This is a genomic window from Pontibacter chitinilyticus, assembly GCF_039748935.1.
Lineage (GTDB): Bacteria > Bacteroidota > Bacteroidia > Cytophagales > Hymenobacteraceae > Pontibacter > Pontibacter chitinilyticus.
In genome coordinates this window covers 288,356-403,698 of record NZ_JBDIZJ010000003.1, presented here as the reverse complement: position 1 = coordinate 403,698, position 115,343 = coordinate 288,356, and the positions used below count along the sequence as shown (strand labels likewise).

95 protein-coding genes and 1 pseudogene (2 of these 96 running past the window's edge) are annotated in these 115,343 nt (G+C 51.8%); 28 read left to right on the top strand and 68 right to left on the bottom strand.

What is annotated here, in order from left to right; genetic code table 11:
* Nucleotides 1-238, top strand: the 3' end of a protein-coding gene (locus ABDW72_RS08075) for a S46 family peptidase (RefSeq protein ID WP_347158023.1). Its footprint begins 2,090 nt before the window's first position; 238 of the gene's 2,328 nt are visible here — the last part of the coding sequence; its start codon lies off the left edge, out of view; its stop codon occupies nucleotides 236-238.
* Nucleotides 239-809: 571 nt separating this feature from the next.
* Here the strand turns inward: ABDW72_RS08075 and ABDW72_RS08070 are convergent.
* On the bottom strand, nucleotides 810-1,613 hold the full coding sequence (locus ABDW72_RS08070; protein ID WP_347158022.1) for an SDR family NAD(P)-dependent oxidoreductase: 804 nt from the start codon (nucleotides 1,611-1,613) through the stop codon (nucleotides 810-812).
* Between the two features lie 162 nt (nucleotides 1,614-1,775).
* Here ABDW72_RS08070 and ABDW72_RS08065 point away from each other — a divergent pair, with 162 nt between their 5' ends.
* The gene (locus ABDW72_RS08065) at nucleotides 1,776-2,612 is read left to right on the top strand and encodes a PorV/PorQ family protein (RefSeq protein WP_347158021.1); all 837 of its coding nucleotides are present in this window, start codon (nucleotides 1,776-1,778) and stop codon (nucleotides 2,610-2,612) included.
* 28 nt (nucleotides 2,613-2,640) lie between these two features.
* On the opposite strand, the gene ABDW72_RS08060 is transcribed toward ABDW72_RS08065, so the two are convergent.
* Nucleotides 2,641-3,906 carry a cation:proton antiporter gene (locus tag ABDW72_RS08060; RefSeq protein ID WP_347158020.1) on the bottom strand — a complete coding sequence of 422 codons (1,266 nt, stop codon included), beginning with the start codon at nucleotides 3,904-3,906 and terminating at the stop codon, nucleotides 2,641-2,643.
* A 92-nt stretch (nucleotides 3,907-3,998) separates the two neighbouring features.
* On the opposite strand from ABDW72_RS08060, the gene ABDW72_RS08055 reads away from it, so the two are divergent.
* A complete protein-coding gene (locus ABDW72_RS08055) occupies nucleotides 3,999-6,089 on the top strand; it encodes a ComEA family DNA-binding protein (protein WP_347158019.1) in 2,091 nt (696 codons plus the stop codon).
* Nucleotides 6,090-6,728: 639 nt separating this feature from the next.
* On the opposite strand, the gene ABDW72_RS08050 is transcribed toward ABDW72_RS08055, so the two are convergent.
* The 6 genes from ABDW72_RS08050 to ABDW72_RS08025 all read right to left on the bottom strand — a co-directional run bounded on the left by ABDW72_RS08050 (nucleotide 6,729) and on the right by ABDW72_RS08025 (nucleotide 14,423).
* Complete coding sequence (locus tag ABDW72_RS08050) at nucleotides 6,729-8,588, bottom strand: DUF3857 domain-containing protein (RefSeq protein ID WP_347158018.1); 1,860 nt, start codon at nucleotides 8,586-8,588, stop codon at nucleotides 6,729-6,731.
* Nucleotides 8,589-8,755: 167 nt separating this feature from the next.
* Nucleotides 8,756-10,831, bottom strand: a complete 2,076-nt coding sequence (locus ABDW72_RS08045) for a DUF3858 domain-containing protein (protein ID WP_347158017.1) — start codon at nucleotides 10,829-10,831, stop codon at nucleotides 8,756-8,758.
* A 637-nt stretch (nucleotides 10,832-11,468) separates the two neighbouring features.
* Entirely contained in the window at nucleotides 11,469-11,837 is a 369-nt protein-coding gene (locus tag ABDW72_RS08040; RefSeq protein ID WP_347158016.1) for a hypothetical protein, read from the bottom strand.
* A gap of 200 nt (nucleotides 11,838-12,037) precedes the next feature.
* Nucleotides 12,038-12,805: a TIGR03915 family putative DNA repair protein gene (locus ABDW72_RS08035; protein WP_347158015.1), complete on the bottom strand. Its 768-nt coding sequence runs from the start codon at nucleotides 12,803-12,805 to the stop codon at nucleotides 12,038-12,040.
* Between the two features lie 14 nt (nucleotides 12,806-12,819).
* Nucleotides 12,820-12,966, bottom strand: a complete 147-nt coding sequence (locus tag ABDW72_RS08030; protein ID WP_347158014.1) for a hypothetical protein — start codon at nucleotides 12,964-12,966, stop codon at nucleotides 12,820-12,822.
* Nucleotides 12,967-13,157: 191 nt separating this feature from the next.
* Nucleotides 13,158-14,423, bottom strand: a complete 1,266-nt coding sequence (locus ABDW72_RS08025) for a putative DNA modification/repair radical SAM protein (protein WP_347158013.1) — start codon at nucleotides 14,421-14,423, stop codon at nucleotides 13,158-13,160.
* Nucleotides 14,424-14,686: 263 nt separating this feature from the next.
* Between ABDW72_RS08025 and ABDW72_RS08020 the strand changes: the two genes are divergently transcribed.
* From ABDW72_RS08020 to ABDW72_RS08000, 5 genes are all read left to right on the top strand, one after another.
* Nucleotides 14,687-16,585, top strand: a complete 1,899-nt coding sequence (locus tag ABDW72_RS08020) for a BamA/TamA family outer membrane protein (protein ID WP_347158012.1) — start codon at nucleotides 14,687-14,689, stop codon at nucleotides 16,583-16,585.
* Between the two features lie 210 nt (nucleotides 16,586-16,795).
* A complete protein-coding gene (locus ABDW72_RS08015) occupies nucleotides 16,796-17,680 on the top strand; it encodes a CvfB family protein (RefSeq protein ID WP_347158011.1) in 885 nt (294 codons plus the stop codon).
* 121 nt (nucleotides 17,681-17,801) lie between these two features.
* The gene (locus tag ABDW72_RS08010) at nucleotides 17,802-18,479 is read left to right on the top strand and encodes an NAD(P)H-binding protein (protein WP_347158010.1); all 678 of its coding nucleotides are present in this window, start codon (nucleotides 17,802-17,804) and stop codon (nucleotides 18,477-18,479) included.
* Between the two features lie 36 nt (nucleotides 18,480-18,515).
* Nucleotides 18,516-19,310 (top strand): SAM-dependent methyltransferase, encoded by a 795-nt coding sequence (locus ABDW72_RS08005; protein WP_347158009.1) that lies wholly within the window; start codon nucleotides 18,516-18,518, stop codon nucleotides 19,308-19,310.
* A 96-nt stretch (nucleotides 19,311-19,406) separates the two neighbouring features.
* Nucleotides 19,407-19,898, top strand: a complete 492-nt coding sequence (locus ABDW72_RS08000; protein WP_347158008.1) for a hypothetical protein — start codon at nucleotides 19,407-19,409, stop codon at nucleotides 19,896-19,898.
* A gap of 131 nt (nucleotides 19,899-20,029) precedes the next feature.
* On the opposite strand, the gene ABDW72_RS07995 is transcribed toward ABDW72_RS08000, so the two are convergent.
* The 8 genes from ABDW72_RS07995 to cmk form a co-directional block, all read right to left on the bottom strand.
* Nucleotides 20,030-20,971, bottom strand: a complete 942-nt coding sequence (locus ABDW72_RS07995; protein ID WP_347158007.1) for a succinylglutamate desuccinylase/aspartoacylase family protein — start codon at nucleotides 20,969-20,971, stop codon at nucleotides 20,030-20,032.
* Nucleotide 20,972: 1 nt separating this feature from the next.
* Nucleotides 20,973-21,875 carry a 30S ribosomal protein S6--L-glutamate ligase gene (rimK, locus tag ABDW72_RS07990; RefSeq protein ID WP_347158006.1) on the bottom strand — a complete coding sequence of 301 codons (903 nt, stop codon included), beginning with the start codon at nucleotides 21,873-21,875 and terminating at the stop codon, nucleotides 20,973-20,975.
* A gap of 9 nt (nucleotides 21,876-21,884) precedes the next feature.
* On the bottom strand, nucleotides 21,885-22,367 hold the full coding sequence (locus ABDW72_RS07985; RefSeq protein WP_347158005.1) for an ATP-dependent zinc protease family protein: 483 nt from the start codon (nucleotides 22,365-22,367) through the stop codon (nucleotides 21,885-21,887).
* Between the two features lie 168 nt (nucleotides 22,368-22,535).
* Nucleotides 22,536-23,744 carry a PQQ-dependent sugar dehydrogenase gene (locus tag ABDW72_RS07980; protein ID WP_347158004.1) on the bottom strand — a complete coding sequence of 403 codons (1,209 nt, stop codon included), beginning with the start codon at nucleotides 23,742-23,744 and terminating at the stop codon, nucleotides 22,536-22,538.
* Nucleotides 23,745-23,908: 164 nt separating this feature from the next.
* Entirely contained in the window at nucleotides 23,909-24,715 is an 807-nt protein-coding gene (locus tag ABDW72_RS07975; protein ID WP_347158003.1) for an alpha/beta fold hydrolase, read from the bottom strand.
* A gap of 133 nt (nucleotides 24,716-24,848) precedes the next feature.
* On the bottom strand, nucleotides 24,849-25,391 hold the full coding sequence (locus ABDW72_RS07970; RefSeq protein ID WP_347158002.1) for a DUF502 domain-containing protein: 543 nt from the start codon (nucleotides 25,389-25,391) through the stop codon (nucleotides 24,849-24,851).
* A 78-nt stretch (nucleotides 25,392-25,469) separates the two neighbouring features.
* Entirely contained in the window at nucleotides 25,470-26,363 is an 894-nt protein-coding gene (locus tag ABDW72_RS07965; protein WP_347158001.1) for a 4-hydroxy-3-methylbut-2-enyl diphosphate reductase, read from the bottom strand.
* A gap of 3 nt (nucleotides 26,364-26,366) precedes the next feature.
* Nucleotides 26,367-27,077 (bottom strand): (d)CMP kinase, encoded by a 711-nt coding sequence (cmk, locus tag ABDW72_RS07960; protein ID WP_347158000.1) that lies wholly within the window; start codon nucleotides 27,075-27,077, stop codon nucleotides 26,367-26,369.
* Nucleotides 27,078-27,373: 296 nt separating this feature from the next.
* Between cmk and ade the strand changes: the two genes are divergently transcribed.
* Entirely contained in the window at nucleotides 27,374-29,005 is a 1,632-nt protein-coding gene (gene ade / locus ABDW72_RS07955; protein WP_347157999.1) for an adenine deaminase, read from the top strand.
* Between the two features lie 176 nt (nucleotides 29,006-29,181).
* On the opposite strand, the gene ABDW72_RS07950 is transcribed toward ade, so the two are convergent.
* Both ABDW72_RS07950 and ABDW72_RS07945 read right to left on the bottom strand, forming a co-directional pair.
* Nucleotides 29,182-29,622, bottom strand: coding sequence for a response regulator (locus tag ABDW72_RS07950; RefSeq protein ID WP_347157998.1), 441 nt, complete (start codon nucleotides 29,620-29,622; stop codon nucleotides 29,182-29,184).
* A gap of 463 nt (nucleotides 29,623-30,085) precedes the next feature.
* Nucleotides 30,086-31,069: pseudogene (locus ABDW72_RS07945) on the bottom strand (PLP-dependent cysteine synthase family protein); the annotation flags it as partial.
* Nucleotides 31,070-31,389: 320 nt separating this feature from the next.
* On the opposite strand from ABDW72_RS07945, the gene sucD reads away from it, so the two are divergent.
* On the top strand, nucleotides 31,390-32,280 hold the full coding sequence (gene sucD / locus ABDW72_RS07940) for a succinate--CoA ligase subunit alpha (protein WP_347157997.1): 891 nt from the start codon (nucleotides 31,390-31,392) through the stop codon (nucleotides 32,278-32,280).
* A 120-nt stretch (nucleotides 32,281-32,400) separates the two neighbouring features.
* Here the strand turns inward: sucD and ABDW72_RS07935 are convergent, their stop codons facing one another.
* The 8 genes from ABDW72_RS07935 to ABDW72_RS07900 all read right to left on the bottom strand — a co-directional run bounded on the left by ABDW72_RS07935 (nucleotide 32,401) and on the right by ABDW72_RS07900 (nucleotide 42,420).
* Nucleotides 32,401-33,339: a hydrogen peroxide-inducible genes activator gene (locus tag ABDW72_RS07935; protein WP_347158061.1), complete on the bottom strand. Its 939-nt coding sequence runs from the start codon at nucleotides 33,337-33,339 to the stop codon at nucleotides 32,401-32,403.
* 252 nt (nucleotides 33,340-33,591) lie between these two features.
* Entirely contained in the window at nucleotides 33,592-34,842 is a 1,251-nt protein-coding gene (locus ABDW72_RS07930; RefSeq protein WP_347157996.1) for a glutamate-5-semialdehyde dehydrogenase, read from the bottom strand.
* Nucleotides 34,820-35,932, bottom strand: a complete 1,113-nt coding sequence (proB, locus tag ABDW72_RS07925; protein ID WP_347157995.1) for a glutamate 5-kinase — start codon at nucleotides 35,930-35,932, stop codon at nucleotides 34,820-34,822. The genes ABDW72_RS07930 and proB overlap by 23 nt, the downstream gene beginning before the upstream one ends.
* Before the next feature lie 264 nt (nucleotides 35,933-36,196).
* On the bottom strand, nucleotides 36,197-37,828 hold the full coding sequence (gene rny / locus ABDW72_RS07920) for a ribonuclease Y (RefSeq protein WP_347157994.1): 1,632 nt from the start codon (nucleotides 37,826-37,828) through the stop codon (nucleotides 36,197-36,199).
* 116 nt (nucleotides 37,829-37,944) lie between these two features.
* Nucleotides 37,945-38,232, bottom strand: a complete 288-nt coding sequence (locus tag ABDW72_RS07915) for a cell division protein ZapA (protein ID WP_347157993.1) — start codon at nucleotides 38,230-38,232, stop codon at nucleotides 37,945-37,947.
* Nucleotides 38,233-38,310: 78 nt separating this feature from the next.
* Complete coding sequence (locus tag ABDW72_RS07910) at nucleotides 38,311-38,607, bottom strand: hypothetical protein (RefSeq protein ID WP_347157992.1); 297 nt, start codon at nucleotides 38,605-38,607, stop codon at nucleotides 38,311-38,313.
* Nucleotides 38,608-38,611: 4 nt separating this feature from the next.
* The gene (pheT, locus tag ABDW72_RS07905; RefSeq protein WP_347157991.1) at nucleotides 38,612-41,023 is read right to left on the bottom strand and encodes a phenylalanine--tRNA ligase subunit beta; all 2,412 of its coding nucleotides are present in this window, start codon (nucleotides 41,021-41,023) and stop codon (nucleotides 38,612-38,614) included.
* A gap of 773 nt (nucleotides 41,024-41,796) precedes the next feature.
* A complete protein-coding gene (locus tag ABDW72_RS07900; RefSeq protein ID WP_347157990.1) occupies nucleotides 41,797-42,420 on the bottom strand; it encodes a DUF1684 domain-containing protein in 624 nt (207 codons plus the stop codon).
* Nucleotides 42,421-42,839: 419 nt separating this feature from the next.
* On the opposite strand from ABDW72_RS07900, the gene ABDW72_RS07895 reads away from it, so the two are divergent.
* Nucleotides 42,840-43,319 (top strand): GyrI-like domain-containing protein, encoded by a 480-nt coding sequence (locus ABDW72_RS07895; protein ID WP_347157989.1) that lies wholly within the window; start codon nucleotides 42,840-42,842, stop codon nucleotides 43,317-43,319.
* 13 nt (nucleotides 43,320-43,332) lie between these two features.
* Nucleotides 43,333-43,626 carry a hypothetical protein gene (locus ABDW72_RS07890; protein ID WP_347157988.1) on the top strand — a complete coding sequence of 98 codons (294 nt, stop codon included), beginning with the start codon at nucleotides 43,333-43,335 and terminating at the stop codon, nucleotides 43,624-43,626.
* Nucleotides 43,627-43,688: 62 nt separating this feature from the next.
* On the opposite strand, the gene ABDW72_RS07885 is transcribed toward ABDW72_RS07890, so the two are convergent.
* The 3 genes from ABDW72_RS07885 to ABDW72_RS07875 all read right to left on the bottom strand — a co-directional run bounded on the left by ABDW72_RS07885 (nucleotide 43,689) and on the right by ABDW72_RS07875 (nucleotide 46,924).
* The gene (locus ABDW72_RS07885) at nucleotides 43,689-45,206 is read right to left on the bottom strand and encodes a sigma 54-interacting transcriptional regulator (RefSeq protein ID WP_347157987.1); all 1,518 of its coding nucleotides are present in this window, start codon (nucleotides 45,204-45,206) and stop codon (nucleotides 43,689-43,691) included.
* An 89-nt stretch (nucleotides 45,207-45,295) separates the two neighbouring features.
* Nucleotides 45,296-45,817: a hypothetical protein gene (locus ABDW72_RS07880; RefSeq protein ID WP_347157986.1), complete on the bottom strand. Its 522-nt coding sequence runs from the start codon at nucleotides 45,815-45,817 to the stop codon at nucleotides 45,296-45,298.
* 6 nt (nucleotides 45,818-45,823) lie between these two features.
* Nucleotides 45,824-46,924 carry a vWA domain-containing protein gene (locus ABDW72_RS07875; RefSeq protein WP_347157985.1) on the bottom strand — a complete coding sequence of 367 codons (1,101 nt, stop codon included), beginning with the start codon at nucleotides 46,922-46,924 and terminating at the stop codon, nucleotides 45,824-45,826.
* A gap of 130 nt (nucleotides 46,925-47,054) precedes the next feature.
* Between ABDW72_RS07875 and ABDW72_RS07870 the strand changes: the two genes are divergently transcribed.
* Nucleotides 47,055-47,363, top strand: coding sequence for a DUF427 domain-containing protein (locus ABDW72_RS07870; protein ID WP_488168636.1), 309 nt, complete (start codon nucleotides 47,055-47,057; stop codon nucleotides 47,361-47,363).
* Between the two features lie 234 nt (nucleotides 47,364-47,597).
* Here ABDW72_RS07870 and ABDW72_RS07865 read toward each other — a convergent pair whose 3' ends face one another.
* A complete protein-coding gene (locus ABDW72_RS07865) occupies nucleotides 47,598-48,575 on the bottom strand; it encodes an acyl-ACP desaturase (protein ID WP_347157983.1) in 978 nt (325 codons plus the stop codon).
* A gap of 263 nt (nucleotides 48,576-48,838) precedes the next feature.
* Here ABDW72_RS07865 and ABDW72_RS07860 point away from each other — a divergent pair, with 263 nt between their 5' ends.
* The gene (locus ABDW72_RS07860) at nucleotides 48,839-49,630 is read left to right on the top strand and encodes a phytanoyl-CoA dioxygenase family protein (RefSeq protein WP_347157982.1); all 792 of its coding nucleotides are present in this window, start codon (nucleotides 48,839-48,841) and stop codon (nucleotides 49,628-49,630) included.
* Nucleotides 49,631-49,632: 2 nt separating this feature from the next.
* Here the strand turns inward: ABDW72_RS07860 and ABDW72_RS07855 are convergent, their stop codons facing one another.
* The 3 genes from ABDW72_RS07855 to ABDW72_RS07845 are packed head-to-tail and all read right to left on the bottom strand — an operon-like array spanning nucleotide 49,633 to nucleotide 52,118.
* A complete protein-coding gene (locus tag ABDW72_RS07855; protein WP_347157981.1) occupies nucleotides 49,633-50,583 on the bottom strand; it encodes a glycosyltransferase family 2 protein in 951 nt (316 codons plus the stop codon).
* Nucleotides 50,584-50,590: 7 nt separating this feature from the next.
* Nucleotides 50,591-51,703 carry a DegT/DnrJ/EryC1/StrS family aminotransferase gene (locus ABDW72_RS07850; RefSeq protein WP_347157980.1) on the bottom strand — a complete coding sequence of 371 codons (1,113 nt, stop codon included), beginning with the start codon at nucleotides 51,701-51,703 and terminating at the stop codon, nucleotides 50,591-50,593.
* 1 nt (nucleotide 51,704) lies between these two features.
* Nucleotides 51,705-52,118, bottom strand: a complete 414-nt coding sequence (locus tag ABDW72_RS07845) for a sugar 3,4-ketoisomerase (protein WP_347157979.1) — start codon at nucleotides 52,116-52,118, stop codon at nucleotides 51,705-51,707.
* Nucleotides 52,119-52,306: 188 nt separating this feature from the next.
* Here ABDW72_RS07845 and ABDW72_RS07840 point away from each other — a divergent pair, with 188 nt between their 5' ends.
* Together ABDW72_RS07840 and corA are read left to right on the top strand one after the other, a co-directional pair.
* The gene (locus ABDW72_RS07840) at nucleotides 52,307-52,921 is read left to right on the top strand and encodes an IMPACT family protein (RefSeq protein ID WP_347158060.1); all 615 of its coding nucleotides are present in this window, start codon (nucleotides 52,307-52,309) and stop codon (nucleotides 52,919-52,921) included.
* A gap of 50 nt (nucleotides 52,922-52,971) precedes the next feature.
* Entirely contained in the window at nucleotides 52,972-54,102 is a 1,131-nt protein-coding gene (corA, locus tag ABDW72_RS07835; protein ID WP_347157978.1) for a magnesium/cobalt transporter CorA, read from the top strand.
* A 132-nt stretch (nucleotides 54,103-54,234) separates the two neighbouring features.
* Here the strand turns inward: corA and ABDW72_RS07830 are convergent, their stop codons facing one another.
* Together ABDW72_RS07830 and ABDW72_RS07825 are read right to left on the bottom strand one after the other, a co-directional pair.
* Complete coding sequence (locus tag ABDW72_RS07830; RefSeq protein WP_347157977.1) at nucleotides 54,235-56,958, bottom strand: hypothetical protein; 2,724 nt, start codon at nucleotides 56,956-56,958, stop codon at nucleotides 54,235-54,237.
* A 135-nt stretch (nucleotides 56,959-57,093) separates the two neighbouring features.
* On the bottom strand, nucleotides 57,094-57,990 hold the full coding sequence (locus ABDW72_RS07825) for an ATP-grasp domain-containing protein (RefSeq protein ID WP_347157976.1): 897 nt from the start codon (nucleotides 57,988-57,990) through the stop codon (nucleotides 57,094-57,096).
* 137 nt (nucleotides 57,991-58,127) lie between these two features.
* On the opposite strand from ABDW72_RS07825, the gene ABDW72_RS07820 reads away from it, so the two are divergent.
* The 4 genes from ABDW72_RS07820 (at nucleotide 58,128) to ABDW72_RS07805 (ending at nucleotide 60,668) form a co-directional block, all read left to right on the top strand.
* Nucleotides 58,128-58,784 carry a hypothetical protein gene (locus ABDW72_RS07820; RefSeq protein ID WP_347157975.1) on the top strand — a complete coding sequence of 219 codons (657 nt, stop codon included), beginning with the start codon at nucleotides 58,128-58,130 and terminating at the stop codon, nucleotides 58,782-58,784.
* A gap of 90 nt (nucleotides 58,785-58,874) precedes the next feature.
* Nucleotides 58,875-59,327, top strand: a complete 453-nt coding sequence (dtd, locus tag ABDW72_RS07815) for a D-aminoacyl-tRNA deacylase (protein ID WP_347157974.1) — start codon at nucleotides 58,875-58,877, stop codon at nucleotides 59,325-59,327.
* A gap of 75 nt (nucleotides 59,328-59,402) precedes the next feature.
* Nucleotides 59,403-60,326 (top strand): hypothetical protein, encoded by a 924-nt coding sequence (locus tag ABDW72_RS07810; protein ID WP_347157973.1) that lies wholly within the window; start codon nucleotides 59,403-59,405, stop codon nucleotides 60,324-60,326.
* A gap of 15 nt (nucleotides 60,327-60,341) precedes the next feature.
* The gene (locus ABDW72_RS07805) at nucleotides 60,342-60,668 is read left to right on the top strand and encodes a nucleotide pyrophosphohydrolase (RefSeq protein WP_347157972.1); all 327 of its coding nucleotides are present in this window, start codon (nucleotides 60,342-60,344) and stop codon (nucleotides 60,666-60,668) included.
* A gap of 70 nt (nucleotides 60,669-60,738) precedes the next feature.
* Here the strand turns inward: ABDW72_RS07805 and ABDW72_RS07800 are convergent, their stop codons facing one another.
* Together ABDW72_RS07800 and gcvT are read right to left on the bottom strand one after the other, a co-directional pair.
* Nucleotides 60,739-61,464, bottom strand: a complete 726-nt coding sequence (locus tag ABDW72_RS07800; RefSeq protein ID WP_347157971.1) for a 2-phosphosulfolactate phosphatase — start codon at nucleotides 61,462-61,464, stop codon at nucleotides 60,739-60,741.
* An 82-nt stretch (nucleotides 61,465-61,546) separates the two neighbouring features.
* Complete coding sequence (gcvT, locus tag ABDW72_RS07795) at nucleotides 61,547-62,635, bottom strand: glycine cleavage system aminomethyltransferase GcvT (protein ID WP_347157970.1); 1,089 nt, start codon at nucleotides 62,633-62,635, stop codon at nucleotides 61,547-61,549.
* Between the two features lie 387 nt (nucleotides 62,636-63,022).
* On the opposite strand from gcvT, the gene ABDW72_RS07790 reads away from it, so the two are divergent.
* Nucleotides 63,023-64,507: an ATP-binding protein gene (locus ABDW72_RS07790; RefSeq protein ID WP_347157969.1), complete on the top strand. Its 1,485-nt coding sequence runs from the start codon at nucleotides 63,023-63,025 to the stop codon at nucleotides 64,505-64,507.
* A 43-nt stretch (nucleotides 64,508-64,550) separates the two neighbouring features.
* Nucleotides 64,551-64,985 carry a response regulator gene (locus tag ABDW72_RS07785; protein ID WP_347157968.1) on the top strand — a complete coding sequence of 145 codons (435 nt, stop codon included), beginning with the start codon at nucleotides 64,551-64,553 and terminating at the stop codon, nucleotides 64,983-64,985.
* Nucleotides 64,986-65,029: 44 nt separating this feature from the next.
* On the opposite strand, the gene rnhB is transcribed toward ABDW72_RS07785, so the two are convergent.
* Entirely contained in the window at nucleotides 65,030-65,626 is a 597-nt protein-coding gene (rnhB, locus tag ABDW72_RS07780) for a ribonuclease HII (protein ID WP_347157967.1), read from the bottom strand.
* Nucleotides 65,627-65,942: 316 nt separating this feature from the next.
* Between rnhB and pta the strand changes: the two genes are divergently transcribed.
* Together pta and ABDW72_RS07770 are read left to right on the top strand one after the other, a co-directional pair.
* A complete protein-coding gene (gene pta, locus ABDW72_RS07775) occupies nucleotides 65,943-68,033 on the top strand; it encodes a phosphate acetyltransferase (protein ID WP_347157966.1) in 2,091 nt (696 codons plus the stop codon).
* A 78-nt stretch (nucleotides 68,034-68,111) separates the two neighbouring features.
* Nucleotides 68,112-69,317 (top strand): acetate/propionate family kinase, encoded by a 1,206-nt coding sequence (locus ABDW72_RS07770; protein ID WP_347157965.1) that lies wholly within the window; start codon nucleotides 68,112-68,114, stop codon nucleotides 69,315-69,317.
* A 61-nt stretch (nucleotides 69,318-69,378) separates the two neighbouring features.
* Here ABDW72_RS07770 and ABDW72_RS07765 read toward each other — a convergent pair whose 3' ends face one another.
* The 6 genes from ABDW72_RS07765 to ABDW72_RS07740 form a co-directional block, all read right to left on the bottom strand.
* The gene (locus ABDW72_RS07765; RefSeq protein ID WP_347157964.1) at nucleotides 69,379-70,440 is read right to left on the bottom strand and encodes a DUF4249 domain-containing protein; all 1,062 of its coding nucleotides are present in this window, start codon (nucleotides 70,438-70,440) and stop codon (nucleotides 69,379-69,381) included.
* A 3-nt stretch (nucleotides 70,441-70,443) separates the two neighbouring features.
* Nucleotides 70,444-72,843 carry a TonB-dependent receptor gene (locus tag ABDW72_RS07760; protein WP_347157963.1) on the bottom strand — a complete coding sequence of 800 codons (2,400 nt, stop codon included), beginning with the start codon at nucleotides 72,841-72,843 and terminating at the stop codon, nucleotides 70,444-70,446.
* Nucleotides 72,844-73,037: 194 nt separating this feature from the next.
* The gene (locus tag ABDW72_RS07755; RefSeq protein ID WP_347157962.1) at nucleotides 73,038-73,535 is read right to left on the bottom strand and encodes a lipid-binding protein; all 498 of its coding nucleotides are present in this window, start codon (nucleotides 73,533-73,535) and stop codon (nucleotides 73,038-73,040) included.
* 11 nt (nucleotides 73,536-73,546) lie between these two features.
* Nucleotides 73,547-74,188, bottom strand: a complete 642-nt coding sequence (locus ABDW72_RS07750) for a DUF5011 domain-containing protein (RefSeq protein ID WP_347157960.1) — start codon at nucleotides 74,186-74,188, stop codon at nucleotides 73,547-73,549.
* Between the two features lie 24 nt (nucleotides 74,189-74,212).
* Nucleotides 74,213-75,691 carry a SusD/RagB family nutrient-binding outer membrane lipoprotein gene (locus ABDW72_RS07745; RefSeq protein ID WP_347157958.1) on the bottom strand — a complete coding sequence of 493 codons (1,479 nt, stop codon included), beginning with the start codon at nucleotides 75,689-75,691 and terminating at the stop codon, nucleotides 74,213-74,215.
* A 21-nt stretch (nucleotides 75,692-75,712) separates the two neighbouring features.
* Nucleotides 75,713-78,871, bottom strand: a complete 3,159-nt coding sequence (locus ABDW72_RS07740) for a SusC/RagA family TonB-linked outer membrane protein (RefSeq protein WP_347157956.1) — start codon at nucleotides 78,869-78,871, stop codon at nucleotides 75,713-75,715.
* 472 nt (nucleotides 78,872-79,343) lie between these two features.
* Between ABDW72_RS07740 and ABDW72_RS07735 the strand changes: the two genes are divergently transcribed.
* Nucleotides 79,344-79,484 (top strand): hypothetical protein, encoded by a 141-nt coding sequence (locus tag ABDW72_RS07735; RefSeq protein WP_347157955.1) that lies wholly within the window; start codon nucleotides 79,344-79,346, stop codon nucleotides 79,482-79,484.
* Nucleotides 79,485-79,520: 36 nt separating this feature from the next.
* On the opposite strand, the gene prfB is transcribed toward ABDW72_RS07735, so the two are convergent.
* The 9 genes from prfB to ABDW72_RS07690 form a co-directional block, all read right to left on the bottom strand.
* Nucleotides 79,521-80,598 (bottom strand): peptide chain release factor 2 gene (prfB, locus tag ABDW72_RS07730; protein WP_347157953.1). Its coding sequence is split into 2 segments (ribosomal slippage): nucleotides 79,521-80,537 and nucleotides 80,539-80,598, totalling 1,077 coding nucleotides; the frame shifts between segments, so codons are not numbered across the junction.
* Between the two features lie 92 nt (nucleotides 80,599-80,690).
* A complete protein-coding gene (locus ABDW72_RS07725; protein WP_347157951.1) occupies nucleotides 80,691-81,767 on the bottom strand; it encodes a branched-chain amino acid aminotransferase in 1,077 nt (358 codons plus the stop codon).
* Between the two features lie 26 nt (nucleotides 81,768-81,793).
* Nucleotides 81,794-82,342, bottom strand: a complete 549-nt coding sequence (locus ABDW72_RS07720; protein WP_347157950.1) for a cob(I)yrinic acid a,c-diamide adenosyltransferase — start codon at nucleotides 82,340-82,342, stop codon at nucleotides 81,794-81,796.
* A complete protein-coding gene (locus tag ABDW72_RS07715) occupies nucleotides 82,342-83,067 on the bottom strand; it encodes an ABC transporter ATP-binding protein (RefSeq protein WP_347157949.1) in 726 nt (241 codons plus the stop codon). The genes ABDW72_RS07720 and ABDW72_RS07715 overlap by 1 nt, the downstream gene beginning before the upstream one ends.
* 11 nt (nucleotides 83,068-83,078) lie before the next feature.
* Nucleotides 83,079-86,117 carry a tetratricopeptide repeat protein gene (locus tag ABDW72_RS07710; protein WP_347157947.1) on the bottom strand — a complete coding sequence of 1,013 codons (3,039 nt, stop codon included), beginning with the start codon at nucleotides 86,115-86,117 and terminating at the stop codon, nucleotides 83,079-83,081.
* A 15-nt stretch (nucleotides 86,118-86,132) separates the two neighbouring features.
* Entirely contained in the window at nucleotides 86,133-86,420 is a 288-nt protein-coding gene (gene gatC / locus ABDW72_RS07705; protein WP_347157945.1) for an Asp-tRNA(Asn)/Glu-tRNA(Gln) amidotransferase subunit GatC, read from the bottom strand.
* Entirely contained in the window at nucleotides 86,362-87,171 is an 810-nt protein-coding gene (locus tag ABDW72_RS07700) for a lysophospholipid acyltransferase family protein (protein ID WP_347157944.1), read from the bottom strand. The genes gatC and ABDW72_RS07700 overlap by 59 nt, the downstream gene beginning before the upstream one ends.
* Nucleotides 87,172-87,286: 115 nt before the next feature.
* The gene (locus ABDW72_RS07695) at nucleotides 87,287-87,841 is read right to left on the bottom strand and encodes an NUDIX domain-containing protein (RefSeq protein WP_347157943.1); all 555 of its coding nucleotides are present in this window, start codon (nucleotides 87,839-87,841) and stop codon (nucleotides 87,287-87,289) included.
* A 92-nt stretch (nucleotides 87,842-87,933) separates the two neighbouring features.
* Nucleotides 87,934-88,494 carry a GNAT family N-acetyltransferase gene (locus ABDW72_RS07690; protein ID WP_347157941.1) on the bottom strand — a complete coding sequence of 187 codons (561 nt, stop codon included), beginning with the start codon at nucleotides 88,492-88,494 and terminating at the stop codon, nucleotides 87,934-87,936.
* Between the two features lie 236 nt (nucleotides 88,495-88,730).
* Here ABDW72_RS07690 and ABDW72_RS07685 point away from each other — a divergent pair, with 236 nt between their 5' ends.
* Nucleotides 88,731-89,534, top strand: a complete 804-nt coding sequence (locus tag ABDW72_RS07685) for a polysaccharide deacetylase family protein (protein ID WP_347157940.1) — start codon at nucleotides 88,731-88,733, stop codon at nucleotides 89,532-89,534.
* A 203-nt stretch (nucleotides 89,535-89,737) separates the two neighbouring features.
* Here the strand turns inward: ABDW72_RS07685 and ABDW72_RS07680 are convergent, their stop codons facing one another.
* The 14 genes from ABDW72_RS07680 to lon form a co-directional block, all read right to left on the bottom strand.
* Nucleotides 89,738-90,400: a M15 family metallopeptidase gene (locus ABDW72_RS07680; protein WP_347157939.1), complete on the bottom strand. Its 663-nt coding sequence runs from the start codon at nucleotides 90,398-90,400 to the stop codon at nucleotides 89,738-89,740.
* A gap of 14 nt (nucleotides 90,401-90,414) precedes the next feature.
* Nucleotides 90,415-90,903: a GNAT family N-acetyltransferase gene (locus ABDW72_RS07675; protein WP_347157937.1), complete on the bottom strand. Its 489-nt coding sequence runs from the start codon at nucleotides 90,901-90,903 to the stop codon at nucleotides 90,415-90,417.
* Nucleotides 90,904-91,370: 467 nt separating this feature from the next.
* Complete coding sequence (locus ABDW72_RS07670; RefSeq protein WP_347157936.1) at nucleotides 91,371-91,769, bottom strand: hypothetical protein; 399 nt, start codon at nucleotides 91,767-91,769, stop codon at nucleotides 91,371-91,373.
* A gap of 93 nt (nucleotides 91,770-91,862) precedes the next feature.
* Nucleotides 91,863-93,041, bottom strand: coding sequence for a hypothetical protein (locus ABDW72_RS07665; RefSeq protein WP_347157934.1), 1,179 nt, complete (start codon nucleotides 93,039-93,041; stop codon nucleotides 91,863-91,865).
* A gap of 90 nt (nucleotides 93,042-93,131) precedes the next feature.
* Nucleotides 93,132-95,030: an acetate--CoA ligase gene (acs, locus tag ABDW72_RS07660; RefSeq protein ID WP_347157933.1), complete on the bottom strand. Its 1,899-nt coding sequence runs from the start codon at nucleotides 95,028-95,030 to the stop codon at nucleotides 93,132-93,134.
* A 148-nt stretch (nucleotides 95,031-95,178) separates the two neighbouring features.
* Nucleotides 95,179-95,913 (bottom strand): SDR family NAD(P)-dependent oxidoreductase, encoded by a 735-nt coding sequence (locus ABDW72_RS07655; protein WP_347157931.1) that lies wholly within the window; start codon nucleotides 95,911-95,913, stop codon nucleotides 95,179-95,181.
* Nucleotides 95,914-96,090: 177 nt separating this feature from the next.
* Nucleotides 96,091-97,008 (bottom strand): hydroxypyruvate isomerase family protein, encoded by a 918-nt coding sequence (locus ABDW72_RS07650; RefSeq protein ID WP_347157930.1) that lies wholly within the window; start codon nucleotides 97,006-97,008, stop codon nucleotides 96,091-96,093.
* A 102-nt stretch (nucleotides 97,009-97,110) separates the two neighbouring features.
* Nucleotides 97,111-97,992 (bottom strand): hydroxypyruvate isomerase family protein, encoded by an 882-nt coding sequence (locus tag ABDW72_RS07645; protein ID WP_430438149.1) that lies wholly within the window; start codon nucleotides 97,990-97,992, stop codon nucleotides 97,111-97,113.
* Nucleotides 97,993-98,037: 45 nt separating this feature from the next.
* Complete coding sequence (locus tag ABDW72_RS07640) at nucleotides 98,038-101,139, bottom strand: PVC-type heme-binding CxxCH protein (protein ID WP_347157929.1); 3,102 nt, start codon at nucleotides 101,137-101,139, stop codon at nucleotides 98,038-98,040.
* A 177-nt stretch (nucleotides 101,140-101,316) separates the two neighbouring features.
* A complete protein-coding gene (locus ABDW72_RS07635) occupies nucleotides 101,317-103,104 on the bottom strand; it encodes a RagB/SusD family nutrient uptake outer membrane protein (protein ID WP_347157928.1) in 1,788 nt (595 codons plus the stop codon).
* Between the two features lie 9 nt (nucleotides 103,105-103,113).
* Nucleotides 103,114-106,161, bottom strand: coding sequence for a SusC/RagA family TonB-linked outer membrane protein (locus ABDW72_RS07630; protein ID WP_347157927.1), 3,048 nt, complete (start codon nucleotides 106,159-106,161; stop codon nucleotides 103,114-103,116).
* 910 nt (nucleotides 106,162-107,071) lie between these two features.
* Entirely contained in the window at nucleotides 107,072-108,466 is a 1,395-nt protein-coding gene (gene hslU / locus ABDW72_RS07625; protein ID WP_347157926.1) for an ATP-dependent protease ATPase subunit HslU, read from the bottom strand.
* 64 nt (nucleotides 108,467-108,530) lie between these two features.
* Entirely contained in the window at nucleotides 108,531-109,580 is a 1,050-nt protein-coding gene (porQ, locus tag ABDW72_RS07620) for a type IX secretion system protein PorQ (RefSeq protein WP_347157925.1), read from the bottom strand.
* Between the two features lie 66 nt (nucleotides 109,581-109,646).
* Nucleotides 109,647-112,133: an endopeptidase La gene (lon, locus tag ABDW72_RS07615; protein ID WP_347157924.1), complete on the bottom strand. Its 2,487-nt coding sequence runs from the start codon at nucleotides 112,131-112,133 to the stop codon at nucleotides 109,647-109,649.
* Nucleotides 112,134-112,371: 238 nt separating this feature from the next.
* On the opposite strand from lon, the gene ABDW72_RS07610 reads away from it, so the two are divergent.
* Both ABDW72_RS07610 and ABDW72_RS07605 read left to right on the top strand, forming a co-directional pair.
* The gene (locus tag ABDW72_RS07610) at nucleotides 112,372-114,348 is read left to right on the top strand and encodes an OmpA family protein (protein WP_347157922.1); all 1,977 of its coding nucleotides are present in this window, start codon (nucleotides 112,372-112,374) and stop codon (nucleotides 114,346-114,348) included.
* A 79-nt stretch (nucleotides 114,349-114,427) separates the two neighbouring features.
* Nucleotides 114,428-115,177: a DUF4184 family protein gene (locus tag ABDW72_RS07605; protein WP_347157921.1), complete on the top strand. Its 750-nt coding sequence runs from the start codon at nucleotides 114,428-114,430 to the stop codon at nucleotides 115,175-115,177.
* Nucleotides 115,178-115,221: 44 nt separating this feature from the next.
* Here the strand turns inward: ABDW72_RS07605 and ABDW72_RS07600 are convergent, their stop codons facing one another.
* Nucleotides 115,222-115,343: the end of a DUF6702 family protein gene (locus ABDW72_RS07600; RefSeq protein ID WP_347157919.1), read on the bottom strand. 382 nt of this gene lie beyond the right edge of the window; 122 of the gene's 504 nt are visible here — the last part of the coding sequence; its start codon lies beyond the right edge, outside the window; it ends in the stop codon at nucleotides 115,222-115,224.

Below are 115,343 nucleotides of genomic sequence, written 5' to 3'. Positions count from 1 at the left end.
GCTCTTCATCATCGACAAGTATGCCGGCGCCACCAACCTGATCCAGGAGATGAAGCTGGTGGACAACGGCAACCCCGGCGCCGGCGACGCGGCCAAAGCAGAACCGGAAACGCCCCAGGGCGAGCTGCTGGAGGCCACGGTAGAGGAAGCGAACCAGATGCTGCGCAATGGCAAAACTGAGTTCAAGATCGAGAAAAAGAAAGGCGACGCGAAAGTGAAGCTGCAGGTGAAAGACTAAAGAACCTGCTTCTATAAGTATAGCAAAGGCGCTGGGATTTCCTCAGCGCCTTTTTTGTTTTTATACTTTCCTAAGCTAGCGTAGGGTTGGCTTATCCACGGCTTCACTTCCGGCCTTTTCAATAGTACCTATTTGCGCTCCAAGTCCGCGGGGACTCGTTTTCCCACTCGGCGCTGTGTACATTTCCTGCCTAACGGCTGCCACTACCGTGGCACCGGAAATCTACAAGGCGCCTCCCGGAAAAACTGGGAAGGCTTTTTTCTCCGACCACCAAACGAGCGAATAAGGGTAAACATTTGTATGAAGTAACACCTTTGCATGTAGGCGATGAAGTATAAAGCCCTTGTCAGGTGCACCAATGACGATTTTTTGTTTGAGCGTTCAGCGAGTGGGGGTAGGGGCCCTCGATAAACAAAATCTTCTTGCTTCTTTTGCCTACTTTTCTCCTTGATGAGAAAAGTAGGGCCCCGCCGGCGAGGCGAAAGTTAGCTAAGAGAAAGGGCTTTAAATTCAACAGTTGACATTGATAAAAGATGAAACTTTCATAGATAATAGCAGATCAACAATTCATCTAAATCGACGCTACTGACCCACCATCAACCCGTAAATTCGTTCCGGTGATAAAGGACGCCTGCTCCGAGGCCAGAAATACCACCGCAGCACCAACTTCGGCAATGCTACCAGGCCGCTGCAGCACAATGTCGGGGCGGTTTTGCTGCAGAAACTGCTGCTCCGCCTCTTCTTTGGAAATCCCCTTTTGCTCGGCCTGCCCCTGCATCATACCATCCACCAGCGGAGTAAGTATAAAAGCAGGTGATACCGAGTTAACCAGAATGTTATATTTCCCCAGCGACTTGGAAAGCGCTTTGCTCAGGTTCAGGATAGCGGCTTTGGTGAGGTCATAAGGAATCATGTCGGGGTAAGGCTGTAGCCCGTTTTCGGAGGACATGTTGATGATGCGGCCCCACTTCTTCTCTTTCATACCAGGCAGTACTGCTTTTGTAAGGCGCACCATGGCTACCACGTTCAGGTCGTAGAGCTGCAGGTATACTTCTTCGGCAATGTCCTCGAAGTCGCCGGTTTTACCGATGCCACCGGCATTGTTTACCAGTATGTCAATGGGGCCAGCCGCTGTTTTCGCTTTCGAGAGCAGCTGCGCCACTTCCCCCGGCTTGGTGACATCGGCAGGTATGGGCACGACCTTATTTCCTGTTTTAGCGGAGATCTCCTGGGCCGTTTGCTGCAGTTCCTGTTCGTCGCGGGCGCAGATGATGACAGTGGCCCCTGCTTCAGAAAGTGCCTGCGCGGCACCTTTGCCAATGCCTTTGCTGCCGCCACTCACCAGGGCCACTTTTTGTGTTAGATCAACTTTCATAGTTTAGTTTTTAACTGGTACAGATATAGAAAGAACGACATAATAAGCCAAGAGTTAAGCTCATTTCTACGGAAGGATATAATGCAGGCCTTGTTTTGCACAAATTACCAGTATACTGCGTACAAGTATACTTCTTAAAGTACAATAGCCGCCGCCAACTCTATGAAACAACTTTTACAGTACACGTTATACTTTGTTTGCCTGCTCCTACCTTATGTGGCACATGCACAGGCTGATGTGCCGATGGGTGGCCGGGCTGCTGGTTTAGGCAATGCCGCGGTAACGCTGCCCGACCTCTGGGCATTGCACAATAATGTGGCCGGTATGGCTGGGCTGCAGCAGGTAAGTGCGGGAGCCTTTGTAGAGAGCCGCTTTGGCGTACGAGCATTTACCACGGTGGCTTTGCTGGCTGTGTTGCCAACGGCGAAGTATGGTGCCTATGGGCTAAGCTTCAGCAGGTTTGGCGATGCGGTTTACAGCCGGCAATCGGTGGGAATAGGCGTGGCGCATACGCTGGGGCAGGTAAGCCTGGGAGCAAAAGCAGAAGTATGGCAGGTAGCAGTGAAAGGATATGGCAGCTGCAAAACGGTAGCCTTGTCGGTGGGGGTGCAGGCGCAGGTGGTGCCGGGCGTATTCTTTGGCGCCTACGCGTATAACCTGAACCAGGCCAAACTGGCTGATTTCGAAGATGAGCGCCTCCCGACCGTAATGAAAGCGGGACTTGCCTACCAGCCCTATAAAAAGTTGCTATTGGCCATCGAAACAGAAAAGAACATCGACTATGCCGCTAACTTTAAAGCAGGTTTGGAATACCGGCTGCTGCAGGAAAAGCTGGCGCTGCGTACCGGTTTCAGCACGCTGACTAATCAGGCAACCTTTGGCCTGGGCTTCCGGGCGCGGCAACTGCAAGTCGACTACGCCTTTGGCACTACCACGCTGCTGGGCCAGAGCCATCATCTGTCGCTCTCTTACAGTCTGCACCAGGCTATACAGCATTGATAATTCACAGCTCTGATTCACACTAATATCATCCTACTTTTTCGCGCTTATGCGACATTCTTTTCGTAAGCTTTTGCACCAATGGTCCAATGGTTAGCCCCTGCACGGTGAGGGAGAGCAGCACCACCATGTACGTGATCGCCACAATAAAATTACGGTACATCTCCGGTGCCAATGCCAGCGCCAGCGCAACCGAAATACCGCCACGTAAGCTGCCCCAGGTCATGATCAGAAGCGTATTCGGCGCAAATGTTTTGTTTAGCCGTAGCGCATACGAAGGAATGGCTATAGACAGGAATCGCATCAGTAGCACAATGCCTGTCGTCACAAACCCGATGAGCAGGTATTCGGGCCTGAATGGAATGATGAGCAGTTCCAGACCGATCAGTACAAACAGCACCGCATTAAATATCTCATCCACCATCTCCCAAAACTTGTGCAGGTAATCGGCTGTCTGGGTGCTCATGGCCAATTTGGTGCCCTGGTTGCCGATCAGCAGGCCGGCAGCCACCATGGCCAGCGGGCCTGAGAAATGCAGGTAATGGGCTATACTATACCCGCCCGTCACCACTGCCAGCGAGATCAGCACCTCCGTCTGATAATGATCTATCCGGCGCATAAAATAAAAAGCAATATAGCCGAGCAGCAGCCCTAGAGCAATACCGCCGCCAGCCTCCTCCAAGAAAAGCTTCCCTACAAATGCGGCATCTACATTTTCTAATCCAAGCTGAGCTATTTCATATAAGGAAATAAAGACGACCACGCCTACCCCATCATTAAACAAAGACTCTCCCGTAATATTTACCTCCAGCTTTTCCGGGATATTGGCCTTTTTTAAGATGCCAAGCACCGCCACAGGATCAGTGGGCGAAATCAGTGCGCCAAACAGCAGGCAGTAAATGTAATCTAACGGCTGCCCAATAAGGTGCAGGAGGCAGAAAAAAAGCGAGCCAATGAAAAAAGTGGAGAGCAGCAGCCCCACGGTGGCAAAGAGCATAATAGACCATTTTGCGTCGGCCAGCTTCTTCAGATCGGTGTGCAAAGCGCCGGCAAACAGCAGAAAGCTCAGCATGAACTCCAGCAGGATCTCAGAAAAATCAACAGAGGCCAGTTTCTCCTGCATCAGATCGGTGAAGTCGGGCCACACCGCTCCCAGCGCCTGCACTGCCAATGAGATAAACAGCCCCGCCAGCAAGAGCCCGATTGCTGCCGGCAGCCGAATGTACTTGTGGTTAATGTAGGCAACGGCAGCCGAAATAACCAGAATGACAGAGAAGATGTGGAAAAGCTCCATAGGATTATTTTAAGCGATAATACAACATCATACGTAGGTGCAAAGTAGCTCTTAGGAAGAAACTATCTTCCGGACAAACTAAGCTACTGCCTATGGTACGATGTTTACTGCTCTGCTGGTTTATACTTTGTGCATTGGCTCCGCTGCAGGCGCAGGATTTTCCACGCCGTCAGATCGACTTTGACTTGCTAGTGCAGGAGCTTTTCGCCCAGCAGGAAGACGAGCAGGTCCCCTACGAGGACTTCTACGAAACGCTCTTCCAATACTATCAGCGCCCGCTAGACCTGAACCGGGCGACACCAGAAGAACTTGCTTCGCTTTACCTGCTCTCGCGCCCGCAGATTGCCTCCTTTCTGAAGTATAAAGAGGAGAACGGAAAGCTGCTGAGCATATACGAGTTGCAGGCCATTCCTGAGTTTGACCTGCCCACCATTTACAAGTTAGTACCATTTGTACGGGTGGCTGATGCGGGCCTGCAGGCCGACCAGCGCACTTTGTGGCAACGTATGGCTGGCGAAGACAACAATGCCCTGGTGTTACGCTATCAACGCACGCTGCAACAGGCAAAAGGGTACACGCCTGCTGCCGCTGACAATCCTGCTGGCAGCCGCTATCTTGGTTCCCCGGACAAGCTGTACCTGCGCTACCGCATCAGCCATTCCCACGACTATAGCGCGGGCCTTACTGCCGAAAAAGACGCCGGAGAAGCTTTCACCTGGGATAACCAAACGCACCGCTATGGCTTTGATTACTACTCGGCGCACCTTCAACTTTACAACAGGGGGCATTTTAAGACAATTGCCTTGGGTGATTACCAGCTGCAGTTAGGGCAGGGCCTGCTGCTCTCGTCGGGCTACAGCGTGGGCAAGGGCAGCGAAACCATTGCCACCGTCAGTCGCCCAGACCTAGGCATCCGGCCCTACAGCTCGGTGCTGGAGTATGCTTACTTCCGGGGCGCAGCGGTCACTTATACTTTGGGGAACATCGCCGTAACTGGCTTTTACTCCAATAAGCGCGTCGATGCCAACCTGAAAGCACAGCTAGATACCCTGGAGCAGGAGCGCAGTTATTTCAGTGGCATTCAGACAACAGGATTTCACCGCACGGCATCCGAACTAGCACACAAGGGTAGCGTGCGGGAACAACTTTACGGCACCAACGCTACTTACCAGAACGCAGCGAAGACACTTTTACTTGGCCTAACAGCACTGGGTATTTCCTACAATGCGCCCATTCAAAAAGCAGGCGCACCGTACCAGCGCTTCGAGTTTAGTGGTACAAGCAACTATAACTTGGGTACTAACTACAGCTATACCTGGCAGAACGTGTACGTTTTTGGGGAAACAGCTGTTAGTAAAAGTGGCGGAGTGGGTACTGTGAACGGCTTTGTTGCCAACCTGTCGAATAAAGTGGAACTGGCGATGCTATACCGCTCCTACGCCCGCAACTTTCACTCGTTTTACGGTAGCGCTTTCGGTGAGGCTACCCGCAACATCAACGAGCACGGCCTGTATACCGGCATCAAACTAAAGCCATTCCGTAAGTGGGAGTTCACTGCTTACTATGACCGGTTCCGGTTTCCGTGGCTGCGCTACCGTGTAGATGCCCCTTCGGAAGGATACGAGTATCTGACACGCTTATACTTTAAACCTAACAAGCAAACGGCGCTTTATGTGCAGTTCCGCACCGAGAACAAAGGCCTGAATGCTGCTGGCAACACCACCGCCCTAAATTATGTGGCACAGGCGCTGCGTCGCAATTACCTGCTTTACTATGAGTTTGCCCCAACCAAAACGCTGAGCCTGAAATCAAGGGTGCAGTTTAGCAGCTACGCGCAGGAAGCGCCCCAAACGACCGGCTACCTGATTGCCCAGGATGTGAACGTTACTTTCCGGAAAGTACGTCTCAGCACACGTTATGCACTTTTCGACACGGATAGTTATGATACGCGGCAATATGTGTATGAGCGCGATGTACTCTACGCCTTCTCGATTCCGGCTTTCAGCCGCACCGGCACCCGCGTGTATGGCCTGTTGCAGGTAAGCCCCACCCGAAACATTGATGTATGGCTTAAGTATGGCCTGACACATTACCGCCACCAGCGCACCATCGGCTCCGGCCTCGACACCATCGAAGGCTCACATCGCTCAGATGTGACGGCGCAGGTACGGTATCAGTTTTAAGGTTAGTATGAAGTGGATTGTTGTCTTGTAGTTATACTTGCTAACGCTGGCTTAATCTTTTCTTCGCTATACTTTGCAGTTGTTTAATGTATAATCCGGTTATACTTGGTAGTTGTGGTTTATACTTTAGCTAGTAAGCTATCCTTACTTGTGGCTGTTCGATGCGCAGTTTTACACTTGCCTTGTTTCATCTTTAGCTTTGGTGCGCTCTAAGCCCGCGAGGGCTCGTCCTTGGGCATCGCGCGGTGGCGTGAAGCTGCGCTGGCGCGCTGCCCTGCGGGCACCGGAACCCGCCAAGGCGCTCCACCCAAGGACTGGAATCTATTCGATAGCTACAGCTTATACTTGTGCTCAAGTATAAATTTTCTTTATACAAGTATAACTCTGAGCTTCTTTCTCTCTTCTCCTAGTTTGTCATTTTAAAGGTTCATGGTGGAAGGGAGGTATTCCTGATTAGCCAGAACTACAACGCATATACTCCAGCTAAAGCAGCGACAGAAATCCCCTCCTTAGATAAGGAGGGGCAGGGATGGTTGGACCCGGCACTGCCATAAAGCATCTGCCTTTAAACTTGCAGTAACCAAATTCCCACATCTCAGGTAACAGTGCTGCTACTTGAGATTGGATGAAAGCAGAGGCTTAAGGGATGTTTTTCACGAATACTACTTGCTGGCTGTCTGCCGCGATGATCTTGTTCAGGAAGTCCACCAAAGCACTGTAGGTTTCAGGTTTAAAGCGGCCTTTCTCCATTTGCATGCGGCGGATATATGTAACCTGCCGGCCATCTACTTTAAACTGCGCGGAATACTTGCCAAAGTCATTTGCTAGGTTCAGGTCCTGCGGCTTAAACTCCAGGGCATAGCCTTCAGGTAGCTCAAAGGATACCGTGTCCACATCTACATACGCCATACTGCTCAGCACCACTTCCGATGTTCGCTTTTCTTTCCGGCCGGGAGCATAGGTGCGCTTGTTCATCAGGTTAGGTGTGAGAAACAGGCGCTTGCCGCTAAATGTGGCATACTGGCGCAAGCTTAGCTCCAGGTTTTCGGTCACGGCGGGAATTTTATCTTTCTTCTCCTCCCATTTATAGCTGTTGATGTCAAAGGATGGTACTTCTACCTGGCTATAGAGCCATTTCTTTTGCATGTCCGGCTCCATTAAATGGATCGCATTGCTCCTTCCCTCCTGCTGCTCTCCTCTGAAAACGGTGGTTACATGTGCCAGGCCATTTCCTTTTTCATCCAGCTTCACTTCAATGTGGCGGATCTGGGTGTTATCGGTGGCGCGGTAAGCGGGCGTTTTCACGATCTTTCCCCCTTCGGGCGTTATCAACAGAGCATGTCGGCTTCCGGTGAAGCTGCCGGCATAGCCCGCTGCTTTGTTCTGATCAGTACACTCCAGCCACAGACTATCCTGCTGCAGCGGCACGCACAGCGCCACGTGATTAAACTGTTGACTGGGAAACTCCGTGATGATATCAGCCTCGTCTTCGCCCGCTTCGATCAGCGCCTGGTAAGAATTGATGCCTACTGCTTTCAACATTGCTTGGGTATAGTTGGTCAGCGCCTTGCAATCGCCATAGCCTTTGCCATCCACAAACGATGCCTCAAACGGCTGCCAGCCGCCGATACCCAGCTGAATGGCTACGTAGCGGGTGTTGGACTGCAGATAGTGGTAAATTTTCCGTACTTTCTCTTCCGGCGTTTTAGCGTCTGCCACCAGCGTCTGCAACTTCTGCATTGTAGCATCCGGCAGCACGTCACGGCCGTTATTAAGCTTATTTACCCAAAGGCCATAATCTTTCCAGGTGTGCATGTTGCCTTGGTATCCTTCCACTTCAAACGTCACGGGCGCAGTACGCACCAGGGGTACCAGTTCCCGGAATTCAACGCCATAAGGTTCAGTTTCTATCGGGGCCAGGTTCTGGGCCTGCCAGGTATATACTTCCTGCGTGGCGGTTGTCTCTTTCTTCAGCGGTGTAGGCAGGTTCTTTTCCAGGTAACGCAGCTGCATACCGGTTGGCACCAGTACCCGGAACGTAGACTTCTCCACAGCCATGTTCTCCTCATTCAGCGGCATCCAAACCGGGTAAAACAACATGTTGCTGGTGGTGGTTTGATATTCATACTCCACGGTGTACGGATAGACCGTATGCCGCATATCGGCCACCTTTATGCGGCTGTCCTCAAACAAGGTGCCGTTAGAAACAGCACTTACATCTACAATGTCGGATTTGCGTAGGGTTTTTATTTTTTTGCCGAAGCGGTCGTACGATGTCGCTTTCAGGTAGTCGACCTTGGTTAGCTTATCATAAAGCACATACAACTGCGCTTTGTCTTTTCCATTTTCATCCAGAATGGTAATGGTAGCTTTGTATACTAAGGTGCCGTTGCTAACCGAGTTGACCGTAAACACCTTTTCCTCAGAGCGAATCACCACGTGCGCGCCTTTGGTAAGATCTTCGGAGGTGTGTGCCTGTGCCGGATGAAGCATGTTCATGCACAAACAGGCACAAAGCAAGTATAAATAACGCATAAAATCGTTGTAAATTAATGAAATATAGAAAGGGATTTCCTGCTGCTAAAGCCGCTGAGAGGCAAGCAGCTACGTGTTGCTGCCTGCCTCTCAGCGCAGCAACACGTATACTGGCAAGTATGGCGACCGGTTTATTTTACGCCGCTGGCAGCAGGTGTTGTGGCCTGTCCCACACTGGCTGTCGCCTTTTTCAGCACGATCTGTTCGGCCTGTTTGGTTACGATCTGGTTGTAAAACTCTTTAAGGTAAGGATACTCCGGCGCATAAAATACAGGCTTGTTGATGCTAATTTTACTCATAATCTGCACCTCGTTGCCTTGTTGCTGCACCACATACATAAACTTGCCTCCATTATCAGGCAGCGCTAACACTTTATTCTGCGGTCCCTCCTCCATTTCGTATCCTTCCGGAAGTATAAAGCGGCAGATATAGGTCTCGTCTACTGGGGCGGCAAAATCTACGGGGTAAGCCCGCTCGTTCAGCTTAAACGGATTCTCCTTCTCTCCGTGGCCCATCATGGGGTTCAGGTAGATAATGCTGTTATCCTGTCCGTTTCCATTGGTAGCTATGTCGAAGGTGATGTTGATGGGGCTGTTCTCATCGTTCAGGTTCTCGACCTTCGCTTTCAACACCTTCATATCACCTGTTTCCTTGGCAAAATTTTCGGTGAACTTTGCTTCACCGTCTTCCAGAATACTTCTGCGGGTAACCAGTGCATTATAGCCGCCTAAAGATTCCTTGCCAGTTCCTTTCATTTCACCATTGCTGCTGATGGTGATGGTGCCATTAAACAACCTGGAGTAAATGGCAGCAGGCTTAAGCGCCACCCACCGCTGATCATCTTTTTTAATCAGGCGGCCTTCGCCGTTGAGGCAGCGCACCGGCAGTTCTCCTGCCGCCAGCAAAGGCTCTGTGGCATCCAGCAGGTATTCTTTATCGCCAATGCGTACCTGCGCAATTACATAGTTGAACTTACTAAGCATGGGTGAGCCTTTGTATACACGACCGTTGTTGCGGGTGCTCACCAGCACCGGGGCCGCATCAAGTCCGGCCTCCAGCAGCATAGAGGTCATGAGCAGATTGATCTCTCCTGAACTGCCTTTTTTGATTTCGAATACTTTCCGGATTGGCGAGTGCGCATACATGGTATACTTCCCATCCCACTTTACGGTACTCTTCACCAAAGTATGAATCGCGGCCATCTGGCTCTCAGGCGTTTTATACTTCGCCTTGATTGCCGAAAGCTCATTTTTAAAGAAACTGCTGCGGTTCAACTGCCGGCCGAACTTCTCTTCATCCAGCAAGTCGCGCGTCACCTGCTCCCAGTTACCAACAACGGTCTCCGCTATCTGGCCCGGAAACTTTACCTGCTGCAGCTCAAATTCAATTTTAGACTGATAGTCACTCAAGGTGGTAATATACCTTTCCGGGCGCAGGGCAGGCGCATCTTTCATGATCCAGACATATCCGTTGGCATCGGCTTTTACAGAGGTAGCCTGGCTGGCCTGTCTGCCTCCGTTCAAACCCGGCTCCACGTGCGACTCTTGTGTAACGGTAAAGTTTTCGCTTGCTTTGCTCTGCTCAGCATTGTATAAGGCAAGATACCCCTGCTGTAAGAACTTATAGTCGAAGTACTCCGGTATCTGCGCGTGGTACTCACTCCATACCACCGGAATGGTTTTTTGGAACTCCCACTCCCGCATGTTTTGGAAAAAGTCGGAGTAGATGGTATACTTGATATCCAGCACAGAGCCCACCTTTACGTTGGGCATGGTAAACTTTTTGGCAAACCAGTTCTCACTCATCTGCTCTTCAAACACAGCTTTCGACTCGAGCTTGTCCTTTACAACTTTGCCGTCTTCGAGGTTATAGGTATAGCCTTTGATACTGGCTACATTTTCTTTATCACTGCCCCGCTGAAAGTATGGCACCTCCACATCAGCCCAGTCGTAGCCAGACTTTTTCAAAATCTTAATCCGCATCTCATGCTCAAACACCAGTTGAAAGCCTTTGGCGTATTGAAAATGAGAAAAGCCCTTATCAGACAGAATTACTGCGACTGCGCTGGTGTCTTTGTCATACACCTTCATTTTCAGTTCCTCTTCACTGACCTTTCCAAACTTGGTTGCCTGGCCGTAAGTCGTACCAACCCCACAGATTAATACAATAGCAAGCGAAATTAAACGAGTAGAAGTTAATGTTCTCATAGGCAATAGTATACATATAGGTTTAAAAGCTCAAACGGATCATCAAACAAACATAAATACCTGACAATTATAAAGTTGCGTTTGATCAAGGCATTACGCACATCTGAAAGTATAAAGAAAAAGGTATTTACCTATATATACAAATTTTACACTAAATTTTTGGCATTAAACTTATACTTAATTCTACAACCCTGTTGCGGCAGCACAATTATGGATTTAATAAGACTATAGCAGACAAGAAGAAGTATAGTATGTAAACAAGGAGGCGGTGTGATGCAACAGCAGTTGCTGACGCGCAATTCTTATAGCTTGCACAGGTAAATTTGGCAGTTGCGCTACTTACCTGCGTTTGCCCTGCACATGTGTTGTTAGGGAAACAGCAGCAGCAGGGAGAGGAAATTCAGCGGGGTACCGGTTTGGGCATAGTGGTATAGCAGCCTGCCACTATACTTTGCACAGCTGCAATCTTATGCCATACTTCAGACCAGCGGAAATACAGGACAGGTGCCATGCGAGGGAGGCACACTGCAGGATTGAATGTAATAGGCCGTAGCACGGCAGCAGGAGGCTACCTGTGCTATATCTGAACTGAATAGCCGGAGCGACAGCAGGTTATATACTGTCGCTCCGGCTACTGTTACAGAAAAGAGGTAAAGTTCTCGCTATCCTGCCAAAAATCGCGACAGGCTTCACGTTGTTCTTCTATAAACTTGCTATTACGTTTCAGGTCTTTCCAGGGGCCATAGCCCAGGCGTTCGCAAAGCCTGAAAAAGCTATCGCCTTGATTTTTCTGACCTTTTACCCGCACCAGGGCGCTCAGCAACGGACGACCGGCAGCATGTTCCTGCTCCGATATCTCGTCGATCACTTCGTTCAGCCTTGATTTTTCATACGGGTTTTCGAGGTTGAGACCTAATTCAGCTTCAAAGATAAGGTTCTGAAACGTCATCAGGTGCGCTCTCCCACGGGCTACTTGGATGAGTTTCTTTCGTACGCGTGTGTTCATAGTGCAAATATGTTTTACGCAACAGCACAGCCTGCCACAACCGGTATATGCCGATCACAGGTGAGTCTTTTGCCTTATTGTTGGAATAATATATATTACTTTTAACGTATTTATTGTCGAAAAAGTTTCGCAACATGTACAATTTTTCACCGTATGGATGCAATTACTTTGCATTACGCTGAAAAAGAAGCTTTTGAAGATTAGTGTGGTTGCTTTTCACACAAGTATTTCCAATACCGTTTTGGCATATGGCGCCGGTGCAACTTAGGGTTACGGCGCTCCGGTATGGTCACATTGTCAAAGTATACCTGCCACAGTTGCTTATACTTAGCTTCTTCCGCATGCAATGCTTGGCCCTGCAATGTGGCGCGGCGCTGCTCGGGCAGCAGCTCCAGTTCTACTACTGTGGTGGTGGTAAGATCATAATAAACGCCATAGCGGCGGCGAGTGTCGTAAATAGCCCAGCGCTGGTCGGCATAACGCTTCTCAAAGTGGGCCATGATCAAGGGCAACACATTAAAGTCCGGTGCGATAACAGCATAAAACAAACCATCGGCTGCTTGCTCGAAACGCACGAAGGCTTCCATGCGGTGCTTTTCGCGGTGCACCTGCCGGGCTGCCTGCTGCACCTGCAATACACAAGGTGCGGTATAGTTGCCTTCTATACTCTCTTTCTGCTCAAACGCCAGCCGGATATAAGCAAACAGCAGCAACTCAACGCCTTCCTGTTCCCATAAATAAGTATAGTATAAAGCTTGCTGTGCTGCCACCGACAGTTTCTTCTGCAGGCCGCGCCAAACGCGGGCCGCTTTCTGCTCATCTGTAACAACAGCTATGGTTTCGCCAAAGATAAGCGGTTGCGCCAGGTGCTCCTGCGCAATGCCGGCTGGCCACGCCTTTCGCTCAAAGGCTTCGAACACTACCGTTAGCAGGCCCTCGAACGAGCCGTCATATGTGTACAGGTGCATCGGTGCAGCCGGTGTTACTGCTTCGCTGCCGAACGGCTGCTACGGCCCTTATCGGCACTATCGCCACCCTGCACGGCACCGGAGAGGCGCTGCAGTTGCGGCACCAGCATGTTCAGTTTGCAGCAAAGTGATACGCGGGCAACTTTCTGGTTCTTTCTCATAATAACTATTTTTTTTGGTTGGATGGATGTAGAAACAGTATTAGACAGGTTTGAATTAGTTTTAGCAGACCCCATAGCTTTAACAGATAAAGGATGTTGAGACAAGTGATACAAATTCAGGTAACAACAGGGGCCGGTATGGGTTATCCTGCAACGTGTATTGTTTTCATAGCTTGTTACTTACCGGCATACTAGCCTACCTGGCGGAATAGGTCGAGTTGCCCGGCCAGAAGCGCACTTCGTTTCGCGCCATCCCCGAACAGAATTTTGTTCCTGATTTGGCCTGAATCGAACTCGTGGCGCAGAGTGCTTTTTCCCTGACATGTGATAAAGTATCTGGCGCGTTTTAACACCACGCCCATCAAGCGCAGGTGGTCAAACGTAAGCTTGGCAAAACGGCGTGCGGACACGATCTTCTGGGCAGATTTTATGCCAATCCCCGGCACCCGCAGGATCATTTCATATTCTGCCGTGTTCATTTCCACCGGAAAGGCAAAGCGGTTGCGCAGTGCCCAGGCCAGCTTCGGATCAATGTCCAGCTCCAGGTGCGGATGTTTCTCTTCGAGCAGCTCCTGCACATCAAACCCATAAAAACGCATCAGCCAGTCGGCCTGGTAAATGCGGTTCTCCCGGATAATAGGCGGCTCTGTGATGATAGGCAAGCGGTTGTCGCTGCTAACAGGCACATAGCCGGAATAATACACCCGCTTCAGGTTATACGCCTTGTAGAGCTGGTCAGAAAGCTGCAGGATCTGGCGGTCGTTTTCGGCACTGGCCCCCACGATCAGCTGCGTGCTCTGGCCGGCAGGCGCAAAAGCAGGCGCAGATTTAAATAACTTTTTCTCTTCTTTGGCCTGCGCCAGCTGCTGGCTGATATTTCCCATCGGCACCAGAATCTCTGTATAATTCTTCTCCGGCGCCAGTTGCTGCAAGCTTACTTCTGAGGGCAGCTCAATGTTCACACTTAATCGGTCGGCGTACAACCCGGCCTCTTTTATCAACTCCTCGCTGGCGCCCGGGATGGTTTTCAGGTGGATGTAACCGTTAAACTGATGCTCCTGCCGCAATTTTTTAGCGACACGCACCAGTCGCTCCATTGTATAGTCACTATTTTTAAAAATGCCCGAACTCAGGAACAAGCCTTCAATGTAATTGCGGCGGTAAAAATTTATGGTCAGGTCCACCACCTCCTGCACCGTAAAAGCAGCCCGCTGCACATCGTTACTGCGGCGGGTAACACAATAGGCACAGTCGTAAATGCAATGGTTTGTCAGCAGGATCTTAAGCAGCGATACACAGCGGCCGTCTTCGGTATAGCTGTGGCAGATACCCATTCCTTCGCTGTTGCCAAGACCTTTGTTCTCGTTCTTGCGTTTGCCACCGCTTGAGGAGCAGGAAACATCATACTTGGCTGCATCTGCTAAAATAGTTAGTTTATCCTCAATCGTGCGACCCATTTGTTTATTAGTCAATGCCTTTGATGTTCTAAAGATACGTCAGGCAAGAACAAACACCCAAAATTTTTAGCATTTAGTTATACACAATGTTATCAACATGGCTTATAACACTAAACATATTAGCAATTATATGTAGGCTGATTTATCCGTTTTAGCTGCCCTGAAGCACTGAAATGACTTTGCCTGTCGCGCTTATCACTTCTGTTAGCATAATCCGTTATATTAGTAGGCTAAATCAGCCAAAGTGCCACCAACCCGATCGCATGCTGCTTCTGTTTCCCTTTTTTACCCGCTGTACTTTTGTATGCATGCTCTGCCTGTGCCTGGCAGGTATGTGCCGGGCACAGGAGCAACCTACACCAAAATTCCGGCGCGACTCTACCCTGCTGCAGGAAAAGACCGACACTACGACCCAGAAGTTTGACGACCGTATCATAGATAACCTGCGCCAGATGTCGCAGCGCAAAACCATTATGGGCAAACTGCTGAAAGCCGTGCTGGTACTTGGCCCACGGGATGAAGGCAACTATGGCATGGATGCCGAGTTGATCCGGCAGGAATACGAAAAGCATAACTATAAAATAGTACGCCACATCGACATCCTGAACCTGGACCCTTTTGGCTACTCGATCAATGATACGGCGCGGGTGCCCCAATCTTTTTTTGAGAAGGCCGGCAACTCGCTGCACGTCAAAACCGGCCGTGGGCTGATCCGTAACAAGCTGCTTTTCCGCAAAAACAAACCACTGGAGCCGCTGGCACTAGTCGAATCGGAGCGTTTGCTGCGCCAGACCGATTACCTGCTGGATGCCCGCATCATCGTGAACGAAGCCACCACCACCAACGACAGCGTGGATGTGTTCGTCGTTACCAAAGATATCTTCAGCTTAGGCGGCTCCGGCTCTTACACGCCTTCTTCGGGCTCGGGGCGCATCTCGTTGCGGGAGTTGAACTTTTTGGGGCAGGGGCACCAGTTGCGCACCTCCTACCGCTTTAACATGAACAGGCCCAGGCCGTGGGAATTCTCCGGCTTTTACTCGATCGAAAACATCAGCAGAAGCTATATCTCTGCCGATATCAACTACATCAACGAAAACTATTATAAGGAGAAGAGCGCTTTCCTGCACCGCGATTTTTACTCCACTAATACCAAGTATGCGGGAGCTGTAGGCCTGAACTCCATAGAGCAACGCCTGCTGTTGCCCTCTTCGCCAGAAGATTCGGTGCCGCAGTTCGGGCAACTGAGCTACAACCGCCGCGATGCCTGGCTGGGACGGGCTTTTCAGTTCAAGTCTTATAACCTGGGCTACGAGTCCAGGGGCCGCATTATCACAGCTTTGCGCGTCATCAACACAGACTACAGCACCCAACCGTCCAACAGCTTTCAGGACAACACCCTGTTTCTGGGCAGTCTGGGCTATAGTATCCGCAAGTACTACAAAGACCGTTACTTGTTTGGCTTTGGCCGCACCGAAGATATTCCTGCCGGGGCGCTGCTCACCGTCACGACAGGCTACGAACACGGGGCGCAGACCAACAGAAGGTACTTTGGCGCATCTACCTCGCTAGCCAAGTATAGCAAGAGCTTCGGTTACCTGTATGGCAGCATCAACTACGGCACTTACCTGCGGAATGGCGAACGGGAGCAGGGCGTGCTGGAGTTGCAGTCGCTTTACTTTACTAAACTTTATGAGTGGAACAACTGGAAACTGCGCCACTACCTGCAGGGGCATGCGACCTTTGGCATCAACCGCAACCCGGAGGAACTGCTTTCCATTGACAATGAAAACGGGCTGCGGGGCTTCCGCTCTGACCTGATACGGGGTAACCGCCGCATTACGCTTAACTACGAAGCTAACCTCTACACCCCGCTTTCGCTGTTTGGCTTCCGGTTGGCAGCCGTTGCCTTTGCCGATATCGCCTGGCTCTCGATGGGCAACAGAAGCTCACCTTTAAAAGAAACGCCTTATCGCGGCTATGGCATTGGTTTTAAGCTGCGCAACGAATACCTGGGCTTCAGCACCATTCAGTTCCTGCTCAGCTACTATCCGCGGCTGCCGGTAAACGACGACCGTAGTTTCCGGCTTTCCGGCTCCAACCGTTCCTACTATGACTTCACCGATTTCCGGTTTACTGCTCCTGGTGTAGCTGATTTCCGGTAAGTATAGCCCCCTTATACTTGGTGCAGTATTTATACTTAAAAAGTGAGGCGGGTATTTCTAGCTATCGGAAGTCAGCCAACTTGCCTGTTATTTGAGATTGGCCATAGGTATACTTCCTCCGTATGCAGCGGTATAGCCTGCTTGTTTTATACTTGCCAGGCTGTTGCGCGCCGGCTATTTAAGTATGGCACCTTTTTCGGAAGGCGCTTTTTGCTAAATTTGCAGGCACCTCATTCTTTTAACACCGACACCATGGTAGACCTGGGCAACTATAATGAACTGGAAATTGCGCGCGAAGTGGACTTTGGCGTTTACCTTACTTCTGAGGACGGCGATATCCTGCTGCCAGGCAAGTATGTGCCTGAAGGCGCCAAAGTAGGCGATTTTGTAAGAGTGTTTGTGTACCGCGATTCCGAAGACCGGGTAATTGCCACTAACCTGACGCCCTATGCCACAGTGCGCGAGTTTGCCTGCCTTACCTGCACTGATACCGCTCCTTTTGGTGCGTTTCTGGACTGGGGCCTGGAGAAAGACCTGCTGGTACCGCTCCATAACCAGAAAAATAAAATGCAGGAGGGCCGCAAGTACTGCGTATACATTTACCTGGATGAAACCTCTGACCGCGTGGTAGCCACCTCTAAGCTGGGCAAGTACCTGCAGAACGAACAGGATATTGACCTGGCAGAAAACGATGAGGTGCAGCTGCTGGTAGCCGGCTTTACGGAGATCGGCATCAAGGTTATCATCAACAACAAATACATGGGTATTCTCTATAAGAACGAGGTATTCCAGGACCTGCAAATGGGCGACAAACCTACCGGCTACATCAAAGCCATTCGCCCTGATAATAAAATTGATGTGACGCTCCGCAAACCCGGCACCACCATTCTGGCCGAATCATCAGAAGCGGGTGATAAGATCCTGCACCTGTTGCAGCAGGGCAGCGGCTGGCTCCCCCTCTCCGACAACAGCTCGCCGGAAGATATTTACAAGCTGCTGCAGATGAGCAAAAAAACCTTTAAGCGCGCCATTGGCGGCCTCTACCGCGAAGGCAAAATTGAGCTGAACGACGACAGCATCCGCCTTAAACAATAACGCACAATTTGCAGCATCGGAATTGCGTTTCACGCCTTATGCACAATAATTTTCAGGTGAAACTAGTATACTTATAGACTCTATAGCGCTTAAAAACGTACTCTGCGTAAGTTAAAACCTTATGCAAAAAGTAAGAACGGCTCTTATTGCAGGTGCCAGTGGCCTGGTAGGTAGCCATTGCCTGCAACTCCTCTTAAAAAGCGAGCGCTATAGCCAGGTGATCTCTGTTGGCCGGCGCGATTTACCGCTTATACATCCTAAACTAGAGCAGCTGTCCATCGATTTTGATGAGATGAAAACCTATGCCGCCGACATGGTAGCCGATGATGTATTCTGCTGCCTGGGCACTACCATAAAACGGGCGGGCTCCAAACCAGCCTTTTACAAAGTAGATCATACGTATGTGGTGGAACTGGCGCATATTACTGCCAGTAAAGGCGCTGCACAGTTCATGGTTGTCTCCGCGATGGGAGCAGATGCCGGTTCTATGTTCTTTTACAACAAAGTAAAGGGTGAGATGGAGCGGGATATTCAGCAGCAGGGCCTGACGTGCGTGCATGTTTTCAGGCCGTCGTTGCTGCTGGGCGAGCGGGAGGAGGAGCGTACCGGCGAGGAGATCGCCTCAAAAATTATGCAGCCACTGAGCAGCCTGCTGGTTGGCCCGCTAAAGAAGTATAAACCCATCGAGGCCGAAACGGTAGCCAAAGCCATGCTGTATGCAGCCATGCAGGACCAGCAAGGTGTATTCGTACATTTCTCCGACCAAGTAGCGGCGCTTGGCGCTAAACTTATCGTATAGCTTTGCTATACCCGAAAAGCAGCAGACAAACACCTTATGCAAGAATCGCAGCTACAGCACCTGTTTCCCAAAGCCTCGCAGTATAACCCGGAGTGGGTGCGGCGCAACTCTATGGGCGAAAATGTGCTTTTGAACCTCGAAAGCCTCACTAAAAACCTACACCTGAAGCCCGGCATGCGCGTGCTGGACTTGGGCTGCGGTAAAGCTATCAGCTCTATTTTCCTGTCCAAAGAGTTCGGTGTTACGGTATGGGCTGTGGATGAAGCTATTTCGGCCAGCAGCAATTATGAGCGCATTAGCCAGCAAGATTGTCAGATGGCTGTTATTCCGCTGGAGGCCGATGCCCGTGCCCTGCCCTTTGCCGAAGAATATTTTGATGCCATTATTGTAGTAGACTCTTATACTTATTTTGGCACCGACGAGAAGTACCTGCCCTACATTTGCCGGTTTCTGAAGCCCGATGGCCATATTGCCATTGCCGATGTATGCTTTACCAAAGAGGTAGAAACGCTGGACAAGGTACCGGATTTCCTGCAGAAAGACTATCAAAACTACTGGTACTTCATTCATACCATAAACTGGTGGCGCAAACTGTGGGAGAAAACAGGACTGGTGCAGGTAGAAGTGGCTGCCGAACTGGACGGTGCCCAGCAGGTGCGGGAGCAATACATTCAAGACTTTGAAGAAAAAGATAAGCCGGACCCTTTTGCCCGGGCACTAAAGCAGGACGAGCAGGGATTCATCACTTTCTTCACACTTATCGGGCGCCGCACCAAAAAGAGCGTTTACCTGCAGGACTACAAGCAGAGCAAATCATCGCAAAAACACTGATACAATTATAGCCCAATACTGCGTTAGAAGTTTTACTTTTGCAGCCGCTAAACAGGAGCTTGTTCCTGGGCAGAGCACATTTAACTTTAACGCTTTATGAAGACTTTATTCCGCTTTTCTTTCGCGCTGGCGCTAATGCTTTCAGTGGCTGTTGGTGCCCAAGCCCAGAGTGGCTACACCACTGGTATCGGTTTAAGAGGAGGCGCTGCCTCCGGCCTCACCATCAAGCACTTCATACAAAATGATGTGGCCATTGAAGGTATTCTGAGCACCAGTTTCAAGTATAGAGGCACCGTGATCACGGCTTTGTATGAGAAGCACGCACAGGCGTTTGATGTGCCCGGCTTGTTGTGGTATTATGGCCTCGGTGGCCACGTAGGCTTCTATAACGGCCATTATTATTATGACCGCGGCGACAAGCACTACAACGACGATGTGTTTGGCGTAGGTGTGGATGGCGTGCTCGGCCTGGAATACTATATCCGCGATATTCCGTTTACCATCGGTGCTGACGTAAAGCCTTACATCAACATTCCTTTTGGTGGCGGCTTCTGGGATACAGCCCTGCATGTGCGGTATGTGTTTTAAAGATTAACCGCTACCTCCTTATTCGTAGTATTGATTCAGGAACATACAAGAAAGCGCCCCGCTATTGGTGTAATGGGGCGCTTTCTTGTATGTATACTTTAGCAAATGACTTTTCCAGTAACCTCAACAACTCAAAACGCCATGTGCAGCAGCGCATCGCCCTGGTTCACGACGGGCATGTTGTTTAGCCCGATCACGTAGCCGGTAGCCGGTGCATTTACGCGCACTTCCATCTCGCCGTAGGGGTCGGTGATGCTGCCGATGTGCTGGTTCTTTTTCACCATTAGGCCGATGTTGACAAAGGTACGCCACAGACCAGCATTTTTGGCCCGCACCCAAATATCCTTCAGGCAGAGCACGGTTTCTTCAGCGGCAGGTGTATAGCTGGGCATCATCCCCAGGTGATGCAGCACCCGGCAAGTGCCTTCTATACCTATCATAATGCCTTTCTCATCAAACCGCAGCGACTCGCCGGTTTCATACACCAGAATAGACTTGTGGTGCTTGGCAGCCTCTTTGCGCAGCGAGCCCTGGCGATAGGCCGTATCCAGAATAAAAGGCGGCGCGAACGCACGGGCAAGTTCCTCGTTGCGGAAGTCGTTGAGTACACACCTGATCTGCGGATAGTTGGCACGGCTGGAACCGCCTGTATGAAAATCAAGCCCATAATCCACGTAAGGCATGATCTCTTTCATAAACAGGTGCGCCACGCGGCTGGCAAGCGAACCATCGCGGTTGCCCGGGAAACTGCGGTTCACGTCTTTGCCGTCCGGCACTTCTCTGGAGAAGTTTAGAAAACCATAGATGTTCAGGATCGGGATAGCGATGATGGTGCCTTTCAGCGGGTAGAGCATCTTTTTGGAAAGCATCCGGCGGATAATCTCGGTGCCATTTACCTCATCGCCGTGCATGCCGGCCATCAGCAATACAACGGGCCCATCATGCACCGACCGAAACACATATACCGGTATTTCGATAACCGTACCACTGGGTAGCTTGCTGAGCACCAGTTTGGTCAGCACCTTTTCGCCCCGATCTATCCGCTTCTCATTGATAACGATGGTTTCGGGCATGCTACTCTTTTATACTCTTCTTGGGCTTCTTCTGCGTATGCCCCTCCAGGTACTCAATTATTTTACCGGCAATATCTTTTTGGGTAGCTTTCTCGATGCCTTCCAATCCTGGCGAAGAGTTTACCTCCAGTATCAGCGGGCCGCGCTTGGACTGCAGCATGTCTACGCCGGCAATGCCCAGGCCCAGCGACTTGGCAGCCAACAGGGCCGCAGCTTTTTCCTGGCGCGATAGCTTGATGAGCATGGCTTTGCCGCCACGATGCAGGTTTGAGCGGAACTCCCCCTCTTTGCCCTGCCGCTTCATGGCACCTACCACCTTTCCGTTCACCACAAAAGCCCGGATGTCAGCACCGCCCGCCTCTGAAATAAACTCCTGCACAATAATGCGCGCTTTCAGGTTGTGGAATGCTTCAATCACTGATTCGGCCGCTTTTTTGGTTTCTGCCAGCACTACGCCTAAGCCCTGGGTGCCCTCCAGCAACTTAATCACCAGCGGCGCGCCACCTACCTCTTTCACCAGTTCCGAAGTGTTTTTGCTATAGTTGGTGAAGGCGGTTTTAGGCATGCCCAGTCCGGCACGTCCCAGAATCTGGAGGCTACGCAGCTTATCGCGCGAGCGCACAATGGCCTGCGAATCGACAGCGCTTTTCACTTTCATCATCTCAAACTGGCGCACCACGGCCGTACCGTAGAACGTAACTGAAGCTCCGATACGTGGAATAACGGCATCAATGTCGGTCAGGCGCTCCCCTTTGTAAAGGATGTGTGGGTCACCTTGCTCTATCACGAGGTCGCAACGCAGGTGGTCGAGCACTATGGCCTCGTGCCCCCGCTGTTGAGCCGCCTCCACCAGCCGGCGGGTAGAGTAAAGCTTGGGGTTGCGGGAGAGAATAGCAATCTTCATAAATGCAGTTTATTTCTTGTTATGTTTGATTTTATACTTGCGGGCTACGTTTTTACGGGATACATCCACTACAAAACGCCCCTGTAGCAGCTTACGCCCGATCAGCACGGGGTATTTCATATCGCTGCGGTCAGATAGCGAGAACTCATCCTCTATCACTTCATCAAAAAGTCGGATCTTGGTCCGGATCACGTAGCGCTCCTGCACTTCGCCAAAAGAGCTTTTGACCTCACGCAGGTCATAGGTGGCGAACCGCAGCTTTTTATGGTTATACTGTGGGTGCGACGGGTCCAGCAGGTCCAGGCTGATCACTTTGGTGCCATCTGCCTGCACCTCCTCATGAATATCCGAGCAGTGGATCGCAGACGTATAAGCACCCGTATCCACCTTCGCTTCAATATCCTCGATATCGAGCTCTGGAAAAGAAACAAGCTCGCGCCTGCCGATGGTCTTTTTCTCCTGTTTAAGCTTAGGTAGGTTTTCCTCTCTCACAGATATTTCAATTATGAATCAGGAACATTAAAGTATGAATGATAGGTATAAAATGGTTTGCAGTACCGCACCAATCACAGTTTTATACTTCCGCGAACGCTCCCCGCGCCGGCACGAGCTTATAGCTTGTACCTTATGTTCCTCCAAATCATACTTCATCAATCAGAACTACTTGGTAGCAGTGATGCGGTAAATGGCATTGTTCGTGTCGTCTGATACGAGCAGCGAACCATCTTTCATCACCAGCACATCCACGGGGCGGCCCCAGTTCTCTTCGCCCTGCAGCCAGCCCTGTGCAAAAGGCTCGTAGCTGGTCACGTTGCCGTTGCCGTCCTGGCGCGCCAGCATTACCCGGTAGCCCATTTTTTTAGAGCGGTTCCAGGAGCCATGCTCGGCAATAAAGATCTGGTTTTTATACTCAGCCGGAAACATATTACCGGTGTAAAACTTCAGTCCCAGCGATGCGCCATGCGGACTCAGGGTTTTTACTGGCTTCACAAACTCGCTGCAATCATGCTTTTTGCCGAACTCCGGATCTGAGATAGTGCCGGCGTGGCAGTACGGGTAACCAAAGTTCTGGCCTTTTTCAGTGGCGCGGTTCAGCTCATCCGGCGGAATATTGTCGCCCAGCATGTCGCGCCCATTATCGGTAAAGTATAGGGCTTTGGTCTGCGGGTTCCAGTCCATGCCCACGCTATTGCGTACTCCCGACACGTATACTTCCAGGTTAGAGCCATCGGGGTTCATGCGGGTAATGGAGGCATAAATAGGCTTTTCGGGCTCACATATATTGCAAGGCGCACCTACTGGCACATATAGCTTGTCATCAGGGCCAAAAGCAATATACTTCCAGCCATGGTGCTCGTCGCTCGGAAACTGATCGTTCACTACTTCATACTTGGGGCTGTTGCGGAAAGTGCTGTCAATGTTCTTGAACTTGAGCACGCGATTAACCTCTGCCACGTACAAATCGCCATTCCGCAGCGCCACCCCGTTAGGCGTGTTCAGACCGGAAGCCACCGTTACGACTTCGTCGGCTTTGCCGTCTTTGTCTTTGTCTATAATGGCAAACACCTTGTCGTTGCTGCGTGTGCCCACGTACAGAATACCGGACGGGCTCATGGCCATCTGGCGGGCATTCTCCACGTTCTTGGCATAATAATCAATGCGGAAGCCGTTGGGTAGTTTGATACGCTCCAGGTCTTTGTCGATAGGGCCTGTCGGTAAACCGATGGCCACCTGTTCGTCTTCGGCTTGCTGATTTTCGGTTGGGCCGGTTTTCGTGACATCATCTTTGTTGGAATTTTCAGAAGTACAGCCCGCGCTGAGCCCTATCACCAGCAGGCAGGAGAAGAAAAAGCTTACGTGTTTTTTCATTGTTTTATATAAGTCAAAGATAAATAAAGTGCGTTGGCTGCACCTTTGATAAAAGTGAACAAAGATGTGGTGCAGCTATCAAAGCACAAGGTATATATACTGCTACATAAGTACAATGTTTTGAGAGGCCTGCCGCCGTCCGGGCTTCGGGCACGTGCAGGCAGTTATGTTTGCTGCCGTCTGCGGTGTAGCAGGTCGGCTACTTCCTGCAACAGGTAAGTATGGCCGGCCTTCAGCAGCACCAGTTCGCCCTGGTCAAGCGCCTCCACAAACGCTCCCACCTGCCTGGCCGAAATGATCTGATCAAACTCGCCCAGAAACATAGTTAGCGGCACTTTATACTTGTTCAGATTCGCCACAATCAGGCGGATATCAAAGTTCAAGTCACGGAAGCCGATCCAGCTGCGGTAGATGCGCAGGCGCTTGGGCGTGCTGTCCATCTGATAATGCGCAAAACGGAGCATACTTTTATGCACCAGGTTATACTTGTCCAGTAGCCCCAGCAGCCGAAAAAAAGCCTTAGGCTTTAGCACGGTGCGTTTAAAAAGCTGCTGTAGCCAGCCCGGGTAGGTGGCAATGTTGTACCAGAAACTGGTTTTGATTCCGTCGGGCGCAATCAGGAAAAGCTCGTCTATTCGCTCCGGCATTAGTTCTACCAGTGTTAAGGCAAACTTGCCTCCCATACTAAACGCCATTATCGAGAACCGTTCCAGGGCATTTTTCTCCAGGAAGTGCGCCATGAAACCAGCCAGAAAGTTTTTGGTGAGCGGCATATTGCTTTTATGCAGCTGGCTACGGCCGTGAAAGAACAGGTCGAAAGCGTAAATAGTGTAGTCGCTGCCCAGCGCCTTCTCCATGGCCTGGTAATACATACTGCTTTGCCCGTACCCATGAAACGCCAGCAGTACCCGGTGCCCATGTCCGAACACGCGGTAATGCAGTTTCGATTTGTCGTGGAGCAGGTAAGGCATGGGAAAGCTGTTTTGAGGTAGAGAGCTAGAAAGTTGTTTTGAATTTGGGAGTTAGAGCGTTTAGGAGTTAGAGATTGTTATGCATGCTATAAAATCACTTTTTAACTTTCTAACTCCTAAACGCTCTAACTCATCACAGCCTGGACACGCCGCCGGAGACAATGAATTTCATCACTTCGCTGCTGGGCAGGTCGAGGTAGGTGACGTTGCGGGCAGGTATGATAAAAAGCTCGCCGGAGAAATTGTAGGAGTGCGGAAAGTATACGGCCACCTTGTCTTCGATATTGATTCCATCCAGTGTATCCTGCGTAACAAAACCGAGCTTCATGTTCTCCGAGTCTTCGGCCATTTTTACCAGCACCGGCTTGTTAAACTTCTGGTTGTCGCCCACAAAAGCATCGAACAGGTCTTTGATGCTGGAATAGATGATGCTCACCAGCGGCACCTGCTCGAACATCCGTTCCATGATGATGAAGAAAGGCCGCACGAAAAAAGAGGAGCCGATGAAGCCCACCAGCGTCAGCAGCGCCATCATCAGCAGAATGCCCAGCCCGGGTATGCCCAGGTCAAAGAGGGTGTCGAGCCAGTCGATCACAGCCACTACAATCCAGACTGTGAGAATGATAGGGGCCATAATCAGCAGCCCGTTCAGGAAATAGCGCAGGAGTTTTTTCATCGGGTGTCTTTCAAAAAAAAAGCTTTGCCGAAGCAAAGCCTAAATTAGCCATATTGCTTTATAGTATACGCATCATCCTTATTCAACAGCAGCGGTACTCATTGCCGCCACTCCGCGCGCTACCTGCTCCATCAGCCACATGGGGGTGGAAGTAGCGCCGCAAATGCCAACACTGCCAGCTTCAGCAAACCACTCCGGCTCCAGTTCTTTTTCGCTCTCGATAAAATAGCTGTTCGGATTGTGCTGCTTACATACGCTATACAGGGCTTTGCCGTTGGAGCTTTTCTTGCCGCTCACAAATACAATGACGTCGTGCTCGGTAGCAAACTTTGCCAGCTGCGGCTCGCGGTTTGACACCTGGCGGCAGATGCTGTCGTTGGCATCAAAGGTAGGGGAAGTACTGTCGCGATTCGCCTGCTTGATGCGTTCTTCGATCAGCGCTTTGATGTGGTAAAAACCTTTCGTGCTCTTCGTTGTCTGGCTAAACAGCGTTACCGGCCGGCTGAAGTCGATCTTCTCCAGGTCGGCCTCAGTGGTCACGATGATGGCTTCGTCGCGGGTCTGTCCGGCCAGGCCAATAACTTCGGCGTGCCCTACCTGCCCGTAAATTACGATCTGGCCGTTGGCGGCTTTGCCACTGTCGTAGGCGTGCTTTACGCGGTTCTGCAGCTTCAGCACCACCGGGCAGGAGGCGTCTATCAACTCAATATTATTTTCCAGGGCCAGTTTGTAGGTTTCCGGCGGTTCGCCATGCGCCCGTATCAGCACCTTGCAGTCGTGCAGTTCCTGCAGCTGTTCCCGGTCGATGATGCGGAGGCCTTTTTCGTAGAGGCGCTGCACCTCCATGCCGTTGTGTACAATATCGCCGAGGCAATACAACTCTCCACTTTCTGCCATTTCATCCTCGGCCATCTGGATGGCGAACTCAACGCCAAAACAGTAGCCGGAATTTTTATCTATGGTAATGTTCATGTCTTACGCTTCTTCCCTTTTTACAGCATACGCCTCCTCTAATATCTTTGAGGCTACTTTCTGCAGTACAAAATCTACCTGCTCGTCTACCGTCATGTGCGAGGTGTCGAGCAATTCGGCATCTTCGGCGCGGCGCAGCGGGCTCTCCTGGCGGGTAGAGTCGATGTGGTCGCGCTTCTGCAGGTTTGCCCGGATGTCATCCAGGTTTACCAACTGGTTTTTCTCCAGCAGTTCCTGCTGCCGCCGGCGGGCGCGGGTATCTACATCGGCTGTCATAAATATCTTTACTTCCGCATCCGGAAAAACAGCTGTGCCAATGTCGCGCCCATCCATGACTATACCACGTTTTCTGCCCATCTTTTGTTGCTGCGCCACCATGGCATGGCGTACTTCGGGTACTACGCTTACCTCGCTTACCTGGTTGGAAATATACATCTGGCGGATCTGATCCTCAACATTCAGGCCGTTCAGGTATGTTTCGTTGCGTTTGGTTTTAGGGTTGTAATGGAACGACACGTCAATGTTCGCCAGCGCGTCACGTATTTCTTTGGGATTGGTAAGCGACACATGGTGCTGAAGAAAGTATAACGTAACTGCCCGGTACATGGCACCGGTATCAATGTAGGCGTAGCCGAGTTCTGCCGCCACTCTTTTGGCTGTGGTACTTTTACCGCATGAGGAATGGCCGTCTAACGCGATTACAATCTTCTTCATTATCAAAACAAGTAAACAGGACTAATTAGAATCGCAGGGGCAGGGCAGGTTACCGTGCTTGCTTTTGCGTTTGAGATGTGCCGTCTTCTTCTGCTGCGGGGTTTTTGTCGTGCAGCCAGCCAGCGAACCGGTAGCCAGAAAACCCGCTAAAACGATGTATGAAATTATCTTCCTCAAAACGACTAACTTTGTTGCAAATATAAGACCATTTGAGTTAAGAGTTATGCGTTAAGAGAGAAGAGTTAAAATGCACTCTTAACTTTAAACCCTAACCACTTCACTCTAAAGCACACACTATGCCAACAGACTTTTCCGTTAGCGGCCGCATCATAGACCTGCACGCGCAGGACATTTACGAGGGCACTGTTCATGTGTCAAACGGCCGCATTTCTAAAATAGTTCGGGAGGCCACCGACAGCCAAAATTATATACTACCAGGCTTTGTGGATGCCCATGTGCACGTGGAAAGCTCTATGCTGGTACCCTCCGAGTTTGCACGCCTGGCCGTACCGCACGGCACTGTAGCCACAGTATCAGACCCGCACGAAATCGGCAATGTGCTCGGCGTAAAGGGCGTGGAGTACATGATTGAGAACGGGAAAAAGGTGCCCTTTAAGTTTTACTTCGGCGCGCCTTCCTGCGTACCTGCCACACCTTTTGAAACCGCCGGTGCCGAGATCACTGCCGCCGATATTGCGCAGCTGTTTCAGCGCGATGAGATCAAGTATTTGGCCGAAATGATGAACTGGCCCGGCGTGCTGAACCACGACCCGGTGGTGATGGAGAAGATCGCGCTGGCAAAGCAGTATGGCAAAGCCGTAGATGGCCACGCGCCCGGCCTACGGGGCGAACAGGCGGCGCTGTATGCCGCTGTGGGCATCACCACCGACCACGAGTGCTTTACCGCCGAAGAGGCGCTGGACAAACTGGCCGTAGGTATGAAGGTCCTGATCCGCGAGGGCAGCGCTGCCAAAAATTTTGAGGCGCTGATTCCGCTGCTGCCGGAGCATTACCGAAATATGATGTTCTGCTCTGATGACAAGCACCCCGACAACCTGGTGGAAGGCCATATCAATTTGTTGGTAAAGCGGGCGCTGGCCAAAGGCAACAACCTGTTTCATGTGCTGCAGGTGGCCTGCGTAAACCCCGTGGAGCACTATAAACTGGAGGTGGGGCTGCTCCGCGAGGGCGACCCGGCTGATTTTATACTTGTCGATAACCTGGAGGAATTGAACGTAACGGCCACCTACATTAACGGGAATTTGGTAGCGGCGCAGGGCAAATCGAACATTCCTTTTACGCCAAGCGAGGAGATCAACAACTTTAACACCAGTGCCAAAGTAGCCGCCCAGTTTGGGATGCCTGCCGGCGACGCGCAGCAGATCCGGGTGATCGAAGCATTTGACGGGCAACTGATCACGAATGAAGTATGGGCTAAGCCGAGAGTGGAAGACGGTTTTCTGGTGTCTGACGTAGCGCAGGATGTGCTGAAGATAACCGTGGTGAACCGCTATGAGGATGCTATTCCGGCGGTGGCCTTTATCAAGAATACGGGCTTGCGGCGGGGTGCTATTGCTTCCTCTGTCGGCCATGACTCGCATAATATCATTGCTGTAGGCGTAGATGATGAAAGTATAGCCCGCGCCGTGAACCTGATCATTGGTGCCCGGGGCGGCGTGGCGGCGGTGGATGCCGCACATGAACAGTTGCTGCCGCTGCCGGTAGCGGGTATCATGTCTGCTGAAGATGGCTATAAAGTGGCGGCGCAATACTCCGCCATCGACGGCATGGCCAAGGACATGGGCAGCACGCTGGCTTCTCCCTTCATGACGCTGTCGTTTATGGCGCTGCTGGTAATCCCCGCACTCAAACTCAGCGACAAGGGGCTGTTTAACGGGGAGGTGTTCGAGTTTGTGCCTATTGCTTAAAATAGGCTTTAATCTTTATACTTTGCCTGCTTGCAGAAGGCACACCAAAGCCCATCCTGCATCGGCGGAGAATAGATACAAGTATAAACTGTGCATGCTTATACTTGTTAAAAGCAGCAGGGGCTCCGGTACTGGTACCGGAGCCCCTGCTGCTTTATGCTTTACAATGCTCTTAATTAGGAGGCGTGCTCCTGCTGCCCATCAAAGTGCTTTTCGATCAAAGCTTTTACTTTTTCGGCGGTAAGCGGCTTGGTCAGGTATTCGGCATTGTACTTTTTTGAATTAGCAGTGTCGTGCGGGTGCGTGGAGGTAGTCAGCACGGCCATTACGATGCCTTTTCTGAAATCATTATCCAGGCGCTCATAAAGGTCCAGCATTTCAAAACCATCCATCACAGGCATGTTAATATCCAGGAAAATCAACTGCGGTTGAAAGTAGTCGCGGTTCGTGTCTTCGTAGTTATTGTTGCTTACGTTATATAGGTAATCGAACGCCTGCTTGCCATTCACAAAGGTGCGGATATTATCAGTCACCTCCATCCTGCCCAACAACCGTTGGTTCAGGAAGTTGGTGGTGTCGTCGTCGTCAATAAGTAATACACCGCTAAGCTTTTTCATTTTTACTTTTCCAAGGTTTTACTTTCCGTACAGAAACGAATTGCAAAACAACTTTCTCGCGACAGTTGCTGCTCCGTAGCTTCCGTATAGTTGTGCAACAGTTTCAAAGTGCCGGGGGGATTTTTGTCATCCTTTAGCGTCTGCCTGTCTTTACAAAAATATAAAAAAGTGTAAAATTCCCATTCATTCGAAGACAATTTTCAATCTCCCCACGGCTCCATCTGCTTCACCTCCTCTAATGAGTACTCAGCTTATCCGGCGCGCTCCTACACCCGCATCACCCAGCTTACGTCTGTACGCCCCTAGTGTACGGCTTCCGGTATAAGTTAGCGCCGGTTTGGGTATAGTAAAACCACTTCGGCAATTATACTTGCTGCCTGCTTCTGCAGCACAGCAAATATAATCTTTTTAACAAGCTACTTTATGATAGGTTTACAATTACGATGGCCTCGCCTCTGTTTTAATCGATGTAGCCTTGCGAACGCATCCAATCGTCGTTGTACAGCTTAGCCAGGTAGCGGGAGCCGTGGTCGGGCAGCAGCACGACCAACAGGTCATCTTCTGTCAGGTTGTTTTCGCGGGCATACTCCAGCGCACCGTATACAGCCGTACCGCAAGACCAGCCTACAAACAGGCCTTCTTCTTTGGCTAATCTCCTGGTCATTAAAGCGCCATCTTTATCCGTTACTTTAATAAAGCTGTCAATCAGGTCAAAATCCACGTTCTTGGGCAGAATGTCTTCGCCAATTCCTTCGGTGGCATAAGGGTAGATCTCCTTTTCATCAAAAATACCCGTCTCTTTATACTTCTTGAAAACCGAGCCATACGTATCGATTCCCACAGTGATGATTGCCGGGTTTTGCTCCTTGAGGTACTTGGAAATGCCCGAAACAGTGCCTCCTGTGCCCACGCCAGTTACAAAGTGCGTTACTTTCCCTTCTGTCTGCTCCCATATTTCAGGGCCGGTGCTTGCGTAATGCGCCGCCGTATTCGACAGGTTATCGTATTGGTTCGGGTAGAATGAGTTCGGAATTTCGCGGTTGAGGCGTTTAGCCACCGAATAGTAGGAATCCGGGTGCTCCGGCGCTACGTTGGTGGGACACACGATCACTTCGGCGCCCATGGCCTTCAGCACATCCACCTTTTCCTTGCTCTGCTTGTCTGACATGGTAAAGATGCACTTGTAGCCTTTGGCGCTGGCGGCCAGCGCAAGGCCCATTCCGGTGTTGCCAGATGTACCTTCGATGATCGTGCCACCGGGCTTCAGAATACCGGCTTTCTCCGCATCCTCAATCATTCGGATCGCCATGCGGTCTTTTACAGAGTTGCCCGGGTTCAGGTACTCCACCTTGGCAAGCATGGTGGCTTTTATGCCTTTCGTTACATTATTCAGTTTTACCAAAGGCGTATGTCCGATTGCCTCGGTAATATGGTTCAGATACTTCATCTGCTTTGTGTTTGGATTCTGGTGCAAAGGTACGTATTTAAAGTGATAATTTTGCCGCTCCAATGCTGGCAGCAGCCAGTCGCTTGCCGTATAGCACAGATAAGCCGGGTGCCCTGCGTTATACTTGCCTGCTTGTCTGCGCGTATCTTCCAGTAATTTTTGAAGCGCCAAAGCACCAGAATACCAGGGTCAACCTGCTCTAAGAGGAGTGCCGGGCAACCTGTATTAGAATTAACTATTTTTTGCAGGCGCCATAAAAAAGCCTATTTTTGCACTACCATATAGTTTCGAGTGGATTATACTAACTAAATAAGATACACATGAGTGTTTTAGTAAATAAAGATTCGAAAGTGATCGTGCAGGGCTTTACCGGCTCGGAGGGTTCTTTCCATGCGCAGCAGATGATTGAATACGGCACCAATGTAGTTGGTGGCGTAACGCCGGGCAAAGGAGGCCAGACCCACCTGGACCGCCCAGTGTTTAATACCGTAACCGAAGCGGTGGAGAAAACCGGAGCCGATGTATCCATCATTTTCGTACCACCAGCCTTTGCGGCCGATTCTATTATGGAAGCTGCCGGCTCGGGCATCAAAGTGATTGTGTGCATTACAGAAGGTATTCCTGTAAAAGACATGGTAACAGCCAAAAACTACCTGAAAGATAAAGATGTGACCCTGATCGGCCCGAACTGCCCTGGTGTTATCACCCCGGGAGAGGCCAAAGTAGGCATTATGCCCGGCTTCGTGTTTAAGCAAGGTCGTATTGGCATCGTATCGAAGTCTGGGACCCTTACCTATGAAGCAGCCGACCAGATCGTGAAAGCGGGCCTGGGTATTTCCACGGCGATTGGTATTGGTGGCGACCCGATCATTGGCACCCCCACCAAAGATGCGGTAGAACTGCTGATGAACGACCCGGAAACAGACGCTATTGTGATGATCGGTGAAATTGGCGGTAACTACGAAGCAATGGCTTCCAAGTATATCAGCGAAACAGGTAACAAAAAGCCGGTAGTTGGCTTTATTGCCGGCCAGACAGCGCCTCCAGGCCGCCGTATGGGCCATGCCGGAGCCATTGTAGGTGGTGCTGAAGATACGGCGGCTGCTAAAATGAAAATCATGCGTGAGAATGGCATTCATGTGGTAGAGTCTCCTGCTGAAATCGGAGATGCCATGGTGAAAGCCTTACAGGAAGCCGGCATTAACGCCTAAGCCCCCGAACACATACAACATAAACAGCAGCGGCTGCCTTTGTAAGGCAGCCGCTGCTGTTTATTTCCTTTTTGCTTCAGGTATAAGCCCGGTCCGTTTTGTGTCTGATGCAGCTGCCTTTTACTTCACCCCGATTACCTGCTCCTTCTTTCGCTGCTTTATACTTTCAGGTAAAGCAGCAACGATCTCCTGCTGCAAGGCTTCGATCAGCTTCTTTTTCAGAAAGGTGCGGTGCACCACTAAGCTCACTTCCCGCTGCGGCTGCGGCGCACTGAACTCCCGCACCAACTGCCGCTTTTCGTCCGGCATGCCAAGCACCGATAGCTCAGGCAGCAGCGTCAGGCCATGCTGCGTCTCCACCAGGCGCTTCAGGGTTTCGAGCGAGCCACTTTTATAGTCGAAGTTGCCGCCCTGTTGTGCGTTGCCGCCGCTGTTGCAGATGTGCAGCACCTGGCTTCGGAAACAGTGGCCTTCATTCAGCACCCACAGTTGATCCAGGTCCAGTTGCTCGGGTCTTATGCTTGGACAGCCAGCCAGCGGGTGACGCGGGTTGATGTATGTCACAAATGCCTCGTAGAACAGCGGTAGCTCTCTGATGCTTTTATCCTCCAGCGGCGTTACCAATAATCCCACATCCAGCAGCTCATGTTGCAGTTTCTGCACAATCTCATCAGTCAGTAACTCCTGCACTACCACCCGTACTTGCGGGTGCTTCTCCAGAAAACGGGTGATGAACAGCGGCATTAGGTAAGGCGCTAGCGTCGGAATGATGCCGATGCGCAATTCCCCTGCCAGTTCCTGCTTCTGGCTGTGCACGATCTCCTGTATTTTGCGGCTCTCCGTTACCACAATGCGGGCCTGTTCAATGATCTCCCTGCCGATCTCCGTCGGCCGCACCGGCACCCGGCTCCGGTCGAACAACTGCACGCCCAACTCCTCTTCCAGCTTTTGCAGCTGCATGCTAAGCGTAGGCTGCGTTACAAAACAGTGCGCTGCTGCCGTGGAAAAGTGGCGGTACGTGTCCACAGCAAGCAGGTAATCCAACTGAATCAATGTCATCAATGCTTCTCCTTTCGCTGATGCTGACGTGTGCCAGCATAGCTTTGTGCTCTAAAGGTATAGTATAACGTGCAACTATAAAAGCTAGAAAAGTATTAGTTTAATCAATAAGTATACTTCTAACAAAGTATAACCACCTGAATCACTACTTCACCGAAACAGCAGAAAGTATGGTTTGCCGCAAGTATAAGCTTAGCGAATCCGGTGCTTTCAAGTATAGCATAAACTAGCGCATTTGAGCAGGCACTTGTATTAGGCTGGGCGAATCTGGCCATTGCCTTTTACAAGCCATTTGTAGCTGGTAAGTTCCTCCAGCCCCATCGGGCCGCGGGCGTGCAGCTTTTGGGTACTAATGCCGATCTCTGCGCCAAGCCCGAACTGCGCCCCATCGGTAAAGGCTGTGGAGGCATTGGCATAAACGGCTGCCGCATCCACGCGCTGCAGGAATTGCGCAATTTGCGTTTCGCTTTCCGAAATAATGGCCTCGCTGTGACGGGAGCTGTGGGTAGCAATATGCTCGAGCGCCTCCTCCAGGCTTTCCACCGTTTTCACAGCCATTTTCAACGACAGGAACTCCGTACCAAAATCTTTTTCCGAAGCTAACTGTAACAAGTTTTGCGGATAACTTTGCTCCAGTATGGCAAAGGAAGGCTGATCGGCGACAAGCGTAACACCGGCTGACGCAAGAGGCGCCGTAAGGACTGCAAGGTCCTTCAGCCGGCTACGGTGCAGCAGCAGGCAATCCAGGGCATTGCATACGCTTACGCGCCGGGTTTTGGCATTACAGATAATAGCCCGGCCTTTTTCCAGGTCAGCGGTTTTATCAAAATAAGTATGCACAATCCCGGCTCCGGTTTCGATAACAGGCACTTTGGCATTTTGCCGTACATAATCGATCAGTTGCTGGCTTCCCCGGGGGATGAGCACATCCACATAGTCCACGGCAGCCAGAAGCGCTTCCGTAGCTGCCCTGTCGGCGGGGAGCAACGCCACCACATCTCTGCTGATGCCGTACGCATCGAGCACCTGGTGTATGACCGACACAATGGCCGCATTCGAGAAACGTGCGTCGCTCCCTCCTTTTAGCAGGCAGGCATTTCCCGTTTTCAGACACAAGGAGAACACATCGAACGTTACGTTGGGCCTTGCCTCATACACCACCCCAACTACCCCGAGCGGCACCCGCACTTTGGAAAGGTGCAGCCCATTTGGCAATTTCCGCTCCAGCAACACCTCACCCAATGGAGAGATCAGACCGGCCACGTTGCTCATGTCCGCAGCAATGCTTTCTACCCGGTTCGCAGTTAGTTGCAGTCGGTCATACTTCGGATCGTCGGGCGACATTAAGGCCAGGTCTTTTTCATTTTCTGAAAGCAGGTAAGCCGTCTTCGCCACTGCTGCAGCGGCAACATCTCTCAAGACTGCATCCACAGTTTCGGATGGCAACATGGGCAAGCTTCTGCTGGCCTTTCGGGTGCGTTCAAACAGGCTCTTTAGCTCCATTGTCGGATGGTTCAGGGTATAAAAAAAGGTAATCGTAGTGCACTAGTGGCTTTTGCTTTTTCTGGCCGATGCGCTCCAGGGCTTTATCGGAGCCATACTCTGCCAGGCCGAGGCCCAGCAGCGCATCATTTTCATCCAACAACTTTACTACATCTCCTTTCAAGAACTCCCCGCTGATGCCCGTAACGCCAACAGGAAGCAAGCTGCTAGCTTTGGAAGAGACGAGCGCCTCCTTCGCCCCCTGGTTTATCCGAACGACTCCCTTAGCGTTATTCTCGTTGTGGGCCAGCCACTTCTTCCGGCCCGAGGCAGCCTTGCTGGGCACAAAGCGGGTGTTAATCACAGCCTCATCCAGCAGCCGCGGAAGTACCTGCTCCGTTTTGCCATTGGCAATGTGCACGGCAATTCCCAGCTGCGCCACTTTCCGGGCCATGTGGCTTTTGGTGAGCATACCGCCCCGGCCAAACTGCGAGCGTTGTGTGGTGATAAATGAGGACAGGCTGGTTGCCGTATGGTCTATTTCCCGGATCACTTCTGCACCGGCATCTTTCGGGTTGCCGTTATAGATGCCATCCACGTTAGAGAGGATGATCAGGGCATCCGCATTCAGCATAGAGGCGACCAGCCCGGCCAGTTCGTCGTTGTCGGTAAACATGAGCTCTGTGATTGAGATCACATCGTTCTCGTTGATGACTGGGATGATGTCGTGCTGCAGCAGTATCTGGAAGCAGTTTTTCATGTTCAGGTAGTGCAGCCGGTCGCGAAAGTCCTCTTTCGTTACCAGCACCTGGGCACAAACAAGACCGAACTTGCCGAAGAGCTCTGCATAGGTGTTGATCAGCTTTACCTGCCCCACCGACGCCAGCAGCTGCCTGGTAGCCACCGCATCATACTTCTCCGACACCTGCACCAGGCTCCTTCCAGAAGCTACTGCCCCAGACGACACAAGGATCACTTCCTTCCCCTGCTGCTTGATTTCCGCTATCTGTTCCACCAAATGCCCGATCCGGGTTAGGTCGGGCATACCATTCTCCAGGGTCAGTACATTAGACCCTATCTTAAGGATGATTCTCTTGTAAGCTAAGGCCATGCACGTGTCGCTCCATTGATCAAATATCAATTTATAGCTAAATTCATTAAAACAAAAGCAATGGTCAAAGCATTTACATACGATCTTTTTAAAAACGCATGCTGATGCGAGCTTGTAGCTCTACTCCCCATTCAAGGTACGAGCTCGCACCAGCAGATGACTTAATCAGCAATGTAACAGCCAACTGTTACATTAATAGGTATAAAACAAAACTGCCTGCCACAGAAGCGGCAGGCAGTTTCACCTTAATTTATATCAAAATACTTACTTGGCGTAGCTGATGGCGCGCATCTCTCGAATAACCGTGATCTTGATTTGTCCCGGATACTGCATTTCTTTCTCGATCTTTTGGGAGATATCGAAGGAAATCTGTGCCGCTTTTTCGTCGGTTACATTGTCTGCATCTACCATCACGCGCAGCTCACGGCCGGCCTGAATGGCATAACACTGGTTTACACCGTCGAAGGATACCGCCGTTTCTTCCAGCTCTTTCAGACGCTTGATGTACGACTCCATGATCTCGCGGCGGGCACCTGGTCTGGAACCAGAGATGGCGTCGCAGGCTTGTACCAGTGGCGAAACCATCGCTGTCATTTCTACCTCGTCGTGGTGGGCACCAATAGCGTTTACAACGTCCGGATGCTCCTTATACTTCTTGGCCAGCTCCATACCTATGATGGCGTGCGGCAGTTCCGGCTCGTCTGGTGTTACCTTGCCAATGTCGTGCAGCAGACCGGCGCGTTTGGCGTGTTTCACGTTCAGGCCTAACTCGGCTGCCATCGTGGCGCAAAGGTTGGCTACTTCGCGGGAGTGCTGCAGCAGGTTTTGTCCGTAAGAAGAACGGAAACGCATGCGGCCCACCATCTTGATCAGCTCCGGGTGCAGGCCATGTATACCGAGGTCGATAGCCGTACGCTCGCCAATCTCTACGATCTCTTCTTCGATATTTTTGCGGGTTTTGGCCACTACCTCTTCGATACGGGCCGGGTGAATACGGCCGTCAGCTACCAGGCGGTGCAGCGACAAACGGGCGATCTCGCGGCGAACCGGGTCGAAACCGGAAATGATGATGGCTTCTGGGGTATCGTCCACAATGATCTCTACACCGGTAGCAGCCTCCAGGGCGCGGATGTTACGGCCTTCTCGACCAATGATCTTACCTTTGATATCGTCGCTCTCGATGTTAAATACCGACACACAGTTTTCGATGGCATGTTCTGCCGCCGTGCGCTGTATGGTTTCAATCACGATCTTTTTGGCTTCTTTGGTAGCGGTGAGTTTGGCCTGGGCTACAATGTCTTTGATGTGTGAAGATGCCTGTGTCTGGGCTTCGCTCTTAAGGGCTTCTACTAACTGCTCGCGGGCTTCAGAAGCGGTCAGGCCAGCAATACGCTCCAACTGTCCCACAATTTCCTTGTGCTGCTGCTCTACTTCTTCCTTGCGTTTGCGGTAGCTCTCTGCCTGGGCCTGCAGGTGCTCTTTTTCTTTCTCCAGCTGTGCGTTGAAATTGGCTTTTTCCTTATCCAGCTGTGTCGCCAGGGTTTCGCGCTCTTTCTCCAGTTCTGTTTCCAGGCGCTTGGTTTGCTCCATCTGCTTGTTCACCAACTGCTCACGCTGCTTTACTTTGTTCTCGTTTTGGATGATGATGTTTTTCTTCTTGTTCATCTCCTCCTCGAAATCAGACTTAAGCTTCAGGTATTTTTCCTTGGCCTCCAGGATGCGGTCTTTCTTGAGGCTTTCGCCTTCTACCTCGGCTTCGCGGATTATGGCTTTTGCCTTCTGCCGGGCAACTTCTTCCTGCTGCTGGTATACTTTCTGCAGCAGCATGCGCCCAATTATTACGCCCACTCCGAGCGCAACAATGGCCGTTAATAAAATATAAAGGATATCGGGCATAACTATAGCTTTTATGGTTTATAAAAACACATAGCAGTGCCTGCAAAAACAGAGTGTGGCTCTGGGCCTAAACGAAGTATAAGCGACGGAACGGCCCCGGAACAGGCCATGGACACCTATTTACCGGCAGAAGTAAGCAGCTCGTCGAGCAGGTGAAGCTTTTGATCCAGGCTGGTCTGATGGTCATTCTTCTCATCTTCCAGCCGCAGCTTGTCTACCATGGTCTCAAAGGCCACCATGGCCAGCAGGTCCTGCTTTTCCTGTATGCCGAACTGGTCTTTGAAGAAACGCAGGCGCTCGTTAAGCAGCTTGCCCACTACCCGGAGTCTTTCCTCCTCTTCTTCCTTCACCCGCATCGGATACTCGCGTTCCGCGATGCGAATCTTAATAGATAATTCACTCATCCGTTGCGTTATTATAGGTTCGGCTTACCTTTAGCTGCTGCATCTTTGAGGCCTTCACAGGCTCTTATGCGCTCAGCCTTAGTCTTGTAGGTAAGCAATACACTTATCGATTTCTCTGATGTATTCGTTTAGTTTGAGCTTTAACTCTGTCGAATTTGCAGGATTTCCTGCTATCGCGTCTACAATTTTAACGATATTCTCCTGATTTTGAAAATTTTTTATTTGCTGCTCCTTCTCGGCCACCAGCCCTTCCAGAAAATGAATTTCTTCCTGGGCTTTGGCAAACCGCTGCTGCACATCGGCATAGCGACTTAAAAGGCGTCGCAGCTTATCTTCAATATGCTGGAGCTGTTGTAATTGCTTTTCTTTTGCCATAACATTATTTGCGGATAAAAGCTCCCAACTGTTTCTCGAATTGCTGCATCAGGCGGTTCATGGTGCTGTCGATTACCTTGTCAGTCAGGGTCTGCTGCCTGTCCAGTAAGGTAAAGCTAACGGCGTAGGCTTTCTTGCCGGCCGCAATCTTATCGCCCTCATACACATCAAACACATTCACATCCTGCAGCAGCTTGCGCTCCGTGCGGAAGGCCATTTGTTTCACCTGTTCGAAGGTAACATTTTTATCCAACACCAGCGACAGATCACGGCGCACTTCCGGGAACTTCGGCAGTTCCTGGGCCACCAACTTGTCTTTATACTTCTTCAGCAGGTAATCCCAGTTCAGTTCGGCATACCACACCTGCTCCTTCACCTCCATAAAGCGGGCGACGCCAGCATCCAGGAGCCCCAACTCGGCGATCACAGTGCCATTTTTTGTATAGGCGATGCCTTGCTTGAGGTAGCTGTTCGGCTCCAGCGGCTGCACTTCAAAGTCGCCGGCATTCAGCTTGCGCAATACATTCTGCACCACACCTGCCAGGTCGTGGAACGCGGTTTTGGTGCTTGGCTGCTTCCAGCTTTCAGCCGTAACGTTGCCGGCCATGTAGAAGGCCAGTTTGCGGTGCTCGTTGTACTCGCCCTCGTGCTGCTCGTATATTTTGCCCAGCTCAAACAACTTCAGGTCGCGCTGGCGGCGGTTAATGTTACGGCGCAGCACCTCCAGGCCCGAGAAAATCATGCTCTTGCGCAGTACGTCCAGGTCTTCGGAGTTATAGTTCACCACCTGCACCAGCCCAGCCGCCTCGCCAAACTGCGCATAATATTTTGAATTGGTGATGGAGTTGGTGATAATCTCATGAAAGCCGTTATCAGCGATAAAGCTCATGATGGTATCGGTGATATCTTCCGGGTTCGGCCGCGGGAAATTGGCCAGAAACGTGGACGACATGTGCTCCTGCACCTGGATGTTATTGAAGCCATAGATGCGCAACACTTCCTCCACTACGTCTGCTTCGCGGGTTACGTCTACCTTAAATGGCGGCACCGAAAGCGTCAGGTGCGTTTCCGTTTCGTTGGCTATCTCAATACTTAGATCAGTCAATATAGCTTTGATGCGCGCTGCGCCGATGTGCTGGCCAATAAGGCGGTGGATACGATCTATACTTACTTCGATCTCGCGGTTAGCGATGGGGTTCGGGTATACATCTACGATCTCAGAGGATACTTCCCCGCCGGCAACTTCCTGCACCAGCAGGGCTGCGCGCTTCAGAGCGGTGGTCACCATGTTTGGATCAGTGCCGCGCTCAAAACGGAAAGAGGCATCGGTCTTCAGGCCGTGGGCCATACCCGTGCGGCGCACCCAGTCTGGCGAAAAGTAAGCGCTTTCGATAAAGATGCTGGTTGTTTCTGCCGAAACGCCGGAATCTATCCCTCCGAATACCCCGCCAATGGCCATCGGCGCTTCCGTGTTGCAGATCATCAGGTCTGTTGCCTGCAACTTGCGCTCCACGCCATCCAGTGTTTTAAACGTGGTGCCTTCCGCCACTGTCTTTACAATGATCTTATCGCCTTTGATCTTGTCAGCGTCGAAAGCGTGCAGCGGCTGCCCCAACTCATGCAGCACATAGTTGGTTACATCCACCACATTGTTGATCGGCGACAGCCCAATAGCACGCAGGCGACGCTGCATCCACTCCGGTGACGGCCCTACCTTTAGCCCCGAAACTGTTACGCCAGCATAGCGCGGACAAGCTTCCGTATTCTCCACTTCCACGTTTATCGGTCGGGAGGTGTTGCTTACGTTGAAATCCGCGACGGAAGGCAGTATGGCTTTCGCATCTGTCAGCGCCTGCAGGTCGCGGGCCACGCCGTAATGCGAGGCCGCATCCGCGCGGTTCGGTGTCAGGCCGATCTCAAATACGCTATCAGAGCCCAGACCGAAGAACTGAGCGGCCGGTGTGCCATTTGGCAGTTCTGTATCCAGCACCATGATGCCGGCATGCGATGTACCCAGGCCAATTTCATCCTCTGCGCAGATCATCCCTTCAGACACAGCTCCGCGAATCTTGGATTTCTTGATCTTGAACGACTCGCCACCTGTCGGGTAAAGCGTGCTGTTCACCGTGGCTACTACCACGCGCTGCCCGGCAGCAACGTTTGGCGCCCCGCAGACAATCTGGCTTGGCGTGCCGGTGCCAATATCGACAGTCGTAATATTCAGGCGGTCAGCATCAGGATGGCGCTCACAGGTGAGCACCTCGCCCAACACAATGCCTTCCAGGCCGCCCTGCACCATGTCGAACGTCTCGATGCCCTCTACTTCCAGGCCAGCGCCGGTCAGCAAAGCACCTACCTCTTCGGCGGGTTTATCTATATGAATCAGTTGTTTCAGCCAGTCGAATGAAATCAGCATGTTGTTTTTCTTACTTTTGATGGATTGCCTCTGCTAAGTGGCACAGGTGCTTCAAAATTAAGCATAATTCTGTTTAATGGCGCAAGGCTTCTGAAATTGTGGTGATGGAGCAGGGATGGTAGGTTTATTCGTGACAGGTAACCCCATGGTTTGTTTGGTTATGCTTGCCTATTTAGGATTGCGCTTGGTTATACTTGGCAGCTGTACTTAGTAGCTGCGGTTTATACTTTAGCAGGTAGGCTATACTTACTAGCTGCTGCTTTATGCGCAGTTTTATACTTGTCTTGTTGCATCTTTAGCTTTGGTGCGCTCTAAGCCCGCGCGGGCACGTCCTGGGGGTGCAGGGGCCCCCGACGAGGGCATCGCGCTGCTTTCGTTTCCTGCCCTCTTGCCTCGGGCTGCCTCGCCCAAAAGCTCGTCACCGGAAACTCTCGAGGCGCTCAACCCAAGGACTGGAATCCATTCTCATAGCTTAAGCTTATACTTGTGCTGAAGTATAAATAATGTACTAGCGCGCGAGTCTCAGATGCATGTCTTAGGATGAAGGTGAAGACTCTGGCTTCACTGGCTTACAAAGACAATTCAGCAACACGAAGCGAAGCTTCTGCTATGAAACTGATTCGCTTCTCCCTCCTACGTCCAAATCCCCCTCCTTGGAGGGGCTAGGGGTGGGTTCATCATCTAACACAACAACGCTTATACTTCTCCAAAGCAGTTACGGACTCCCCTCCTTGGATAAGGAGGAGCAGGGGTAGTTGGAACCGGAATGGCCGTTAATGGGCTGCTTCGTACGTCTTCTCTCCTGCCGGAATGGCCACGGCTAGTCTGTTATCTTTTGGCGGAATGGGGCAAACGTAGTCGGGGTTATAGTTGCAGTAGGGGCTGTAGGCGCGGTTGAAGTCCAGCATTACGGTTTTGGCATCCTCATTATAGGGCACATCCATAAAGCGGCCGCCGCCATAAGTTTCAAAGCCGTTGGTTTTATCGGTGAAGGGCACAAACAGTTCATCCTGCTTTTCACCGCTCAGGCGCTTGAATAGGATCAGGTGCTGCGACTGTCCTGCCAAATCGAAAGTCGCTTCGGCATAGCGCAGGTACGGTTCTGCAGTGCCGTTGTTCATTTGCATCTGCACCGTGTCCTGCTGCGGCAGTTCTTGCATTGTGGCCTGTATGCGGTAGTCGAGGTTAGGCGCGTAGTAGAACAGGTGCTTAAAAGCCTGGCGGCCCTCTTCGGTAAAAGGCGAGTTGTCGCGGCTACGGAAGGTGAGTTCTTTGTTCTCGCGCTCCTGCAACAGCGGCTTTATATAATTATCGTCGTTGAAAATGGTGTCTTTGAAAAAATATATGAGCACCAGCGCAATACCGGCAAATATGATTAGTCTCAGCGGCTTCTGCATAAAGTTTTCTGGCTATGGTAAAACCCAAAGTTCGGAAATATTTAGGGAGAGCGGAACAAATAAATTGCAGAAGACAGCCAAAACTCAAGCGCAACTGGCGGCAAATGTAAGCCCCGCACCTTTTGCTCTTAGCCAAATGATCTTAAAGAGACGGTACTTAGGGGAGACAAAGCTGTTATCTTTCAGCAATGACACGGATAAGAACAGCAGTCCCATCTAGTGTCGGCTGCTGAACGTGAAGAAGATCATACTTTGGGTTTTGTGGTTTGGCAGTAGCTGACTATATTGGTGAATTATAAATGCATTATTGAGTAGAAGTGCTGGTACCCAGATAGTAGCAGCCGTTAATGGTATGAAAACAGGCGCGCTTAAAAGAATTAATTCTAAGTATAAAATGCATACACGCGTTCCTTCCTGACATGGAGCCCTCCATTAAAACCCTTCCCGAAAAACAACTTGTTGGCAAGCGGCTGACGATGTCTTTTGCTGTGAACAAAACGTTTGAGCTGTGGCGGAGCTTTATGCCGCGGCTAAAGGAAATTCAGCACCGCACCGGCAGCGAACTTTACTCGCTGGAAGTATATCCTCCCTCCTTTTTCGAGACGTATAACCCAGAGGCACCGTTTAACAAATGGGCAGCAGTGGCAGTAGCGCACCTGGATGCCGTTCCGGAGGACATGGAAACGCTCCTGATACCAGAGGGGCTTTATGCGATTTTCATCCACAAAGGGCCAGCCAGCAGCGGGCCGGAAACATATCAGTATATTTTTGAAACATGGCTGCCAAACTCCGGTTTTATACTTGACAATCGGCCGCACCTGGCTGTGATGGGTGACAGGTATAAACACGACGATCCGAGCTCCGAAGAGGAACTCTTGATTCCGGTTAAGCGCAAGTAAAATATTCTACCTCATGGACTTCCACACCTTTCAAGAAAGCCTGCACCGCAGCACGCCGCCTCAAAACACCTCAGTATACCTGCAGGCACTGTGGTACGAGGCCAACGGCAACTGGCAAAAAGCACATGATATCATTCAAGAGCTACCCGACCGCACAGCCGCCTGGATCCATGCCTACCTGCACCGCCAGGAGGGCGATACCGGGAACGCGGACTATTGGTACCGCCGTGCCGGCCGGCAGCGGCCACAGCAGGCCCTAGAGAAAGAATGGGAAAGTATCGCTACAAAGTTGCTGGAGGAAGTATAAGAAAAAGGCAGACGCTCGCGCATCTGCCTTTTCGCTGTATCTATGCTCTATTTTAGCGCTTCCTAGAAGTCTTCTTCCTCCTCTTCGCCAAATTTAGGCATTGAAAACATGCCGCTGAGCAGGTCTTTGAACTGCAAACCGGTAGTGAGCTTGTTTTTGCTGAGCTGGCTGTGCTCAGCCAAACCGTGCAGCAGGAACTCCATCATAAACAACTTCTCATCTCCTTTCGCGTGCGGTTGCTGCTGCTCCACCAGTTTCTCCAAGCCCGGTACCTGCTGCAGTGCCTTTTTATAGTCTGCCGCCGAAGCATCGCTTAAAATATCCACCGTGTTGCCATCGCCAAACCAGTTGGTAATAGCTTTGTAGGGGTTGCCCTGCTTCGACTTTTTGGCTTTGTCCGGGTCGGGGAAGTACTTGAGAAACTGCGTACGGATAGCTTTGCCCATCAGCACCTGCGCTACGTGGCCGGCTCCCTCCTGCTCGCCCTCATATACCAGTTCCACTTTACCCGTTACGGCCGGAATGGTATTCAGGAAATCAGCTACACGCACGTAAGTTGACTTTTCCCCATTAAGTAGCGCCCGGCGCTCCGCCGCACTCAACAGGTTCTCGTAAGCCGAAATGGTCAGGCGGGCCGACACACCGCTTTTGGCATCCACGTACTCGCTCTCGCGGGCTTCAAACGCCACCTGTTCGATCAGGTCACCGATCAGGTCGTTGGTACGTACAATCTCGCCTTGCTCTTCCTTTACATGCGCCTCCTGCCGGGTAATCTTCTTGCCCGTTTCAATGGTTTTCGGGTAGTGCGTGATAATCTGAGAATCGATACGGTCTTTGAGTGGCGTCACGATAGAGCCGCGGTTAGTATAATCCTCCGGGTTGGCGGTGAACACGAACTGTATGTCGAGTGGCATGCGCACTTTAAAACCGCGAATCTGGATGTCGCCTTCCTGCAGAATGTTGAACAGCGATACCTGGATGCGCGCCTGTAAATCGGGTAACTCGTTGATGACGAAAATGCCACGGTGCGAGCGTGGGATCAGGCCAAAGTGAATCACGCGCTCATCAGAATAAGGCAGTTTTAACGTGGCCGCTTTAATAGGGTCAGCATCACCGATCAGGTCAGCTACTGATACGTCGGGCGTTGCCAGTTTTTCGGTGTAGCGCTCGTCGCGGTGCAGCCACGTGATGGGGGTGTCGTCGCCGTGCTCGTACACCAGGTCTTTGGCAAACCGCGAGAGCGGCTGCAGTGGGTCGTCGTTCAACTCTGAGCCTTGCACCACCGGCACGTATGCATCCAGCAAATCAACCATCTGGCGGGCAATACGCGTTTTGGCCTGTCCGCGCAGGCCAAGCAGGTTAATGTGGTGCATGGAGAGGATAGCCCGCTGCATGTCCGGAATCACGGTTTCCTCGTAGCCCCAGATGCCCGGAAAGATCTCCTCCTTGTTTCGCAGCTTCCGGATCAGGTTGCGCCGCAGCTCCTGCTTCACCGACTCCGGCTCGTAGCCGGCAGCTTTCAGTTGGCCCAGTGTTTTAATCTGATGTAAGTTCTCGGCCGGAATATCTCTGTAGTTCATGTATCAGTTGTCATGCATCCGTTAAAAGTAAACTGATGCGGTTGAAAGTATAAAATCCGTTTTGTGGGTGAAATGTTTTGTACGTAAGCTCAACTCCAGGTGGTGAAATACTTTTGCAGCAGCTTCCTCGCTAGCTTAAAGTAAGGGTAAAGCTGCCTGATAACCTCTCCTAAAACGCCTACTTCTACCAGCGGCGGCACCAGCGAGAGCAGCACACCATGTATGTTAAAGTAAAAGCTGCCGCCGGTTGGCTCGTTGTATATTTTAAAAAAGCACCACTCTTCCAGCCACCAGAACAGAATGCCAAGTGCCACCAGGCCCAGCACTATAAAAGCCGACTGCACCACCTGCAGCAGCACACGCAAAGGCAGCTCTGCCGTGGCCGGCACCAGGCTGTTGGTCGAAAGAATGAAGAAGTGGAGGCAGACCTGAAAGAATATAAATAGCACCGCAAAGATCAGCCCCGACCACTCTGAAAAAGTGAGCAGAAACAGTCCGCCTGAAGCGGTGAACAAGGCCACAAGCTGCACCAGTAAGTGCGGCAGAAAAGTAGCCATAGCACCCCCAGGCAAGGTATCCGGCTGAACTGTTTCCAGTCTTTGGCTGCTCATGTAGGTTTAAAAGTTCTTTTTACGGTTTTGTTTATAATCCCGGAATACCAGGTGGCCCAGGCCCTTAAGGCTGCTATAGTAAGCCTGCCCGTTGTTCACCTTCGTAAACTCATCTACAAACTGCTGCAGGTAAGGGTCTGAGGCGATCATAAAAGTAGTGATTGGGATCTTGATGCGGCGGCACTGTGCGGCCAGGTTCAGCGTTTTATTTACCACCTTGCGGTCCAGGCCGAAGCTGTTCTTATAATAGTGCACTCCCTCTTTCAGGCAGGTCGGCTTTCCGTCCGTAATCATAAAGATCTGCTTGTTCGGCGTTTTGCGCTTGCGCAGGATGTCCATGGCTAGCTCCAGGCCCGCCACGGTGTTGGTGTGGTAAGGCCCCACCTCTAAGTATGGCAGGTCCTTGATCTCGATCTGCCAGGCATCATTGCCGAACACGATCACATCCAGCGAGTCTTTCGGGTACTTCTGCTTGATGAGTTCGGCCAGGGCCATGGCGACCTTTTTAGCGGGCGTAATGCGATCTTCGCCATAAAGAATCATGGAGTGCGAAATGTCGATCATCAGCACGGTGGCCGCCTGCGTTTTGTGCTCTGTTTCGGTTACCTCCAGGTCCTGCTCGGTCAGACGCAAGTCACCGATGCCGTGGTTGATCTGGGCATTGCGCAGCGATTCGGTCATGGAAATTTGCTCCAGCGAGTCGCCGAAGCGGTACTCGCGGCTGTCGGTACTGGCTTCGTCGCCAACACCGGTATGCGGGGTAGCGTGCGTGCCTTTGCCGCCTTTTTTCAGCTTTCCGAAAATCTCCTCCAGCGCGCTTTTACGGATGCCCTGCTCACTTTTGGCTGTTAATGAAAAGGAGCCCTTTTCCTGCGGGTTCTCATCCAGATAGCCTTTCTTTTTGAGGTCTTCGATAAAGTCGCCGATGCCATACTCATCTCCGGTCAGGTTATACTGCTTGTCCAGCGAGCTAAGCCAGGACAACGCCTCCCCCACATCGCCCGAGGAAATGGTGACCAGCTGCAGAAAGATCTTCAGCAGCGACTCAAAGCCAGGCTTGTCGTCTTGTGGCGGCACGTAATCCGTAAATCTATATCCTAAAGCCATAGTTCTGTATTTATAAGCTGTAACAAAAGGCACAGGTGCAATGTTCGCCTGTGCCGGATTAAGTTTATTGTGGAGTGGTACAGGAACCAAGTATAAACTTTTGGCTAGCCACAGCAGTACAACTTAATACCTGACCTACTATAAAACGAGAGAACCTATGAAAGCGATATGGAATGATATAGTAATTGCTGACAGCGACCAGACAATTGAAATTGAAGGAAATCAATATTTTCCGCCGAACACCGTAAAAAAAGAATACCTGGAAGAAAGCCGCACCCACACCACCTGCCCCTGGAAGGGCGAAGCAGCTTACTACCATGTGCAGGTAAACGGAAAAGTAAACCTCGACGCCGCCTGGTATTATCCTGATCCTAAGGACGCGGCCAGTGAGATAAGAGGATATGTGGCTTTCTGGAAAGGCGTGGAAGTAAAGGAGTAACAGCCTGCAGCCTTTGCAGGGTAAAACTGGCCCGGATAGCCAGCAAGTATAAACTTCTAAAAGCGGCTGCAGGCAGCATTTGGCGTACACCTTGTTTCGTAGCAATATCAAGGGCAGGAGCTACAACACCCTATTGTATTCGCCAAATGCTGCCTGCCTGATCTGGGCTAACACACATAAAAAAGGCGAACCGTAAACGGTTCGCCTTTTTTTATTGTAAATTATACTTTAAGCTTAGGCTATCCAGCGAAACTTATACTCCAGCGAAGGCACCTTCATGCGTTCAGCCACGCGCTTCAGTCTGTTCGGCAGCGCCATCACGTAATCGCGGGCACGCTCACCAGCTCCGTTCAAACCTGTTAACGCCTCTATCTTCCATTCCTCTATCAGACCTTCCAGAATATCGGTATAATCTGCGGAAGTATACACACCAATACGTTGTGCTGCATCCGTAAAGTGACCAAAGGTTTTACCCAGTTCTACTCCCAGCTCACGCATGTAGTGGGCTGGCATTACGATCTTCTTGCGCATCATGTCTTCAAAAGCCAGCATCATTTCGTTCGGATCTGCTTCAAAAATCTTACTCACAAACGATTTATATGCTTTGGCATGGCGGGCTTCGTCGGCAGCTACGTGGCCGCAAAGCTTAGCCAGCATCAGGTCGCCCTGCTTTTTGGCGATCTGCGCCACCCGGCGGTGCGAAATGTTAGTAGCTGTTTCCTGAAAGCTGGTATACACAAACGAACGGTACGGGTCTTTGTCCGTCTGCAGGTCAAAGCCATCGGCGATCAGGTACTGGGTAGAGGCTTCCATCTCGCGCATGTTGATGCGGCCAGACAAGTATAAATAACGGTTCAGCGCATCCCCATGGCGGTTTTCCTCGGCAGTCCAGCTGCGGTTCCACTTCATCCAAGGCGCTTCAGGGTCCTGTGGCATTCCTTCAATCGTCATCAGCCAGCTTTCGTAGGTGGGCAGCGCCTCTTCAGTAATGGTATCGCCAACGAGCACGGCCAGCAGGTCGTAGCTCAAGTCTTTGGCCCGCTCGCGCAGGTGCTTGATCTCCTCGAAAAAATTCTCTACTGTAGAGTCTGGCAAAAGATCAGCTGGTTGCCAGGATTCTTCTACTGTTTTGAGAAATTCAGAAATTTTTTCATTCACGAAATCTTCCATCCATCTCATTACTTCTATTCTTGGGGCAACTGCTGTAATCATGGTGTTATTCTGGTTGATAAGGTCAAAAACTATTTTAAGTACTATGGTAACAGATTGTATAAAATCCTTTCTCCGGAAAAGAGTGCAAATAAGGAATACTGGAAACTATACTTACGCAAAAATACAGGTAGGCGATTATAAATCTACACATTTTAACACACTGAGGCCAAAAAGAGTGCAATTATTTTGGAAACTCTGACGTTAGTAGCATTTTACGCCCTAACTTTAGGCTTATTTATAAGCTGTTCACAATCAACCCTCACATGCCTCACACATCCTACACCATTGACGGCACCCGCGCTTTTGGCAGCCCCAGCATACTGGTACAGGAGCACGACGACCTGGTGGCGCAGGTACCCTGGGGAGCCAACGGTTATACTGTCGTTCCTTTTCTGGAGGAGACAGCGCACCAAAAGTTGCTACAGGGGCTGCAACAGCTCTTTCTCGACGCGCTGGCGCAGGAGGGGATTGCCATACCCGCCGGGTTTGAACTGACACAGTACCATCACCTCATCAATGGCGACCAAACGCTGCACCTGCGGGTTATTAACCACACCAAAGCGATTGCGTACGAGCAGTTTCCGCTGCCGGCACAACTGCTCACCGACCGCATTGCAGCAGAAGTAGGCCTGCCGCTGACGACGCTGAACCCCAATACCGGGGAAAACATTTTCCACCTGCGCGTGATCCGGCCAAACCGGCCAGACCACAACCCCCTGCACCGGGATGCCTGGCTGGAAGAGTTAAAAGGAAGTATAAACCTGTATGTGCCCGTGGCAGGCAGCACAGACCAGTCGTCGTTGTTTGTGGTGCCGGGCAGCCACTACTGGCCGGAGTCCGATGTGGAGCGCACCTTAGCAGGCGCGGTAATGAACGGGGCAAAGTACAATGTGCCGGGACTGACGAATACTAGAAAGCCGCTGAAACTGGTGCGGCCGAATCCCGGTGCAAACCAGGTGCTGATCTTCTCGCCCTACCTAATCCATGGGGGCGCCACCAACCTGAACCCGGATGCGACGCGCATCTCGCTGGAGATCCGGCTCTGGCGCAAATAAGCTTACCGATTCCGGTACCGCAGCCGGTAGTATAGCTTCCGTAACGGCGATAGGTCTACTTTATACTTGTTCAGCCGCTCCATTAGTATATAGGTTGGCGGCAGCGACGGTGCTGCCTGGTGCATCAGAAGGAACAATTGTTGGGCAATAGCAAAGTTGCCTGAAAAGTAAGCATGCCGCACCTCAGCCTTCAGCCGGACCAACAAAGCGTCCTGTTCTTCGGGCGTTTGCACCAGCGCCAGGGCCTTTTGCATGATCTTTATGTTTGAGGCCAGGTGCGGATCACCTTTGGTATACCATCTCCGCGACATGGAGCTGCCGTGGATGCGCCGTTGCGTGGTCACTTTGTTCAGGTAATGGTAATTATACTTGCGGGAGGAGCGGAGCCAGAAATCAAAATCTTCATAGTATAAGTTTTCGTCATAACCGTTCAGGTAGTCAAATACCTGGCGGCGCACCAGCATGGTAGGCGAACAAATAAAGTAGCGGCGCAACACCTCGGCAAATACGCTGCCGGAAGGCGCCGGCGCAAAATTTCGGCTATGCAAGTATAAATGTGCCCCGCTATCGCTGATGTACTCAGCATCGGAATATACCACACCATAACTGCTATCAAGCTGCTGAAAAGCGGCTAATTGTTGGGCTACCCGGTCAGGCAGCAGCACATCATCGGTGGCAAAGTCGATCAGGAACTCGCCCTGGCTGGCGCGCCAGCCCATATTAAAAGCAGCGCAATTGCCCCGGTTATGCCTGGTGCTGATAAAGGTGAGTTGCGGATGCTGTGCCAGGTACTCCGCTATGATGGCCATACTGCCGTCGGTACTGCAGTCATCTACGATGATGATTTCCAGGTTCGGATATGTCTGGGCTAGCACTGAATCCAGCGCCTGGCGCAGAAAACGTGCATGATTGTAGCACAGGCAGATAATGGAAACAAGCGGCAAAGAAGGCATCGGCAGTTTACGTAAAAAACTGTTTTATACTTTGTACCACGGCCTGTTGCTCTGCTGCCGTTAGGCCCGGGAAAAGCGGCAGACTAAGGCTGGTTTGTGTCAAGGCTTCCGCCACCGGAAAATCGCCGGCTTTATAGTTCAGGAAACGGTAAGCTGGCTGCAGGTGTACCGGCACCGGGTAGTGTACAGCGGTGCCGATGCCCTGCTGTTTCAACCAGGCCTGCAGCGCATCTCTATATTTCGTACGGATGTTGAAGATATGGTACACGTGGTTGCAGCCGGGTGCCGTTACAGGAAGTATAAGATCACCCAAAGCAGCCAACTCCTGCAGGTAGATTTGTGCCAGGCGCTGCCGCTCGGCATTGAGCAGGTGCAGGTGCCGGAGCTTTACGCGTAGCACCGCTGCCTGCAACTCATCCAGTCGCGAATTGATACCGACCACCTCGCCCACATACTTCTGCGCCTGCCCGTAATTGCGGTACTTTCGCACAAAAGCAGCCGCTTCGGCATTAGCAGTCACCACAGCGCCGGCATCGCCGAGAGCACCCAGGTTTTTGGTCGGGTAAAAGCTGAAGGCGTTGCAAAAGCCAAAGGTGCCAGCCTGCTGCCCTTTATAGGTAGCGCCGTGCGCCTGGGCTGCATCTTCTATCAACGGCAGGTTATACTTGTCCGCGAGCTCCAGCAGCGGCTCCATCATGCAGGCCTGCCCGTAGAGGTGAACCGGCAGAATGGCTTTGGTTTTGGGAGTAAGCACCTTTTCCACCGAAGCAACTGTTAGGTTATAAGTATAAGCATCCGGCTCTGCCAGCACAGGAGCAGCCCCCACCTGCAGCACCGCATTTACCGTGGCCATATAGCTGTTGGAGGGCACCACCACCTCGGTTCCAGCGCGTACACCGGCCGCTTGCAGGGCCATTACCAGCGCATCATAGCCGTTCCCCACGCCTGCAACCTGCACATTTGCACCCAGAAAGGCGCCAAACTCCTGTTCAAAGGCCTGCACTTCCGGCCCAAGTATAAACTGGTTGTGCTGCACCGCCTGCACCAGCGCCTCCAGCTCCTGCGCCTGCAGGCCATCCGGAAAATCGCGGAACTGGAAAAAAGGAATGGCAGGCTGCATCTTATCTTTTCAGAGCTTGTATGGCCTGTTGAAATGCCTCGTAGGAGCGAATGTAATCTGCTTCGCTGAAATCACTGGAGGTAAGGCATAGCAGCAGCGCCCCTTCCTCAAAGTTTAGGTTGGCCCAGTGCAGCGGAGGCAGGTAAAGTCCCTGGTCGGGTGCATCAAGTATAAACGTTTGCTGCGTGCTGCCATTATCTACCGCTACCCTGATGCGCCCCTGCACGGCTACCAGCACCTGTTCTGTTGCCTTGTGGGCATGCCGCCCCCGCACCACGGCTGCTGGCGTGCCATGCGTCCAGAACACGCGCTTTACAGCAAAGGGCAGGTTGCCGGCACATTGGGTAGTCGTAACGAAGCCCTCTGCCGGAGAGCCGATGCTGTGAAAAGGAAAAGTATAAGGGCTTGCAGGCAATCGTCTGATAATTGATTTTGATACAAAATAAACACATTTTACGGGATTATAGCACTGGCTACAGCAAGCGCGCTGGCAAAGCATCCCCTTTTCACCTACATTTGCTTTAAAAGTGCCGGATTTTATACCTGCAGCTGCTTTGCTTTAAATAGCTCTTGCAACCATAATTATCTGGCCTGATGCCTTCCATGGAAGATATTTACCATACCATCGCCGCTCCCGCCGAGGGCCTGTACAAAGAGAAAGGCAGCAAATTTATTGCACTGGCTTATCCGGTATACTCCGAGGAAGAAGTGAAGGAACAGCTGGCAGAACTCCGCAAAACCTACTATGATGCCCGCCACCATTGCTACGCTTACAGCCTGGGTGCCGACAAGAGCCGCTACCGTGCCAACGACGATGGCGAGCCGAATCATTCGGCCGGCGACCCTATTCTTGGCCAGATCCGTTCTGCTGACCTGAGCAATGTGCTGGTAGTGGTGGTGCGTTACTTTGGCGGTACCAAGCTGGGTGTCAGCGGGCTGATCAACGCCTACAAAACCGCTGCAGCCGATGCCCTGGCGCAGGCCACAGTAGTGGAGAAGTATGAAACTGTGCTGCTGCAGGTACACTTCCAGTACCCGCAGATGAACGAGGTCATGAGCCTGGTGAAAGCGTACGACCTGGAGATGAAGGCTCAGGAATTTGCGCTGGACTGCCACCTGACGTTGGAAGTTCGCCGTAAGCTGCAGGAGGAAATCACCCTGAAACTGGAAGAAATGGATCATACAGCCGTATCTCTCCTAAACGCAGCACCTCTTTAAATTTAAAACTTTAACTTTCTACCCTTCTAACTTCCTAACTTCCCCGCCGCATGTCAAAACGCAGAAAACGCAGCGCCCGCAATAAAATCTTGGACCGGAAAGCCGGCGACCGTCCCGGCCTGTTGTATGTACCCGCCGAGGCCTATGCGCCGCGGTTTTTCCTGATGTCGTTTAAGGACGATTACCTGCTGGAAGAAGAACTAAGCAGCTACGCCCTGCTGCTGAAGAAAGTACGGGAGCAGCCGGATGCCCGCCACTGGATCGATATCAGGGGCTATGGCGACCTGAAGTTACTGGAGCACCTGACGCACGACTTCGGACTGCACCCGCTGCAGATGGAAGACGTCATCAACGATTACCAGCGCCCCAAAGTGGAGGAGTTTGAAGGTAACCGCCTCTTCATCATTTCGCGCATGATGCGCTGGTCTAACGACACGCACTGCCTGGACGATGCGCAGCTTTCTATCTTTACCGGCCCCAACTACGTGCTCACCCTGCAAAGCGATTATGCCGACTGCCTGGACCCGCTACGCGAACGCATCCGCGTAGGCAAAGGCCAGATCCGCAACCGGCCGACCATGTACCTGGCCTACGCCATCATCGACGTGGTGCTGGATTACTACTTTCCGGTAATGAGCGAAATAGGCAATTATACCGATGATTTGGAGCAGCATGTGCTGCTGGAGCCTTCTAAGCAAACGCTCAGCGACATTCTTAGCTTGAAGAGTGAACTGGTGAAGATGCGCCGCATTGTGTGGCCTGAGCGCGACAAGATCAACGAGCTGCTGCGTCTGGACGAGCGCTTTATTCCAGAGGACTTAAAAGCTTACTTCCGCGACGCATACGACCATGCCGTGCAGCTGATCGACCTGATCGACAACCAAAAGGAAATGACCTCGAGTTTGGTGGAGCTATACATGTCGACGGTTAGTAACCGCATGAACGAGATCATGAAAGTGCTCACCATTATCTCCAGCATCTTTATTCCGCTCAGCTTTATTGTAGGGGTGTATGGCATGAACTTCGCCCACGAGAACCCCGAAACAGGCCGCGTATACCCGCTCAACATGCCCGAATTATACCAGCCCTACGGCTACCCTATTCTAGTAGGGCTGATGGTGCTGTTGATCATACTTCAGCTATACTTCTTTTATCGCAAAGGCTGGTTCCGGAGCTTTTAATTAGGCTGCAAAAAAGACATTTACTGTTGGCCGGTGTCTGCTGGTGCGGACTTTCAGATTATACTTTATAAAATACATAAAGGCACGAGCTGCAAGCTCGCAACAGCGGAGAAGAACAGCTTAATTGTGGCATCAGCTTACGACCTTAAAGTCGATTTTGCGGAGTTCATGGCGCAGCACCGTGTAGATGGTATAGGTGTTGGTGCCTTCGTTGTAATAGATGGTAACGGGTTGGCTGTTCTCCAGCGCCCGGCCGCCGATCAGGTTGCCTTTCTCGTCGTAGAGGTAGGTTTTCTGCGGACCGGTTTCGGTGATGGCGTATACTTTTTTATCACCGCCAAAATTATAGTACTGCACTATTTTGGGGGCGGAGGTCACATACCGCTTTTCAAACACCTGCCTCAGGTCCTGGTCAAATACCGCCACTTTGCCTTGGTCCTGTCGCACAAGTATAAACGAACGCCCGTTGCTGCTTTCCGGTATCAGCTCAAACATGGCCCGCTTGCTTGGCCGCAGCAGTTGTTCGCGTTGCAGCATCTTGCCCTGCAGGTTAAACACCACCACATCGCCATACTTCGTAACCACCGTTGCTTCAGTATGGCGCAGGTCGGAGCCCGCTTTGATGATGGCTCCTGACGTAAGCGGCGATTTAATACTGAATGGGAAGCCGGGATATGTTTCCCCGTCCCGGTTTAGGGCATAAATATAGCCATTCTCCAGCAGCACCAGTATCACATCATACCCTCCTACCCGGATGTGCTGCGGCTCAGCAGCCAACCGGTAATCCATGCGGCGCGGTTGCCAGCCAGGTATAGCCGTGCCGCGCATGTCGTACAAGTACAAATTGCCCTGTGCATCGTCTACCAGCAGGCGGTAGTTGCCGTTCTTCTCATAATCGAATACCGACAGGTGCTGGATGCGCAGCGAGTCGCCCAAGTTAAACGGAAAATTCTCCAGTTCCTGCCCCTGGTTGTCGATGGCGTGGATGTGGTTGGTGGTGGCATACAGGTAGCGCAGCTTATTTTCCGGCCCAAACTCGATCTGTTTGATGTCGCTCCGGATAGAGGTGCCCACGCTGTCGGTCCAGCCCGGCTTATCGTTGGCGGTAATGTTGTGCAGCACGTTGGCGGAGTCCTGTACTACTACCTCGCGGCTGCGGTCTACGGCATTCTGAAGTGCAAAAGGGCGGGTGTCCAGCCTGCTGGCAAAAGGCATGGTCAGCTCTGTACTGAACACATCGTCGCCCGCTTTGCCCCTGTTTTGCCGCCTGAAAACAAAGCTGGTATAATACTGCGAGTCTACCTTCGAAAACTGCAGGCTGATCTGGTTAAAGCGTTTAATGAGAGAGGCGTTCTGCAGCAGGTCTTCACGATCCTCGTCCGTCACGTAGCGATTCAGTATATACCAGGCGTTTACAGTATTGAGGTATAGGCTGAAGTTAGCCTCCTGCAACGTCTCCTCCAGAAAAGCTTTCTGCGCCACCGATTTGCCCCATACATTCTCTGCCGAGATGTCGTCGAGCAGGTTACGCAAGGTGGCGATATCGGAGGCAAAGAGCAGGTAATCATCTACCTCCACCATATAGCTTTGCTCAAAACCGGAGAACAGCCGCCCGAACAGCTGCGCCGGTAACTCCGGCACATCCAGCATCCGGATAGTATAACTGCCATACTCCTCGGTATACGGTTTTGCTTTGCGGGCTGCTCCTACGCGCTGCGACAGGCTTGCCAGCAGCTTGGCGGCCTGTCTTTTGTTGCCTAGATGCGCAAAAACCACTTTCTCGGGGCTGGCCGTAATATTAAACGATTCCATATACGCCAACGCTACTTCATCGCTGATCGTGCGTGCCAGGCTATCTACAGTAGCGGCATAGGCTGAGCCTTTCTGTGCGTCTTTGGCCTGCGCCCGCAGTTGAGTAACGCCTTCCATACCAAAGTCCAGCAGTACCGCTGTGCGGCTGGGCAGATAAGCCTTTACCCCAAGTGGCTGCGGCTTTTTAGGCTTCAGGTTAGCGTGCAGCGAACCTTTCAGCCGCTCAGGTGTCGAAAAGCCGTTCAAAAAGATTTTGTTCTGCTCCAATTTTAGCTCCAGCATCCCGCTCTGGCACAGGCTCGACAAGTACTGCACCTCCGGCATCAGGTCGTGCTGCAGAAAAAGGGCGAGCAGGTCGGGCAGGTTGCGGTAATTGATGAAGACGTTGGCGTATACTTCCGGCTGGCCCAGGTAGTTGCTGCTCTTGAAATCAGCAGCAACCGAGGTGAGCGTGCCGCGGTTGATGCGCCGCACAACTTCCTCCACCAATACCGACGAGGGGCTCATGATCACGTTGTTGTGGTACGAAAAGTAAGTAAAGCTGCTGCCGTTGCGGGTATTGGTAACATCGGTGAGCTGCATGCCCTGGTAATCGCGGTTATCTTCTTTATACACGGCGCTCTGGCCGATGTGCTCCATCAGGGTACGTAAAAAGCGGTGCTCTCCTACCGAGTTAACTGGTACATAGTACACCACTTCCACGTCTGATTTGCCTACCACGTGCACCGAGGTGAGAATGCTCTTCTTATCCAGGAAGCGCTCCAGGCGCTGGGTACCGGGTGAGATGCTGTCGAGCCAGGTAATGTTTTCCTGAAAACGCTGGGCAAACGGAAGTATAGCCAGGCTGTTCCAAAGCCCTGTTTTCTTCAGGTGCTCCACCAGTTCGGCATGGTTATTGGTTTCTACTACAAAAGTGGCGCTGTCCGGCACCAGCGTCCAAAGGTCCACCTTCTCGCGCGAGTCTTTCCAGCGGCTGAAACCATAGTAGGCCAGCGAGGCAAGCACAACAAATCCGAGAAAGTATAAAAGGAAACGTTTGGGCATGGCAAGCAGGTTCAGGCTACAAAATTAACCGAAATTTTGAATTATGAGCTTTCCAATGGCAGGAGCTTCCGCAGTGCAGTACCGATCGTCCGTACCTGCGGCACAAACGACCGGCAGTAGCTGCCAGGTTGTACTTTAGCAGACCCGCAGTGCCTGTAACCGACCCTGCAGCGCCTCATAGTAACGGTCTATCGCTCCCGGGCTGGTGGCCATAAACAGGTAGGGTTCGATCAGTTCCAGTTCCATCAACACGAAACGGCCGTCCAGTTCCACGCCATCCACACGGGCATAGAGGCAGTCCGCAGCAAACGTATCGATGATGTGCTGCGCCGTAGCCAGCAGGGCTGCCGGTGGTGCGAAAGTGTGCACAGTACCACCGAAGAAATGCTGCACCCGGAAGTCGCCGGCTTTAGCAGTCTTTAGCACTGTATGGCTATACTTGCCCCCGAAGAACAGGAACGACCACTCGCCCTTTTCCGCTATTTCGGGCAGGTATGGCTGGGCCATAAAGGGTTCCTGCTGCAGCAGCGCATCTATTTCTGCCGTTCTGCTTTCCGCCTGCTGTGCCGTTAGCGCCAGCGTATTTTTGGCGCCACCACTTACCCGCGGCTTCACAATGATCTTCTCTACACCCAACTCGGCAATCACCTGCGCAGCCCTAAACGGTTCGCCCTGGTTTAGCCACACGGTGGGCACTACCTCAATGCCCTTTGCCACCAGGTCTTTGAAGTATAGCTTATCGGCATTCCAGCGGATGGTCTGCAACGGGTTCAGCACGGGCATCCCGATGGTTTCGAGGGTATCCAGCCAGGTATAAAAAGCATCAATTTTATCAAAATAATCCCAGGGCGATTTCATGATAACGGCATCAAAGCGGCTCCAGTCCACGGCCGGATCATCCCATACCTGAAAAGAAACCGGCAAGCCTTTTTCCTGCAAAAAATGAAACAGATGATCGTTCTCCTCCTCTGAAATTCCGCTATAGCTGCCGGTACTTTTATAAGTAATTAAAGCAATTTGTTGGATATGCATTTTTGTCTGATATTTGATGCGAATTTATACTTTATCCGGCGTAGTAGCCACAGCAACACCTTCTTTTTAGGCATAACTTTTAAGCAGGCAGCTCTCGTATGTAAGGTAAATTCTCTTACCTTTTGCTCACTAGCCATATGCCCTACCTGCCTTATAACAGCCCTTGTTACAGCTACAGCCCTTCGGTGCGGTTGCTGGCGCTGCTGTTATTTGTCAGTATCTTTTCGCCGGCCTGCAGCGCCGATCATAAGGAGCAAACGCAGGAGCAGGTATTGGTACAGCCCCGGCCCGAAGTCGTCCCTTCTGACACCACTGCTTTCCGGCGCAACGTGCGTACGGCCGCGTCCTTTGACCTGCTGGCAAATCCGTTTGTAGTTAGCCAGAGCCAGAGCAAAAACCTGAGTGCCTACTACGACCGCATCAACTCAGACTTTACCATCGACGCTGCTCCGATCGAGAACCTGCACCAACCCGATATTTCCGACACGCTGTTCACGATCCGTTTCGGCAACTCGGTGCTGGAGTTGTATGCCCCTACCCAAACCGGCGAACTGCTGCTGCAAGTGGCAGATGTAAACAGCAATGCGATTACCTTGCGCAACAACCTGCGGGTAGGTATGAGCCAGGCAGAACTGCTGGCCCGCCTGAAGGCTCAGAAAACACAGCCCTTGCGCATCACGCAAACTCCCACAGAAATTGTTGCTTCCAATATGGAGGGAGCGCCTACTTCGCTTCGCTTCTATCTCAAAAAGGGCAAAGTCAGCCGCATCCGCTACGAAGGCTACGTAGATTAAACAGACAGCTGGCCCAGCAGTAGATTTCTCCACATACACCGCATCACACCCAATTTCGTACCTTTGCCCTGAACCAAAGTATAACAGGCTATGCGCGTCGTAATTCAGCGGGTGACACAGGCTTCTGTGGAAATTAATAAAAAAATAAAAGGACAAATTGGCTTGGGGCTGTTGGTGCTCGCCGGCATGTGCCCTGAGGATACGGCCGAGGACCTGCAGTGGATGGCCACCAAAATTGTGCAGCTCCGCATTTTCTCTGACGCCGACGGCAAAATGAACCTGAGCGTGCAGGAGGTGCAGGGCGATATACTGGTCATCAGCCAGTTTACCCTGTTTGCCAGCACCAAAAAAGGCAATCGCCCCTCTTACATCAGCGCAGCCCCGCCACCTGTTGCTATTCCGCTTTACGAGCAGTTTATTGCCTTGCTTGCGGCCGCCTTAGGCAAGCCCGTACAAACCGGCGAGTTTGGCGCAGATATGAAAGTTTCGCTGCTGAACGACGGGCCGGTTACCATCGTGATCGACTCGAAAAATAAAGCATAGAAAACATTGCTGCCACGGCTGTTGTACGTATAAAGTATATTCTATATACTTATACTTCCATTTAACTTTAACAGTATGAAAAGCAGCCTCCTACCGGCAGCCAAGTGCTGCGTATGCTACCGGGTATATTGGTGTTTGGCGGCGTTGCTGCTTTTCAGTGCGGCTGCTATGGCCCAGACGGATTCTACGCTGGTGCAGACCACCGGGCTGCCGCGTTGTGTGGTCGAAACCAAGGACGGTTCTGTGCTGCAGGGACTGCTGCTGGAGCAGGACGCAAACAGCATCCGGATACAGACGGAGAGTTCCGGCGAGCTCACTATTCTGCGCAGCCAGATCACACGCTTTCAGGTGCTCGACGAGCATAATTTCAAGCATGGCGAATACTGGTTTGACAACCCCAATGCCACCCGCTACCTGTTTTCCCCGACCGGCTTCAGTTTGCGTAAAGGCGAGGCCTATTACCAGAACACATACCTGGTGGTCAACTCCTTCAACTATGGCGTTACCGACCGTTTTACCATTGGCGGTGGCTTTGAACTCATCTCTACCTTTACCGGCAACCCCATCGTCTTTATCACCCCCAAGTATAGCTTCCCTATCAGCGAAAAAGTACACGCGGGCGCAGGTGTGCTTTACCTGAACTCCACAGCTTTCGAAGACGACTTCAGCGGATTAGGCATCGGGTATGGCATTGTAACATACGGCAACACCAACAATAATGCCACCCTGGGCCTGGGCTACGGCTACGTGGACGGCTCCTTTTCGAGCAAACCGATCTTTACGCTCAGCGGCATGACGCGTATCAGCCGCAAAGTAGGGCTGGTGACCGAAAACTGGATTGTGCCCAACGGTAGCTACTACGGCCTCTTTTCTTATGGCCTTCGGTTTATGAGCGAGAAACTAACCGTGGACCTGGCGTTCGTAAACAACTCCGATATTGCACAGGAAATTGCGATTGGTGTGCCTTATGTAGATTTTGTGATTAAATTTGGCAAGTAACCAATTACTAAACCTATGACCATCGCGGATGCACAGGCCACTGTTGATAAATGGATAAAAGAGAATGGTGTGCGCTACTTTAACGAGCTCACCAATATGGCCATTCTCACCGAAGAGGTAGGCGAAGTGGCCCGCATCATTGCACGACAATATGGCGAACAATCGTTTAAGAAAAGCGACGAAGGCAAAATGCTGGGCGATGAACTGGCGGATGTGCTCTTTGTGCTGATTTGCCTGGCCAACCAAACCGGCATAGACTTAACCGAGGCACTGCGCCAAAACCTGGACAAGAAAACCAACCGCGACAGCCAACGGCACAAGCAGAACGAAAAACTGAAATAAGTTAAAGAGTTTAGGAGTTAGAAAGTTGATGAACAAGTATACTTCATCAACTTTCTAACTCCTAAACTCTCTAAAGTTCTAACTTCTGAACTATCAAGTTTACCAGCCGGTCGTGGCGCCACACAGGGAGCACATCGAATACATCGTGTTGCAGACAGAAAGCAATGTCTTTTTCGATGCCCAGGTTTTCGAGGCGGCGTACGTGCGAGGATTGGCGCAGGAAAGAAAGCAGATCGTCTTTGGCCTGCCGGTACAAGTATAGCGAGGCCAGCGTGGCGTCGTTTGCAAAGGTAAACGTATCCTGCAGCCGCTCTACCAGGGCACCGGCATAGAGGGTATCCTCCAGGTTAAACTGGCCTTTCCAGCCGGCACATACCACCAGTACATCCAGCTGCAGCTCGCGCAGGTAATCAGCCACCACCTGCAGGTTCAGGAAAGAGCCTACAATGATCTCTTCTGCCGCCTCTGATAAGCGGATGGCGCGTGTACCATTGGTGGTAGTAATGGCGATGGTGCGGTCTTTCACCACCTCCTGCCCGTAGCTGAAAGGAGAGTTGCCCAGGTCGAACCCATCGGCTTTGATGCCATCGCGCTCAGCAGCTGTCAGATATCCCTTGGCAGCAAAGGTGCGGCACTCCTCCAGGTCCATCACCGGAATGATATCAGCGGCGCCATTTGCAAACGCCGTGGTCATGGTAGAGGTTGCCCGTAAGATATCCACGGCCACCACAGCCTTCCCTTCCAGATCATACAAATGCAACAGCGCCGGGCTGTAACACACATCTATACTTGCCATCTTGTTTTGTTTATCGTTTATCGTTCGTCGTTGCTCGCATCAGGATAATTACTCCGGATAACGAACAACGCATAACGAATAACTATTTTTTATAGATCGGCAGCTTTACCACCTGTGCTTTCATGGCTTTGTTGCGAACGCGCACAAACAGCTCGCTGCCGGGCTTGCTATAGGCGGTGGTCACATAACCCAGGCCAATGCCTTTGCCCATCGATGGCGCCATAGTCCCGGAGGTCACCTCCCCGATCTGCTCTCCTTCTGCGTTCACAATTTCATAGTGCGCTCTCGGAATAGCTTTGTCCACCATCTCAAAACCAACCAGCTTGCGCTCTACGCCGGTCTCTTTCTGTTTTTTCAGGTTAGCAGCGTTGGTAAAGTCCTTATCAAACTTGGTGATCCAGCCCAAGCCAGCTTCCAGCGGAGAGGTGCTGTCGTTTATATCGTTGCCGTAGAGGCAGAAGCCCATTTCCAGGCGCAGCGTATCGCGGGCACCCAGGCCAATGGGCTTAATGCCAAAATCTTTGCCGGCTGCCATAATGGCGTCGAACACCGTGCGGGCATGCTCATTTTTAACGTAAATCTCGAAACCGCCAGCCCCGGTATAGCCTGTTGCCGAAACGATTACATCGGGCACGCCGGCGAAAGTTGTTTTGGCAAACGAATAGTAGGCCATACTTGCCAGGTCGATGGAAGTGAGCGACTGCAGCGCCTCGGCTGCTTTTGGCCCCTGCACCGCAAACAGTGATACCTCGTCCGAAATGTTCTCCAGCTCGGCATTCTGCGTGTTATACTTGCTGATCCAGTTCCAATCCTTGTCGATGTTGGAGGCGTTTACCACCAGCATGTATTCCTCCTCAGCCAGACGGTACACCAGCAGGTCGTCTACAATGCCGCCATCCTCATTGGGCAGGCAGGAGTACTGCACCTTGCCGTCCGTTAGCTTGGCAGCATCATTGGAGGTCACGCGCTGAATGAGGTCCAGGGCCTGTGGGCCGCGCACCATGAACTCACCCATGTGCGACACATCAAAAATACCCACCGCATTGCGCACCGTGTTGTGTTCTTCTATGTCCGATGAGTAGCGCACAGGCATGTTGTAGCCGGCAAAAGGGACCATTTTGGCGCCTAAAGCCTCGTGTATGTCATTCAGAGCAATTTTCTTCAGTTCCATGAATTCGTTTTCGTTATCCGGTAGCGGGATTGAGCGGCAAAAATAACAAAATTAAAGCCGCTTCCGAAATTTTATACCTGTCTGACGGCTGCATTCCGTAGCTTACCTTGGTTACGGCTCCAAGCGGCTTCTGCTGCACAACGTGGCACCAGCGTTACAAGTATAGCACCTGTTTAAGGCGGCTTTATCCTTTACCCGGATGGTAAGACGCACACGTTTACTTCGGTTTATACTTACAAGAGTGCTCCTGCCGCCTTATTAATTGCCAAAACAGCTGTATATTGCAGTTTCTTTGCTGTGCCGGGCGGGTACAGCCTGTGTTGTTTACGACTGTCAGACCCTTATGCTGACTCTTTGCACCTTATTATGTAGCAGGTATACTTTATCATGAAATTATCAGTAAAGCTTTTTGCCGGGTTCGTGCTTATTTCGGTTCTGTTTACAGCTGTGGCGCTGGTCAACTTTCAGCTGTCAGAAGACGTGATCGAGAACAGCCAGTGGGTATCGCGTTCGCAGAACGTGGTGCGCAACTCAGCAGCCCTGCAACGCAATATCATCGACATGGAAACAGGCTTGCGGGGCTTCCTTTTAAACGGCAACGCTACGTTTCTGCAGCCATACTTGTCGGCAAAGGAGCAGCTTCCCAGCTTGTTTAAAGAGATCAAGAAATTTACGGTGAAATCGCCGGAGCAAACGCGCAAGCTGAACAACATCATCCGGCTGCAAAGAAGGTTTCAGGAGGATCTTGCCGAACCCCTGATCCGGCTCAAGCAAAGCGACTCGCTCTCGACGAGCTCTACCCGCCAGTACTACGCCCGCCTCGACAGCATGATCATGCACGAGAAGCTGATCGTAGACTCCATCCGAACAGCTTTCCGGGAGTTCAACACCTATGAGTACCAGGTGCGGGACACCCGCCGCGAGCGCCTTAATCAAAGTATAAATACCACCCGCCGTGTATCGTCGGTGCTCACCATCCTGTCCGTTATCCTGGGTCTGAGCTGGGCATACTACATCACGCGCCTGATTACGGGCCGCATCATTAAAATGGTGACACTGGCCGAGCAGATATCTCGCGGTGACTATAAAACGCAGATCATCGATACCTCAAAAGATGAGCTGAGCCAACTATCGCATTCCCTCAACCGCATGTCAACCACCATCGATGAGACGTTCTCGGAGCTGGACCGGAAAAACAAGGAGCTCGATCAGTTTGCGTATGTAGTGTCGCATGACCTGAAAGCACCGCTACGGGGCATCGAAGTGGCATCGCGCTGGGTAGAGGAGGATATGGGCAAAGAGCTGCCCCATAATGTGCAGGAGTACCTGGTAATGATGCGGGTGCGGGTGCACCGCATGGAAAACCTGATAAACGGCATCCTGGCCCTGGCGCGGATCGGCCGCACCAACCAGGTAAAGGAAGAAGTGGATGTGAACCAGCTGCTGTCGGAGGTGGTGGACATGGTGTCGCTGCCGGCCGGCTTTACGCTGGAGGTGCAGGATAACCTGCCTGTGCTCCATACCGTACGGATACAGCTGCAACAGGTGTTTTCGAACCTGATCAGCAACGCCATTAAGTACCATGATAAGAATACCGGGTATATTACTGTGGCGCACCACGAAGCAGACCATGCCCATGTCTTTTCCGTATCTGATGATGGGCCCGGCATTGACCCGGAATACCATGAGCGCATTTTTGTGATTTTCCAGACGTTGCAGGAACGCGATGCGGTAGAGAGTACTGGTGTGGGGCTGGCCATCGTGAAAAAGATTGTGGAATGGCAGGGTGGCGCTATCTGGCTTACTTCGCAGCCGGGCCAAGGGGCTACGTTTACATTTACCTGGCCCAAAGAGGATGTAGAAAGTGTATAATTTTTAATAGATTTGATCTAAACTTCGTTTTTATATTATAGCAATGAGCGAGAATACAGTGAATATCCTTTTAGTAGAAGATGACTACCTGGATATTATGAATGTTGAGCGGGAGCTTAAAAAGATAAATATCACCTATCCGATTCATGTTAGCCGGAATGGCAAAGAGGCGCTGAACATGCTGCGCGGCGAAGGAACTGAAAAGATTACGCCGGCACCCAGCGTGATTCTGCTGGATATCAACATGCCAAAAATGAATGGGCTGGAATTTCTGGCAGAGCTGCGCCGGGAACCGGAGTTCAGCCATATTCCTGTTTTTATCATGACCACCTCAAACGAGGAAACGGACCGCTTGGCTGCACAGCGCCTGAACGTGTCCGGTTATATTGTAAAGCCGCTCACCTTCGACAGCTTCGAGAAAAGCCACTCCTCGCTCGACAGCTTTAGCCTTTTCCTGGACCTCATCAAACTGAAATAACCGCCCCACACCCTGTTTGGCGAATCTTCTATGTGTGCTGTTTTCTAGCTTATTTCCAGCGGTGCCGGCAGCAGCGTAAACGACTGCCGGTGGTGTGGCGTGGTGCCCTGCAGTGCTATGGCGTCCCGGTGAAAAACGGTGGGGTAACCGGCATTTTTCTCCCAGCCATAGCCACCGTGTAGTTCTGCCAATTGACTCATTACATCATCGCGGTAGGTCTTTGCCAGCACCGAAGCCGCTGCGATCGACAAGTACTTTCCATCTCCTTTCACAATGCAGGCGTGAGGCACTTCTTTATAAGGTTTAAACCTGTTGCCGTCGATCAGTAAATATTCGGGTTGCTGCTGCAGTGCCTCCACTGCGCGATGCATGGCCAGGTAAGTAGCCTGCAGAATGTTGATGCCATCTATTTCGGCTGGGGACGCTTCTCCGATGGCCCAAGCCACCGCGTCGCGCAACACATCGGTGCGCAGTTGTTCCCGCAGCTTTTTCGTTAGCTGTTTGGAGTCATTCAGCAGGCCGTGCTTGTAATCGGGCGGTAGTATAACCGCCGCGGCCACTACCGGCCCTGCCAGGCAGCCCCGGCCTGCCTCGTCAATACCTGCCTCCAAAGTATAACCGCTGTGGTTAGATAATAGCATCGTATAGCTTGTATATGTTTCTCAAAAGCGTTAACAAATTTTAACCCAAAGCAAGTTTACTTCTTCGTCTTTAATTTCAAAAATATCAGCAGCCTTTATACTACTCCTTATACTTGTGACGGGCACCTGGACGCTTTCAGCACCCGCTTCCAAAAAGCAAAGGTCGCTTCAGTTGGAGAGGCTTTTGAGCGAAGTATAGAAGAAAAGTTGACTTGTTATGCTGGTGCTAAACGGGCTTAATTAAATGCTGCGCTGGGTGACCTTTATCATCTTTCGGAAAGATGCGTACCTTTAACTTTGCACTTTAAGTAAACGAATGACCAGAAATATTTTTATTGCCACGGCAGAACCTTACAGCGGCAAATCCATTGTGGCGCTGGGCCTTGTAAACATGCTTTTGAGCAAAGCGCAAAAGATCGGCTACTTCAAACCGATCATCAATTTTGATCCGGAAGTTGAACAGGATGCGCATATCCGGACAGTGATCAGCCACTTCGGGCTTTCTATACCCTATGCCGACACCTTTGCCTTCACCCAGCAGGAGGCCATGCGCCAGATTGAAGCGGGCAACCAGGGAGAGGTGATCGATGTGATCATCAGCAAGTATAAAAAGCTGGAAGAAAGCTATGATTTTACAGTGATAGAGGGGAGCGACTTTCTGGGGCAGGCGGCGGCTTTCCAGTTCGACGCGAACGTGACGATTGCCAAAAACCTGGGTGCACCGGTCATTATTGTAGTTTCCGGCGAAGGCAAAACAAGTGAGCAGCTTATCAGCGCCGTGCGCACCATCAAGCGCAACTTCCAGGTGCGGGAGGTGCAGGTGGTGGCCGTGATTGCCAACAAAGTATATCCGGCGCAGCTGGAGGAGGTAAATGCTTACTTTAGAACGCAGCAGGAGGGTCAGACGATTTATGCAGCCATTCCGGAAGAGCAGAACCTCAAGAGCCCTACCATGAAGGAAGTGCTGGAGATTGTGGGAGGCAAGCTGCTCTTCGGAGAGCAACAGCTTTACAACCAGGCCGATCTCTCGATAATGGGCGCGATGCAGGTGCCCAATTTCCTTAACCACATCAAAGAAAACGTGCTGATCGTGACCCCCGGCGACAGGGCCGATATCATCCTGAGTGCGCTGCAAGCCAACCTTTCTGTCAATTACCCGAAAGTGGCCGGCATTGTGCTCACTGGTGGCTTTGAACCCGATGCACCTGTGATCCGGCTGATGGAAGGATTGCAGACCGTAGTACCGACAATTGCCGTGAACGCCGGCTCTTTTCAAACTGCCACTACCATCGGCAACATCAAATCGCGGATTACACCGGACAACCAGCGGAAGATACTGCTGGCCATTGATACCTTTAAGCGGTATGTGAATGTACAGGCGCTGGATGAAAAGATCATCACTTTTACACCCGAAGGCATCACGCCGCACATGTTTCAGTACCAGCTGGTAAAATGGGCCCGGGCCAGCAAGCAGCATATTGTGCTGCCGGAAGGAAATGACGAGCGCATTCTACGGGCGGCTGCTCGCCTGATTCACCAGGATATTGTGGACCTGACCTTGCTCGGCGACCCGCAGGAAATTACCGCATCCGTGAAACGACTGGACATAGACCTGGACCTCAGCCGCATCCGCATTATCAATCCTGTGGAATCAGACTACTACCCCGAGTATGTAGAGACGCTTTACGAATTACGAAAAAGCAAGAACGTGCAGCTCGAAATGGCCCGCGACCTGATGACGGATGTTTCCTACTTCGGCACGATGATGGTGTACAAAGGGCATGCTGACGGGATGGTGTCGGGAGCGGTGCACACTACGCTGCATACTATCCGGCCGGCTCTCCAGTTCATCAAAACCAAGCCGGGCGTTTCGGTAGTATCCTCGGTCTTTTTTATGTGCCTACCCGATCGGGTATCGGTTTTCGGAGATTGTGCCGTGAACCCGAACCCTACGGCCGAGCAGCTAGCAGAGATCGCCATTTCGTCTGCCGAGAGCAGCCAGCGGTTTGGCATTGAGCCCCGTATTGCCATGCTCTCCTACTCTTCCGGCTCGTCCGGCGAAGGAATTGATGTGGAAAAGGTGCGCACCGCCACGGAGATCGTGAAGCAGAAGCGGCCTGATTTGAAAGTAGAAGGCCCGATACAGTATGATGCTGCGGTAGACCCAATCGTTGGCAAGCAGAAGCTCCCGAACTCGGAGGTGGCCGGACGCGCGAGCGTGCTCATTTTCCCGGACCTGAATACGGGAAACAACACATACAAAGCTGTGCAGCGCGAAACAGGTGCCCTGGCTATCGGCCCAATGCTGCAGGGGCTCAACAAACCGGTAAATGATTTAAGCCGCGGCTGTACGGTAGAAGACATCTTCAATACCGTGGTCATAACCGCTATTCAAAGTCAGTCCTAACTCCATTTAAAAATCGCGAAGGCAGAGCCCCTTTTGCGACCTCCTATACTTACAGGAGCCTTAAACCAGCTTAGCTACATGAATATATTAGTTGTTAACTCCGGAAGCAGTTCTATCAAGTACCAGCTCTTTCGTATGCCCTCCGAAACGCCCGTTTGCAGCGGATTGGTAGAACGCATTGGCTTGCCCAATGCCGTGATCACCCATAAAACAGGCAGCGGCGAAGCAGAAAAAGTGATATGCCGTACCCTGGACCTACCCGACCATGAAGCTGGCCTGCTGGCCGTAACCGAACTGCTCTCTTCGCCTGAAGTAGGTGTGATTCAGGACCCGAAAGAAATAGACGTGGTAGGGCACCGGGTAGTGCATGGCGGTGAAACCTTTGCCTCCACGGCCTTCATCACGCCAGAAGTAAAGGCTGAAATCAAAAAGCTTTTTCCGCTCGCGCCGCTGCACAACCCATCTAATTACCTGGGCATTGTGGTAGCCGAGCGGATATTTACCAACGCGCGCCAGATTGCCGTGTTCGATACCGCTTTTCACCAGACCCTCCCCGAAAAAGCCTTTCGCTATGCTATTCCGAATTCCATGTATACAGAGTATGGCATCCGCGTGTATGGTTTCCATGGCACCAGCCATAAGTATGTGACGGAGCAAGCCATTCTGTATCTCCAAAAGCCGGAAGCCAAACTGATCACCATTCACCTGGGCAACGGCTGTAGTATGGCCGCCGTGGCTAACGGGCGCTCCGTGGATACCAGCATGGGCTTTGGTCCTTTGGCTGGTCTGGTAATGGGCACCCGCTCCGGCGACATCGATCCTTCCATTATTTTCCACCTGATTAATCAGTTAGGCTACAGCCCGGAACAGGTGAGCACCTTGCTGAACAAGCAAAGCGGGATGCTGGGCTTGACCGGCCACAGCGACATGCGCGACATCAGCCAGGAAATTGCGGCCGGCAACGAAACTGCTGCCCTGGCCTATGACCTGTATGCTTACCGCATCAAAAAGTATATCGGGGCCTATGCCGCCGCGCTGAACGGACTGGATGCCATCGTGTTTACAGCTGGCGTGGGCGAAAACGATGCAACCGTCCGCGCCGACGTGTGCCAGGAGATGGACTTCCTGGGTATTCAACTGGACGCGGAGAAAAACAGCCAACGTTCTAAAGAGCTGCGGGAGATCAACACGACAGATTCCCGGGTAAAGGTGCTTGTGATCCCAACCAACGAGGAACTGGAGATCGCGCAGCAATGTATGGCATTGCTTGCGTCTGCATCGTAGTTGTTGCAACAAAGTCAGCTGGTTTATACTTGCTGCACTGCCGGCAACAGTATTAAGTTCGCTACCAAAATGAGGGTTGCTCCGTGGTACTGCCGGCAAGTACACGGCAGTCATCGGGCAGGATCAACTCGCCGGGATTTACGCCCAGTTCCTCGCGCCTTACGAAAATGGTTTTTCGGGAGACAGCAGATGCTCCGAAGAAGCCAAGGACTTTTTCCTCCGGATTGTCAATGCTGGAAATGTTGCCGATGATGGTGGCGGGTGGCGGGTCCTGTATGCTGCCAACCGTGGAGATTTGCTCTCCTAGCGTGCTCCAGAAATCGAAGGCGGCCTCCGACACAGACAGTTGTTTTACCTCGAGGTAGTATTTGGTGCCAAAGGTTTGCGCCGTTACCGGTAGCTGCGTAACCAGGTGGTGTTTGATCCCGCCGCCGTTTATGAGCCGATCGTCCTGCACGTTTACATTGTTGGTGTGGTTGGTGATCCAGCAAATAGCGCAGCAATCCTTGGGCATAGGAACGCGCACCCCCCGCACCTTTTCGGAGTAATCCCAGGGCTGCGTGCTCACACGATACGTTCCCTCCCACTGCCAACGGTAAAAGTTCTTTGCCTGCACCGGGTCCTGCGCATCGGCATACACGTTTACAACATAAACCGTCTCTTCTATATTTTCAGAATTAAGCACCTGCTGTGGCTTTACTTCGGCGTACAGGCTGTCCAGTTCTGCTACGGGTAGCAGCATTTCGGGAGCTGAGGTATACGTGCGGCCTTCTTTGGTTCGGATGGTTACCGTATACGTATGGCCAACCTCTCCGCGGATGCCGTTTATACTTGTCTGGTAAATACCCGGCGATGTTTCTGTCAGTTCCTCTCGGGTGCCCTGCTCATCCGAAATCACCACAGCAGCTTCCTGTACAGCCACGCTCCGGCCTCCGGTGTAGGTAGCATACGGCTCACTCATACTTAGCTTCACGGTATAGGGTCCCGGTTCGTTTGTGATCAGGCCATCCACCACCAAGCGCTTGGCGTCACTGCCGATGTTAAGTTCCAACGGATCGATACACCCACTCACCAGCAGGAGCAGTGCCGACAGAAAAAGATACTTTAAATTCAATGTCCTCATCTGCTAGAAAGTAAAATCATATGATACAGACGGTAGCGGCACCCCTACTACTGCCAGTTGATAAGCGCGGGGCGGCGAGCCGTATACTTGCTTAAAGAAGACCGCGTACGGATTTTTACGCCCGTACAGGTTGTAAACCGACACGTTCCAGCTTCCCTGCCACTTCTGTTTTTTGTCCGGGTTAGGCAGTATCGTCATCGACACATCAAGGCGGTGATAAGCAGGAATGCGGTACTGGTTCCGCTGGCTATAATCGGGCACCACGAAACCGCCGATCACGTAGTGTGCTACCGGCGCTGTAATAGGCCGGCCGGTGCTGTAGGTAAAGTTTGCCGACCAGATCACGCGCTTCCGGGGCTGGTAGCTGCTCACCATGTTCAGAGTGTGTGGTTTGTCATAACTGGCCGGGTACCAGGCGCCACTGTTTACGGTTTCTTCCTCGCCAGCGCCTTGTATTGCTACTTCGGTGCGGGCGTAGGTATAGCTGAGCCAGCCGGTCAGGTGGCCGGCTTTCTTGTTTATACTTGCCTCTATACCGTACGCCCTGCCTTTGCCTGCCAGTAAATCAGCTTCAAGCGCCGGGTTTAAGTATAAATTGGCCCCGTTCTTATAATCTGGCAGGTTTTGGATGTGCTTATAGTAGCCTTCCACAGACGTTTCGATGGTGTTTTGCAGGAAGTTGCGGAAATAGCCGAGGCTCACCTGGTCGCCAATCTGGGGCCTGATGTAGGTATTGCTGCTCTTCCAGAGGTCTGTAGGCGACACAGTGGTGGTGTTGCTGATGAGGTGGATGTATTGCCGGTTGCGGTTATAGCCAAGCTTCACGGCACTGTGCTTACCCAGGCTATAGTTCAAGGAAAAGCGCGGCTCTATACCATGATAGGCTTTGATCATTTCTCCGGTGCTATAGTGCAGCGTGTCCGTGATCGTTCGCTCCTGCTTCGGCTCGCCTGGCTGGTACTGGTACACCTCACCTGCCCCATAGTTCCCGTAAAAAGAGTAGCGCACACCATACTGCACCGATAGCTTTGGCCAGAGCTTTACCGCATCGTTCCAGTAAATGGCGCTCTCCAGGGCATGCTCCTGCTGTAAGCGGACGGGTAGGACCTGCGAAATGCCGGAATTTGGCTCCAGTTCGCCCTGCCGGAAAGTATAAATATGGGATGAAGCGCCGAAATCGATCTGGTGCTTACCGGAAGTATAGGCGAAATCAGCTTTTATACTTTTATACAGAATGCCGTTGCTGTACCGGGAGGCATTGTTCGGCTCCTCCTGCAGCATCTCAAAATCATACTTGCTCATAATACCGGACAGGCGCAGGACCAGGTGATCGGTAAAAAGGTGCGTATAGGTCAGGTTACCTGTGGTGGTGCTCCACCCATACAGGGTATCAGCGGCAAAGCCAAAGCGGTCGCTGCTCCGGTAAGCTGAGAGGGACAGCCTGTTTCTGCTGCCGAACCGGTGGCTGAGCTTGGCAGAGATATCATAGAAGTTCGCGCTGCTGTTACGCACGGATACATCGCGTACCTGGTGCAGCAGCCAATTGGAGTATGAGCGGCGGCCAGCTATTAGGAAGGAGGTCTTGTCTTTTACAATTGGTCCTTCTACTGCCAACCTACCCGACACCAGCCCGATGCCGCCATTTACGGAGAACCGTTCGAAGCTACCCTCCCGCTGCCGCACGTCCAGCACCGACGAAATACGCCCGCCATACTGCGCCGGAATACCGCTACGGTAAAGCGTAACATCTGCTATAACACCTGGATTAAAAACCGAGAAGAAGCCGAATAAGTGGGAGCTGTTAAAGATAGGGGCTTCATCCAGCAGCACCAGGTTCTGATCTATACTTCCGCCACGCACATTAAAACCCGAAGCCGCCTCGCCGACAGAGCTGACGCCTGGCAGTAGCTTAAGGCTCTTCACCACATCCACCTCGCCCAGAAAAGCCGGTACCTTGCGGATGGTGTTTATACTTAGGCTCGTCACTCCGCTTTGCACATTGCTGATGTTGTCGTCTGCCGGCCTGCCGCCTAGCACCTCTACCTGCGACAATTGCACAGATGCTTTCGACAGCGGCAGCCGCAGGATTATGTCTTGAGAGCTGGTAAAAGTATGCGTCGCCTTTTCATACCCCAGGTATGTAACAATCAGGGTATTGTTGCCGGCAGGTACGGTGAGTGAAAAGGTGCCGTTCCGGCCTGTAACAGCGCCGTTGCCGTTGCGCTCAGCATACACTGCCGCACCAGCTATTGGCTCTCCTGTTTTCACATCTGTTATGGTGCCGCTCACTTTAATGGTTGTGCCTGCCTGCCGTGTACGAGCAAGGGTGGCCTGTGCCGCCAGCAGTAGCGGCCAGAGCAGCACTAATACCAGAAAAGCAGCACCAGGTATGGCTTGCCTCATGTATAAAATAGTATGGCGGGATGGATCGATCAGGCCGCGAAAACGTCTATACCCTTACAGCAGATTTCCTGCGGGTAAACGCACAACGATTAGGCAGCTATTAAGAAAGTATACTGCTTGGCGGGGAGCTTAAGAAAGAGGCAGGCTCTGCTGAACCTGCCTTTTCTACAAGCATGTATAAACTACTACAGGGTTTACTCAAAACCGGTGCTGCGGTGACCGTTTACATGGTAAACAGTGCCATACGAAGGATCATCATCATCAAACGACACATCCATCGAGATGCTGTCGCGTTGTATGCCGTTTACGGTAGCCGCGTTTTTAAACACCTTCCCGTTGGCAATGGTCACCTTCGATTCGTAGGCCTGGTTTTCCAGGTCTTGGCCTGAAAAAGTCAGGTCGGCCATGTTCACGTTGGCCCGCACCTTGTACTGCCAGAACGTGCCGTTGTCATCTACCCAAACCGCATCGGGTGTGTTCGCCGCCGTGTTATAGATCAGCAGCTCCAGGCCTTCTGCTAGTACCTGCTGCCCGCCAGCGCCATCATCCACACTATAGGTTACAGTCCAGTCGCCGGACACCGGATAGGTGGCGGTGTATTCGATGTCGGTTTCATCGTCGTCATCGCAGGCCGTTAAAAAGCCCAGCAGGGGCAGCATGGCCAATATATAGTATAAAGGTTTGATTTTCATATCTGTCTGCTTTACAATTTAACAAAGGTGCGTAGGGCGTCGCCGTATCCTGAGTTCAGCACCACCCAGCTGTAACTAACGCCAGGTATAACCGATCCGTCCACTGTCTCAAAGGTGCTGCCCAGCACATCCTGAGGAGGCGCGGCGATTTCGTCCACATCATAATGATAGAACCGGACGGTTGTGGAAGGGCCCGGATCGGCAACGCCCCCTACGTTGTCTGACGTGTAAAACCCCGGTTCCAGCCTGGTTACAGTGGAGATGCCGCCGGCACCTGCGTTGCGTTGATACTGTCCGCTCAGGTCTATGGCAGCCGCTTCCGGCGAGATAACACCTATTTTCCGGGTAGCTGACGCAGAAAAACCATCGCTGTTGGTGGCGGTGTAGGTGATGAGGTAAACGCCCGGCGTGCTGGTATCAACCGTGCCGCTTGTGGTTACGTCTATCTCTTTGTCCCCTTCCATAGCCACTGCACCAGAATCTGTGAACGCCTCTCCCTGTGGCACTACATTCCACTCCTCGCCATTTAGGGTTACCGTTGGATAGGTAGTTACAAAAGACACATGGGCCGTTTCATCATCCTTCTCGCAGCTGTACATGCCCAAGGAGAGAAGTGCCAGCGCCATCAGTAAGAATTTATGTTGTATTTTCATTTCTATACAAGTATAAGTGATACATTAATCCTGCACATCCCACCAAACGGGCACATCGATCTCTTTGAGTCCCGGAAAGTTCTGGTTGCGGATAGACTCGGTGTTGGGATAGAGGATACGTTTTGGTAGTTGGCTCCCCCCCAGCGTTGAAGCGGCAGATGGCTCGATAAAGTCAGGATAGCCGGTTCTGCGATACTCGGTCCACGCTTCAAACCCTTGGGTACCGCTGAAGGAGAGCCACTTCTGTGTGATGATCTGGTTTACCTGCTGCTCTACCGGTGCCCCGGCGGGGTAGGCTACTTCTGGCTTCTGCAACAGCGCTGGTACGGCCGCTTCGTCTATGCCCAGGTAGTTGAAAGATGCCCGGATGCCCTGCTCGTACAGTGCTGCCGCATCTGCTGTTCCGTTGGTCCAGCCGCGGGCAGCGGCTTCGGCCTGCAAAAAGTAGCTTTCGGCGGCCGAAATAAAGGGCACCGCGGTAGCGGGTCCTGCCACGGCAGGCCCTGGCTTGGAAAGGGCGTTTGCCAGCGTGCCTACCCGCTGCGGGGTACACTCCACCCCTTGGTCTACGCCTTCAAACCTGCCTATATTGGCTCCTGTCTCCACGGGCGCATAGAATTCGTTTATGCGCGGATCGCTGGTCGCTTTCAGGTAGCCGAGTGCCGTATTACTGGCTACCACGTCTACACCACCCCGAAACACCACCTGCGTCTGGTAAAAGGGATTGCGGTTTTGTGTTTGATCCGCAAAGGCTACGGCAGCGGTTTGGCCCATCTCCAGAAATTTGGCGCCGCTGGCATACAACTGCTCCACACCCGCCTGCGCTACATCTGGCCGTACATAGGCCTGGCGAAGGTAGATGCGCAGTTTCAAGGTGTTGGCAAAACGGCGCCACAGGTCCATGTCGCCGCCATAAACCAGGTCGCTGCTGCCGACATCGCTGTTTCCCTCATCTATTATGGCGATGGCAGAATCCAGCATGGGGATCAAGCCGTCGTAGATCTGCTCCTGGCTCTGGTACTCCGGATTCAGCTGATCAAGGCCCTCCAATGCTGTCGTAAACGGCACATCGCCCCAGGCATCCGTAATCAACTGAAAGGTATAGGCCTGCATGATTACGCCGATAGCGGTAAAATTAGGATCGCCTGTTACAGCACCCTGATCGGCTACATACTTAAAATCCTCCAGCGCGCCGGCGTAAAGTTCGCCCCACACGCGGGCGTCGTAAGAGGAGGATGTCATGGAGTACAGTTCCAGGTCGCAGTACTGGTTGGCCCCTCCGGATTGCGCCCAGTGCTGGGCAAAAAAGTTACCCAGAAACTGAAACTGGTTGCCCAGCACATACGCCAGCTCGCCTTCTGCTGCCGGCAGCGTCAGGGCTGGGGTAGCCGTAGCGGGGTTGTTGGGATCCACGTTCACATCCAGGAAGTCGTCGCAGGCAGAGATGCCCCATGAGCAGGCAAACACCACCAGGGAAAGAATATATTTATAGTTGCTTTTCATGATTTATCGGTTGAGAAGGTCCTAGAAAGTTACCCGGATGTTAGCCCCCCAGGAACGTGTGGTGGGCGTGCCGCTATACTCGTATCCCTGCAGGTTGTCGTTACCGAAGTTGTTCGTTTCCGGGTCGATGTAGGTGTTTTCAGCCGGTGTCCAGAGCACCAGGTTACGGCCGGATACCCCTACTTCTATGTTGCCGAAAAAGGTCTTCTCGGTGATGGAGGCAGGCAGCTTATACGACAGGCTGACTTCGCGCAACTTGGTAAAGGAGGCATCGATGATGTTGGTGCCTTCGGGCAGGTTACCCCAATAGTCATACAGGTTGTCGTTGGTGAGCGGCGTGGTGTTCTCCACATACTCATCCGTTGACCCCACCTGCACCACTGAATTAGGAATGATGTAGGGCTGGCGGTCGTTGTAGAGTGTTTCGGGGGCGGTGCCGGCAAAACGCTGGGTGCCCCGTGTGCGGGAATACATCTTTCCTCCCTGCCTGGTATCAAACACAACGGAGAGCCGTGCGCCTTTGTAGGTGAAGGTGTTCACCAGGCCTCCTGTCCAGTCGTTCTGAATGCTGCCCTGGTAGGTTTGCTCCGGCGCTACGCGGGGCCTGCCGGTGGTGGGGTTCACCACAATGCGTCCCTGCGGGTCGCGCAGAATTGTTTCTGCCCGGAAGGTACCGTAGGGCATTCCCTCGGCAATTACCAGACCAGCCGAGTTTAGCCCACCCAACGAAACTTCAGAGCCGCCATACACATCCTCCACGTTGTTGTCGTTCTTTGTATAGTTCACGCTGATGTTCCAGGAGAAGTCGTTAGTCTCAATTGGGATGCCGCTCACCAACAGCTCCACCCCTTTGTTGCGTACAGTGGCGGCATTCAGGTTGGCAAAGCCAAAGCCGGTTGTATAGGAGATCGGCACGTTGATGATCTGGTCGGTAGACTTGGAGTTATAGTAGGCCGCATCGATGCGCAGGCGCTCAGTAAAAAAGCGAACGTCAGCGCCTATTTCCCAGGAGCTTGTATTTTCTGGCCGCAGCGTAGAGTTGCCAATGATATTGCTCACCTCAAAACCCGGCGTGCCGGCAAACGGGAAGTTCAGATCAGTGCCCTGAAAGCCGTCGCTGATGTTGCCGGATACAAATACAGAACGGGTATAGTATACGGGCGCATCGTTGCCCACATTCGCATAGTTCGCTCTCAGCTTAATAAAGTTAACAGGAGAGGCTTCAGCCAGCCCAAAAGCTTCGGCTGCATCAAACGCCAGGTTGACGGATGGATAAAAGAAACTGTTGTTTTGCTGCGGCAGGGTGGATGACCAGTCATTCCGGCCGGTAAGCTCCAGCCAGAGGTAATTCTTGTAGCCTAGCTTGGCCGAGCCATAAATGCCAACCAGTCGTCTTATGTTACGGAAGTTAGAAGCCAGCGGCGTGCCGACAATGTTACTCAGCGACCGGTACTCGTTATTAGCCAAGGCATCTGCCATCGCAAACAGGTCATCGAGCGATCGTTGGTTGATGTTGTTGCCCACCAGCGCCTCCAGGTTCAGGTCTTCGGTCAGGTCCTTGTTGTAAGAAACGATCAGGTCCGAGTTGAGCTCCCGGTAGTAGATCTGCTCTTCCGAATACATGCCGTTATCGTTCTGCGCCTCGTTCGGTCCTGCTGCATCGCGGATTGCGGCAAACTGCTCCCGCCTGTCGGTATAAAAGTCAGTACCAATGCGGTAGGTCACGTTCAGGTTATCATTTGCTTTATACCCCAGCGTTACGTTGCCAAACATGCGGTCAACGTTGTTTGTAAACGTCTGGTTTTTGATTGCCCAGTATGGGTTTACAGTATAAGGGGAGTAAAAGCCTTCTACATCATTAAACGGGTTGTCGATGTCTTCCAACTCCCGCACCGGAATGTCGCGTGGCGTTTGGATCAGCTGGTTGAACACGGAGTTCCCCTGCCCGGTAATGGCAAAGTCGCCGCCTGACTTGGTGTAGGTAATAGAAGCCGTAGAGGTAAATTTGTTGGACAGGTTTACCGAAGCTTTTAAAGCCAGAGAATTACGGTTATACTCCGTACTGGGCACTACGCCCGTCTGGTGGGTATTGGAATAAGAAGTATAGTACGTGGCTTTCTCTGTGCCGCCCGATACAGAAAGCGTATTGGTCCAGTTAGAGCCATAGTCGAAGAACTCTTTGATGTTGTCCGGAAGTGCTGCATACGGCTTCACCCGCTGTTGCCCATCCACCACACGGCCCCATGGTAGCAGCGCGCCTGTGAGGAGCGGCCCCCAACTGGTGTTCTCCCGCAAATCCGGTGCCCCAAAAAAGCCTTCGCCATAGCGGTTCTGGAACTCCGGATAGCGCAGCACGTCATCTATGGTATAAGACGACAGTAAACTGATCTCCGCTTTTTTGTTGGTGTTTCTTCCGGATTTGGTGGTAATCATAATCACGCCGTTTGCAGCCCGAGCGCCGTAAAGTGCCGCCGCTGCCGGCCCTTTCAGAATGTTCACCGACTCGATGTCATCCGGGTTGATGTCGTTGGCGCGGTTGCCCACGTCCACCCCGTTGTTCAGGTTATCGCTTTCACCAAAGGTGCCACTGTTAGACCCGAAACTGCCGTTATCCACGGGTATGCCGTCGATCACGAACAGGGCCTGGTTGCCTTGCGCAATAGATTTAGCACCCCGGATAACGATGCGGGAAGAGGAACCCGGGCCACCGCCCTGGCTCTGGATGTTGACCCCGGCCACTTTGCCCTGCAGCGCATTCAGCACACTGCGGTCACGGCCCTGGGTTATCTGCTCCGAGCCTACCTGTTGTGTGGCATAGCCTAAGGTTCGTTCTTCTTCCTGGCGGCCTAAGGCTGTTACCACCACTTCCTGCAACTGCTCGGCATTAATGCCAAGCGCTACATCTATGGTATTGGCATTGCCCACGGTGCGTGTTACGGTCGTATAGCCAATAAATCGAAATTCCAAGGTGTTGGCATCAGCCGGAAGTGTAATGGAGTATTCTCCGTTTACGCCGGTGGCGGTACCAACAGTTGTACCCGGCACCAGCACTGCAACGCCCGGAAGCGGCTGTCCGCTTGCTTGGTCTGTCACGGTTCCTGTTACAGTTTTACCTTGTGCCATTGCCTGATGCCACAGGCCAAGCAGAAGTATAAAACTTACTAGTAGTAGTTTCTTCATAATTTGTAGTAGTCGTTAAGTAGGACAGTAGCACGTATATGTCATAGCAGCGGGCGCAGGGGTACGGCCGTGCCTTTTCCATAAGCAAAACAGCATGCATCTTCTGTTCTGCTTCTTCGGAGATATAGCTGATAAACCCTCAATGGATCTATGTTAGGTCATTGAGTATAAAAGCGAAAAGGATAGCAATCAACTGACGCACCTGGGTCGGAGCATCCACTTAAAGAGGACAAGAAGGCGTTTTACAGGCAGTACAACGCGCACATACTACACTAAAAACTGTCACTTCCGTATTAGAAGGCACAATAATCTTATGCGCTGATGGTGCGAAACATACTTGTTGTCTCGCCCTTTAACTAAGCGGGTGATGCTTCAGCGCACGGTCTGGGTTTTGAAGTACTGCATGCTAAAATCATAAGGCCTTGTGATTCTAACAATGCAATTATACTGCAGTATAATGCTACCTTATACGATGGCAGTTTGGTTTCGGCTTTGCGCTGCATTGTCTAAATTCACTTGTATTGATATAAAGCTAGATTCTCCCGATAAACTGGCTTCTGATGTCGATAAAAAAGATGTCGGCACAACCGAAAAACAAAAAGAGGCGCTCTAAGAAGCGCCTCTTTTTGTAAACTGCACATGGTCAGCCTTATGCCTGCATCAGGAAGGCTTTGATATACTCATCCAGGTCGCCGTCCAGCACGTTCTGCACATCGGTGCGCTCCACGCCGGTCCGGATATCTTTGATAAGCTTGTAAGGGTGCAGCACATAATTGCGGATCTGCGAACCAAAGTCGATACGCTTTTTAGTGCTTTCAATGCGGTCACGCTCTTCGTTGCGCTTCTCGATCTCGATCTGGTAGAGGCGGGAGCGCAACATACGCAGGGCATGCTCTTTGTTCATGAGCTGCGAGCGCTCGATCTGGCACTCGATCACAATGCCCGACGGCTTGTGCTTTAGCCGCACCGCCGTTTCTACCTTGTTCACGTTCTGGCCACCGGCACCACCCGACCGGAACGTATCCCATTCAATATCAGCAGGGTTTACTTCAATGTTGATGGTGTCATCTACCACCGGATAGGCAAATACAGAGGCAAACGAAGTATGGCGCCGCCCACCGGAGTCAAATGGCGAGATGCGCACCAGGCGGTGCACGCCGATCTCGGACTTCAGGTAGCCATAGGCAAACTCCCCCGTAATCTCCAGCGTGGCCGATTTGATGCCGGCGCCTTCACCGGGCTGGTAGTTAACCTGCCGTACGCTAAACTGATGCTGCTCGGCCCACATCAGGTACATGCGCATCAGCATTTCAGCCCAGTCCTGGCTTTCAGTACCGCCTGCGCCGGGGTTTATTTCGATAATGGCACTCAGCTGGTCTTCCTCGCCGCTCAGCATACGCTTAAACTCCAGCCCTTCCACGGCCTCTACGGCTTTGTTAAACTCCTGCTGAATGTCCTCTTCCGACACGTCGCCTTCTTTATAAAAGTCGAACAGCACCTCAAAGTCCGACACGGCTTTCTCTACCTCTTCGTAGTGGTCTGTCCATACTTTCACCGACTTCATCTCTTTCAGAACCTTCTCCGCTTCTTTCGGATCATCCCAGAAATCAGCAGCTGTAGTTTGCTGCTCGGTTTCCTTTACCTGTTCTATTCGGGCATCGTAGTCAAAGATACCTCCTCAAGGCCTCTACTCTGGCCTTTAACTCTTTTAGTTGCTCTGTTGTCATGCGTAGGTTATACTTGATTTATAAAAGAGAAGCTGCTGACGTAAAAACACAGGGTTTATACGTCAGCAGCTTATACTTGCTTCTACCTGGCTTTACAGGCTTATTCTATAGATCCAACCGTGCGGGTCTTCAGCCTGGCCGGTTCTGATCTTATCCAGCTCTGCTCCGATGTGGGTTGATACCTTGCGGTCTTCCACTGCAGGCAATTCGTAATCAGTGCCGTCGAAGTGGATTACCGCGATCTGCGCGATGGTAGCGGCTGTGCCGACACCAAAAGCTTCCTGCAGTTTACCTGACTTCTGAGCTTCCATTACTTCCTCTACCGCCACCCGGCGCTCCTCTACCTCATAGCCCAGGTCACGGGCCAGCTGCAGCACGCTTTTGCGGGTAACGCCATCCAGAATGGTGGTGCTCACAGCCGGTGTAATGATCTTGCCGTCGATCACGAACATCACGTTCATGGTGCCAGCCTCCTCGATATACTTGTGCTCTTTGGCATCGGTCCAGATCAACTGGTGGAAGCCACGCTCCTGCATTTGCTTGGCCGGCATCATGGCGGCGCCATAGTTGCCCGCTGTTTTTGCAAAACCGGTTCCGCCTTCTGCTGCCCGCGCGTACGTTGGCTCGATTGCGGCTCTTACCGGATGGCTGTAATAAGCGCCTACCGGGCAGGTAAAGATGATAAAGCGATACGTTGCCGATGGCCGGACCCCGATAAAATCATCGGTAGCAAACATGAACGGACGCAGGTACAGCGCGCTACCCGGCAGCGATGGCACCCAGTCGGCATCCAGGCGCAGGAGTTGCTCCAGGCCTTGCATAAACATGTCTTCCGGTATGGCAGGCATGCACATGCGCTCAGCCGATTTGTTCATGCGCTGCAGGTTGTCCAGCGGGCGAAACAGCAGAATATCATCATTCGTTGTGTCGCGGTAAGCTTTCATCCCTTCGAAGATCGCCTGCCCGTAGTGTAATGCTGATGTGGCCGGGCTCACCGACATGTTGCCGTAGGGCTGTATCTGCGGCGTCTGCCAGGCACCGTCTTTGTAATCGATCACCAGCATGTGATCGGCAAACGTTTTGCCAAACTCAACCTTTGCAAAGTCTACCTCTGCAAGGCGCGAATGCTCGGTACGCTTGGTAGGTATAGATAATATATCTGATGTCATAGTAAGTTTATGTTATTTCTGATAAATCAAATGCGCGGTTTCCAGGTCACTTCTTCAGCGCCTAGTTCCTCCGTCATTTTACGGCAAAGAGCAAACAGATAGTCAGACAATCTGTTTAAATAGGTTATCACCAGGCTCTCCACCTCCGATACTTCCTGCAAGCGGATGGCCAGGCGCTCGGCGCGGCGGCACACGCAACGTGCTATATGGCAGAAAGATACTGCCGGATGGCCGCCGGGCAGCACAAACGCACGCAGCGGCGGCACTGCAGCCGTCATCACATCAATCTCCTGCTCCAGCAGGGCCACATCTTCTTCGTGCAGGTCTGGCGTTTTCATTTTTGATTTTTCCGCATCAGTGGCCAGTAAAGCGCCGATGGTAAAAAGGCGGTCCTGTATCTCTTTTAAGATAAGGCTGCGGCCCTTGTTCACTTCCTGGTCGCGCACCAACCCCATATACGAGTTGAGTTCATCTACCGTACCATAAGCTTCGATGCGCAGGTGCGATTTAGCCACACGCGTACCACCTATAAGGGAGGTAGTGCCTTTATCGCCTGTTTTCGTGTATAGTTTCATTAATGTTGCGCCGCCTGTAGTTTAGCAGCTGTCACAATATCTTCATTCAACACATCAGACTCCACCAGACCGTCCCGTAGCCTAACGATGCGGTGTGCATAGCGGGCAATGTCTTCTTCGTGCGTTACCATAATGATGGTGTTGCCTTTGGAGTGCAGGTTCTCAAACAATTCCATGATCTCGTAAGAGGTTTTGGTGTCGAGGTTACCGGTTGGTTCGTCAGCAAGTATAATACTAGGATCGTTGATAAGGGCGCGGGCAATGGCCACACGCTGCCGCTGGCCACCCGACAACTCGTTAGGCTTGTGCATGCCACGAGTGCCGAGGCCAACGCTCTCCAAGGCGCGTTGTGCCCGTTCCTGGCGCTGGCTTTTACTATAGCCTGCATAGATCAGGGGCAGCGCGACGTTATCAAGGGAGCTCTGCCGCGGCAGCAGGTTGAATGTCTGGAACACGAAACCGATTTCCTTGTTGCGCACCTCCGCCAATTCGTTATCGGTCATGTTGCTGACATCCTTGCCATTCAGGATATACTGTCCGTCGGTGGGCGTATCCAAACAGCCGATGATGTTCATGAAGGTTGACTTGCCGGAACCGGATGGCCCCATAAAAGCAACATACTCGCCTTTTTTGATGGTAATGGACACCGACTGCAGCGCATTGATAGTTTCGCTACCCATGCGGTAAATCTTGGAGATATCGTGTGTCTCGATAATGATGCTCATACTGCCTGCATTTAGAGTTGCCAGTTGTCGGCGCGTGCCGCTAAATCCTCCCGCTGCTTTTCATATTTCTTTATAAATGTACTGTATTCTGTGGCAGGAAGCAAATTTTGCAACGTTGTCAGCGCCTGCTCGGCATAGCTTGAAAGGCCCTGGTTGAGGCTCTCCAGCGCGTACGCTTTGTATAGTTCCGCAGCATAGGGGTTATACGTAATGCCGCTCAGCAGAATGTCGTAGCTCTGCTCCTGCTTTGGCTGGTATTTCTTGAAGAATTTTGCCGCAGCCAGTACCACATCCTCCCTGTACAACAGCATCTTCAGCGCCTGCTGGTACCGTTCTGCCGCTTCCCTGTTCCGGCCTTTTACCTCGGCTACCCTGGCTTTGAAGTATAAATTCAGGCGTTTGTCCCGGTCAGTCAGGTAAAGGTTGTTCATACGGTTCAGCAGCACATCATACTCGCCTGTATTAAGCCATAGCTTCAGTTGCTGCACATTCAGGGCGGAGCGCAGCTCGCCTTCCGGCTGCAACTGGGCGCCCGTTTCCTTAATCGCCATATAGGCCTGCCGCCAAAGCTGCTGGTCCATCAGGTACTCCACCCGTGCTACCAAAGCCCTGCGCTTCATCTCCTTTTCCCCAATGGCCTGCACCAGCGTATCTACCTGCGTTAGCCGCAGTTGCGGCAGGTAGGTGAGCAGGTACTGCACTTTATCTTTGTCGGAGCCCTGCGCCAGCACTGTGGGCACATCCATGCGCAGCACGGCAGCCAGTGCATGGGCCGTGTTCACCGCCTCGGGGTCATCTGTATACGCCACTTCCTCCAGCGCAGCTACTGCCGCCTCGGGCTGATGCGCCAGCGCCAGCGCATACCCCTGGGAGAGGTAAGCGGGCGTAAATCCTTTGTCTTTGGCCTCCTTAAAATAAGCTGCCGCAGCCCGGTAGTTCTGCTCTTCCAGCATCCAGAGGCCCAGCGCATTGCTATAGTAGGCGCTCCGTTCCCCATACTGCAGGGCCAGGTTCTCCAGTATGCTGCGGGCTTCTCGCGGCCTGCCGTTGTAGTGCTGCACCAGCCCTTTCAGGTAGAGCAGGTCTTCATAAAACATTTGGTTTCCGGGTGCCTGCAGGTAACTGTTAATGCCTTTCAGGCGGGTTGTATCGCCCTTGTCCAGCGTACTTATAGTCTGATTGTAAAAGAGCGTCATGTCCTCCACTTCTTTCAGCGAGTCAGGTTGAAAGACCTCCTTCTCCTGCAGGTCCATGCCGAGTAGCTGCCGCAGGGCGGCCATGTTGCTGCGCAAAGGTTTATAGTGGCCTTTGCGACTTTCCTCCAGCACAACTTTGGCTGGCTCCAGCATGGCTTGCCGGGTATAAAAGGCCAGGCGATTACTGCGGATGTAGTCCGGGTCAGCGCTATACTTCTGTGCCATGTCGAAGTAATACTCGGTGCTGTCCAGCACGTTGGTTTGCATATATAGCAGCGCCAGGTTGTTGTACAGCTCACTGCTTTTCGGAAACTTCTCTACCCCCTCGCGCAGCACGTACAGCTTTTCGAAGAAATACTGCTTCTGGTCGTAGAGGTTTGCCAGGCGCACGTACAGCTTGGGGTTTGGCCGTTTTTCCAGAGCTTCCTGGATCCGCAGAATTTCGTTGTTACGCTCCTGCTGCTGGCGGTAGAGCCCTGCCAGGCTATAGTTGGCCTTTACGTTATTGGCATCATACACGTCGCTCTCCTCATAAAAGCGCTCTGCCAGAATATCGTTGCCGGACGTGCGGTATAGATCGCCGAGATAGTTGTAGTAGCCCGCCTTCGCAAAGAAGTAGACCCGGTATTGCGCCCGCACCACCAATATGGCGCAAACAATAAAACTCATCAGGAAAAACGTAAACAGCGAGAACCGCTGCGGCTGATACACAACCTTGTATACCTGCAGGCGCTCCTCCAGCAGCTTGCTGAAGTTAATGAGTACATACAGCAGAAAGCCCAGTCCAAACGCCAGGTGTGTGTACTCGATAATGTCGCGGTACATGATGACGAGCGGATCATTGGCGGTGGCAAACGCATACCCGATGCTCAGAAAACTCAGGATGGCAAACACCAGGTACAACACCGCGCCGGTGGGCCGGAAGAGAAACAGCGATTTATAGTAAGCTTCGCGCTGCCGCATCCCCCAGAACCCGGCAATGGCAGAGAGCAGGAGAATAATGTAGCCGTTCAGGTAAAACAGGTCGGCCTGGATGTAGCCCAGTTGGCGCAGGTACAACAGCACGAGGTTCAGCAGGTACAATCCGCTGATGAGCATGAACTGCCACAGGCTGAAGCGCCTTGCAGGTGTTTTACCCTGTGTATTGATCCAGAGCAGTACGTTTATGTTTTCGTAAGATACCCAGATGATGAAAAGCACCGTAGCCACCAGCAACCCAATGCTGCTGTAGTTAACCAGGTGCAGCGTGATGAGCCGGGCCGGGAACTGCGCTTCGCCATAGATCAGCAAGACCAGCAACAGCACAACGCCAGCCATGGCCAGTACGCGCCAGCCAAACCGCACCTGCTGCCAGAAAGCCTGAAAGCCATAGCTGACTGATGCCAGCAGGATAATACTGAACAGCAGCATGCCCTGCCCACCATTGCCAAAAACCTCCAGCAAGTCGAAGTTGCAGGTAGCCAGGAAGAGCATCAGCAGCAGGATACCGCCAAAATAGCCCAGCTGTTTCATGGTGCTGATCGCGGCAGTATAAAAAGCAATGCTAACCGCTACTATGCCCAGCAGCAGTGCGGCAGCGAGCGTATTTACAAAGGGCTGCGCCACATCATACTGCTCCAGCAGCAGGTAGCCATCGGCTGAGAGGGTGAAGTTTTGCAGCAGGTGGTTACTCTCGTGCACCGGCAGCGGCACCACCTGCAGGTCAGTGATCTTGTCCCAGGCAAACGTCAGATTATCGCCGGTCAGGTAGTGGTACACGCCCAGCAGGAGCGACAAAACAGCCAGCAGCAGTAAAAAAAGATAGGGATACCTGCTGTTTGCATCCCAGTTACTCCAGAATTTTATTTTTTGCATGTGCGGGTATACAGCCTATTCCAGCACTTTTGGTACCCTGAAATAGTCAGAGTCTTTGCGGGGCGCATTCAACAGCGCCTCCTCATGCGACACGGAGTTGCGGGCCACATCATCGCGCAGCACGTTCACCTCTTCCGACATATGCGTAAGCGGCTGCACCTGTTCGGTATCCAGTTCGCGCAGCTTATCCACCCAGTTCAGGATCTTGTTCAGGTCCTGCAGCATCTCCTGCTCTTTCTCCTCGTTAAATTCCAGCCTGGCTAAATGCGCTATTTTGCGGATGGTTTGAATATCTGTTGACATGCGTTGTCTTGTTATGTTTTGTTAGTTCTGTTTGGATAATATGAAAGACCTGCTCCTTCAGCAAAGGCAGATCGTTTAAAGTCATGCCTGTTGTTTGTACCGGCTCATGAATGATGATCTTGAGCGGGTGCCAGCGTATTTTTAGCTTTCCTTCCAGATCCGGCATGAACTTCTGGTTGTAGGGCATGGTAACCGGCACCACCGGCAGCTGCTTTTCAATCGCAATACGGAAAGGCCCGTCTTTAAACTCCAGCAGCTGCTCGCCGGCAGTTTTAGGGATCGTACCTTCCGGAAAAATAGCCAGGTTGCGCCCCTGCTCCAGCGTTTTAATGGACTTCAGGTAGCTTTTGGCACTGCTCAAGGCACTCTTGCGATCTACGGTAATGTATAACTTATCATAGATCTTACCCCAAAGCGGCACTTTGGCCAGCGAGCTTTTGCCTACAAAGTTAAGAAATCCGGGAATGGCATGCAGCATCATCGGAATATCGAGGTAAGAGCTGTGGTTGGGCGTAAAAATATACCGCTGCTTCGGGTCAAAACGCATGCGCCACTCTACTCTTATCGGTGCCAGAAACATGTGCAGAAAGATGGTAGACCATGCTCTGTTAAAGTTATGCACATGCTTGTACCACTTTTGTTTCCGTATCAGCAGGGCCTGCGCCGGGTACGCTGCTACAAAAGGCACCACAAACCAGGTAACGCACCAGGTGGTATACACGCGATGATACAGATATTTCAGGGCCTTCATGTAGTCAAATGTAAGAAGTTTCCGCTAGTTATCAATTAATCCGGCTGCTTGTACAACGTTGAAAGAAGGGGCTTCCGCATAGCGTAGGCGCAATTTTATACTTGTGGGCGTGTTGCTATTGCCTGTCCAGTATAAATGCCGCTTTTAGTATGCCGGCTACGCTGATAGCGTCCGTAATCTCGTTATGCATAGCCATGCGTACAGCCTCGGCAAAAGGTACCCGTTTAATGTGCAGTTGCTCTGTTTCTTCAAATGCTGTTTCGCCTGCAGTTAGTTCCTGCGCCAGAAAAACAAAGCCTTCTTCGTCGGTCACCGAGTTGGAAGTATGCAGGCGGCAGATATTCGTCCATTTGGCAGCCGTAAAGCCGGTCTCCTCCTGCAGCTCGCGTTTGGCCGATTCCAGAATATCGTTCTCTACCAGGCCGCCGCCCATCGGTATTTCCCAGCTATACTCGTTCAGCGGGTAGCGGTACTGGCCCACCAGGTAAGTATAACCTTCATCGTCGATCGGGATGATGCCAATGGCTTTATTCTTCATACTCACCACGCCGTAAATGCCTTCGCCGCCACTGGGGTTTAGCACCTGGTCTTCGCGTACTTTTATCCAGGGGTTCTGGTAGATGTGTTTGGTGGCAAGGGTGGTCCAGGGGTTATGCGTTTCGTCGATCATAGCGCTTGTTCTGTTTGGGGCAAAGATAAGAAATCGCCTTTTTGTTTAAGCCTTTATAATGCAACAGGTATACAGCAGAAGGCCTGGGCTGTTTATACTTGCTCCTGCGGCTTTTGCAGTTCCTTATACTTGCCAGCACTTAATTTCCACAAGTTTACCGGCTGCTCAAAGTTGATCCAGCCGGGCGTGGTGGTATAGCTTTTCACAAACGAAAACCCGGCCTTTTCCAGCGTTTTGTTAGGTGCCGGATTTAAGGCATAAGGCTCGCAATAGAGTGTCTGCAGCTGCAGGTTACGGAAAAAGTAGGGCAGCGACAGGTTGATGAACGCAGCCCCATAGCCTAATTTCCGCACGTCAGCATGCCAGAGGTGCAGGTGCATGTAGGCCTCTTCGCCGAAAATGATCTTGTTAACGTTGGAGTGACCTACCGGCTGGTCCTCCAGCAGCCAGATAAGGCAGTAGGATTTCTTCTCCGCAAGCGGTGCCCGGATTTGTTCTGTCAGCATAGTCTCCCATTCTGGCCGCGCCGGCATTTTAGATACCTCTACGCCCATCGCTTCTAAATAGGCCGTGTCAGCTTGTAGCCAATAGTCTGCAACAAGTGCTATATCGCTGTTCTGTATTTCTCTAACGGATAGTCTGCGCTGGCTCATACTTAATACCTTGTTTTAATTGGCTCGCAGCAAAGTGGCTGCGCCCGAATGTAAGTTACGCACCGGGTGGCACATCTGAAACACAAGGCAGTTGCATTTTCGGAGTAGCTGCTGCACGCGCTTGTGTTGCCGGTTGCGCACTATAATCCGGACCGGACGTTAGGAATTAACCTCTAGCATTGTATATCTTTATACATGTGATTGCTTTACCTGCTCGCTGTTGAAAGATCATCCTTATGCTTTATAAAAGAACGTTAACTTTATTACTGTGCCTGTGCAGCTTAGCAGCCAGCGCTCAAAGCTGGAATAAAAAGAAAGCCGCTGTCGTGCTGACGTATGACGACGCCCTAAATGTGGACCTGGACAACGTGGTTCCAGCGCTGGATTCCTCGCATCTGAAAGGCACTTTCTTTCTAATTGCCTCTTCGCCGGCTTTTACCAAGCGCCTGGACGAGTGGCGCAAAGTGGCGTCCAACGGACACGAACTGGCTAACCACTCCCTTTTTCATCCCTGCAACGGCAGCCTTCCGGGCCGCAGCTTCGTTACTCCGGATTATGACCTTGCCAGTTACTCGCCCCGCCGGATACAGGATGAGATCAGGATGACGAATGCCGCGCTGCAGGCCGTAGATGGCCAGAAAGATCATACGTTTGCTTACCCCTGCGGCGACACAACTGTTGATGGGGTAGCATACATTGATGGCGTAAAAGGCGATCTTGTGGCCGCTCGCGGGGTACAACCCGAACTGGTGCCCGCCAACAAACCTGTAGACCTCTACAACGTGGGCAGCTACATGATCAATGGGCAGACGGGAGACGAGTTGATCGCGCTGGTGAAGCAGGCCGAGAAGACCCACAGCATGATTGTGTTCCTGTTTCATGGGGTTGGGGGCGAACACTCCCTGAACGTATCACTGGCAGCACACCGCCAGCTGCTCCATTATTTAAAAGCCCACGACAAGGAAATTTGGAATCCTACCTTTATTGAAGCAGCCAAGTATATAAAAGCAAAAGGGCTGGCGAAAGGCACAAATCAATAGGGTAAGTATACCTATAATCTTTATGAAAATCCCTACAGAAGCTTATGAAGAAGTTTCGCTGCTGTAGCCGTATCCTTTCATCAAGCACGGCATAAGCTCAGAAACTGCCGAGCGCTTTTATACCTGGTAAGTAGTATAAAGGAGTAGCCAAACAGCCGCTACTTCCCGAGGCAATCGTCAAAGGCGAGCGCCGGATTTTTAGCTTATTTGATCTCTGAGAAAGGAATATCCAGGATGGGATACGCTTTCCAATCCTTGTAATCGAAGTGCCACCACTCGTTGGAGAGAACCGTAAATCCCTGGGCTGCCATTGTGCGGCGCAGCAGGTCGCGCAGTTGGCGCTGTTCGGCGGTGCCACCAGTGTAGTTACTATACGAGCGTTCGCTCATCTCATCGTAAGCGCCCGTCATTTGCACCTCCCGGCCTGTTGCCAGCTCGTATAGGCTCAGGTCTACGGCACAGCCCCGGTTGTGGCGGGAGCCTTTTTTGGGGTTGGCCACAAACTGTCGGTCTTTCGGAGGCGTTACATCCCAGAACAGCTTGGTTACCCGCCAGGGCCGGTAACCGTCGAACACCAGCAAGCCATAGCCCAGCGGTTTCAGTTCCTGGTTTACGCGCACCAGCGCCTCAGCAGCCGGGCGCTGCAGAAAAGCCCTTGCCTCAGTATAAACAGGGCGGCCGGCCAGGTTATTAGCCGTAGCATAGCGGATATCGAGCTTCAGGGTGCTGTCCAGCTTTACCAGTTCCACTAAGTCAGGCTGCTTAAAGTTGCCCGCTTCCTGCGGCGGCTTCATGCCACAACTTCCGGACACGAGCAGCGTCAGCAGCAGCAGAAAACAACGGGTAAAGTATAAACAGGTTTGCATCGGAAGGAGTTGGTTTAGGTTGATAACACAGGTATTGCCTCACCAGGTATGCCGGTAATGCTTTTTTGCATGCAAATACTGTTTTCTACCTCCTTGTATTGCCCATAGTTGGGAATAAGGCGGTAGCCGCTTTTGGTATAAAGCCGGATGGCTTCGTACTGCTTCTTCCCTGTTTCTAACAGCACCGTATGAAAGCCCAGTTCGGCCGCCCATACTTCCAGTTCCTGCAGTACAATACCTGCAATGCCCTGCCCCCGATGTGTTGGCCGCACATACATGCGCTTCACTTCTGCTATACCTTCAGCATATGCCTTGAAGGCACCACAGCCTACCGCAAGCTGATCCTGGTAGGCCACAACGACATTGCGGATCTTGTCAATTTTGTTGAACTGCGCATAAAATGCGTGCTCCTCCCCGTCTCTCTCGCGCAGGTCCGCATCCAGCAAATGGACCAGTTCCACAAAGTCGTGGTTCCCGGAGTCAGTCCGGATAAGTGCTGTCATACTTGCAAGTTCCTCATCTTAATTAGCAACGTGAAAGTTGAGGTCCGCATCGTTCTTTTTTTGTTTAAAGTGAGTAAATCGATAAGATCTATATTCATTCAAGATAATCCAGAAGTCGATACCAAAACCACCAATCACAATGAAGTGAATGAGTAGTGCGCCTTTATTAAAACTTTTAGCTGAGTTTTTAAAAATTCAATTACCCTTCGTATCAGAAGAATGATCCCAGTAACTAACATAATAAGACCAATCAATTGATGAACACCAGGGGCATGAATATATTCCCAACCAAAGATTAGATAGGCTGCCTATGCTATTGCGAATCCAATAGCATAATATGCTACTGCTCTCAGACCCCCTTTTATAGATTCTTTTTCCAATTCGTACTTGTTATTACCGCCAACGTTACTCGTGCAGCCGAAGCCCGTAGCGTAGCGAGGGTTAGTGCTGAACTTTGTTGGGCAATGTTATTTTTCCCAAGGTTTATTATAATGGTTCCAGTCGCTCCACTTGCTTTTCAAGGCTTCCAAAAGCTTTGCTCCTGCGATTGTAATTGTATTCTCGTGTGAAAGATAAATCACCCATTCAGCGTTAGAATTGGTATAAAACATTTCAACTCCGCCATATTCATCTATATCAGAGACTGGAATTACTTTATCTTCTTCTATTTCACTTATTTCGTAAACATTACCTGTTTCTATCTCTGCTATTACTTCCTTCAGTTTTTCCAGCCCGAATGCAGATTGGAATTCATCGTACTCAAAGTAGTCAACAGTCTCCGATGCTTTCTCTCCGTTCAGAGGCGTCCATAAACCTTCTGCGCCCCATCTTTCTATTAGCTGTTTTCTTATTTCTGCATTCTTCATCTATAATCGTAATATTGCCCAACGTGCTGGTATATGAGGTGAGCAAGGCGTAGCCGCAGCTTTACTCATGTGCTTTGTTATGCTTTCTTTGTTTTAATTGGCTACAACAAACCAAGGAATGTAAAGATAACCCTTCATAAAGTAGATATTGACCAAATCGTCACTCTCAAGTTGCTCATATAATTCTTTTGAAACCGATACTTCTTCTATATCCTTTTGTACCCCCCAAGGAGTTAGTTCAAGGTAGTATGTAGTTGACTTGCCAGAACTTATTCTTTTACTCAAAACCTTGGCATTGAATACTACAGGCTCTGAATTATCATTTATGCAATTCACTGTTATTATTGAACCGTAGCTGTAGGCAAAAAGAATGGAAGCAATCACTAAAACTGAAAAATAGTCTACAGCTTTCTTAAATTTAAATTCTTTGTTACCAACCATCAGCACCATAATCATTGTGAAAGCTATTACCGCTGAAGGCATCCAAACATTATTGTGGCTAAAAATATTATAGTCCAATAAAGCTCTTACACAAAGTCCCATACTTGGAGCGAGTACAGCCCAGAGTATCGAAGGATAGGCACTGTCTTTTCTCTCGTCAATTCGGATAAGCCCCGACGATAATTTCATTGCAACAATTACGACTATCGGAACCGTAATTGATGCCATTATTGCAAGTTCATAGGGATCTGGCCAAAAGAATGTCCAAGCACCAATTAAGCCACCTGCCCAGTTAAGTACTTTAGCTGTCTTACGAGCTTTATACAGTTTCTCTTCTCTCTGTTCAATTGTCCAACCAAGCTCTTCATTGCCTAATATTTCCTGTTCTTCTTGCTCTGCATGAAGTAAGTCCAAGTCTGGATAGTATGATGACAGCCATTCCACTATCTCATCTGTCTTGCCAAGGTAAGTGCTGATACTAATTTTCTTTTTGCCTGCGATACTGGATTCAATATAAATATAGTTGTCATCTATTCTATACCCCTTTATTTCATCAAACCTTAATTGTTTGCGTGAAAAGGCACCCGCTGCATATACTTTGTCGCTGTCAATGACAAACTTCCACTTTATGGTTTCAATTAACCCATATCCCATTAAACCAATCATTCCAATGGACAATGGAACAAGAAACCAGTACGCATTGGTTAGAGCACCATCAGTATTCTCATGCACGATAGGTTCAACTAAGAGCCAAGCGAAAAGTAAAATGAGTAAAGGGGCAGTTACGTAAATTAAAATTGCCCAACCCTTTGCAGTTCTATATTCTCTCATTTATATGGCTTCTTTACAATGAAGCATAACTACTTGCTAACAGGAGTACTACTCCTGTTAGCTGCACTATGTATGGAGCCGATTACCTGCTTACAAAGCCCCTAGTTTGATCTCCTCTACCACGGCTGGGTCCAGTAGAGTGGAGGTGTCGCCAAGGTTGGATGTGTCGCCTTCAGCTATTTTCCGCAGAATACGGCGCATGATCTTGCCGGAGCGCGTTTTAGGAAGGCCGCTTACCAACTGTATTTTGTCGGGGCGGGCAATCTTGCCGATCATCTCCACTACCGTCTCCACGATCTCGGCACGCAGCCAGTCTTCATGCTCCGGCTGATCGCGCAGGATCACAAAGGCATAAATGCCCTGCCCTTTTACCTCGTGCGGGTAACCCACCACTGCCGACTCGATCACATGCTCGTTGTGGTTGATGGCTTCTTCTATCTCAGCCGTGCCGAAGCGGTGCCCGGATACGTTAATCACGTCGTCTACGCGGCCAATAATGCGGTAAAGGCCATTCTCGTCGCGCTTGGCTCCATCACCGGTAAAGTATAACCCTTTGTAAGTTGAAAAGTAGCTCAGGCGGCAGCGTTCATGGTCGCCATAGGTGGTGCGGATAATGCCGGGCCACGGAAACTTCATACATAAGTAGCCTTCCACGCCGTTTTCCTTGATCTCGTTGCCATCACCATCTACCAGCAGCGGCTGCACACCCGGCAGCGGCAGGCCGGCATGACTCGGCTTCATGGGCGTTACCCCGGCCAGTGTCGAAATCATGATGCCGCCCGTTTCGGTTTGCCACCAGGTATCTACCAACGGGCTCCTGTTTTTACCCACGTGGGTATGATACCAATGCCAGGCTTCCTCGTTGATCGGCTCGCCTACCGAGCCAAGCACCCGCAGCGAATCTAAGCTGTAAGACAGCACATCCTCAATATCGCCGCCCATCAGGGCACGGATCGCAGTTGGGGCTGTGTAGAAAATCGTAACACCGAACTTATCCACTACCTGCCAGAAACGCCCGTTGTCGGGGTAACTCGGCACGCCCTCAAACATGACTGTGGTAGCGCCGGCCAGCAAGGGGCCGTACACCAGGTAAGTATGGCCGGTTATCCAGCCAATATCAGCGGTACACCAGTAAACATCGCTCTCTTCGTACTGAAAAACGTTGCTGAAGCTATACTGCGCATACACCATATAGCCGCCGCAGGTGTGCACCACGCCTTTGGGCTTGCCCGTAGAGCCAGAAGTATACAGCACAAATAACATGTCTTCGGCATCCATCTCCTCGGCAGGACACTCTTTGCTGACGCCCTGCACTTCGTCGTGAAACCATACATCGCGGCCCTCCACCATGTTCACGGCCCAGCCCAGGCGCTCTACCACAATCACTTTCTGCACCGAAGTGCAATGCTCCAGGGCCTCGTCTACCACCCGCTTTACCGGAATCTGCTTGGCGCCGCGGTTCAGGCCGTCGGAGGTAAGCACCATGCTGCACTGCGCATCGTTGATGCGATCAGCCATAGCCGAAGCAGAGAAACCGGCAAACACCACCGAGTGGATAGCCCCGATGCGGGCGCAGGCCAGCACTGCCACCGCCAGTTCCGGAATCATGGGCATGTAGATGCAGATGCGGTCTCCTTTTTTGGCCCCGTTGTTCTTGAGCACGTTGGCAAACTGGCACACCTTCTCGTGCAGCTCTTTATAGGTATAGCGCACAAATTTCTCTTTCGGATCGTTGGGCTCCCAAATCAAAGCCAGCTTATTGCCGCGGGTTTTCAGGTGGCGGTCCAGGCAGTTTTCGGTGATGTTGAGCTTACCGCCCTGAAACCACTTTACATCCGGCTCTTCAAAGTTCCATTCCAGCACCTTATCCCATTTTTTTCGCCAGGTAAAGCTGTTGGCAATATCTGCCCAAAAGCCTTCCGGGTTTTCTACGCTGCGGTTGTAGGCCTGCTGGTACTCTTCGAAGGTTTTAACTTGCGGTATGCTCATAGTTTGAGATAAGTTTTAGGGTTATGGCGATAGAACAATAAGCCGCTCCGGACATAAGCAGGAGCGGCTACTGCCCTATAAGGTACGTGTTCTGGTTGATTTAATCAAACACCGGCTTTCAGGATATTTGCCAGCGGCAGGCGCCTGTTTACGCTTTCATATCCCGCACCGACACCAGCACCTCGTGGTAGCTGTCGGTGTGCTGCAGGAAGTTTGCCACCTTACGGGCTACTTCTTCGGGCGAAGCCAGTTCGTTGTTGGCTTTGTAGTCGCGGAACTTTTCTACGGTGCTGAAGCGGCTGGCGTCGCTCCCGCGGATGTGCTCCTGCATGGCCGTATCCACCACGCCGGGCGAAAGGGCGTATACTTTTACGCCGGTGCCACGCTTGTTCTGCTCCAGTTGTATGGTTTGCGAGAGCATATCGATCGCGGCCTTGGAAGCGCAGTAACTAGCCCAGCCATCAATAGGGTATTTGCCGGCCCCGGAGCTCACATTCACAATCACCTTGCTGGCCGGGTGCTGCCCGTATACTTGCAGAAAGGTGTTCATCAGCATAGCGGGCACCACCACGTTCACATCAAACACAAACCCGAAGCGCTCGTTGGGCATTTCTTCCCCCACATACCCAATATCGCCCAGCACACCGGCATTGTTGATCAGCACCAGTTGCTGTGCCTCGGGGTAAGGCAGAAACAACTTCTGCAGGTTATGCTCCACCGCCTGTATATCAGATAAGTCCAGGGGCTGGTGCCGGTAATTTGGATCCGTAATGCTACAGGTGCGCGACACGCCTACTACCTGGTTGTTGCTGTCTTGCAGCAGTTCTTCAGCAAAAGCTTTGCCGATGCCTTTGCTAGCGCCGGTGATGATGTAGAGATTCATAGTTGTAAGTATAAATGATGTTTAGAGGTACGGATCGGGCAGGAAGCTTATCGTAAGATGCACCTAAAGCGAACGTATGAAACTCCTGCCAAACAAAAAAGCCGCTGCTACTGCACAGGCAGCAACAACGGCTTTTTTGTTTGCAAATGAGTTTTGCGGTTATTTTACTCCTCTGCTTTAAGCGAAGTTATCCACCTGCCTATAGGCCTGAATTAGGGCCAGTTCGCCTTCTTTTCCTTTGCCTGCCATGCCGTGCTCCATGCCCAGCACGCCTTTATACCCTTTTTCATGCAAAAACTTGAAGATGTTCTTAAAGTTGATCTCCCCGGTAGTGGGCTCGTTTCGACCGGGATTATCGCCGATCTGGATATACGCGATCTCATCCCAGTTCCTGTCCATATTTGCGATCAGGTTGCCTTCGTTGCGCTGCATGTGGTAAATATCGAACAACAGTTTACAGTTGGGGCTGTTTACCGCTTTGCAGATGGTATACGTCTGGTCGGAATTGCGGAGGAAGAGATCGGGCGTGTCGCTTAGCGGCTCCAGCACCATGGTAATGCCATGTGGCGCCAATATTTCCACGCCGCGTCGCAGCGCTTCGATCACGTTCCCTGTTTGGATGCCTACTGGCAGCTTTCGTTCGAAGTCGCCGGGCACCACCGTTACCCATTTGGCATTAACGCGTTTGGCCACGTCAACGGCACGTTTGCATCCGTCCAGGAAGATGTCTACGTATTCGGGTTTGCCTGCTGCCAGCGAGTTCTGCGCATTCCCTCCTTTATCGAGCACAAAAACCCCCATTGTCATGCCGAGGCGCGTGAGCTCCTTGCCAATCTTTTCCTGCTCACTAACAGGGCGGCCCATCATGCCATTGTCTTCTATGGCGCGGAAGCCCTGCTCATACATGAACTGCAGTTGCTTGATCAGGTCATCGCCGGCCAAACTATTGAACATGCCGAAATGAGGTGCATAGTTCAAGGAAAAGGGCTTGCCTGCTTTTGGTTTGGCAGAACAGGTATTGGCAAACGCAGAAGCCCCACTTGAAAGGGCTATGCCGGCCAGCAGGCTGGTTTTTAAAAAGTCGCTTCTTCGCATACGTAAAGGGCTCTTAAGCTGGCAGCGGCGGCAGCGAAACTGCCGCCGCTGCCAGCTTGGGTTATACTTCGATAAAAAAATTACCTGTTATAGGCGCACTGCTTATACATCGCAGATCAGCACACTTTCCTTCAGCGATGCCAGCGGATTATTTTTAGGTATAAACTCCTGTGCCACATACCCTTTAAAGCCTGTATCTACAATTGCCCGCATAATGGCCGGGTAGTATAGCTCCTGGGTATTATCGATCTCATTGCGGCCCGGCACGCCGCCGGTGTGGTAGTGCGAAATGTACGGGTGATTTTCCTGTATCGTCCGGATCACGTCCCCTTCCATAATCTGCATGTGGTAAATGTCGTAGAGCAGCTTGAATCGGTCAGAGCCCACCATCTTCACCAGTTCCACACCCCAGGGCGTGTGGTCGCACATGTAGTCTTTGTGGTTCACCTTGCTGTTGAGCAGCTCCATCGACAGCGTCACTTTGTGCTTCTCGGCGGTGCTCATCAGGCGCTTCAGGCCTTTGGCGCAGTTCTCCATCCCCTGCTGGTCGTCCATGCCGCGGCGGTTGCCCGAGAAGCAGATCAGGTTGTTGAGCCCGGCATTAGCTACCTTCGGGATCATGGCTTCGTAGCGCGACACCAGTTCATCGTGGTACTGCGGGTCATTAAATCCTTCCGTCAGGCTTTTCTCGGCACCCCAGGCCATCGCGCAGGTCAGGCCATACTTCTTCAGCGTCGGCCAGTCGTCGGGGCCCAGCAGCTCAATAGAAGTCAGGCCCATGCCTTTGCCTGCTTTACACAGGTCTTCCAGCGAAATATCATTATAGCACCATTTACATACCGAGTGGTTGATACGGCCTTTCAGCTTTTCTTCTTTTGTGCCTGCGGCCCGCAAGGGCTCAGGCAGCAACATGCCTGCGGCCAATACAGCCGCACCACCTGCCATGTTCTTCAGCACCTTGCGGCGATCATATTGATTTCCCATTTTGCGTTTTTAAAGGATTGCAAAAATCTTTTCCTGTGTACCAACTTACTTGCTGGCCACAGGTTTACCTTCCGGTTTTTTGAGCGCGTAGAGATACTCCACTAAGTCCACCAGATCCTGCTCTGACATACTCTGCTGCAGGTTAGACGGCATGATAGAACCTTCCATTTCCGTTTTAGAAGCTATCTGCGATTTCTCATAGCGGTTCTTCATTCCTCCGGGGCTCACCAGTTCAATGGCATCTTCTGTTTCGCTGGCAATAATACCGGCCACCTGGCTTCCGTCCTTCAGTTTTACGACATAGCCTTCATACCCAAAGCTGATGCCTGCGTCCGGGTGAAGTATGGACACATAGATGGCGTCCTTGGTAAGCTTGCTGCCGATCTGTGTCAGTGCCGGGCCAAAGTTGGTACCCTCATTCCCCACGCGGTGGCACACGCTACAGGTTTGCAGAAACACCTGCTTGCCCTTGAGCGGCGTGCCAGTACGCATGGCCAGCTCGCTAATTGGAGGCAGCGGTTTACCATTGGTAGCGTTGGCACCGCCAAGGTATTTCAGCGCCTCGTCGCGGATGCCGGTGCGCATGGCTCCGGCCAGTGTCACCGAGGCGGCTGGCTTCAGTTCCTCCGGAAGCTTGCCTTCTTTTACCACATTCATCAGGCGTTCCTCGCCGCCCCAGCCTGTTCCCAGCGCCTTTACCGCCACTTTCCGAACGCCCATATCGCCGGATTTGTCCATCACCACAGACTGGATCAGGTCCATTGATTCGTTGCTGCCTACGCGGCTCAAGGCTCGTAGCACAGCCGATGTTTGGGCGTCATTATTGCTGCGGATAGTTTTCTTCAGCAAGCCCTCTCCGCCGGTATTCAGCAGCAACCGTGCCGACTCTACACCCAGACTGCTGTCGGGGTAAGCCAGCGTCAGGTGCAGCAGCTCTTCGTTCTGGTCTTTCAGCTTGTAGCGGCTTACCAGGTCCACGAACTGTTGCGTGCCTTTCAGCTGCGCCAAGGTGCGGGTCAGCGCCGCTTTTGCCTTTGGCGAACTTTCCAGCGTAGCCGGGCTGATGTGGTTCAGGGCCAGTTGCGACACCTCTGCCTTGTGCGGCCCCTGGTCGTCGAGCAGAGTTAAGAGGGTTTTGGCTTTGGCAGGATCATCAATAAAATCAAACGCCCTGAAATACTTGGCCCGGTCTCCGGATGAGGTGTTGGCATCGGTGATGTTGTGCGCCAGGTAGGGCAGCGCCTGTCCGGTGCGGGAGCGCCAGACAATGTCCTGGCTGGCCTTGTCACCCAGCTTGTCTCCTACCTTTTGGCGGTAAGCAGTAAAGTAGCTGTCCCACTGCTCGTCGGCACCAATACCGAGCGCCTCCAGGTACCAGCGGTCTTTGCCATCATACTGCTGCGCCAGCGTGGCCCAGAGCGCCGGCGCCTCCGCCGATTTATTGTGCCGCAGGGCAATGGCGGCCTCGCGGCGCACCTGCGGACTCGGGTCCTTCACCACTTCCTTCACATACGGGATGATGTCATCAGCCTCCTCGCGGGCAATGCGCAAGCCTGTAATGCGGATATCGGAATTTTTATCCTGCAGCGCCTGCTCGATGTAAGTATGGCTTTTGCCGTCGATCTTGGCCAGCAGCCACAGCGCCCTGGCCCGCATCCGCTCGTTATCCGATTTCCAAAGTTTTTGCAGCGCCGGCTCGGCTTTGGTGCCCCATTCGTGCAGCTTCTGCCAGGCCAGGTAGCGTGTGGCTAGGTTCGGGTTCTGCAGCGCCTCCACGGCTCCTTCCGGCGAGCTGAGGTCCAGCTTCGGTGTTTTGTAAGGCGTGTCGGGCGGGGCGATGCGGTAAATGCGGCCGCGGTTCATGTCGGCCATCTGGTGGCCACCTACACCCGGATCATACCAGTCAGCCACAAAAATAGAGCCGTCCGGGGCAACGCTCAGGTCCGAAGGGCGGAACCACTGGTCGCGCACGCCCTCTACCAGTGGCACAATCTTCGCCTTGTAGCCGGCCCCGTCTTTGGTGACAGGGTAGGAGCGCACCACGTTGGGGCCCGCATCGGTGTGGATCATCTGGTTGCGGTATACTTCCGGCAGCAGCTTGCCCTCATATACCACCATACCCGTTGGCGAGCCGGCCCCGGTCTGGAGCAAGTTCGGGATGGATCCGGGGTCGTTCTGGTGCCAGTGCTGCAGCGGTATCTCCTTTTCCATGTTGGTGCGGTGGGCGCGCCAGCCGGCACCGGTCATCTCGTCGGTATAGCCATAGTTGCCATACTGCATCACATAGTTGATGCGCACACCCTGGTTGCCGTCGTCATCGTTATCCGACTGCCACAACGTGCCGTAGGAGTCAACTGCCGCCTCATAGTTGTTTCGGAAGTTGTGGGCCAGCACCTCCAGGTCGGTTCCATCGGGGTTCACCCGGAATACCATGCCCTGGCGATACGGCTTGCCGCTGTTGTTTACTTCTTTGCCGTCTTTGTCGATGATGGGTTTGCCGTTGCGGTCCATGATCTGCTTGCCTTCGTTGCCGAAGTTAAAGTATAACTTGCCGTCCGGACCAAAGGTAAAGGAGTGGATGGCATGGTCGTGCTGCTCACCGCCTAAGCCTGAGAAGAGCACCTCTTTTTTGTCCGCCACATCATCTCCGTTCGTGTCCGTGAACAGGAACACGTTCGGGCTGCTGGACACGATTACTTTGTTGCCCAGCACGGCTACGCCCAGGGCCGCGTTCACGTCGGTGCCCTGGTAAAACACTTTAGCGGTGTCGGCGTGGCCATCCTGGTCCAGGTCTTCCAGAATCAGGATACGGTCGCCTTCTTTGCGCTGCGGATTACTGGGATTAAGCTCCGGCCGGTAGTTGTAGGCTTCGCATACCCACACCCGCCCTTTGGCGTCTACGTCCATGTTGGTCGGGTTTCCCATCATCGGCTCCGAGGCAAAGAGTTTCACCTCCAGCCCGTCGGCTGCCTCTAGCCCTAGCACGGCGTTCTCCGGAAGGCGCTTCTGCTCTTCCGATAACTTACTATACAGTTCATCGCGGTCTGCCTTGGTTTGCGTGGGCGTTTTTTTTTGCTGCATCTCATGGCACGAGGCCAAAACCAGCGCGCTCATTAAAAAGGCAGCAGGAAGTATGTTCTTCTTCATGAGAATTAAATTTCGTTTCTAGATGTGATGTTCTTTCGCCAGTATAGCCTCAAACGACGGGGCGAAAAACCTGCGCGACCTGTGCTTTCAATCGTGTGTCGTGCATTGGTGATACTAGGTTACCAAAATGGCAGCGCCCACCCGATAAGAAGGTCTTTACGGGCAGGCGCAACCTGATTAATACAGCGGATTCTGAATTAGTTTCTCATTTCGGTTCATCTCATCTTCCGCGATCGGCAGAAAGTAGAAACGTGGGTTCCATTCCCGGTCCTGGACTACAACCGGGGCATACGTACGGTTGGTGATGGTGCCGTCTGCCTGCATCTTGCCCGTTACTGCTACGCCTGTGGCATCCTCATAACCTACGTCCCCAATCATCCAGCGGCGCACGTCAAAGAAGCGCTGTTCTTCATAGGCCAACTCTATACTACGTTCGTTTCGGTAACGCTCCACCAGCGCCTGCCCACTTTCCGTAACTGGCGGCATGCCTGCTCTGGCACGCACTTCGTTGATATAGGTCTTGGCTTCATCCTCCTGACCCAGCCCTAAGCAGGCTTCCGCATAGTTTAGCAGGATCTCCGCATAGCGGAAGCGGCGGAAAGGCAGTGTCTGCTTGTTGTACTGGTGGTTGATATTTGGGTCGATGAACTTACGCAGGTAGTAACCGGTGTATGAGCCGTTCCAATCTTCAATTGGTCCTTTTCTGGTATCAAGTCCCGGCACCACGGTCCCGTCTGTTTTAGTATAATTACCTACCTGCACAATACCAATCGGGTCTGCCGAAACTACATCAGCAGGCCTTGGCCGCCAATGCGCTCCCTCGTACAGAATGCTGGCATAGAAACGTGGGTCGCGGTTCTCATACGGGTTCGCTTTTTCTGCCGGGTTATTCCAGCTAAACTCGGTGCCGTCAGCCATTTCATACCTGTCTACCAACTGGCCGATCGGGGAGCTTTCTCCCCAGTTGTGCCAACCATTAGGGCCGGTGAACAGACCAGGGTTCGGGGCGTCCCAGTTGCCATTACGGATGTTGTCGTTAAACTGCAGGAAAATGTCCTCCACGTTTCCGTTGTTGAGGAATAGGTTGGCGTAATTCTGCGTGGCTTCCTCTGCACTGGCCGGGTTCTCACCGCCATACAGGCTATACATGCCCATATCCATCACAGCCTTGGCAGCATCTTTAGCGGCTTGCCAGCGCGCCTGCTGATCGCCACTGGTGTAGCCTACCAGTTCGGGGTGCTCATAGCCTGGGGCCCAGGAGGCGCTGGTATTATGCAGGTCGCTGGCCGCATACAGCAGCACCCGCGATTTCAAAGCCAGGGCCGCTCCCTTGGTGGCCCGTGCTTTGTCGCCTGCTTCCGGCAGCAGTGCAGCCGCTTTATCACACTCTGTAACGATAAAGTTGATAACATCCTCATACGAGCTTCTGGCTACGGTAAAGTCATCAGACAATGTATAACTGTTGGTGATAATGGGTACGCCACCATAGAACGAGGCCAGCCGGTGATAGAAGTAGGCTCTCAGGAACAGTACCTCCCCCGTTAGCCTGTCTTTGTCGGCCTGGTTGTCGAAGGTAACGCCATCGATCTTCTCCATAAAAATGTTGCAGGCCCGGATGTTCTTATAAGTATTCTCCCATGTCATGTACCGCTCATGCGATACCCAGAAGCCGCTGCCAAACACACCCAGATAACTCGGCGTGATCTGGCTCTTGGTGACGTTAGCGGTTTCCCAATCGGCATTAAACTGTGCCTCGTCCACCAGATTGGCCAGCATAATAGTATGGAAGGGGCTGGGAATGCCCAGGTAAATGTTGTTCACAAAGGTCTCCACCAGTGCCGGGTCCTGCCACACTGCGGAGTCGGAGTACTTGTCTAAGGGTGTCTCCTCCAGAAAGTCCGTGTTACACGAACTCACTCCGGCCAGGGCTGCAACTAATAGTATGGAATATATTCTTTTTTTCATGATCGTAAATTAAAAAGTAACTGATATACCACCATTGATGATCTTCTGCAAAGGATAACCCTGACCGGAGCCGGAGCTGAGTTCCGGATCAAAGTCTTTGTAGTCGGGGCTGTAAGTCAGGAAGTTATAGGCATTCACGTACACTCGCATCTGCTTGATTCCCCAGTTTTGGGTAAAGCTTGGCAAGCTGTAGCCCAGCTCGATGTTTTTGAGACGAATATAATCGGTTTTGTGCAGCCAGTAGGTGTTGCGCTGGCCCACCCAGTACTCGTTGCTGCGGTTGAATACGCGCGGACCTGAAGCTGTAGGGTTTGCCTCTGTCCAGCGTTCGTCGTAAAAACTCTGCAGGAAGTTGCCGATCTCGCCTGACTCCGTGTTGATGTAGTTTACCGCACCCATTGCTCCTTGGATTAGCATCGACAGGTCGAAGCCTTTGTAGCCTACACGGGCAGTGAAACCTCCTGTCCAGGTGGGCACATTGCTCTTGTTATTACGCACCCGGTCCTTGGCGTCAATCACACCGTCTCCGTTCACATCCTCAAAAATAATGTCGCCGGGACGGGCACCTGACCAGTGCGGGTAAGCATCCACAGCTGCTTGGTCTGTAAAGATGCCAATGGCCTGGTAGTATAGTTCGTTGTCCGGGTTGTATGGGTCTGTCGGGATTGGCCGGCCGGTTGTAACCTGGTAATCCGGACGACCTGGTACTTCATCCCAGAAGATGATCCTGTTCTTAGCATAGCCGCCGTTCAGCCCCACCTCGTAGGTAAAGTCGTTGCCGGCCACGTTGTGGTAGAGCACGCTGAAGTCAAAGCCTCTGTTGCCGGATTTGCCAATGTTTTCAGGAGGCAGCGACATACCGGTAGAAGAAGGGATGGAAGCGTTTCTTCGCCAGAGGATATCAGAGCGCAGGTTATCAAAGTAGTCAAACGTAACAGATAAGTGGCTGTGCAGGAAATCTGCATCGAAGCCAATGTTACGCATGATGGCCTTCTCCCAGGTGGTATTTGCATTTGGAACGCCTGTTTCATACAAGGTAGGGTTGAGCGTGGCTCCGCCGTTCGAAACAAAAGCTGATCCGGAGCCGCCTAAGCCATAAGTGGTCAGGTAGGCATACTCTTGTAGCACATTGTTAAAGTATACCTGGTCATATCCGGTTTGGCCCCATGAAGCTCTTAGCTTAAAGTAGTCTACAGCACCAATATTGTCCTTCCAGAAGCTTTCTTCTGATATAACGTAGCCCAAAGACACGCCGGGGAAGAAACCGAACTTCTTGCCAGGTTCAAAAATGTAAGAACCCTGGTAGCGCCACACAAATTCAGCGAGGTACTTGTTCTTGTAGCCGTAGTTTACACGGCCAAAGTAGTTCAGGCGGGCATTCACACTAGCAGAACCACCATTTGTCAGGTAATTATCAGTGGCACCGGCAAACATCTGGTCTAAAGCGGTGGAGGTAAAGTTGCGGCGATAAGCACTAAAAAGATCATACCCACCGGTAATGCGTTCTAGGCCGGCCAAAAAGTTTACAGAATGATCTTCGGCAAACGTATGCTCATACTTTAAAAGTCCGTTTAACAGTATGCGTTGGTTGTCTTCCGTATCCTCGGTTAAGGCCGGGCTGTCAAAACCCTTCTTGCCTTTGATGAGTACCGGGTTTCCATTGGCATCCATGGTGCTGCCATCCCAGGAATACAAGTACCAGGGCGTCTGCCATAATTTGCGAAACCTAAAGCCCTTGTCTATTGCGGCATTACCGGTCACAGACAGCCCCTGTACCCACGGAATCTCCACGTTCAGCTTAAAGTTGGAATTTACTTCATAGCGTTTGTCATGGTCGTAGCCCGTTGCTTTGGTGCTCACTACCACCGGGTTATCGCCATACTCAATGTCCGGACCCGGCGTACCGTCGGGCCAGTAGGCTGGCAGAGTCGGCTTGCCCCGCATCACCATCCGGAAGATGCCGCCGGCACCGCGCGTAGGAAAATTGCGGTCTTCCATACGGCCGGAGAGGTCTACGCCCAGGCTAATGTTTTTAGTGATGTTGGCATCCAAGTTAGACCGGAAATCATACTGGTTATACTTGGTGCCGCTATTGAAATAGAAGCCATTCTGGCTCCGGGTGGTTAGGGCCACAAAGTACCGCATGTTATCGCTACCGCCTGATACCGATACGTTGGCCTGATTCTGGCCGGACCACGGTTTGATCACTTCTTTAAACCAGTCGGTGTTCGGGTGTCCCCAAGGGTCGGAGCCATCCTGAAACTGCTGAATATCTTCCTGTGTGAAGCGGGGGTCGTGGCCGGCATACTGGTCGATCTCGTTCAGCATGGTGGCATACTCCGCTGCGTCGGCCATGTCGGGCAGGCGGGTAGGGCGGCCATAGCCCTGGTTAAAGGAAGCCGTAATAGTTGGCTTGCCTGTTTTACCGCGTTTGGTCGTCACCAGGATTACACCGTTAGCGGCCTGTGCCCCGTAAATGGCAGCAGAGGCATCTTTCAGCACGGAAATACTTTCGATGGTATTAGGGTCCAGGCGCTCCAGTGAGCGGCCGGGTACGCCATCTACCACCACCAGCGGCTCTGAACTACCGAAAGAGTTGATGCCCCGGATACGGAGCTTGGCGCCATCGTAGCCCGGTTCCCCGCTGGAGCCCACGGCGGTCAAGCCCGGCAAGCGGCCGGCAAGGCTGTTGGTTACGTTTACAGTAGGACTTTTGGCGATCTCCTCGCCCTTTACAGCCGTAACCGAACCTGTTAAGGTGGCTTTCTTCTGCACGCCATAGCCTACTACCACCACTTCTTCCAATGCTTTGGCGTCGGTCGCCAGCTGCACATTAATAGTGGAGCGGTTGTTAATAGGTACCTCCTGTGATTGATAGCCAATATATGAGAAGACAAGCGTACCACTTCCATCCGGCACGTGCAGGGCATAACTGCCATCCACTGCTGTAGGTGCAGCTGTAGTTGTTCCCTTCAACAGTACGGTTACTCCAGGCAAGCCTGCGCCACTTTGGTCGGTTACCTTTCCGTTTATAATGGTGCCTTGCGCCTGCACCATACCAGCAGATACTAAGAGCAGAGGCAAAATAAGTAAATATTTCAACCTCTTGAGTAAACAGTGCTTCATAGGTTATGTATTTAAAAGTTAATTGGTTAGCAAAATAACAAGCAATGAAAATCAGTTAGTATGAGGAGCCTGCCTGACGGCAGTATAGTTGTATTTCTAATTATTGTAATTATAACACTTAAGCGCTTTTGTAAGGTTTTATCTTGCTGCATTACCTGAAGCATGCAGTAAGCACATGTTATAGAAAATAAAAAGATGTAACTACTGAAGCAGTAGCTTTGCTGTGCAACGTTTAGCAGGCCATGCGATAACGACCTTTATCATACTTAAGCTAACAAGCCTCTTACGCCCTAGCTTTTGGAAACAGCAGCAGTCTTATGCTTCTTATCTGCAACCTTTCGTGCAGATGCTGCTACTGATTATGCTTATATCCGGAACCGGAAATGCGAACTCAATTTCTTTTAAATAATTACCAGCTACCTTTATTAGCGCTTTGGTCTTAACTCAGAAGTATTTACCTGATTAAAGATATGCCTTCTGGCCTAAATAAAAAAGAATTTAGCAAAAAAAGTGATTAGTTACTTATAATGGGAAGTGAATAAAATCCGATTACGCTAACACCTGAATTTTGGTTGCTGCTTTTCAGTCGTAAATTGATTTGCGGTTTATACGCTATTTTACGTAGTTATCCGATGCGGCCCACTATTATATACTTGTCAGCGAATCAGGCTTGCCGCTGCTTTGCTGCCCTACTAATATGAAGCAGCTGCAGCTATAAAAGCAACGTGGCGCTTCTGTTTGACCAGAAGCGCCACGTTGCTTTATTTAAATATGAATCAGCTCATGTACCGCTAGACACCGGCATCAAGACTGCTTATATTATAACTTTCTAACTCCCAAACTAAAGTATATACTGGCTCAGGTCGCGGTTCTTCACCATGCCAGCCAGTTTCTCCTGCACCATAGCGCGGTCTACCACTATATGGGCATTGGCGCCAATCTTATCCGGCACGTCAAACAAAATATCGTTGAGCAGGCGACTCATCACCGTGTGCAGGCGACGGGCACCAATGTTCTCGACCTCTGCATTCACTTCAAACGCAATCGATGCAATCTCATCCAGCGCTTCGTCGTTAAACGTCAGTTCTACATCTTCAGAAGCGAGCAAGGCCACATACTGTTTGGTCAGGGCATTTTTCGGAAACTTGAGGATCTGATAGAAATCGTCTTTGGTGAGACTATCTAGCTCCACACGAATCGGGAAGCGGCCCTGCAACTCCGGGATCAGGTCGGATGGTTTAGCCACGTGGAACGCGCCAGCCGCGATAAATAAAATATGGTCGGTGTTGATGATGCCATACTTGGTGTTCACGGCAGAGCCTTCCACGATCGGCAGCAGGTCGCGCTGCACGCCCTCGCGACTTACGTCGGGGCCTCCGCCGCCTTTTTTGCTGGAGCTGGCTACTTTATCAATCTCATCAATAAAGATCACACCAGAGTTCTCTGCCTTAAAAATAGCTTCCTCTTTTACCTCGTCCATATCAATGAGTTTGGAAGCTTCTTCTTCCAGCAGCAGTTTACGCGCTTCGGCAATGGTTACTTTGCGCTTCTTGGTCTTTTTGGGCATCATGCCGCTGATCATCTCCTGGATGTTCATCATCGAAGCCTCATCCATTCCCGGTCCCATTACGCCTACGCCCGGCATAGCACTCTGTTGAAGACGTATCTCGATCTTGCGGTCTTCCAACTCGCCATTGCGAATCTTGATACGGAACTTCTCACGGGTGCGCTCATTCAGCTCATAATCTGTTTCCGGTATAGCGTTGGGATCAGAGGTGATGGACACTGGCGACGTGTTGCGGCCCTGAATCGGGGGAATCAGCGCATCCAGGATGACTTCTTCTACCATTTCGGCGGCTTTTTGCTTCACTTCCTCCTTCTTGCGCGTTTTCACCATGTTCACCGACTGCTCTACCAGGTCGCGCACCATACTTTCCACATCGCGGCCCACGTATCCTACTTCCGTAAACTTAGAGGCTTCAACTTTAGTAAATGGCGCGTCGGCAATCTTGGCCAGGCGGCGGGCGATTTCAGTTTTACCTACCCCCGTAGCCCCGATCATAAGGATGTTGTTGGGCACAATCTCCCGTTGCATGATGTCATCGGCATTCATGCGACGCCAGCGGTTACGCAGCGCAATGGCTACGTTTCGCTTGGCATCTTTCTGTCCGATAATATACTTATCCAGTTCCGCCACGATCTGTGCCGGCGTTAGTGATGCGATATTTTCTAACATGTTTTTTTCTCGTTTATAATTTCACCCGAGTCTGTAACAGCATAACAACTGCTGCGCCTCAGGGTTATGAACTACTCTTCTTTTTCAAAAATGTGCGGGTGTTGGTGCTTACGGTAATATAATGGGTGGCGCCGGACGGATGATAAAAAGCACTGCTGTAGTCCAGTTCAAAGCTCCGCACCCGCAACATGGCACCCACTGAAAACCCTGCCCCGCCCGCACTGGTATCCAGGCGCAGCTCTTTGCGGCGCAGGTGGTTATAGCCCGCCCGCACCTGAAAATTTTTACTGAACACAAACTCGGCACCTGCTACAAAGTGGCGGGCAATTTTATCACCCAGCTTTTTCTCCGGCTTCACCTCATTGCCGTTCTCATCTAATGTACCGGCAGCATTTGGGTCCAGGTACACGATGTCGAACTGGTAGAGGCGCTGCGCTGTGAGCGAAAGCCGCACCGGCATGTGCTCCGGCTTATAACTTACACCAAGCTGCGCATCAAACGGCATCGGCTGCCGTTCTGCCCCGTCAAAAGCCTTTGCCTGGTAGCCAACATTCTTAAATGCCAGCCCCACTGTAAAGTCCTTCTCCGGATGTTTGAATACCACGCCCGCATCGGCCAATACCCCGACTGCTTTGTTACCGGCTATACTGGATACGGCTACTTTGGCCGTGGTACCAATTGTGAAGGCATCCACCTGCTGGGCATGCGACAGGCTGAAAGTACAGTCATTCGCGTGGAAGCTGCCTTCTGCTGCTCCGGTGGGGTCGCGCTGCACAAAGTCACCATAATTCAGGTAATTTATACTTGCTGCCCAGCGGCCATACTTCCCTGTATTAAAAGCATAAGCTACGTTGCTCTGCCGGACATCTGCCAGGTAGCCGATATAGCTCAGGCTGACCTGGTTGTCCATCTCCTGCTGCAGCAGCGCCGGGTTAGCCCCTACCATACTTACATCGTGTGCGCCAGCCGTTACATTTACACCGCCCAAGGCAACCTGTTTAGCACTTTGGGGCAGCTCCAGAAACGTGAAACCCCGCTGCCCACCTACCTGCGCCTGTGCCGTGAGCGCGAAGGCCTGGAGCATACCAAGTATGAGCGCAGCGGTTTTATTCATACTTCCTGAATTACCTTCGTAGGGACAGGCACAACTTGTCTCTACATGATTGGCTTAACACCTCGATCATTCCGAACTGGCTTTCTCTTCTGTCACCACCAGCTTCAGCGGGTTCTTCACTTTCTCAGTCAGCAGCGCGATCTTCACCACGTCATCCACCCTATCCACATAATGAATGTGGAGGCCTTTGATATACTGCTCCGGTATTTCGTAGATATCTTTCCTGTTCTTCTGGCAAAGTATAATATCGGAGATACCAGCCCGCTTGGCTGCCAGTATCTTCTCCTTAATGCCGCCTACCGGCAGCACCTTGCCCCGCAGCGTGATCTCACCTGTCATGGCGAGGCGCGATTTTACTTTGCGCTGTGTGAACACCGAAGCGATGGATGTAAAAATAGCGATACCGGCTGATGGACCGTCTTTGGGCACTGCACCTTCCGGAAAATGGATATGCAGATCATACTGGTCAAACAAGCGGTAGTCAATATCCAGCAGGTCGGCATGCGCTTTCAGGTACGAAACGGCCGTCATCGCTGACTCCTTCATTACATCGCCTAGTTGGCCGGAGAGCGTCAGTTTGCCTTTGCCTTTGCTAAGTATAGATTCGATGAACAGGATGTCGCCACCTACCGAGGTCCAGGCAAGGCCAGTTACCACGCCAGCGGTATCAATGTCCTGATACATTTCCTTGTCGAATATCTCTGAACCAAGGCGCTTCACCACTTCCTCGGGCTTGATGGTGGTCGGGTACTCTTCTTCCATGGCCTTCAGTTTGGCCGTGTGGCGGATCAGCTGCCCGATCTTACGCTCTAAACTTCTAACGCCCGATTCGCGCGTATAGTCTTCTATTACTTTCTGGAGCGTCTGCTTGGGAACTTTTACGTCCTCTTCTTCCAGGCCGTGTTCGGTAATCTGCTTCGGCACCAGGTGCCGTTTCGCAATTTCCGTTTTCTCCTCCAGAGTATATCCCGTCAGCTCAATGATTTCCATGCGGTCGCGTAGCGCAGGTTGTATCGTATCCAGCGCGTTGGCAGTAGCGATGAAAAGCACCTTTGAGAGGTCGTACTCCACATCCAGGTAGTTGTCCATAAAAGTATGGTTCTGCTCCGGGTCCAGCACCTCCAGCAAGGCTGAAGACGGATCACCGCGGAAATCGGAGGCGATCTTGTCGATCTCATCCAGAATGATCACCGGGTTAGAGGAACCAACCTTTTTGATCTGGCTGATGATTTTGCCGGGCATAGCGCCCACATAGGTGCGCCGGTGGCCACGTATTTCAGCCTCGTCGCGCACACCACCCAGTGACATTCTAACATATTTGCGCCCCAATGCTTTCGCAATAGAACGCCCCAACGACGTTTTCCCCACCCCCGGTGGGCCATACAGGCACAGGATAGGCGCTTTCATATCGTTCTTCAGCTTCAGCACGGCCAGGTACTCCAAGATGCGCTCCTTCACTTTTTCCAGCCCGTAATGGTCGGCATCCAATATCTTTTTGGTGCGCTTCAGGTTGAAGTTATCCTTCGTATACTCATTCCAGGGCAGGTCGAGCAGGAACTCGACATAGTTAACGGCCACTGGGTATTCCGCTGCCTGCGGGTTAAGGCGCGCCAGCTTGTCGATCTCCCGCTGAAAATGCTTGGCAACTGGCTCGGGCCACTTCTTCTTTTTGGCGCGCTCCCGAAACCGCTCTACTTCCTGGTCTGGTCCCTCCTGCCCCAACTCATCCTGCAGCACTTTTATCTGCTGGCGCAGAAAATAGTCGCGCTGCTGCTGGTCAATGTCGGTGTGTACTTTGGTATGGATCTCCTGCTTGAGCTCCAGCAATTGTATCTCGCGCAACATGAGCTGCAGCAACTGTGTGCCCCGCTCCACGCCGTCGTTCACCTCCAGCAGTTGCTGTTTCTGGGCCACCTCCACGTTCAGGTTACTAGACAGGAAGTGTGTCAGAAAGCTGGGGCTATCGATATTGTCGAGCGCCACCTGGGCTTCTTGTGGTATCTCCGGGTTCAGTTTCAGCATTTTGCCGGCGGCATCTTTCAACGACTGCACCAGCGCCTTTACTTCTTTGCTTTTCCTGTCGAGCTTGGTTTCCACACACAAGCTCACTTTCGCTGTCAGGAATGGATCTTCCTGCGTTACTTCATCTATATTAAAGCGGCTGTGCCCTTGTATGATAATGGTGGTATTGCCATCAGGCAGCACCAGCATCTTGAGTATCTTGGCAACCGTACCTACGGCAAACAGGTCTTCGGCTACCGGATCGTCGGAGTTCGTGTTCTTCTGCGCTACTACCCCTATGATCTTATCGCCTTTATGGGCTTTACGCACCAGGCGCACAGATTTTTTGCGGCTCACGGTAATCGGCAACACCACGCCCGGAAAAAGGACCGTGTTACGCACCGCCAAAATAGGAAGTTCATCGGGCAGGTCTTCCGCAGCGGTTTCCTCGTCTGCGTCTGCCGTGATAATAGGGATCATCTCAACATCTTCTTCGCTGGAAAGGCCGCTGAGGAGCAGGTTTTGTAAAAAGTTGTTTCGTGTATAGTTCATAGTACGATTCAGTGCCACTTTGGCAGAAAGACACTTGTATAGTTCTCCGTTTTCCGCTCTCGCGTAATAGGTCAAGTCCTGTGCCAAGCCTCTGGGCCGGCAGTTTTGTCGTGCTACAGGCCGGTCGATGCCCGGCAGCTGTAGCATTTTACTAAAAAATTGTTCTTCAGAAGTATGCCACTTCAAAAATATAGTTAAAAATTAATATCTTTGGTCTTCAGGTAAATTTTAACGGCTGATGAAACGCTACCGCTTATTGGGGCTCCTGCTTTTGCTGACCTTGCTGCCATGGACAGGCCGGGCACAGCAGTATCAGCACATTCCATTGGATTCGTCGAACAATAACGGCCTGAAGGCACACAAGAAGGCTCCTGAACCTGAGCTTTATCTTAATTTTCCCAATTTAAATAAAATCCCTTACTATAACGACCATAAAAAGCTTGCAGCCATTCACAAGTTGGAGCGGCGCAGGCAGTATGATCGGGTGCTCCCCCTGCTGGAAAACTATGTGCAGCACTTCGGCATCGATAACTTTTACAAAGATACGTACTTGCTGTGGCACCTTGCCCAGTTGTATGAGCGGCAGGGCAACCTGGCAAAAGCCAAAGCACTCTACCGCCTGGTGCTCAAACATCACCGCACCGACGTGCACCGCGTATTCTCCTACTACGACTCGCTGGAGCAGAATACGAAAAATTATTATGTGCCGCTGGACTATTACTATGAGCTGGTAGAGTACCGCAAATCTATTTCTGCCTTTAAGCCTCCAAAAGGTGTTTACCTGAACATGGGCGAGGCCATCAATTCACCTGCTGCCGACTATGGTCCTACGCTGAACGGCGACGTGCTAATTTATACTTCCAAGCGCAACCTACAGGGGCTGAACGGCCGGGCCAACGAAGATCTATACTTTAGCAAGCAGCAAAACAGCTCCTGGCAGCAGGGGCAGTCGTTTGGCAAACCAATCAATAGCGTGTACAACGAAGGCTCAGCCTGCCTGAGTCGCGACGGCAACACTTTATACTTTGCCCGTTGCGAAGCCCCGGATGGATACGGCAACTGCGATTTATACATGGCCACCATGCAGCCCGACGGCACCTGGGGCCAGATAAAAAACCTCGGAGCGAACGTGAACACCAAAGCCTGGGACTCGCAGCCTACGCTGTCTGCCCACGAAGATACCTTATACTTCGCTTCCGACCGCCTGGGTGGCTTCGGCCTTTCGGACATTTACTTTACCTATAAAAACCGGTATGGCGACTGGGCTCCGGCACAAAACATGGGGCCGGTGGTGAACACCCGCGAAAGCGAGGTAAGCCCGTTTTTCCACCCGCTATACCAGGTGCTTTATTTCAGCTCGCGCGGCCAGTTCTATAACTTTGGCGATTTCGACATCTACAAGACATACCAGGTGCAAGGCCACTGGCAGGAGCCGCGTAACGTCGGGCCGCTGGTGAACGGCCGCGGCAGCGAGTACTACTTTTCGATAGATGCGGCTTCCAAAAACCTGTATTACGCCCGGTCCGAAGCAGACGATCTTGATAACCTTGACTTATACTCGTTCCCGCTGCCGATGGAGGCCCACCCGCTGGCCGTAACCAAAGTGGCGGGGGTACTTACCGACTCTGTTTCGCACAAGCCGTTATCGGGCGTTATTTCCATCATCGACCTGGACAACGGCATTGAGATCTCCTCCCGGTATATTCGCCCGGACGGCAGCTTTGAATTTGACCTGATCGACAACTCGCATTACATGATGCTCATCCGTAGCCCCGATTTCTTCACGATTGAACGGGAATTGGCGCTGCAACAGGACACCACCCTGCAAATTATGACCAGGCTGATCGACTATAGTATTCCAATGGTGTTTCAGAACATTGAGTTTGACCAGAACCAGTCGGATATAAAAGCTAGCATGGAGCTGGTGCTGGATGAGGTAGCGCTTTTCCTGATCGACCACCCGAATTATACGCTGGAGATAGACGGCCACACCGACAACGCCGGCGACCAGGACTTTAACCGCAGCCTGTCACAGGACCGCGCCGATGCCATCCGAAAGTACATTGAGCAGAAGGTTCACCTACCGCCGGGCCGCATTGTAGCTATTGGCTACGGCAGCAGTGCGCCCTTGCGCGAGGAAAAAACGGAAGAGGACCGGCGCATCAACCGCCGCGTGGAGTTTAAACTTATCAAGCCGCAAGAGGGCGCGCAGTAGCAGGCCGGACAGTAATTTTCGCAGTTGCCATGCATCACTCTGCTGTTTCTGACGTTTTAAAGGGAAATAAAATTCACCTATGCCCTTCACCGCTGCTCATCCTGCTTTTGTATTGCCCTTCCTGCACCGTAGCAAACGGTGGTTTTCTTCCACAGCGCTCATCATTGGCAGTATGGCTCCGGATTCAGAATACTTCCTCCGGCTTCAGAAACGCAGCGAGATCAGCCATTCTTCCATTGGCATCCTGGAATTTGACCTGCCTCTGACCTTGTTGCTGGCCCTGCTCTACCATGGACTGGTGCGTGACCAGCTTATCCAGCACCTGCCGCCCTACTTCAGGCGCCGTGCCCTGGCAGTTACTTATCAGGCCAACTACTTTACTTACCTGCGTCGGCACTGGCTGGCTTTCCTTGTTTCGGCTATCATCGGGGGTTTTTCGCATTTGCTGTGGGACAGCTTTACGTTTGACCGGGGCTTTATTGTGGAGCATGTGCCGCTGCTGGAGCACGTGGTGTCGGTGGCAGGAATGAAAATGCAGCTCTGCCGCCTGATACAGCACCTGAGCTCTGTCGTGGGAATTCTGCTGATTCTGCTTTATGTGCATCGGCAGCCTACTACCACCTTGGCAGACGCGCCGCATCCGTGGCTGGCCTTTTGGCTAATTATTAGCCTGGGTGGGCTCCTGTTTATGTTTTACCACATCATGATGCTGCACCATGTGGAGCTCGCCACGCTGGTGATAGCCATCCTAAGCGGCTGCCTGCTGGCGATGCTCTTTGCCAGCCTGTTTTATACTTTAAAACAAAGCATCCTGCACCAGAAAGAGTGAGGTTATGAGTTGTTGCCTCACTCTTTCTGATGCAGGATGCTGCCCTAAAACGTTATTTTCTTCTCCTGTTCATCCTTCTGAAGCAGAATGCTTTCGGTATCGCCTTTGTAGTTGACGTTCACAATGTTCATCTGGTCTCCAAAGGTATCCATTAGGAGGGCATTCT

Excerpts from the sequence above, each read along its gene's own strand:
- ABDW72_RS08070 (WP_347158022.1), bottom strand. The coding sequence starts at position 1,613 with ATGAAAGTTGATCTAACACAAAAAGTGGCCCTGGTGAGTGGCGGCAGC.
- ABDW72_RS08065 (WP_347158021.1), top strand. The coding sequence starts at position 1,776 with ATGAAACAACTTTTACAGTACACGTTATACTTTGTTTGCCTGCTCCTA.
- ABDW72_RS08060 (WP_347158020.1), bottom strand. The coding sequence starts at position 3,906 with ATGGAGCTTTTCCACATCTTCTCTGTCATTCTGGTTATTTCGGCTGCC.
- ABDW72_RS08055 (WP_347158019.1), top strand. The coding sequence starts at position 3,999 with ATGGTACGATGTTTACTGCTCTGCTGGTTTATACTTTGTGCATTGGCT.
- ABDW72_RS08050 (WP_347158018.1), bottom strand. The coding sequence starts at position 8,588 with ATGAACATGCTTCATCCGGCACAGGCACACACCTCCGAAGATCTTACC.
- ABDW72_RS08045 (WP_347158017.1), bottom strand. The coding sequence starts at position 10,831 with ATGAGAACATTAACTTCTACTCGTTTAATTTCGCTTGCTATTGTATTA.
- ABDW72_RS08040 (WP_347158016.1), bottom strand. The coding sequence starts at position 11,837 with ATGAACACACGCGTACGAAAGAAACTCATCCAAGTAGCCCGTGGGAGA.
- ABDW72_RS08035 (WP_347158015.1), bottom strand. The coding sequence starts at position 12,805 with ATGCACCTGTACACATATGACGGCTCGTTCGAGGGCCTGCTAACGGTA.
- ABDW72_RS08030 (WP_347158014.1), bottom strand. The coding sequence starts at position 12,966 with ATGAGAAAGAACCAGAAAGTTGCCCGCGTATCACTTTGCTGCAAACTG.
- ABDW72_RS08025 (WP_347158013.1), bottom strand. The coding sequence starts at position 14,423 with ATGGGTCGCACGATTGAGGATAAACTAACTATTTTAGCAGATGCAGCC.
- ABDW72_RS08020 (WP_347158012.1), top strand. The coding sequence starts at position 14,687 with ATGCTGCTTCTGTTTCCCTTTTTTACCCGCTGTACTTTTGTATGCATG.
- ABDW72_RS08010 (WP_347158010.1), top strand. The coding sequence starts at position 17,802 with ATGCAAAAAGTAAGAACGGCTCTTATTGCAGGTGCCAGTGGCCTGGTA.
- ABDW72_RS08005 (WP_347158009.1), top strand. The coding sequence starts at position 18,516 with ATGCAAGAATCGCAGCTACAGCACCTGTTTCCCAAAGCCTCGCAGTAT.
- ABDW72_RS08000 (WP_347158008.1), top strand. The coding sequence starts at position 19,407 with ATGAAGACTTTATTCCGCTTTTCTTTCGCGCTGGCGCTAATGCTTTCA.
- ABDW72_RS07995 (WP_347158007.1), bottom strand. The coding sequence starts at position 20,971 with ATGCCCGAAACCATCGTTATCAATGAGAAGCGGATAGATCGGGGCGAA.
- rimK (WP_347158006.1), bottom strand. The coding sequence starts at position 21,875 with ATGAAGATTGCTATTCTCTCCCGCAACCCCAAGCTTTACTCTACCCGC.
- ABDW72_RS07980 (WP_347158004.1), bottom strand. The coding sequence starts at position 23,744 with ATGAAAAAACACGTAAGCTTTTTCTTCTCCTGCCTGCTGGTGATAGGG.
- ABDW72_RS07975 (WP_347158003.1), bottom strand. The coding sequence starts at position 24,715 with ATGCCTTACCTGCTCCACGACAAATCGAAACTGCATTACCGCGTGTTC.
- ABDW72_RS07970 (WP_347158002.1), bottom strand. The coding sequence starts at position 25,391 with ATGAAAAAACTCCTGCGCTATTTCCTGAACGGGCTGCTGATTATGGCC.
- ABDW72_RS07965 (WP_347158001.1), bottom strand. The coding sequence starts at position 26,363 with ATGAACATTACCATAGATAAAAATTCCGGCTACTGTTTTGGCGTTGAG.
- cmk (WP_347158000.1), bottom strand. The coding sequence starts at position 27,077 with ATGAAGAAGATTGTAATCGCGTTAGACGGCCATTCCTCATGCGGTAAA.
- ade (WP_347157999.1), top strand. The coding sequence starts at position 27,374 with ATGCCAACAGACTTTTCCGTTAGCGGCCGCATCATAGACCTGCACGCG.
- ABDW72_RS07950 (WP_347157998.1), bottom strand. The coding sequence starts at position 29,622 with ATGAAAAAGCTTAGCGGTGTATTACTTATTGACGACGACGACACCACC.
- sucD (WP_347157997.1), top strand. The coding sequence starts at position 31,390 with ATGAGTGTTTTAGTAAATAAAGATTCGAAAGTGATCGTGCAGGGCTTT.
- ABDW72_RS07935 (WP_347158061.1), bottom strand. The coding sequence starts at position 33,339 with ATGACATTGATTCAGTTGGATTACCTGCTTGCTGTGGACACGTACCGC.
- ABDW72_RS07930 (WP_347157996.1), bottom strand. The coding sequence starts at position 34,842 with ATGGAGCTAAAGAGCCTGTTTGAACGCACCCGAAAGGCCAGCAGAAGC.
- proB (WP_347157995.1), bottom strand. The coding sequence starts at position 35,932 with ATGGCCTTAGCTTACAAGAGAATCATCCTTAAGATAGGGTCTAATGTA.
- rny (WP_347157994.1), bottom strand. The coding sequence starts at position 37,828 with ATGCCCGATATCCTTTATATTTTATTAACGGCCATTGTTGCGCTCGGA.
- ABDW72_RS07915 (WP_347157993.1), bottom strand. The coding sequence starts at position 38,232 with ATGAGTGAATTATCTATTAAGATTCGCATCGCGGAACGCGAGTATCCG.
- ABDW72_RS07910 (WP_347157992.1), bottom strand. The coding sequence starts at position 38,607 with ATGGCAAAAGAAAAGCAATTACAACAGCTCCAGCATATTGAAGATAAG.
- pheT (WP_347157991.1), bottom strand. The coding sequence starts at position 41,023 with ATGCTGATTTCATTCGACTGGCTGAAACAACTGATTCATATAGATAAA.
- ABDW72_RS07900 (WP_347157990.1), bottom strand. The coding sequence starts at position 42,420 with ATGCAGAAGCCGCTGAGACTAATCATATTTGCCGGTATTGCGCTGGTG.
- ABDW72_RS07895 (WP_347157989.1), top strand. The coding sequence starts at position 42,840 with ATGGAGCCCTCCATTAAAACCCTTCCCGAAAAACAACTTGTTGGCAAG.
- ABDW72_RS07890 (WP_347157988.1), top strand. The coding sequence starts at position 43,333 with ATGGACTTCCACACCTTTCAAGAAAGCCTGCACCGCAGCACGCCGCCT.
- ABDW72_RS07885 (WP_347157987.1), bottom strand. The coding sequence starts at position 45,206 with ATGAACTACAGAGATATTCCGGCCGAGAACTTACATCAGATTAAAACA.
- ABDW72_RS07880 (WP_347157986.1), bottom strand. The coding sequence starts at position 45,817 with ATGAGCAGCCAAAGACTGGAAACAGTTCAGCCGGATACCTTGCCTGGG.
- ABDW72_RS07875 (WP_347157985.1), bottom strand. The coding sequence starts at position 46,924 with ATGGCTTTAGGATATAGATTTACGGATTACGTGCCGCCACAAGACGAC.
- ABDW72_RS07865 (WP_347157983.1), bottom strand. The coding sequence starts at position 48,575 with ATGATTACAGCAGTTGCCCCAAGAATAGAAGTAATGAGATGGATGGAA.
- ABDW72_RS07860 (WP_347157982.1), top strand. The coding sequence starts at position 48,839 with ATGCCTCACACATCCTACACCATTGACGGCACCCGCGCTTTTGGCAGC.
- ABDW72_RS07855 (WP_347157981.1), bottom strand. The coding sequence starts at position 50,583 with ATGCCTTCTTTGCCGCTTGTTTCCATTATCTGCCTGTGCTACAATCAT.
- ABDW72_RS07850 (WP_347157980.1), bottom strand. The coding sequence starts at position 51,703 with ATGCAGCCTGCCATTCCTTTTTTCCAGTTCCGCGATTTTCCGGATGGC.
- ABDW72_RS07840 (WP_347158060.1), top strand. The coding sequence starts at position 52,307 with ATGGAAGATATTTACCATACCATCGCCGCTCCCGCCGAGGGCCTGTAC.
- corA (WP_347157978.1), top strand. The coding sequence starts at position 52,972 with ATGTCAAAACGCAGAAAACGCAGCGCCCGCAATAAAATCTTGGACCGG.
- ABDW72_RS07830 (WP_347157977.1), bottom strand. The coding sequence starts at position 56,958 with ATGCCCAAACGTTTCCTTTTATACTTTCTCGGATTTGTTGTGCTTGCC.
- ABDW72_RS07825 (WP_347157976.1), bottom strand. The coding sequence starts at position 57,990 with ATGCATATCCAACAAATTGCTTTAATTACTTATAAAAGTACCGGCAGC.
- ABDW72_RS07820 (WP_347157975.1), top strand. The coding sequence starts at position 58,128 with ATGCCCTACCTGCCTTATAACAGCCCTTGTTACAGCTACAGCCCTTCG.
- dtd (WP_347157974.1), top strand. The coding sequence starts at position 58,875 with ATGCGCGTCGTAATTCAGCGGGTGACACAGGCTTCTGTGGAAATTAAT.
- ABDW72_RS07810 (WP_347157973.1), top strand. The coding sequence starts at position 59,403 with ATGAAAAGCAGCCTCCTACCGGCAGCCAAGTGCTGCGTATGCTACCGG.
- ABDW72_RS07805 (WP_347157972.1), top strand. The coding sequence starts at position 60,342 with ATGACCATCGCGGATGCACAGGCCACTGTTGATAAATGGATAAAAGAG.
- ABDW72_RS07800 (WP_347157971.1), bottom strand. The coding sequence starts at position 61,464 with ATGGCAAGTATAGATGTGTGTTACAGCCCGGCGCTGTTGCATTTGTAT.
- gcvT (WP_347157970.1), bottom strand. The coding sequence starts at position 62,635 with ATGGAACTGAAGAAAATTGCTCTGAATGACATACACGAGGCTTTAGGC.
- ABDW72_RS07790 (WP_347157969.1), top strand. The coding sequence starts at position 63,023 with ATGAAATTATCAGTAAAGCTTTTTGCCGGGTTCGTGCTTATTTCGGTT.
- ABDW72_RS07785 (WP_347157968.1), top strand. The coding sequence starts at position 64,551 with ATGAGCGAGAATACAGTGAATATCCTTTTAGTAGAAGATGACTACCTG.
- rnhB (WP_347157967.1), bottom strand. The coding sequence starts at position 65,626 with ATGCTATTATCTAACCACAGCGGTTATACTTTGGAGGCAGGTATTGAC.
- pta (WP_347157966.1), top strand. The coding sequence starts at position 65,943 with ATGACCAGAAATATTTTTATTGCCACGGCAGAACCTTACAGCGGCAAA.
- ABDW72_RS07770 (WP_347157965.1), top strand. The coding sequence starts at position 68,112 with ATGAATATATTAGTTGTTAACTCCGGAAGCAGTTCTATCAAGTACCAG.
- ABDW72_RS07765 (WP_347157964.1), bottom strand. The coding sequence starts at position 70,440 with ATGAGGACATTGAATTTAAAGTATCTTTTTCTGTCGGCACTGCTCCTG.
- ABDW72_RS07760 (WP_347157963.1), bottom strand. The coding sequence starts at position 72,843 with ATGAGGCAAGCCATACCTGGTGCTGCTTTTCTGGTATTAGTGCTGCTC.
- ABDW72_RS07755 (WP_347157962.1), bottom strand. The coding sequence starts at position 73,535 with ATGAAAATCAAACCTTTATACTATATATTGGCCATGCTGCCCCTGCTG.
- ABDW72_RS07750 (WP_347157960.1), bottom strand. The coding sequence starts at position 74,188 with ATGAAAATACAACATAAATTCTTACTGATGGCGCTGGCACTTCTCTCC.
- ABDW72_RS07745 (WP_347157958.1), bottom strand. The coding sequence starts at position 75,691 with ATGAAAAGCAACTATAAATATATTCTTTCCCTGGTGGTGTTTGCCTGC.
- ABDW72_RS07740 (WP_347157956.1), bottom strand. The coding sequence starts at position 78,871 with ATGAAGAAACTACTACTAGTAAGTTTTATACTTCTGCTTGGCCTGTGG.
- ABDW72_RS07735 (WP_347157955.1), top strand. The coding sequence starts at position 79,344 with ATGGCAGTTTGGTTTCGGCTTTGCGCTGCATTGTCTAAATTCACTTGT.
- ABDW72_RS07725 (WP_347157951.1), bottom strand. The coding sequence starts at position 81,767 with ATGACATCAGATATATTATCTATACCTACCAAGCGTACCGAGCATTCG.
- ABDW72_RS07720 (WP_347157950.1), bottom strand. The coding sequence starts at position 82,342 with ATGAAACTATACACGAAAACAGGCGATAAAGGCACTACCTCCCTTATA.
- ABDW72_RS07715 (WP_347157949.1), bottom strand. The coding sequence starts at position 83,067 with ATGAGCATCATTATCGAGACACACGATATCTCCAAGATTTACCGCATG.
- ABDW72_RS07710 (WP_347157947.1), bottom strand. The coding sequence starts at position 86,117 with ATGCAAAAAATAAAATTCTGGAGTAACTGGGATGCAAACAGCAGGTAT.
- gatC (WP_347157945.1), bottom strand. The coding sequence starts at position 86,420 with ATGTCAACAGATATTCAAACCATCCGCAAAATAGCGCATTTAGCCAGG.
- ABDW72_RS07700 (WP_347157944.1), bottom strand. The coding sequence starts at position 87,171 with ATGAAGGCCCTGAAATATCTGTATCATCGCGTGTATACCACCTGGTGC.
- ABDW72_RS07695 (WP_347157943.1), bottom strand. The coding sequence starts at position 87,841 with ATGATCGACGAAACGCATAACCCCTGGACCACCCTTGCCACCAAACAC.
- ABDW72_RS07690 (WP_347157941.1), bottom strand. The coding sequence starts at position 88,494 with ATGAGCCAGCGCAGACTATCCGTTAGAGAAATACAGAACAGCGATATA.
- ABDW72_RS07685 (WP_347157940.1), top strand. The coding sequence starts at position 88,731 with ATGCTTTATAAAAGAACGTTAACTTTATTACTGTGCCTGTGCAGCTTA.
- ABDW72_RS07680 (WP_347157939.1), bottom strand. The coding sequence starts at position 90,400 with ATGCAAACCTGTTTATACTTTACCCGTTGTTTTCTGCTGCTGCTGACG.
- ABDW72_RS07675 (WP_347157937.1), bottom strand. The coding sequence starts at position 90,903 with ATGACAGCACTTATCCGGACTGACTCCGGGAACCACGACTTTGTGGAA.
- ABDW72_RS07670 (WP_347157936.1), bottom strand. The coding sequence starts at position 91,769 with ATGAAGAATGCAGAAATAAGAAAACAGCTAATAGAAAGATGGGGCGCA.
- ABDW72_RS07665 (WP_347157934.1), bottom strand. The coding sequence starts at position 93,041 with ATGAGAGAATATAGAACTGCAAAGGGTTGGGCAATTTTAATTTACGTA.
- acs (WP_347157933.1), bottom strand. The coding sequence starts at position 95,030 with ATGAGCATACCGCAAGTTAAAACCTTCGAAGAGTACCAGCAGGCCTAC.
- ABDW72_RS07655 (WP_347157931.1), bottom strand. The coding sequence starts at position 95,913 with ATGAATCTCTACATCATCACCGGCGCTAGCAAAGGCATCGGCAAAGCT.
- ABDW72_RS07650 (WP_347157930.1), bottom strand. The coding sequence starts at position 97,008 with ATGCGAAGAAGCGACTTTTTAAAAACCAGCCTGCTGGCCGGCATAGCC.
- ABDW72_RS07645 (WP_430438149.1), bottom strand. The coding sequence starts at position 97,992 with ATGGGAAATCAATATGATCGCCGCAAGGTGCTGAAGAACATGGCAGGT.
- ABDW72_RS07640 (WP_347157929.1), bottom strand. The coding sequence starts at position 101,139 with ATGAAGAAGAACATACTTCCTGCTGCCTTTTTAATGAGCGCGCTGGTT.
- ABDW72_RS07635 (WP_347157928.1), bottom strand. The coding sequence starts at position 103,104 with ATGAAAAAAAGAATATATTCCATACTATTAGTTGCAGCCCTGGCCGGA.
- ABDW72_RS07630 (WP_347157927.1), bottom strand. The coding sequence starts at position 106,161 with ATGGTGCAGGCGCAAGGCACCATTATAAACGGAAAGGTAACCGACCAA.
- hslU (WP_347157926.1), bottom strand. The coding sequence starts at position 108,466 with ATGTTAGAAAATATCGCATCACTAACGCCGGCACAGATCGTGGCGGAA.
- porQ (WP_347157925.1), bottom strand. The coding sequence starts at position 109,580 with ATGAATAAAACCGCTGCGCTCATACTTGGTATGCTCCAGGCCTTCGCG.
- lon (WP_347157924.1), bottom strand. The coding sequence starts at position 112,133 with ATGAACTATACACGAAACAACTTTTTACAAAACCTGCTCCTCAGCGGC.
- ABDW72_RS07610 (WP_347157922.1), top strand. The coding sequence starts at position 112,372 with ATGAAACGCTACCGCTTATTGGGGCTCCTGCTTTTGCTGACCTTGCTG.
- ABDW72_RS07605 (WP_347157921.1), top strand. The coding sequence starts at position 114,428 with ATGCCCTTCACCGCTGCTCATCCTGCTTTTGTATTGCCCTTCCTGCAC.